Origin of the sequence: Lysinibacillus sp. NPDC097868 (genome assembly GCF_044761135.1) — a bacterium.
In the GTDB taxonomy this organism is placed as follows: domain Bacteria; phylum Bacillota; class Bacilli; order Bacillales_A; family Planococcaceae; genus Lysinibacillus.
This window is the reverse complement of the sequence record NZ_JBIWBS010000001.1, coordinates 2,831,050-2,920,926: the sequence shown is the minus strand read 5'-3', so window position 1 is coordinate 2,920,926 and position 89,877 is coordinate 2,831,050. Positions and strand designations below refer to the sequence as shown.

Sequence of the window (89,877 nt, the reverse complement as noted above, 5' to 3'; positions counted from 1 at the left end):
GCGCGAAAGCGACGGTTGCGGCTTACAACGTGCCCGCGGAAAGCGCAGTGGATTTTTACGCTTTGAGAAGCCGATATTCTGATAGGTGTCTATGCTAAAGTGCCAGTCACTCAACAAAGTCACTCAACAATCTGTCAGAAAGCACAGTGGATTTTTTTAAGACATAGAAATAAGGGTATTATGCTGATATAGAAGAAATTATGAATTGTCCAGTGATTTTTATTACTGGCGATGCATTTTGCCGACATTGCTTTATTCACCTCGTCACTGTATTGCTATCTACTTTTTCACCAAACTATCCCTTTAAATTTTCCAACCCTCAATTTTTTTAGATTAAATTAATGATTCATTAACATAATAAGTAATGAGCGGCATAAACTATTTAGTAAAGGAGAATGACTCATATGAGAAAATATATATATAATGTTGTCATTATATTATTTGTTTTACAAATGAGTCATGTGCAAGTATTCGCAAATTATGAACAACAAAATATAGCAACGGCTAATTCAATAGAAACATTACAACAGCAAATTCAGAATGAAGTGATGCAATTGTCTACTGAATTTGATATTCGATACACTGGTAATATATCTGACTTAAAAGACCAACTAACAGAGCTTATTAAACATGCCATTACAGATCCATATATTTACGCCAATATTTCTAGTTTCAAATGGAAATATGATGGCTATGCAAATAATATTGTCATTCAATTTCAGTTTACCTATCATATCTCACAGGAAGAGGAGGCATTTGTCGAGCAAACTTTGACAACTATTGTTGCATCTATGCATGGATTAAGCAAACTGGAGAAAATACAGGCTGCACATGATTATATCGTCTTAACTTCTGAGTATTCAAAGGATAGTGAAGGAAGTCAGTATTCCCCATACACGTTGCTTACTGAAAACAAGGGTGTATGTCAGGCCTATGCTTTAGTACTATATCGGATGTTAGAGATGCTAGACTTTGAAGTACAATATGTACCAGGTAAAGTGGGAGAACAATTGCATGCATGGGTATTAGTGAAGCTTGATAATGAGTGGTACCATATTGATGTTACATGGGATGATCCATTGCCCGATCATAAGGGCGAGGTACGCTATAACTATTTTCTCGTTTCTGATAAGCAATTAGCACAAGATCATACATGGGATTATGCAAGTTTTCCAGCGGCAACAAGTGAGAAATATGCTGATTGGCAGCAAATAACTAAAGTTGAGGTTCTTACGAAACCTTTAACTAATTATTTTAACTATAATAGAGGGCTAGCTATGCTAGAAGAAAATACACTTCATCTAAAACAATTAGTAGAACCATCTCCTTTGTTATTCAATCAGGACCAAAATAACAGCAAGTCTGTTCAAATAGTTTTCGATGAACAAAATGAAAAATTCATTCTACAGAGAAGTTTTACGCTTCGTCCAATCTTTGTGAATATAAAGACGAATGCTAAAGTTGGACAAAAGAAGCTCATCGGCGTTGACAGAACTGAAAAGAGAATGCCACAAGAAAAATACGTCATAATAAAGGAGGTGTCCCCTTTGCTTGGGGCACCTCCTTCTTCAGATTAACAAGTAAGTTTTTTTATTATTTATGCTCATTAAGTGCTTTCTCTAATGTTTGCATATTTTTCTTCATCAATGTAAAGTACGTTTCATTATTTTTTACATCATCGCTAGTTAACACACTTAAATTATGCAGTACAAGTGATTGAGCACCAACTTCTTTTTGAATGACTTCTGCTAATTTAGAAGAAACATTTTGCTCGAATAAAATGTAATGAATGTTTAAGTCATTTGCTTTATCGACGATAGCTGTTAGTTCTTTTTGAGATGGTTCATTTTGTGAGTTTAAGCCTGCAATTGGGACTTGTGTTAAACCATATTGGCCAGCGATGTAGCCAAATGCTGCATGTGACACAAAAAATGTCTTGTCTTGAGTTGCATCAGCCATCGCTTTGTATTCACTGTCTAAATCTTGTAGCTCTTTTACTAGAGCTTCATAATTTGCTGTAAATGTAGCTTCTTGTGCTGGCATTTTTTCAACTAATGTATTTTTAATAGATAGAGCTAAATCTTGACTAATAATAGGCGAGAGCCATACGTGTGGATCGACACTACCATGATCATGTGCTTCATGCTCATCATGGTGATCTTCCTCAGTTGCATCATGATCGTGCTCATGGTCATGATCAGCTTCATCTTCTTCGTCATGCGAATGGCCAGTGCTAACCGCTAATTTTTCATCGGAAATTTGAGCTGCAGTTGCAACCATTGTAACGTCTTCATTGGCTAAAGTTTTTTTAGCATTTTCAACAAAGCCCTCTAGCCCTAAGCCGATGTAAAAAAATATATTCGCATCTGCTAATTTCATCATATCTTTTTGTGTTGGCTCAAATGTATGCTCGTTTGAACCAGGAGGGTAAATAGAAGACACTTCTACAAAATCGCCACCAATTCGCTCTGTAAAGTAGCTCAATGGATAAACAGTTGTGTATACGGATAACTTGTCTTTATCATCCGCCGTCTGTTTCGATGTAGATGATTTATCACCGCAGGCAGCTGTAAATAATGCTAGCACAGTAATTAATAAAAATAGAAATACTTTTTTCATATTATAGATACCTCTTTCAAATAGTAATCATTACGATTTATTTTTTTGACAGTTTCTATAATAACGCACATCAGAAAAAAGTACAAGAAAAAATGACCTCCGAAAATTAATTCTTTTTCGAAGGCCATTTTTCAGGCACAGGATCAAAGCCACCAGGATGAAGTGGTTGGCATTTTAAAATACGTATTACGGTTAATATTAGACCTCTAATAGCACCGTGCTTTTGAAAAGCTTCTAGTCCATATGAGGAGCATGTTGGATAGAAGCGGCACGTTGGTGGCGTCATAGGTGAGATGAATTTTCTGTAAAACTGAATGAGCCATATAAAGGGATATTTCATGCTTGACCATCCTTGTGATGTGTATTTGATTGCTCAGGTTTAGCATCAATTGTTTGTGTAAAAAAGTCGCCTTTTTTCTTGAGAATGATAATGACGGAGACTCCAAACATTAGCATCATCATGGCGATCATAATTATTATTGGTAATGGCACACCCATTGTTTTCACTCCATTTTCTATTCGTTATTGTAATTATAAAAGATGATCTTAAGAATGTGTCTTTAACTTGCTTGGTTAGGTTCAACCCATGGCTGCAACAAGTTAAGGCCCTGCGACTGCCAACAGATTTATACAGAAGTTTTCCGAGCAGGCCGAAAAACATCTGACGCAATTACACAGAGGCATAATTGATTATTCATCGTGTTGATGAAAACTTTGTTTAGGCTTTTCATCTACCGTATGTTTATAGGCATACGCGCGGTTAACACTAACAATTGTAGCAATTGTCACTAAAATAACGATAATGATTGCTACCGTTAAGAGCGAGACTAAACTCATTGCATTCACTCCGTTCTTGTTCATTATACCTATTATAAAATAGATGCTCTAGTTTAGTTGTGAAGGAAGTTTGACATTCCAGCGAATAAAACAAACTCTTTACCACCATACTATGGAAAAAGGGGTGTTATAAATGGATCGTCAGCGTGTATATTTTTCACTTGCCCATAAAACATATTATACCAATCCATATGAGGGTCAATGGAATTTCGAGCTCAACGTAGACCGACAAGCGTTAGATGTTTTCGAAAAAATATTTCAACAAATGCAACTATTAGAAATTGCGAACGGGTGGCGTGCCCAATTGCCTTATTTACAATATCATTTGGACAGAGAAAATGATGAATTAGATTTACGGTTAAAGAAAATTTACGCACTTATTCACGAATATGGAGATGACGATACAAAGGAGTTTGTAGAACAGCTTCCATATTTCAATAAACGTGTCTAGCTTTATGTGCTAGACATTTTTTTATCTTGAATTTTTAATTATAGGAATAGTGATTGGATAATGATTTCTATAAAAATAATGGCAAGTGTACCTAGACCAACTATAGCTAATTTTATTTGAATGCTGTTTTCAAGGGTAGTTATTTTACAAACAGAACAGCTTAACGCGACTCTAGAAGGGTTTACCATTGTCATTAATGATGAACTAACATTTTGGATACAAGCGAGTAAGGTGGGAGAAGCTCCAATCTGTACCGCAGTTTCTGTTTGTAATCGAATAAACATCGTATTTGAAGCTGTATTACTACCAGTTAAAAAACCCCCCGTAGCGCCAATTAAAGGTGTAATGAATATAAAAAGTGAACCAAAAGAATTTGCAGCAGTTAAAGATAGTAGCTGAATCATCTTTGCCTCTGACATCATTTCTGAAACAACGATATATAAAAAGGTAGTAAGCAAAACTGGGTAACATTTATTGATTGTTAATTTAATGCTATCGATTATTGAAGCTTTGTTTAAACGGAATAATATACATGTAAAAAGACAAACCATGAAGAGAAAAAATCCAGGCGAATATAAAAAAGATAATTGAAAATGATAAGACTTTATCGTTACGGTAAATAGGTGCGTTAAAAAATCTTTAATGGGTGAAATGGTTCTTGAAGCGAACAATAAAACGATTAACAGCAAATACGGAGAAATATTTTTTAAGAACGCATTGGAACGAAGCTGATTGCTCCCATTGTGTAAAGTAATCATAATAAAAATTGTGGTGATAACTGTTAAAGAGCCAACTAAACCTGCAAGCTCCACACTGATGTAACGATTACAAATCCACACGCTTAAACCTAATAGCAATCCAATCCATAGTATTTGCAATTGTTTCTTTTTCATTGCTTTTTTTCCCACCCCAATATAAGTAACTAAAAAGGCGAAATAAATATAAATAGGGATACACATAAGGGCACTACCAACACCTAAATCCTCTAAGGGAATGTTTCCTAATGATGCACCAATCATTGTGCCCATCGCTAACGTCCCCCAAGGAATTATACATAAACTAATTAATGCAATGAGGGAAGATTGGATCGCATTAAATTTTAAAGCTATTAAAATAGGTGCAATAACAATTACCGCTAAGCCAAAGCCACTAACAGATTCAATTAAAGGTGAGAGCCCTAAAGCTAATAACAACACTTGATACGTTTTGTCATCGGTAGAGGTGGCGATGGCAGTAGCTATTTTTTGTATCGCTCCTGATTTCTCCATTAAATGAAATAATAAAATGCCAAAAAATAAAATATAAATTACTGGCACTGTTGTAAGAAAACTTTTGATGAAAGGTTTAGGAAGCAACACGACGTTGGTGTGAAATACAGGAGAACTAGCGATAACGGTTGTAAGTATGCAAGCGACAGTGCCAGTAAAAATAGAAGATTTTTTTAAAATGAATATCATAAATAAAATACTAACTAAAGGTAATAGTGCTAAAACGACTTTTATCATTGAACAACACTCCTATGTACTATTTATTCGCTTTAGTATATTTTATTTTCACTAAAGTGTAAATATGTAATGTTGGTCATTTTTTCTGTATGGAGGGGAACTATCTTATAAGTTGATTGTTGTAGATAATTTACAATATCATAGTAGAAGGGCAATCTCTGAAATAAAAATTTCACTATAGTAAAAATAATAGTAGGACGATCCAATAAGGATAAGATATTTTAGACTGCATAACGAAGTAGCGAGGGGAGCTTTTATAATGGGATTTGGAAAGCAAGTAAATGCTATTAGAAAAAAAAATAAGATGACATTACAGGAGCTTTCAGTCGTAAGTAACGTGAGTGCCTCGATGCTATCTCAAATTGAAAGAGAAGAAAAAAATCCAACGATTCAAATAGCATGTCAAATTGCGGAGGCATTAAATACAACGCTTTCTGCTTTGTTAGATCAACAGGAAAAAAGGGATATTGTAGTTATAAGAAAGGATGAACGCCCAATATATGTCGACGAAAAGTCTGGGTTTCAACGTCATTTATTATCACCTTCCGTTCCTTCTAGAGGCATTGAGTTTGTTTTAAATATCATTCCAGCCAATAAAGAATCGGGTTTGTTTCCGGCACATAAATCAGGAGTGAAAGAGTATATTTTTGTTAAAAGCGGGAAGTTACGTGTTGAATTAGGACGCGGCACTTTTTATGAAGAATTAGAAGCAGGGGATTCCTTCTTTTTTGAAGCGGATACAGAGCATCGATTTATCAATATAACAAATGAAGAATGTCACTATTTCCTTGTAATTGATTCCTCACAGTATATGAAATAATAAGTCAGCAGAACGTAATGAATACATTCGTTACAATATAATTATAGGAGTGGAATGGAATGTTTTCATTTACAGATTTAAATGGTTTTCAAGTGGATTTAAGCTTTACAAGAGGTGAGTTTGAAGTTGAGCCGAAGCATGTACTTATCTTTTTAAAGCATAAAAATAAATGGTTATGCACGATTCATAAGCGTCGTGGCGTAGAAGTTCCAGGTGGTAAGGTAGAACCTGGCGAAACATTAGAACAAGCTGCTGTTAGAGAAGTATTTGAAGAAACAGGTGTACATGTGAAAAATCTTCGTTGGTTTGCAGAATACGCTGTCCATGGAGAACTATTGTTTTGTAAAACAGTCTTCACTGCGCAATTTGTAAGTCAGGAGAAAGTAGCGTTTGACTTGGAGACGTCAGGTATGGTTTGGCTAACGGATGAAGAGTTTGTAAGTCACAAAAATTTAAGCTTTCATATGAAAGACGAAGGCATGCAAAAAATGCTAGAGGAGCTGAAGCGCTATGACGATCAATGGTGAAATAGTTGAAAAACGTCCATACCCTTCACCGAATCCAGCTATTCGCTTATCAGAAATTACTTATTTATCACTTGGATTACGGGTTAAAGGTTTGCTAGCAGAGCCTAAGGCAGAAGGTACATACGATGGGTTTTTATATTTACGTGGAGGAATGCAAAGCATCGGCATGGTGAGACCAGCTCGTGTTGCACAGTTTGCCGCACAAGGTTTTATCGTATTTGCCCCTTACTATCGAGGGAATAGAGGGGGAGAAGGTCGTGATGAGTTTGCCGGTCAGGATCGTTATGATGCAGTGCATGGGGTAGATGTGCTAAAGCAATTTTGCAATGATAATATTCATGTTTTTGGCTTTTCACGTGGAGGTATTATGGCGCTGTGGACGGCAATTTTACGTAAAGATATTACATCAGTTGTTACGTGGGCAGGTGTTTCAGATGCGACAGCTACTTATTGGGAGCGGACGGATATGCGTCGTATGATGAAACGCGTAATTGGAGGGACACCTAATCGTGTACCAGAGGCTTATGATGCACGTACACCTTTATTTGAAGTTGAACACATTACAGCACCGGTGCTTATTATTCACGGCTATCGTGATGAAAATGTAGATATTGAACATGCAAGGCAATTAGCATTTTTCTTAGAGGATGCCAATAAAAAGTTTGAAACGTGGTATGATTACCGTTTTGCACATCAATATCCACCTGCTCAAAATCGCGAAACTGTGCGCGCTTTGTGCGAATGGATGAAGAAACAATGAAGTTCTCGCAAAGGGACATGTGAAATTGTGTGAGTGACTGGCACTTATAAATCATAAAAATCCACTGCGCTTTCCATTGGCAAATGGTAAGCCGCAACCGTCGCTAATCGCGCCGTTTATTGCGTCTTACGCTACTTGTGTTGCCATAGGAGTGTTCGTGGATTTTTATTATGTTAGTTATAAAATATAGGGCTAGAATAGTAAATTGTGTGAGTGACTGGCACCTAAAAAAGATTGAATTGTTTCCCAATATTTTGCTCCTGCTACATCTTCAGCTCTACCGTGACCCGCACCTTCAACAAGTAGTTTTTCTTTAGGCACATTGGCTGCTTCATAGACTTCATTTAGCATTGAAGAAGGGACGAATGTGTCGTTACTACCGTGGATAAATAGCATCGGTGTTTGTGATTTTGCAACTTGTTTGACCGTATCAGCTTCACCAAGTGTATAGTCAGCCTTTAATTTCGTTACGGCTGAAGCAAAATACATGATAGGGAAGGCTGGTAAGTGGAAGATCGCTTTTAGCTGATAAGAAAATTCGCCCCAAACAGAAGAATAGCCACAATCCTCGATGATTGCCTTAACGTTTGTAGGTAATTCTTCACCAGATGCCATCATTACTGTGGCGCCTCCCATCGAAACACCAAAAAGGACAATTTCTGCATCGTTATTTAATTGAACCGTATTGTCAATCCATGACACGACATCTAAGCGATCATGCCAGCCCATTCCGATATAGTCTCCTTCACTTTTACCATGACCTCTCGCATCAGGAATAAGTACATTATAGCCCATGTCATAGAAGTGTTTTGCATACTTGGTCATCTGTAATCCATCACTTGAATAGCCATGAAAAATAATTGCCCATTTGTTTGAACCATTTTGATTTTTAATGGAATAGGCATGTAGTTTTAGTTGATCTACGGATTGAATCGTTGCTTCTTCGTAATGGCTGTTAAACCATGTTTCACGTGCCTCTTTCTCTTTCACTTCATTCGGATTAGAATCAATTAAATTATGTGGTGCATCAAGAACGGCTGTTTTATCAGATTGTGGATTTAACGCCAAGTTGTAAAAGTAATTGCCTGCAATAAATCCAGCTCCAGTAAACAACACAAATAATGAGACGATGATGCCAACTAATATTTTGTATTTTTTTTTCATATGTATCCTCCAATACTATCCAAAACATAAAAAATTGAAGAGTATTTTTTATAAAAACGGGTAAAAAAAAGGGAACGAATAAATCGTTCCCTTAGCCACATTATTATTTTAATGGACCACCAAGTTTAGTGATTGCTTCAGAAACATTTGAGAATTTCTTGAAGTTGTCATTGAATAGACCAGCAAGTTCAGCAGCTTTTACATCATAAGCAGCTTTGTCTGCCCATGCATCGCGTGGGTTAAGCACTTCTGAAGGTACACCTTCAACTGCTGTAGGAATGTGTAAGCCAAATACAGCATCTTGAGTCGTTTCAACGTTGTTTAGTTTACCATCAATTGCAGCACGTACCATTGTACGAGTGTAAGAAAGCTTCATACGGCTACCTGTACCGTATTCGCCACCAGTCCAGCCAGTGTTTACTAAGAATACTTGTGCGCCATGCTCATCGATTTTTTGACCTAACATTTCAGCATAAACAGTTGCTGGAAGTGGAAGGAAAGGAGAACCGAAGCATGTAGAGAATACTGGCTCTGGCTCTGTTACACCACGTTCAGTACCTGCAAGTTTAGATGTGAAACCACTTAGGAAGTGATACATTGCTTGTTCTTTTGTTAATTTACTGATTGGAGGTAATACACCAAATGCATCAGCAGTTAAGAAAACGATTGTTTTTGGATGACCTGCAACAGATGGATCAACAATATTTTCAATATATTGGATAGGGTAAGCAACACGTGTATTTTCTGTTAATGAAACATCATCGTAATCACAAACACGAGTTTCAGGATCTACAGCTACGTTTTCTAGTACAGAACCGAAGCGGATTGCGTTATAGATTTCAGGTTCTTTTTCAGCAGAAAGGTTAATTGTTTTTGCATAGCAACCACCTTCAATATTGAATACGCCGTTGTCAGACCAGCCGTGCTCATCGTCACCGATTAATTTGCGGTCAGGGTCAGCTGATAAAGTTGTTTTACCAGTACCAGATAAACCGAAGAATAATGCCACATCGCCAGCTTCACCTACGTTTGCTGAACAGTGCATTGATAAGATGCCTTGTTGTGGTAATAGGTAGTTCATAATACCGAAAATAGATTTTTTCATTTCACCAGCATATTCAGTACCACCGATTAGGATGATTTTCTTTTCAAGTGATACAATAATGAATGTTTCAGAAGATGTACCATCGATAGCTGGATCTGCTTTAAAGTTAGGAGCTGAGATAACTGTGAAGTCAGCAACATGAGAAGCTAATTCTTCTTGTGTTGGACGGATAAATAATTGATGGGCGAAAAGATTATGCCAAGCATATTCATTGATTACTTGGATGCTTAATTGTGAATCTTTGTCAGCACCAGCAAAACCGTTGAATACGAATAATTCGTCACGTTCTTTTAAGTATTTAACTACTTTTACATATAAGTTATCGAACACTTCCGAAGAAATTGGTTGGTTTACTTTACCCCAGTCAATTTTATCTTTTGTGCTTTCTTCTTCTACCGTATATTTATCTTTAGGTGAACGACCAGTGTATTTGCCAGTTTCTGCACGAACTGCGCCATCTACTGTTAACATAGCCTCACCACGAGATGTAGCTTTTTCCGCTAATTGTGGTACTGAAAGTTGAACGTTAATGTTCCCGCCGTTTAATAATTCCTTCAGTTCGTTTGCAATTTCTACTGAATTCATCGATTAAATACCATCCTTTTTTATAGTATTCCCTTGAGTTTGAGGGAGTTTTTCTTAATTTCAAAAATAGTATAACACAATTGCTTTAATAATCTATACTAATTCAAAAATTATTTTCGTGTTTTAAATAACTTTCAATAAAAAGTCATAAAATAATTGACAACGTTCGACCTTTTACGTAAGATGAGGAATTGAACGGATACTCTTATCCCGAGCTGGTGGAGGGTCAGGCCCTGTGAAACCCGGCAACCTGCATGAACTATTTCACGACATGCGCTGGTGCCAACCTGATGCAAGGGAAAAACCCTTGAACGATAAGAGTGAAAGGTTACGAAGTCATTATTCCTTTCCTCATGTAAAATACGTGAGAAAAGGATTTTTTTTATTTTCATAATGAATGTAAAGGTAAGTATATACAATTCTTTCCTTATTATAATGACGGATCTTTCGAAATCCTCATGTTAAAAGCAACAACGGCTTGAAAGTTCTATCCTTCAGGAGCGAACTTGACATGGGTAATGAGTACCGTATTAATTTCGCAAATGCTATTTGTAAGAGTAATAGGAGGAAAATCAAATGACAAACCGTCGATTGTTTACATCAGAGAGTGTAACAGAAGGACATCCAGACAAAATTTGTGATCAAATTTCGGATGCCATTTTAGATGCTATTTTAAAAGAAGATCCAAATGCACGTGTAGCGTGTGAAACAACTGTAACAACAGGGCTAGTATTAGTAGCAGGAGAAATCACTACTTCTACTTATGTAGATATTAAAGGTATTGTGCGTGATACAGTAGCAGAAATCGGCTATACACGTGGCAAATATGGCTTTGATGCTGAAAACTTAGCAGTACTAGTAGCAATTGGTGAACAATCACCAGATATTGCCCAAGGTGTAGACCAAGCATTAGAAGCGCGTGAAGGTTCTATGACTGATGCAGATATTGAAGCTATTGGTGCAGGTGACCAAGGATTAATGTTCGGTTACGCTTGTAACGAAACACCCGAGTTAATGCCTTTACCAATTAGTTTAGCGCATAAATTAGCTCGTCGTTTAACAGAAGTACGTAAATCAGGGGAGCTAGCATATTTACGTCCGGACGGTAAAACACAGGTGACAATTGAGTATGATGAACACAACATCCCAGTTCGTGTCGATACTATTGTTATTTCAACACAGCATGACGAAGAAGCGTCACTTGAGCAAATTCAATCAGACTTAAAAGAGTTAGTAATAGCACCAGTAGTACCTAGTGAGTTATTAGATGCTCAAACGAAATATTTCATCAACCCAACAGGTCGTTTTGTTATTGGTGGACCTAAAGGAGATGCTGGACTTACTGGACGTAAAATCATCGTTGATACATACGGTGGCTATGCACGTCATGGGGGTGGCGCATTCTCTGGTAAGGATGCTACAAAAGTAGACCGTTCTGCTGCATATGCTGCTCGTTATGTGGCAAAAAATATTGTTGCTGCTGGTTTAGCAGAACGTGCTGAAGTCCAACTTGCTTATGCCATTGGTGTAGCACAACCAGTATCAATCGCAGTAGATACATTTGGTACAGGAAAAGTAAGCGAAAGCGAAATCGTAAAATGGGTTCGCGAACTATTTGATTTACGTCCAGCAGGCATCATTAAAATGCTAGATTTACGTCGCCCAATTTACAAACAAACGGCTGCTTATGGTCACTTTGGTCGTACAGATTTAAATGTGCCTTGGGAAAATACGGACAAGGCAGATGCATTAAGAGAAAAAGCTAGTCTTTAAGCTAGTTTGTAAAGAGCATTCGTATATGTGGTAAACATAAGCAAATGTTTTATTGAAGGGGCTACTTCTTGGCCCCTTTCTAACTTGCTTCAGCATTCATACCCCACTTCTAAAGGTTGGATTTGAATGCTGAAGCAAGTTAAAGGCCCCGGCGGAAGTCATAGATTTTCTAAGGAGCTTTTTGAGCAGACCGAAAAAATCTGGACGCAATTATGCCTAGGCATAATTGATTGCAAAAAAATTCGCGTCTTTCCGTTTACCTTGGAAGGAAATCGCGAATTTATTTTTTATCCTATATAACTTTGTTTCTTACTAGAGCACTTACACCTATATCGTCGCCCGCGTATTTTTAGGGCATCCATTATTTTTGAAGAGATTTGTAATATTGACCTTTTTCAGCGTATTCTCTAACGATACGTTCCATGTCTTCTTTATCTTCAGCATTTAATTCACGTACAACTTTTGCTGGACGACCTAATGCTAAGCAATTAGGAGGAATGACTTTACCTGGAGGTACAAGACTACCCGCACCAATAAATGCACCTTCTCCTATTTCTGCCCCATCCAACACGATTGATCCCATACCTATTAATGCATTTTTTCGAATTGTACAGCTATGTAAAGTTACTTGGTGTCCAACTGTTACTTCATCTTCGATTATTAATGGATATTTTGGACTTTGATGTAGACAGCAAAGATCTTGGATACTTACTCGTTTACCAATTATTGTTGGTGATACATCGCCTCGAATAACTGTATTAAACCAAATAGTTGTCTCGGCACCAATCGTTACGTCACCAGTAACGGTTGCATAGTCAGCTATAAATACTGATGGATCGATTTTAGGTGTTTTGTCTTTAAACGGATAAATCATGCTAAACGCCTCTTTTCTTTCTTTGATGTAGTATTATCGTATCAAATGCGCAATTTTATGCAAATATAATTTTATAATGACGAGAATATTTCGTTATAATCATTGTGTAACTATTTATTTAGGAGGACTATGTGAATGTGGAAATGGGAAGCTGATGGACAAGCGAAGGCTGTGATTGCTATTGTTCACGGTGCTTATGAAAATCACCGTTGGTACGCATGGCTTATTGAAAAACTCAGAATGGAAGGCTTCCACGTAGTCATGGGGGATTTACCGAATCATGGGGCAAATGCGAAACTCTCACGTGTCCATGATGAGGACTTTAAAGAGTACAAAAAATATACAAGGCATTTAATTGAAAATGCTTTTTCATATGATTTGCCAGTGTTTTTAATGGGACATGGACTAGGAGCAACGTTAATCCTTCATACAATGCATAAGAGAAAATATGAGTGTGCAGGAATTATTTTGACATCACCTTGGCTGCATTTAAAATTACAGCCTGGCAAGTTATCTAATGCATTAACTAGCTTAAGTGCTTTAACGGCAAGCGTTAAAATGACACACGATATCTCTTTTGACAAATTAACGAGAAGTGTCGAAGGCAGAGATGAAATGAAGGACGAGTTTCCTTTTAAGTCCGTCATCTCAGTAAAGTGGTATCGTGAATTACAGCAGATGATGCGCAATTTAGCGGTCATGCCAAAAGCAGAGTTTCCGAACACGCCTATGCTTATTATGACTGGGGAAAGAGATAGTATCACGGAAACTAGACAAACACGCAATTGGCTACATCAGCAGGAGTTTGCTGAATTCCAATTTAAAGAATGGGCAAAATGCTACCATAATCTATTCCATGAAATAGAGCGTGAAGAGATTTTTGTCTATATCCGAGATTTTGTTAATAATGCCTTACGTAGAATTGGATATATAATTCGATAGAATGTTTCCCCTCCGAAAAATATTGTTGAATAAGATGTATAGTAACTTAAAAATAATGTTGTAATTTTCAGAAAAATGTAATACTATAATGTCTTAAAGTAAGAATATTCATATTTTGGGAGGGGTAAAATGGAAGGTATTGTAAGTTTTCTGAACAGTATTTTATGGGGACCGTGGTTTATTTATGGTATTTTATTGATCGGTTTATTCTTTTCAATTATTACACGGTTCCTACAAGTAAGACTCATTAAGGATATGTTCGTCTTAATGTTTAAAGGAGAGAAATCGGAAAAAGGAATTTCTTCTTTCCAGGCAATGTCGATTGCATTATCAGGGCGTGTTGGTACAGGTAATATTGCTGGTACGGCAACTGCAATCGCAATGGGGGGGCCTGGTGCAATTTTTTGGATGTGGGCAATTGCCTTCATCGGTGCAGCGACGGCTTATGTTGAGTCGACATTAGCACAAATATATAAAGAAGAGAAAGATACAGAATACCGTGGTGGTCCGGCCTTTTACATTGAAAAGGGAATGGGGCAAAAATGGTTTGCAGTAATTTTTGCGATTGCGGCGTTAATCGCAATGTTAATATTAATGCCAGGCGTTCAATCGAATGCAATTTCGGTTGCTGTTGAAAACGCTTTCGGTATGGAATCTTGGATTACAGGAATAATTATTGTCGTACTATTAGGTGCAATTATTTTCGGTGGGGTTAAATCGATTGCAAATGTAGCACAGGTAGTTGTTCCGTTCATGGCTTTAGCTTATATACTGATGGCAATTGTTATTATTTTTATGAATATTTCGCAAGTGCCTGCGGTATTTTCTTTAATTTTCTCAAGTGCTTTTGGTGCACAAGAAGTATTTGGGGGTATTATTGGTTCAGCAATCGCTTGGGGTGTTAAGCGTGGTATTTATTCAAACGAAGCTGGTCAAGGAACTGGAGCGCATCCAGCTGCAGCAGCAGAAGTTTCACACCCTGCTAAACAAGGTATTGTACAAGCAGCATCTGTGTACATTGATACATTATTAGTGTGTTCAGCTACTGCATTTATGATTTTATTTACAGGTATGTACAATGTCCAGAATGAAAAGGCTGCTGAAGGTACAGATCCGTTTATTTACGTCGGAGAATTCAATCAAAACGGTCTTACAGGAGACGAACAAATCACGTTTGCGAAAAGTATTAAAGAAGGTGCTGCGTATACACAATATGCAGTGGAATCTTCATTGCCTGGCATTGGTTCAGAGTTTGTAGCAATTGCTTTATTCTTCTTTGCATTTACAACAATCATGGCATACTACTATATAGCTGAAACGAATGTGGCCTACTTATTCACTGGGCAAACCGAAAAGATTTTCATTTGGATAGCAAAGATTGCCTTTTTGATCGCAACATTTTATGGAACAATTCGTACATCTGACCTTGCGTGGGCAATGGGAGATGTTGGTTTAGGTTTAATGGTATGGATCAATGTTATTGCCATCTTAATTATTATGAAACCTGCGATTCTAGCATTAAAAGATTACGAGAAACAGAAAAAAGAGGGCAAAGACCCTGTTTTTGATCCTCGTAAACTAGGAATTAAAGGTGCAGATTTCTGGATTGAATACAATGATAAACGAAAAAATAAATAATGTATAAAAAAAGTCCTCTCATTTTGAGAGGACTTTTTTAGTTTATCTGAAGAGGATAGCCGCTTCGGGCGGGGACGCTTTTTTGCGGTGCAGTCTGTTGCGTCTTATGTTTTTTGCGTTTTGAGCAGGAGTCGCCGCCCTCCACTCCAATCAACTCGAATAATTGTTTGAGTGCCTGGCACCAACCCTCGGCTCTAATCAATTGAGCAAGTTGGTAGGGAAATTTCATATTTTGGTGAAAATCAAAAGGATAAAAAAATGACAAAAGTATCAAGGATTAACTGTTTATTGTCTTTTGTCTAAGATTTTGATGAATAAGAAGAATCCTATCATATAAGATATCTAGTTAAAATTATATAGAAACAGTATTTCCTATATGAAAAGGTATTCCGTCATAATTCTGTGTGATTCTGAGAAAGGAAAAAGCCCGAAAATTCAAGTTCGGGCTTTTGTATAAGGGGTTAATTGGTAGGTAAGTCTTTCATTTTTTCTAGGGCAATGACAAATGGTGGATCGTTTTGTTGGTTTAAAAATTCGTATTTTAATACATGGACATATTTTTGTGGTAGATGACTGACAAATTCAATAACAGCGTCACGTTCTTCCTTGCCACCTGGATGGCCATGGTAGATGACAAGTACAATTAAGCCTCCAATTTTAAGGAGTTGTAGTAAATCTTTAATCGCTTGAATAGTTGTATTCGGTTTTGTCACGATATCATGGTCACTACCAGGTAAATAGCCAAGATTAAAAATTGCAGCAGTAACTGGCTTTTGCACATGTTTGTTAATATTTTCATGCCCAGTATGTAACACTAGGGCACGGTGCTCTAACGCATTGTCTAGCAGACGATGCAATGTAGCGTCAACAGCGCTTTTTTGCACATCAAATGCATAAACTTGTCCGTTATCGCCAACAAGTTGTGCTAAAAATAATGTATCATGGCCGTTTCCTGCTGTGGCATCTACAACTGTATCGCCTTCTTGTATTGTGTCTACTAATAATTGCTGTGCATATTGTAAGACTCGTTGAAGCTTCATTTTGTGACCTCAGCATTATAAAATTTACCTTGCCAACTGCCGCGGCGTTCTAACTCTGCATCAATCCCATTGAGTACTTCCCATTTATTGACACTCCACATCGGTCCAATCATTAAATCAATTGGTCCGTCACCTGTTATACGATGAATAACCATTTGTGGTGGCAGTATTTCTAACTGATCGGCTACTAGTTTTGTATACACATCTTGGTCTAAAAATTCTAGCATGCCTTTTTCATATTGTTTTACCATTGGTGTCCCTTTTAATAGGTGAAGTAAATGGATTTTTATGCCTTGGACATCGAGCTTTGCAACTGCGCGTGCAGTTTCCATCATCATGTCATAATCTTCTAGTGGAAGACCATTTATAATATGTGAACATACGCGAATTCCGTGTTTACGAAGTTTTTCAACACCTTCTACATATGTTGCATAGTCATGTGCACGATTAATGAGGTTTGCTGTTTTTTCATGAACTGTTTGAAGTCCAAGTTCAATCCATAAATAAGTGCGTTCGTTTAGTTCTGCCAAATATTCTACAACATCATCTGGAAGGCAGTCTGGACGCGTTGCAATTGAAAGCCCTACTACACCTTCTTGCGCTAATGCTGCCTCAAATTTTTCCTTTAAGACAGGAAGTGGTGCATGTGTATTTGTATATGCTTGGAAGTAAGCCATATACTTGCCATCTTTCCATTTTTGATGCATTTTGTCACGAATTTGTGCGAACTGGACATCAATTGGGTCTACTTTATTACCCGCAAAGTCTCCTGACCCTGCAGCACTGCAAAATGTACAACCCCCAAATGCAACAGTACCGTCACGGTTCGGGCAATCAAAACCTGCATCGAGCGCTACTTTAAATACTTTGTGACCGAACTGATCACGTAAATATCGATTCCATGTATAGTATCTTTTCCCCTCTGTAGGAAAAGGAAAGTTTATTTCTGTCATGTATTTCACTCCTCTAACGTTATATTTTATCATGTGCGTAAGGTTCCGTCATGGATAAGAATTTTAATATGTAGGAATGGTTGAGATGCAAGTTTATTCATTTAAATAAACAATGTGATTTATTGTCCAGAGGCAAGAACGCATGTCTGCTATAGCAAGAGTACAATGAAGAAGAAAGTCTATTTAAAAAAGGAATATTTTATGAAGAAAAGGTAAATTTATTTTCCTTGTACTTTTTTATTTTTCAGCATAAACTAGCTATTTAGAGATACGAAATAATGGAGGTCAAGACTATGCCAAAAAGTGTTTGGTTTTTAATTATCGGTATGCTTGTGAACACGACGGGCAACTCTTTTTTATGGCCTTTAAATGCCATTTATATGCATGACTACTTAGGAAAGTCACTTGCAATGGCTGGCTTTATTTTAATGTTGAATTCGGCTGCAGGTGTGTTCGGGAATCTTTTAGGTGGATTTTTATTTGATAGAATTGGTGGCTACAAATCTATTATGCTAGGTATTCTTTTAACAGTTGCCTCGTTAGTCGGCTTAACGATTTGGCATGGTTGGCCTCATTATGTGTGGTTTTTAACCGTCCTTGGATTTAGTGGAGGCATTGTATTTCCAGGAATGTTTGCGCTAGCAGGAGCTGCTTGGCCTGAGGGCGGACGTAAAGCATTTAATGCGATTTATTTAGCACAAAATGTAGGTGTTGCCGTTGGTCCGGCATTAGCTGGAATTGTTGCAGATTATCAATTTGATTATGTCTTTGTAGTCAATTTAGCAATGTATATTTTATTTTTCTTCATAGCCTTGATTACATTTAAAGGAATAGATTCAGAAAGTATTGCACTGAAAAATGTAGTAAGTGAGAGTAAACGCATTACAAATAAAGCACCGTTTTATGCGTTATTAATTTTAAGCACGTCTTCCGTATTATGCTGGCTTGCTTATTCACAATGGAGTGCGACGATTTCTTCGTATACCCAAGATTTAGGTTTAGGATTAAAGCAATATAGTTTACTTTGGACTATTAATGGACTCCTAATAGTAATTGGGCAGCCGTTAATCGCTCCACTTGTCAGACGCTGGGAGCATCAAATAAAACGACAACTAGTATTTGGTATTACGCTTATAGCGGCTTCATTTGGAATTATAGCATTTGCTGAAGATTTTAAAATGTTTGCAGCTGCAATGGTCGTATTAACATTTGGAGAAATGTTTTATACACCAGCGTTACCTACAATCGCGAATCAGCTTGCACCAAAAGGACGCGAGGGTTTCTACCAAGGGATTATCAATAGTGCGGCAACCGCAGGCCGTATGATAGGTCCATTGTTCGGTGGCATAATGGTTGATCAGTTTGGTATGATTGCGCTCGTTTCTATTTTAGTGATCATTGTATTAATAGGTATTTTCCCATGCCTTGTGTATGACCGACCGTTGCTTTTGAGTGACAGGCACGGAAACAATTCTGAAAATTAAAGACGATTTATATTAAAGCGAATGCAAATCATTCGCTTTTTTTATTTTTTGGATTGAAATCGACCTTGTAAAGCGATACAATCATACATATTCAAATATTTGAATATGTAAATATAATAATGGGGGGATTAACGTGGAAGAAGGCTTACAACAGTTTAAAGCCGATTTTTTTAAAGCTTTAGCACACCCGTTACGAATTAGAATTCTTGAATTACTGGTAGATGGTAAGAAAAGTGTTAATGAGATTCAAAGTTGCCTTGAAAAAGAGGGTTCAGCAGTTTCGCAGCAGCTAAGTGTATTAAGGGCGAAAAATATTGTTTATGGCACGAAAGAAGGAAAAAAAGTTTACTATTCTTTGAGTGATCCGATGATTGTTGAGTTGCTGCGTGTTGCCAAAGACATTTTTAACAACCATTTAATTCATACAATTTCAAGATTAGAAGAAATGACCGTCAGTGAAAATGATGAAGAAATGATGTAAGGTCATATTTTCATTTCCCCCTTAGAAAACAGCCTAGTATTGAATAAAAGAACGGTCTGGATTCAAAGAATTTATTATTTCGAAGGGAAGATTACTATATGAAGTCACTGTTTAAGGGGCGCTTTGAAGGGTATTCAGTTAATCTTTTCAAAAAGGATTTATTGTCTGGGATTATTGTCGGTATTGTGGCAATTCCTTTAGCGATGTCTTTTGCAATTGCCTCTGGTGTAAAACCAGAATACGGCATTTATACAGCGTGTATTGCAGGTATACTGATTTCACTTTTTGGTGGTTCGAAATATCAAATTGGAGGACCTACAGGTGCTTTTGTGCCCATTCTATTAGGAATTGTCTTATCTTACGGCTATGAAAATCTATTGATTGCGGGGTTAATGGCGGGTGTCTTGCTATGCTTAATGGGCATTTTTAAGCTGGGCTCCCTGATAAAATTTATTCCGCGTCCTGTTACGATAGGATTTACTGCAGGTATTGCGGTCATTATTTTTACGGGGCAAATAGCCAATTTTTTAGGTCTGACAAATATTACACGGCATGAATATTTTATCGCTAATATGAAAGAGCTCTTTTTGCATATCGGTACAACAAATTATTATAGTATTTTCATAGCAATCATTTGTCTTGTAATGATATTAGTGACACCTAAAATTTTTCCAAAAGTACCTGGCGCATTAGTAGGTATTGTTGTCTCTACACTAGTTGCTAGCTTCTTTTTTTCGGGACAAGTTGCAACAATTGCTACAGCTTACGGTCAAATTCCAAATACATTACCGGAGTTTTCAATACCTGAAATTACCTTTGAACGAATGCAATTATTAATTGGGCCTGCATTTGTCATTGCTATGTTGGGTGGAATTGAATCTCTTTTATCAGCGGTGGTTGCTGACGGAATGACAAATAGTAAGCATAATAGCAATCGAGAGCTAGTAGGGCAGGGCATAGCGAATATCGTAACACCTTTATTTGGGGGTATTCCAGCTACAGGGGCAATCGCGCGTACTGCAACAAATATAAAAACGGGTGCGGCATCCCCGATGTCAGGTATTATTCATGGTGTTTTTGTATTAGTAACGTTATTGTTATTAGCGCCATTTGCTTCACATATTCCGTTAGCTAGTATGGCACCAGTGTTGATGGTCGTAGCGTGGAATATGAGTGAGCGAAAGCATTTCGCACATATTGTGAAAGTGAAATCTGGAGATTCACTTGTTTTAATAATTACGTTTTTACTTACGGTTTTCGCTAGCTTAACGATAGCTGTAGAAGTAGGGCTTGGTTTGGCAATTGTGTTATTTGTTAAACGAATGAGTGAGAAGTTGGTTGTAGATAAGGTTTTACCAGACCATACAAAAAATAATGGCAAGGTACAGCCACATGTTGTCAATCAAAAACATGACTGCCCACAAATTAGTATTTATTCAATTGAGGGGCCGCTATTTTTTGGTGCTGCACAAACTTTTGAGCAGACATTGCTACATTCAATGAACGACCATCCAAGAATTTTAATTTTGCGGATGAGTAAAGTGCCTTTTATGGATTCAACGGGAGAGTCTTATTTTAGCAATATCGTGCAAAGCTTCAAAACACGAGGTGGCATGGTTTTAGTAACGGGTGTCTCTGAAGATTTAAAAGTGGCACTGCTTCGGAATGGTTTATACGATTTAATTGGAAAAGATAATTTCTATGACCATACAGGAGATGCTATTAACAGGGCATTGAAGGATTTGGACATGAATAAATGCATAGGGTGCAAACATTTTGCCTTCCGTGAATGCGTGGACTTTTCCTCGCGTGACCCTCGAGTGACAGGCACAGAAAAGATTCTGACTATTGAAGTTGGTTTAAATAAAAGCTCCACATGATGAATTATCGTGTGGAGCCTTTTTTTCAGTTCGTGCTGCATTAACAATTACTTGTTTTGTTGTACCTCGCAATATTGACAATAGGATGTAGGATGAAACTGTGAGGTTTGAAGTAAACAATTTTTGAGAATACTCGTATTAAAGAAGGGGTAATCTGCTGATATATTATGCTTATAGAGATGATAGGAGCTATATGGATAATCCTCCATGTTCTCAACAATAGGTGTGGCTGTTGAGATAGGATTGCGATGGATATAGCGACTAACACTCAGCATATCTAGTTGTGAGGGAACAAGATCTGCAAAATAGCGACTCTCATACAGATGACCGCAATATTGATATTTCTTTTTAAAGTAATTACTGTAACGCCAATTGATGACCGCCATCAATTTTCCTAGTGGTACTTCAGGTGACCGAATCAGAAGATGATAGTGGTTAGACATAATACAATAAGCGACAATACTGAACGTGTATTTTTGATAAGCATATTGCAGTACACGAAAAAAAGCATCGTAATCAGCAACATTCAAAAAAATAGGTTGACGATTGTTGCCACGCATTACTACATGTTTAAAATGATGTGGAGACCAAAGTCGTTTTTTTCTTGGCACACGATACTTCCTCCTTTTTCGTTTTCTTTAGCATAAAAATGAATGAAAATAACGTCAAATATAGGAAAGTATCAGAAGTAACTAATAATTTTATTTTTATAACGAAAAAAGATTGAAATTACACGAATCTATCCAAAAATCATGGGAAATAATTTTTTTCGCTAATTGTGTGTAAATTGTGTGCGTGCCTGGCACCGATAAAAAGAGGCTTGTGCTTTTTAGGACTTTCCATTAGAATAAATGCAATACATGTAAAGACATTGATGAGGAATAGTAAATTTGTGGTTCTTTTTAGAGAGCTAGCGGTTGGTGGAAGCTAGTAGGGATGCAAATTGAACTCGCCTGCTGAGTCTGCGTACATAAGTGTTATGTGTGCCGTCATTTCCGCGTTAAGGAAGCTTGAGCCGAGTGTAATCACTAATTTGGGTGGTACCGCGGGAGATAAGAATGCTCTCGTCCCTTTCTGACAAAGGAAGGGGCGAGTTTTTTTATTTTTTAAATATTTTGTCAATTCTTACGATAAGTGGTATTGAACATATATAAGGAGGAAATATTATGAGCTTTAATCATCAACAAGTTGAAAAAAAGTGGCAGCAATATTGGGATGTCAACAAAACATTCAAAACAGAAAATGAAACGGATAAACCGAAATTTTATGCACTTGATATGTTCCCATATCCATCAGGAGCGGGACTTCACGTAGGGCATCCTGAAGGATATACAGCAACTGATATCCTTTCACGTTTCAAACGTATGCAGGGCTTTAATGTTTTACATCCAATGGGATGGGATGCATTCGGTTTACCTGCAGAGCAATATGCATTAGATACAGGGAATGACCCTGCAGAATTTACGGCAAAAAATATTGCAACATTTAAGCGCCAAATTCAAGAACTAGGATTTAGCTATGATTGGGATCGTGAAATTAACACAACTGATCCTGAATACTACAAATGGACACAATGGATTTTCATTCAATTATATAAAAAAGGCTTAGCGTATGTAGATGAAGTGGCTGTAAACTGGTGCCCAGCATTAGGTACAGTGCTTGCCAATGAAGAAGTCATTGATGGAAAATCTGAGCGCGGAGGACATCCGGTAGAACGTCGCCCAATGAAACAATGGATGCTGAAAATTACTGCTTATGCGGACCGTCTAATCGATGATTTAGAAGAAGTTGATTGGCCAGAATCGATTAAAGATATGCAACGTAACTGGATTGGACGCTCTGAAGGTGCTGAAGTAACATTTGGCATTGAAGGAACAGACAAAAACTTTACGGTATTTACTACACGTCCTGATACGTTATTCGGTGCTACTTATACAGTACTTGCGCCTGAACACAAACTAGTAGCTGAAATTACAACAGCTGAACAACAAGTTGCTGTAGAAGCGTATCTTGAAAAGGTAAAAATGAAATCGGATTTAGAGCGTACTGATTTAGCTAAAGAAAAAACAGGTGTATTTACTGGCGCTTATGCAGTGAATCCTATTAACGGTAAAAAAGTGCCAATTTGGATTGCTGATTATGTGTTAGCTACTTACGGCACTGGTGCTATTATGGCTGTTCCTGCTCACGACGAACGTGATTATGAATTTGCCAAAGAGTTCGGCTTAGACATCGTAGCTGTGCTTGAAGGTGGAGACATCGACAAAGAAGCATTTACAGGTGACGGTCAGCACATTAACTCTGACTTCCTTGACGGCTTAAATAAAGCAGATGGTATTGCTAAAGCGATTGAATGGTTAGAAGAAAAAGGTGTAGGTGAGAAAAAAGTATCTTATCGTCTTCGTGACTGGTTATTCTCTCGTCAACGTTATTGGGGAGAGCCAATTCCAATGATTCATTGGGAAGATGGCACAACGACTCCAGTTCCAGAAGCAGAATTACCTTTAATGCTTCCGAAAACAGATAATATTCGACCATCTGGAACAGGAGAATCTCCATTAGCTAATATTACAGATTGGGTAAATGTTGTAGATCCTGAAACAGGTATGAAGGGTCGCCGTGAAACAAATACAATGCCTCAATGGGCAGGTTCTAGCTGGTACTTCTTACGCTATATTGATCCGAACAATACGGAAGCGATTGCTGATCCAGAGTTACTAAAACGTTGGTTACCAGTCGATATTTATATTGGAGGAGCAGAGCATGCAGTATTGCACTTACTATATGCACGCTTCTGGCACAAAGTACTATATGATCTAGGTGTAGTTCACACGAAAGAGCCATTCCAAAAATTATTTAACCAAGGCATGATTCTTGGTGAAGGTAATGAAAAAATGTCTAAATCAAAAGGTAATGTTGTGAACCCAGATGAGATTATTGAGTCTCACGGTGCCGATACACTACGCCTTTATGAAATGTTCATGGGTCCATTAGAAGCTTCAGTTGCATGGTCTACTAATGGCTTAGATGGTGCTCGTCGTTTCCTAGACCGTATTTGGCGTTTATTTGTCAATGAGGAAGATGGTACATTATCAGCGAAGGTTCAAGCTTCAGACGATAAATTCCTAGAAAAGTCATATCACCAAACAGTGAAAAAAGTGACAGAAGACTACGAAGGTATTCGTTTCAATACAGCCATTTCACAAATGATGGTATTCATTAATGATTGCTACAAAGCAGAAGTGATTCCAACGGCTTACGCTGAAGGGTTTGTGAAAATGCTAGCACCAATTGCACCACATGTCGCGGAGGAGCTATGGCAGCTGTTAGGTCATAAAGAAACATTGTCTTACGAGCAATGGCCAGCATACGATGAGTCTAAACTAGTAGACGATGAAGTAGAAGTTGCTGTTCAAGTGGCCGGTAAAGTACGTGCAAAAATCATCGTTGCAAAAGATGCTTCAAAAGAAGAAATTGAAAAAGTTGCATTAGCCGATGAAAAAGTACAAGAATATATGGCGGGTAAAGACTTGGTAAAAATTATTGTAATTCCAGGTAAACTTGTTAATATCGTTGTTAAATAAAAATAGGAAGAACCGTGAAATACGCTATTCATTAGCGTACTTTACGGTTTTTTTTTCGCTCAATGTCAATGGGAAAGTGCGGGAATAAGCGACATGATTTGACAAGACTTAGGTAAAAAAGATGTTATTTTAGATTTTTATAGCAAAATATGTATCTTTTGGCGTTAATAAAGGTTAAAATTCTCTATGTATATAGTAATGAAATCGATGCGAAAAGGAGAATATTTATGAAAAAGTCACAGAGATTGAGCGATAAGGTATTATTGTTCGCTAGTATTGTGGTAGTCCTAATTGTAGGACTAGTGATAGGTATTTTATATATGAATACAAATAATTCCGTAGAAGGAGCAATAGGTCGTGATGGCGTATCGAAAGCACAAACGATTGCCTCACTTGTAGATGTAGAATCGTATAAAAAATTAATTGACTCAGATGATGCAAAGTCAACGTTATATAAAGAGTTGCGAGAAGAGTTAAATACATTACGTATACATAATGGTCTTTTATATGCTTATGTTTTATATCCACCGACAGAGGGAGAAAATTTGAAATTTTTAGTCGACGGTTTACCGTTAGATGAAGAAATGGCTGGTGCTATGGGGGATCCATCTGAGGTTCTTACATATAAAGATGGTCAAAAGGCTATTGATAAGAATGGCTATTATTCAGCTATACAAAAAAGTGAAACATACGGTTCTTTAATGTCAGCAATTACACCATTAAAAGATAGTTCAGGAAATACGGTTGCCTTTGTCGGTGTAGACATGATGGCAAATGATGTTCAGGCTGTTCAAAGCGATGTGTTAAAACATACGATTCCTTATATTGTTATTATTTTATTAATTGGTGGAGTCATTTTAATTGGTATTATTCGCTTTTATACAAATCGCTTATTACAGCCTCTTGTTGTTTTAAAAGATGTAGCAGAGCAATTCGCTGATGGAGATATTCGCAGTGCTGAAAAAGGCTTAGATGCGATTAAAGTAGCAGGAAACAATGAAATTTCTGCTTTTGCTAAAGCATTTACACAATCCATGTACAAATTAAAAGAAACATTCCATTTGATTCATGGGACTGCTGTTAATTTACAACAGGCGATTGGTAATATTCATACTTCGACGGGAACAGTGAGTAGTTCAAACAGTGAAGTGGCGAATAGTATTGTGACGATTGCAAGTGGTAGCGAACAGCAACGTGCTAACAATGAAGAAGTTGTTCGTGCGATGGAGGAAATGGTATCTGGAATTCAACGTATGGCAGACGCTACATCGAATGTGGCGGAGTCATCGAATGATATTACGGATCGTGTACAAACAGGGGTAGCAGATTCTGAAAATGTTGTATTTAAAATTCATCAAGTTGAAAAATCTGTACTAGCTACATCTGATCATGTTACGGAAATGGGTAAACAATTCCGTTCAATTGAAGAAATGGTAGCTGTTATTACAAGTATCGCAGATCAAACCAATTTACTAGCATTAAATGCAGCGATTGAAGCAGCCCGTGCAGGTGAGGCAGGAAAAGGGTTTGCGGTGGTAGCTGATGAAGTAAGAAAATTAGCTGAAATGTCTCGTGTTTCTGCTGAAAATATTCAAAATCAATTGCAAAGTTTTAGCATTACGACAACAAAAGCATTGGAAGAGATGCAGGCTAGTGCAACAAGTGTTAAAGATGGAAGCGAAGAAGTAGGGAAAATAGGCCAAGCACTAGTAATGATCTTACAAGGTGTGCAAAGTGTGAACCAGGAAATTCAGGAAAACTCGGCCATTATCGAGCAAATGTCAGCAAGCTCAGAGGAAGTATTAGCATCTGCTGAGCAAATGAATAATGTAATTATTATGAATGCCAATCGTGCTGAAAGTGTAGCACAGGCTTCAGACCAACAAATGGCAATTGTCCATGATTTAGAGTCTGTTGTTGAAGAATTAGAAAACAGTTCTAAAAAAATGTTTGATGCGATTAATCATTTTAAAATTTAAGGAACTTGTCCTGAGACTTCAGAATTTGCCAAAGTATACTTAAGAAAAAAGTGTCCGAAATAAGGGCACTTTTTTCGTTTTCGTGAAACTATCTTAAAAGATTTTACGACTATAGGATGAGTGGAAAAAGGGGGGGCTCTAGTGAGTGAGCATTTAACAGCCATAATGGAAGAGCACGGCGAATATTGCCTACGTGTGGCTTATTTATATGTGCGAGACTGGTCAATTGCAGAAGAAATTGTGCAAGATGTATTTCTCGCCTATTACTTGCAACAGGATCGCTTTGAACAAAGAGCTTCGCTTAAAACCTATTTAGTAAAAATTACAGTACATAAAAGTCATGATTATTTAAGAAGCTGGAAAAATAAACGCCATCAATTATTTGGCAAGCTTCATTTTGGTGTAAGTAAAAGGACTCCAGAAAAAGATCTCATCAAAGCGGATGAACGAGTGACGTTGAAAGCAGCTTTATTTGAGCTACCCATTTCTTATAGGGAAGTGTTAATTCTTTATTATTATCAGGAATTAAAAGTACGTGAAATAGCAGGTGTGCTTGGCTGTACTGAAAATACAGTGAAAACAAGGTTACGTAGAGCAAGACAAATGCTACAAGGCAAACTCGAACGAAGCGATTGGGAGGTGCTAGGAGATGACATCTTTTAAAAAGAAGCTGAATGAGGAAATAGGAGAAGCACCACGTTTTACGAAAGCATTACAGGAGCGTATTGTGCATCGTGCGGAGCAACATCATCGGCACAAACAATATAGCAGTTGGCAGTACCCTACAATTATAGTTGGCGCAATAGTAACATTGCTTTTTTTAATCGCCGTTGGACCGTGGCAACGAACAGAGTATACTCAGCATGCTTCAATTGTTGAACTAGCGCAAAATGAAGAAATACAACAATTGTCCATCGTACAAAATTGGAATGAAGATAAATTTAATGCTGGCAGAACAGGTTGGGTTATAGGGCAACAAGAGTACATAAAAGGGGCTGAAACGAAGCTTCTAGAAAGCATACTTCAGAAGGCAGTTGTAGCACAGAAATCGGATGATTATTATGTAGTTCGAGATTTTTGGATAGAATTTGGTAATGGGCATGCAGTAAAGCTAAAAATGTTAAAAAATAATGAACAAATCGCCTTTCTCGATGTAAAGACCAATCAGTTTTATAAAGTCAATGATGAGGAAGCTGTATCAGCATTTACAGACTTCAATTTTCATGATTTTGACTTTAACTTTATAGCATTTCTTATATGGATTGGCGTTATTATGCTAGTAGGTTGGGTAGCTGATAGATTGGTTCGTTGGAAATTTAACATCCCAAAAGAGCCGAAGTATGTAAGTGACAACCATCGAAGAGCGGTTTATATTTTTAAGGTCATTAACGTTATTGCGCTTACTATATTTAATATAAAAGGTTGGATTATATATATTGCTGCAGACTTTACGCTAATTTTTATTCTAACGTTGATTAATGTAGCAACCGAATATTATTTTGGACGACATGAAAAAAGACATTACGTAGCAATAACAACTACAACCTATATGCTTATTGTATTTATCGCTTTTGTCATTTGGATTTAATAATAGAAAAAAGATGTTTCGCTAGCTTGCGAAGCATCTTTTTTTATAGTTGTATATGTAAAATGATCATGCTAGTCGTCTGCTGATGGAAAACGTCTAGCCTGCTGAAGCATAAATTGATAAATGCAAGAGATCATAAAGCTTACAGCTAGACCGTATAAAATACTAAAACTGATGCCAACAAGAATGCCAATCGTAATAGAGAGCAATATCGCTAACCAACTATGCTTATGAATCGTTCGCTTCGTAAATAAAAGAATAATGATAAACGGCAACAATGTAATATGGATAAACGCAAAGCTATAAATAACGCCTAAAATAGTTATTTTGATTGATAAAAATACACTAAATAATAGTAGCATTAAGCTTATCAAATAGTAATAATAGGGTCTACGTGTAGAAAAGAAGCGTTTTGTTGCTCGCATTTCTACGAGTAGTGTTGTCACAATTGCTAAAAGCGTAATTACAAGAAAAGCAAATGTAAGAAAACCTGGCTGTACTTCATATAAAAATGTTAGCACTAAAATTTGAAATTGGCCGTATGAGCCACTATATAGTGCAATCATTAAGATGGCCGTAAAGGACAACGTTAATAAGGCTAAAACGACACCTGAAGAAAATAAGCTACGGCGTACTTTTTTAGGTTTGATAAAGGCAATCAAATACCAAGTAGACTTATCAAACAACACTTGTCCTAAAATAGCTAATTGGATTACAACATAAAACAACAGAATTTCACTGTTTTTAAAGTAAAATAAATACGGGTGGTATAAACGAATTCCTTCATAAACCGTACTGGCTCCATTTTGCACAAAATAAAAAATAGGGATAAATATGAGCAGAGAAAATAACATAATAATAAACAACGTATCAAGCCATAATAGCCCCTTTAAAGACATTAATCGGTCCAATAATAGCATGCCAATTAGAAACATTGCTAAAGTAATCGGTACTGGTATATTGAACATAATAGTTGATAATACACTAATGCTAATGAATTGAATAAGCCATATTTCTATACCTATTAGTAAGTAAAACAGCCGAACTACTTTTAAGTTCATACCACTTAGTTTGTCCTGCATTTTCATAATTAAAAAACTTTGTTGGTGTTGGCTTTGTGAATAGTCGCTTTTATTTAAAAAAGAGCCTAGCACGATAAACGAAATGGCTGTTGCTAATGTATAACAAATGCCTGCCATAAAACCATACGAAATAAGTGCGGATGGGGAGGATAATAAAAAATTACCACTAATCCATCTTGCTAATAATATGATGACGCCAGCTGTTGTACTTAAACTTGCAAGCGGTACAAGAAGTGAAAGTTTTTTAAAATACATATTTTTTACTGACCTTTATACTTTTGTGATACTTTGTATTGTCGTGGGGACTGATTATATTTTTTCTTAAAAGCTACACTGAAATAATGCTGACTATTAAAGCCACAGCTTTCTGCAATAGTAGACATACTGGCTTCCATGTTTTCATTCATCTTCTTAATAGCAATCTCTAAGCGATAATTATTAATATACTCGTTAATGCCAATTGATTGCTCCTCTAAAAATTTACGGCTTAAATAGCTTGGATTTAAATGTATTTTTTCAGCAATAATATTGAGCGTAAGTTTTTCGTGATAATTTTCATGAATAAAAGAAAGTGCACTTTGAATCGCATCATGGTTGGAGCTCCACGCCTTATATTTTTCGACAATATCGTTTAATTCACTAGCAATAACAGGCTTTGTTAAATAATCGGTCACTCCGATTCGTAAAGCTTTTTGTGCGTATTCAAAGGTCTGAAATGCAGTGACCATAATAATATCTAATTCATAAAGATCTTTTAATTCCTTACTTAGCGTTATACCATCCTTTCCAGGCATTTGAATATCTAAAAAGGCGATGGTCATACGATGCTTTTTCGCTAATTGTAGTGCTTGAGAAGCATCTAGAGCAATGTGGAATTTCCAATTTGGAAAATGTGGCTTTAATAAATAAATCATTTGTTCTAATTCTAATGGCTCGTCATCGGCGATTAATATATTCATGTTGCTTCATCCTTTCCTTTAGGATCTACTTTTATTGCTTACGCAGGAACATGAATAGTAACGGTATACAGTTGCTCCTCGCTATTGGTCGAAAATAAAATATTTTCAAGTCCATATATAAGTTGGAGACGTTTTTGAACATTTTCAAGTCCGTAGCCTTGCTGCAATTCATCTTCGGTATGATTAAGTGCCATATCGATTGGCTGTGTATTTTTGATTTCAATCAATAAAATGTTGTCCAATTTTTTTATATAAATAGACAGCTCGGCAGGTCCTACATGCTTCTCAAATCCATGTTTAAAGGCGTTTTCAATAATCGTTTGAAAAATAAACGGAGGTATTTTTACTGAAAGAGCATCATTATCGATAAATTTGTTTATCGTTAAACGATGCCCGAAGCGTAGCTGCTGAATATTTAAATAGCTGTCAACGAATTGAACCTCGTTTTTTAAGGCAATTAAGACATCGTGATCATTATATTTAAATTTAAAAAACGTTGCTAAAGCTTCAATACCTGCAACCAAATCTTCTTTACGATTAATGCGGGCTAGACTTAACAGAGAATTTAAGGCATTGAAAAAGAAGTGTGGCTGTATTTGTTGGTTGAGTTGAAGGATATTTGCACGCTGTAAATCCTGCTCTAGCTCCAAATGTCTTTTTTCTTCTTCAAGACTATCAATCTGTTTCTCAAAAATAAATATAAATGTAAGCAGAAAAGCTCCAATAATTGGAGCGATTACACATAGGAGAATATATATGTTGAATGTTTCTAGTTGTAACATAATGAAAATGACCTCTCCAGTTTTATATAAGTGTAAGTTACATTAAACTAAATTTTCTGCAAAATGGCAAGCTACCTTATGTGTGGTATTTATTTCCCGCAGCGCTGGTATTTCAACTTTACATTTGTCTGTTGCAAACGGACAGCGTGTGTGAAAGCTACAACCTGTAGGTGGATTAAGAGGGGATGGAATATCTCCCTTCAAAATAATGCGTTCCTTACGATGCTGCTTATCAATAATTGGTATAGACGAAAATAGTGCTTTTGTATAAGGGTGAAGCGGCTGAGAGAAAAGGGAATGCTTGTCGGCTATTTCAACGACTTTTCCTAGATACATTACCATGACACGATCAGATATATGTCGAACAACACTTAAATCATGAGAGATAAATAAAAATGTTAAATCTAAGTCGCGTTGTAGTTTTTTTAGTAAATTTAAAATTTGAGCTTGAATGGACACGTCTAAAGCTGAAACCGATTCATCACAAATAATAATTTTTGGATTGACTGCAAGTGCTCTCGCTATACCAATGCGTTGTCGTTGCCCACCAGAAAATTCATGTGGATAGCGTTCGAGATATTCTGGACGTAAACCAACGAGTGACATTAATTCTAGCATACGAGATTCCTGTTGCGCTGGCGGTACAATTTTTTGGATAGACATGGCTTCCATCAGCATTTTGCGAATCGTTCTTCGCGGATTGAGGGAAGCGTAAGGGTCCTGAAAAATAATTTGAATATCCTTTCTTGCCGCTCGCAGTTCTTTTTTGTTCATCTCCACTAAGTTTTTGCCGAACAATAATACTTCACCAGATGTTGGTTCATCCAATTGTAAAATAGCACGGCCTGTTGTCGATTTCCCACAGCCCGATTCACCAACGATGCTTAGCGTTTCACCTGGCATAATATTGAAAGAAACACCATCTACAGCTTTTACAACTTGCTGTGCACCAAAAAGTCTTTCTTTTTTTAAGAAAAAATGCTGTTTTAACTCGTTTACTTGTAATAATGGTTGCGTATTTTCATTCATTGTCATACCATCATCTCCTCCATCACTGATTCTCCTTGCCATTGTTCGCTATACATCCAGCATCTTACCTTTTTATCCGATTCTACAGTAATGAGTTCTGGTTGCTGCGCACGACATAGCTCAGTTGCAAATGGACAGCGTTCAGCATAACGACAGCCGTTCGGATAGTGATAGGGACTTGGTACTGTGCCGTGAATCGTCGAAAGTTCTTCTTGATCCTCATAAAGCTTTGGTAAAGATTGAATTAAGCCATTTGTATAAGGATGGAGAGGCTTTGTAAAAAGGCTATCTGTAGAACCTTCTTCTACTACTTGGCCCGCGTACATCACCGCAATTTTATCGCAAATTTCAGCTACTACACCGAGGTCATGTGTAATAAAAATAATGCTCATCCCTAATTGCTGTTGTAAGTTTCTAATAATATCGATAATCTGTGCTTGAATCGTCACATCAAGCGCTGTAGTTGGCTCGTCAGCAATTAATACATCTGGTGTACAAGCTAAAGCCATCGCAATCATAATGCGTTGTCGCATCCCGCCACTTAGTTGATAAGGCTCCTGTTTTGCTCTTTTTTCAGGCGCAGGTATGCCGACAAGACGAATCATTTCTACTGCCTGTTGCCATGCTTCTTTGCGGGACAAACCTTGATGTAAGCGTATTGTCTCAGCAATTTGTTCCCCAACTGTTAAAACGGGGTTTAGGCTCGTCATAGGCTCCTGAAAAATCATCGATATTTTATTGCCTCTTATTTTCCGTAGCTCTTCTTCTGATATTTTTAGTAAATCTGTATTGTTTAGTAGTATTTCACCATTAATGATTTTACCTGGTGGTGAAGGTACTAACCTTAGGAGGGAAAGGGAGGTCATTGATTTACCGCAGCCTGATTCCCCAACAATTCCTAACGTTTCTCCTTTATGAAGTGTAAATGACACACCATCTACAGCCTTTGCGACCCCTTCACTGGAATAAAAATATGTTTGTAAGTTTTTTACTTCCAATACAGTATCTCGTTTCATGTACATGTCCCCCCTAATTTAAATCAATTCGTTTATTAAATATTCTGTATAAAATATCGACAAAGAGATTGATAACAACAAATATTAATGAAGCTACTAGTACGCCACCTTGCACAACTGGTATATCTCGAGTACGAATAGCATCAACAATCATTCGACCAAGGCCGTTCACAGCAAAAACAGATTCTACTAATACTGTTCCACCAAGTAAAGTACCAAACTGTAATCCTACTACTGTAATAACAGGTATCAATGCATTGCGTAATGCATGTTTTAGAATAATAACGTAGCCTTTTAAGCCTTTTGCTTTTGCTGTACGGATGTAATCTTGATTGACAACTTCAAGCATACTGGAGCGCGTCATACGAGCTACAATGGCAGCACCCCCAGCACCGAGTGTAATGGCTGGCAAAATTATATGTTTTGCACTTTCCCATCCTGCCACAGGCAGCCAATGTAGCTGTACTGAAAATACATACATTAATAAAATTCCAAGCCAAAAGCTTGGCAAAGAAATACCGAGTAGCGCAACAATCATTAATCCAACATCTAAAACAGAATAGGGACGTATTGCTGAAATAATGCCGGCAATAAGACCTAACACAATGGTGATTAAAATACTGTATATCGCAAGCTCAATTGTAATCGGTAAACGTGCCGTAATTTCCTCAAGAACAGGCTGCTTGTTTTTTAAAGAATTCCCCATATCACCATGTAAAAGATTGTTTATATATTCACCGTATTGAACATATAAAGGCTTGTTTAACCCTAAATTCTCGCGTAACTCTTCAACCGTTTCATTGGAAGCACCTTCACCAGCTAAAATTAATGCAGGATCACCGGGTATCATCTGCATAATTAAAAACACAACGAGGGTTACACCTAAAGTAACAGGGACAATTTGCACAATTCGTTTTAAGATAAATAGTGTCATATCGCTACACTCCTTTAATTTTTCATTCTTGGATCAAGTGCATCGCGCAAACCATCTCCAAATAAGTTAAAGCCGAGTACAAGTATCGAAATCATCAGTCCAGGGAACATCGCCATATATGGGGCAGTAAAAATAAAATCTCTACCGTTAGAGAGCATTGCTCCCCATTCTGGTGATGGAGGCTGGGCACCTAAACCTAAAAATGATAAGCCAGCTGCAGATAAAATGGCTGTAGCTAAGCGCATAGATGCTTGCACAATAATTGGTGATAAAATATTAGGGAAAACATGCTTCGCTAAAATCGTCACATCATTCGCACCAAGTGTTCTAACAGCATCAATGTATTCCAATTTTTTAACTTCCATCGTAGAACCCCGCACGATACGAGCGAACATAGGTATAGAGAAAAAGCCAACAGCAATTGTAACGTTAATCAGGCTTGGACCTAATGCACTGACAATCGCCAAAGCCAGTAAAATACCAGGAAAGGCTAGCATGATATCTAAAATACGACTAATAATGGAGTCAATCCATCGCCCGTAATAGCCAGCGATCAGCCCTAATAACGTGCCAATCGTTCCACCAAAAAGTACGGCTGAAAAACCAACACCAATAGAAAGACGTGAGCCGTATAATATGCGACTAAAAATATCACGGCCTTTATCATCAGTACCCATGAAATGATCCAAACTAGGTGCTTGTAATTTCTGATCCAATTGCACATCGTATGGATCGTAAGGAGCAATGATCGGCCCGATAAGAAACATAATTAAATAAAGAACAATAATGATACCACCTGCAACAGCCGCTTTATTTTTTTTAATTTTGTTGAGAAAACTGATTATATTTTTTTTCCGAGATGCTTTGCGTGCATCCGATAAAATCGAATGATCTATCGTTGTAGTTACTTTCTCCATAATGATTTCTCCTTTTTTTTAGATGTGATATCAATTTATTGAAAAGAGCACAGAAAGTAAATATTTTAGAAGCTATTAGTCAGAAAATTTAAAAAACAAGTAAAGATTTTAAAAAACAAGTAAATTTTATTTCTTTATAATTCGAAATGTAAGCAACAATTTAACAAGGAGGAGTAATTTATGAAGAGAATGAAAGTGTTTTTATTTTTAGCGCTTATGACTGTCGTTATTTTGCAAGCTTGTTCGACTGCAAGTAACAATAGTACAGAGGGATCCAAGGAAGGATCAAAAAGTGTTGGAGGGGAACTTATCGTATTAAGAGCTTCAGATGCTACTAGTCTTGACCCGCACTTTATAACGGATATTCCTTCAGCAAATATTATTCATGGTAAAGTCTATGAAACGTTAGTAGCTTTTGATAGAGATCGAAAAATTGTTCCGTTACTAGCAAAATCATGGGAGCAAAAGGACGAGTTAACGTGGACATTTACTTTAAATGAAGGCATTAAGTTTCATGATGGTGAAGATTTTAATGCAGAGGCTGTAAAAGCGACATTCAATCGAATTTTAGATCCAGCGACAGGTTCACCACAACGCGATAAGCTATCTATGATTAGCGAAGTTGTTGTTGATGATACGTATGTTGTGACATTAAAATTAAAAAATCCTTATGCACCGCTTCTTTCTATTTTAGCGAGCCAAGAAGGTAGCATTATTAGCCCGAAAGCAATTACGGGATCAGCAGATCAACTTGCGACAAATCCAGTCGGTACGGGTCCATTTACTTTTGAGTCTTGGAAATCAGGTCAAGCAATTACATTAAATACAAATAAGGATTATTGGGGTACAGTACCGAAGATTGATAAAGTGACATTTAAAATCGTACCTGAAGATTCAACACGTCTAGCTATGATTGAAAGCGGTGAAGCGCATATTGCCGACCAAGTACCAGTGACGGATATCGCCAGAATTGAAAATTCTTCAACAATGAATTTATTCCGCACAGAAGGACTAGCAGTTGAGTTTATTGGCTTTAATGTGAAAGATTCATTATTATCAAATGTCAAAGTACGTCAGGCTATTAGCTATGCAGTTGACCGCGAGGCAATTATTAGCGGAATTTATAATAATGTTGGCACACTTGCAAATTCAGCAATGAGTCCAAAGGTTATTGGTTATTCAAGTGAAACGAAGGCATATGATTATGATGTTGTAAAGGCGAAGCAACTGTTAAAAGAGGCAGGAATTAAAGAAGGTACTAAAATCAAATTACTGACAAGTGATCGCAAAGAACGCATTAATATGGCAGAGGTTGTGCAATCTCAATTAAAAGGGATTGGTTTAGATGTTGAGATTCAAGTAATGGAATATGGTGCATTTATTTCAGAGATCACGAAAGAACAGCATCAAATATTTATTAGTGGCTGGGGTAATGCTACTGGTGACGCTGATTATAACCAATACAATCTGTTCCATACAGCTTCAATGGGCGCACCAGGAAATCACTTCTATTATAGTAATCCAGAAATTGATAAATTAATAGAAGAAGGACGTACTGAATCAGACCAAGCTACTCGTAATGATATCTACAAAAAAGCGATGCAATTAGAGCTAGATGAAGCAGTATATATTCCTGTTCGAAATTACGAGCATTTAGCAGTTTATAGTAATGCAGTAAAGGGCTTTTGGTTAGATGCATCAAATTACACAATGGTTAGCGGAGTGGAAATTGTCCAGTAAGTGCAGTCGTTGTACCTGTTTAATGAAACAAACATCAAAATACTAATTAGGAGAGTAAACTATGAGCACACTATTGCTAAAAAATGTGAGATTGGAAGAAGCTTTTGAACATGAAAAAGAGCACATTGTTGCAACTCGTACCGCTATTTATGATGTCCTAATTGAAGATGGACATGTAAAAAAGGTAGATAAAAATATAGTTGTGACCGAAGATATTGAGGTGTTGGATGCACAACATCAATTATTAGTACCTTCCTTCCGCGAAATGCATATTCATATCGATAAAACGTATTTTGGTGGTGAATGGCAAGCGCCTAGACCAATTACAAAAGGAATATTAACACGTATTGAGGAAGAGCAGACACTTTTACCGAAGCAATTGCCGACCGCGGCTTATCGTGCCGAGGAGATGGTGAAATGGCTTATTGCACAGGGGCATACACATATTCGTTCCCATTGTAATGTTGATCCACAAATTGGCACAAAGCATATAGAAATTACAAAGCAAGTTTTAGAAAAATATAAGGAACAAATTACGTATGATATTGTTGCTTTTCCACAGCATGGCCTTCTTCGTTCAAATGTAGAAGGATTAATTCGAGAGGCAATGACAATGGGGGCAACGTTAGTTGGAGGTGTTGATCCATCAATTGTTGATCGCAATATTGAAAAATCACTTCAAACAACAATGCAAATTGCACAAGATTATAATGCTGGTATCGATATTCATATTCATACAGCCAATACATTGGGAGAATTTGAGTTTTATAAACTGATTGATTTGACAAAGCAGGCCAAAAAAGAGGGACAAGTGACAATTAGTCATGCGATGGCACTGGCTGATTTAGCGCAGCCACAACTAGAAAATTTAGTACAAGCAATGGCTTCTGTCCAAATGGATGTGACAACAACGGTACCAATTGCTATTAATCGTTCAACAATCCCGATTCCATATTTATATGAAAAAGGGGTTAAGGTTTCAGTAGGGCATGATAGTTTAACAGATCATTGGTCCCCATATGGCACAGGCAACACAATTACAAAATTAAATGTTATGGCTGAAAGATTCCGTTTCATGGATGAATATTCTTTAAGTCGTGCATGGAAATATGCTTCTGGCGGTATAACACCTTTGAATGATGAGGGTGAGCGTGTATGGCCAAAGGCTGGTGATGTTGCTAATATGCTGCTAGTAGATGGCGTTAGTACGGCACATGTTGTAGCTAGAAGATGTCCAATCTCTACAGTCATTTCACAAGGCAAAATTATTCACCAGCAGGAAGTAGGAGAGTTGAAAGGAGAATTCAGATGAAGCAGTGGCTTACAAACGTTCTACTTGAAACAGGCGAGTATATAAAAGATAATGATACAGTTGGTACAAAGGTTGAGCTTTTCAATATTGAAATTACTGGAGGTTTAATTTCGCAAATTATTCCAGCAACACAAGCAATCGATGCGTCGCAAAACGTTACAGATATGAAGGGCAAGCTCCTTTTACCTGCTTTTAAGGAAATGCATAATCATTTAGATAAAACATATTTATCATTACCTTGGAAGGCAGTAATACCTTCGAAAAATTTAAAAGATCGTTTGGCGCATGAAGCGAGAGAGCTACCGATTTTAGCGAATACGGGAAAACAACGAGCTGTCGCTATGATAGAAAAAATTATTAATAACGGTACCAATCATATTCGTACGCATGTCAATATTGATCCATATATAGGGTTGAAAAATTTAGAGGGTGTATTAGCGGCGTTAGATGATTATAAAGATATTGTAACAGCCGAGGTAATCGCTTTTCCGCAGCATGGCTTACTAAGAGATAATGTGCCACAGTTACTACGTGAGGCATTACGCAACGGGGCTACAATGATTGGTGGACTTGATCCGGCTGGAATCGATAATACTATTGAGCGTTCTCTATACGAAACAATGGATATTGCCCATGAATTTAATGTCGATGTTGATATTCATTTACATGATGGCGGTCACGTTGGCTACTATACAATAGATAAATGGCTTGATATAGTCGAAGAGACAAATTACCAAGGCAGAACAGCCATAAGTCATGCCTTTGCATTAGGTGATGTTTCTATAATGGAGCAACATAATATTGCAAATCGTCTTGCGCAGCAACAGGTGAAAATCATGTCTACAGTGCCATATAATATCAATCGTGTGATGCCACCAATTGATTTACTATCAGAGCATGGAGTCGATGTGCATTTTGGTTGTGATGGGTTTTTTGATTCATGGAGCCCATATGGTTCTGGAGATATTTTAGAAAAAGTAACGTCTTTTGCAGACATTTCTCGAAAACTAGATGAACGTTCCATACGTCAAACATTGAAATACATTACAAATGGTATTACGCCATTAGATACAAATGGTCAGAAGGTTTGGCCAAATATTAACGATGAAGCGAGTTTCGTATTTTTTGACGCAGTATCAAGCGCTGAAGTCATTGCAAGAAGACCTTTAGATCGTACTGTCATGTCTAAAGGAAAATTTATTCGATAAACATATTGGAGAGGCATACCGAATTGTGCCGTGCTAATAATAAAATTATCCCCCTTAAATAATTTTATATAGACGAAAATCCACTTACATTCCTATGCTGAAGTATCGCTTTCTTGGTGATAGCGATACTTGGCAAAGGAAGGCGAAGCGGTTTTTTTAATTTGTAGCAAATGTTTTAACAATGGGGTTCAAACTCCGTCTGAATCAAGAAAAAGTCTCGCCGTAATTACGCCGAGATGTAAATATCATTTTCATGTGAGAAGGAGCAATAAATGAAACAACTAACAACATACATGATTTTATTTAGCTGTGTATTTTTTTGGGCTAGTAACTTTATTATTGGTGCTATTTTAATTCATCATTGGGAACCTATTGTGATTTCCATTTACAGACTTATTGTAATTGTTCTATTTTTAGGGTGTATAAGTTGGCGATCTATCACCCATTTATCCGTTACGCACCGCGATATTTTATTATTAATTGTAGCTGGCATTTTAGGTGTTGCGATTAATCACTATAGTTTTTATGCAAGTCTTCAGCATACAACTCCAATAACAGCAGCTCTCATATTAGCTTGTGCACCGATTGTTACGTCATTACTTAATAAAATAATCTATAAAGAATATCGAAACAGTATTTTTTGGATTGGTGCTATTATTTCATTAGTTGGCGTTTCGATGATAATTACAAAAGGCGCATTTATTGGCATTTCAATTGGTAAAGGTGAAATTTTAAGCTTGATTACGATGTTAAGTTTTGCCCTGTTCCTAATTATTGTAAATGACCTTAGCGCCAGAATGTCAGCGGCGGCTATTACTTTTTATACAAATTTAATTGGCCTAATTGTTCTCATGCCATTCGGAACATCTATAGTAGCCCAAAAGAATATGCAAGTGGCATTTCCATATTGGTTACTGCTAATCGTTTCAGCCATCATTATTCATGGAATTAGTAATTTAATGTGGAATAGAAAAATGAAAGAAATAGGGTCGACAAATGCATCGCTTTTGTTAAATTTTGAACCAGCTATTGCGATGATTCTAAGTGCTGTTATTTTAAATCAGCTGCCAACTAGCATTCAAATTTACGGTTCTTTGTTGATTCTTTTAGGAATTATTCTTTGTATTTACTATAAAGAAATAAAGGGTCTAGTTTATAAATAAAAAGTATTGCCACGGTGGATATTCGCTACGGGCGGGCGCTTTCCGCGGGCACATCGTAAGCCACAACCGTCGCAGTCGCGCCGTTTGTTGCGTCTTACGCTGCGTGCGTTCCCACAGGAGTCGCCCGCCCTTCGCTCCAATCCACTAAAAATTGTTTGAGTACCTGGCACTAAGTATGGGCACTAAGTATATGTATCTGGCATAATACTTGCTACTAAAGCGTAAAAATCCACTTCGCTTCCGCTGGCACATACGTAAGCCGCAGGAGTCTGCGTGGATTTTTACTTGGATTTTGAGTGCCTGGCACTTTTGTAGGTACTTGGCACTAAAAATTACTGCGTATCTTTTTTATGCAATGTGTAATTTAGAAACAGTATATATATTATAGGAAGGAAAACGGTTGTGATAGCGATACCCAACCAATTAAAATGTAGCCATATTGGACTGAGTAACGTACTTCCACAAGCAACACCAATATAATAAGAAAAACGAGATACAGGCTTGCCGCACTGCCTTTTTGGTGGATAGCTGTACGACTAAAGGTTGCTGATGGTAAGGCATGGGCGATGAAAAAGCCTAAACATGCAATACAAAGTCCTACAATTACGATAATGAGTGAATCGCTTAATGTTAGAATTATTCCACTAACTAATGAAAACACCCCAGATGTTCGAACGCGATTAATGTCTTATATTAGCGAATAGATTGATAGCCAATCAATGGGATTTGCGCTAGGGGGACGATTGGTCGTCTGCTAATGGGCTAAAAACCGATGCTCCTCCTAAACTAATAATAATCTGCTAAAATTGACGATCTTGAATGGAATACCTTGTTATGTCATTGACCATAAGGAAGCCCTTACTTCATTTGCTCTGGTAACCAAAGCGACAATTGTGGTAGTACAACTACGATAGCTAAGAACACAATCATTAAAATAATAAATGGAATAACCCCTTTGACAACTTCTCCAAGTTTTTCCTTCGCAATACCACTTACCACGAAAAGATTCAGACCTACTGGAGGTGTAATCATACCTAATTCCATATTGATTGTCATAATAATTGCAAAGTGAATAAGGTTGATATCGAAATGGGCAAGAATTGGTAGCAAAATTGGTAATGTAATTAAAATAATTGAAACGGCTTCTAAGAACATACCCATAATAAAGAATAAAACATTCACGACAATCATGAAAATCCATTTGTTTAAATCACTTTCTGCAATCCAAGCACCAACTTGCTGAGGAACTTGTGCGTTCGTTAAATATAAACCGAATAGTGAAGCTGCACCGATAATTAAGAAAATCATCGCTGTAATATTAATGGACTCTACTAATACTTCACGAAAATCTTTTAACTTCATTTCACGATAAATGAATAGTGATACTAATAAACCATAAAATACGGCAATAACAGCTGACTCAGTAGGTGTTACAACACCAGAATAGATAGTTCCTAAAATTAAGAATGGTAAGAAACCACCCCAAATGGCTTTTAATGATTTACGGCCACGCTCTTCCCAAGAGGCAGGCTCATCTCCTTTGAAACCATTGCGCTTTGCATAAAAAATAGCAGCAACAATCAAAATGCCTGTTAACGCAAGACCAGGAATAACACCAGCCATGAACAATTCACCAATGGATTGTTCGGATGTAATACCATAAATGATTAAAGGAACACTTGGAGGAATTAAAATTCCTAGCGTACCACCAGCTGCAACAAGTCCCATTGAGTAACGCTTTTTATAGCCCGCAGAAATCATTGCAGGAACCATAATTGAACCGATTGCAGCGGCAGTTGCAGGTGAAGAACCTGAAATCGCTGCGAAAATAGCACAGGCAACGATTGTTACGACTGCAAGTCCTCCAGGCAGGTGACCTATCCAAGCACGTAATGCTTCTATTAAATATTTAGAAATTCCACCACGTGCCATGAGCACACCAGCAAGAACGAATCCTGGAATGGCCATCATCGGGAATGAATCTAGCGCTGTAAAAATTCGCTGTGGAATCATATTCATATTAAAGTCGATTTGGAAGAACACTAAAATCGTTGAAAGTGCTAAGCTAACTGCGACAGGTACACGTAAAAATAATAAAACAAAGAAACTAAGTAAGAGGATTAGCATATTCTTCGTCCTTTCCTCGTATAATATTGACTAATCTTTCAACGAATCTTAGTAAAAATAAAACGCCCGAAATCGGCAGTACTAAGTAGACAACCCACATTGGAATGCCGATATCAAGTGAAACCATGCCTGATGTATAGCGATTCTCAACTAATACAAAACCATAGTACGTATAAATTAAACAAAATACGATACTTAAACATGTTGCGACTAAATCTAAAATTCGTTTATTTGACGGTTTTAATTTATCGTATAAAATATCTACTTGGATATGCTGATTGTGACGAAGAGCTAAACCAAAGCCAAGAAACGTTCCCCAAATAATTGCGTAACGTGCTAATTCCTCTACCCAAGCTTGAGGTTCGTTAAAAATATAACGCATCATTACACCGTAGAAGATTAGTGCAATACCAGCTACGAAAAAGAATCCAGCAAGGATTTCCTCTAAATAGCCCCATACTTTATGTAAAACATTCATCCTGATGCCTCCTTAAAATATAAGATGATAAGATTTTTCTTATATAACGTAAAACAAGATTGTAAGCGATTTACTTTAAGAAAAAGAGTGAGTGTCGATTACTTATCGACACTCAGTTTAAGAACTTATTTTAAATCACGAATACCGTTAATTAATTCTTCCGTAATAGCCTTACCGAACTCTTCGTAAACCGGCTCAAGCTCAGCTTTAATTGCATCTTTTTGAGCAGTTGTTAATTCAATTACTTCAATACCAGAGTTCTTAATGTTTTCAAATGATTTTGCATTTTCCTCAGAAGCTAATTCCCAAGCTAAAGTTGTAGCTTCTGCTAAAGAATCCTCAACTGCTTTCAATAAATCAGCAGGGATCTTTTCCCAAAATGGTTTGTTAACAAAGATTGCATAGTCAAGACGGCCATGTTCAGATACTGAGAAGTACTTTTGAACTTCTTGGTATTTTTGTGTATCGAAGTTGTTGAATGTGTTTTCTTGTCCATCAACAGTTCCTTGTTGAAGAGCAGCGTATGTTTCACCGAATGAAATCGTAGCTGAACCAGCATGTAACGCTTTAAATTGTGCTTCAAGTACTTTACCTGCCTGTGCACGGAATTTTAAACCTTTGAAATCTTCAACATTGACAAGTGGATGTTTGTTATTAGAGAAATGTTTAAAGCCATTTTCCCAGAATACTAATCCTTTAATATCATTTGCCGCTAATTGATCTGATTCAAGAATTGTTTTTGCTACATCAGATTCAAAGAATTTACGAGCATGCTCTTCATCTTCAAAAAGGTAAGGCATGTCCACGTACTGCCAACGAGGGTCAATTTTCACCATTTTAGTAACAGATGGTGCAATCATATGTACGTTTCCTGATACTAATGCATCAAGCTCGTCATTATCGCCATATAATTGAGAAGATGGATAAACTTCGACTTTTACTTTACCTTCTGTTTTCTCATCCACTAATTTTGCAAAAGCTTCAGAAGCTTTCCCCTTAACACTATCGATTGATGTAACGTGAGAAAATTTAATCACAAGTGGTTTTTCTTTTGTATAGCCACCATCTCCATCAGCTGCTGGAGCAGAAGCTGGTTCTTTTTTATCGCCACCACATGCAGCTAATGCTAGAACAAGCACAGCCATAAGTGACATTAAAAGCCATTTTTTCATTTCAAATCCCCCTTAAAGTTTTGATTATAGTTAAAAGGATCCCCTTTAAACCCAAATTAGTGACGTGGTTGGTTTTTTGGCAGCGCAAGTATGTATTTCTTGCTATAACTTTTAGCGTAATAGTCATAGACTGGTTCAAATGCTGACTCCCATTTCTCAACATCATCAGCTGTGAAATAATGAATATTGATGCAATTACAAGCTTCCATTTCTTGCAGACGTTCTGCTGTAAGATTTTCTGCAAGTTGCCATTCCCATTCCTGTACTTCTGCAAGTGTATCGATAAGCAATGTTTGAACATCCTTCGGTAAGGACTGCCAATATTCATTGTTCATGAGTAGTAAATAACCTAAATAACCATGATTACTAATTGTTAAGTAGTCTTGAAGGGAATGTAGATTTTTACTAGTAATATTCGTGAGTGTATTTTCTTGTCCATCTACATTACCTTTTTGTAGTTGATGGAAAACGGTGTTGAAATCTATTCTCTTTGGATAGGCGCCAACACTAGAAAACTGCTCTGCTAAAATATCACTTGGCATAATGCGCATGCGTAAGTTTTTCAAGTCAGTGATATCTTGAATAGGGCGGATACTATTACTAAACTGCTTAAACCCGCTATCCCAAACCCCGATTGAAAACAAATTATGGTCATTTAATTTCTTCATTAAAGATTGACCAACATCACTATCAACGTATGTATGCACTTCTTCGGCATTTTTAAATGCATAGGGTAAGTCCATCACGGACCACTCAGGTACGAGCGTTGTAATTTTTGAAATAGCTGGTGCGATCATCTGAATATCTCCACGTAAAAGTGCATTCATTTCTTCACCATCTTTATAAAGAACCCCATTTGGAAAGACCTGAATTTCTACATGACCATTACTGCGCTGTTTAATGAGTTCGGCAAATTTAATTGCCGCCATTCCTTTTGGTGTGTTTTCACCAACTACATGTGAAAATCGAATGACAATTTGTTCTTCATGGCTTAACTGCTCATTATCAGTAGGATAATCTTGTTGCTGGCAGGAAACTAACATAACTGTCAGTAAAATGAGAACGCTAACAAATTGCTTGTTAATATGATTGCGCCACATACAAATTCACCTCTAATCTATTTAAGATGTGAACGCTTCTTATTCTATTGTAAATATTAAAATACACAATATTATGGTTTTAATGAACATTTTGGTATTTATGGTATATAACAATTTATTATTTTGAAAAACTGTTACAAAACAGCTGCTATGCTATTTTAGTGAATACTATGAGAATTGCTTCTATATAAAGAAAGAATCTGCTAGTCTTCTATGGGAAATGAAAGCAAGCAAGGTGTGGTAGGCAAAGTGTATACAGATGCCTGTTGCTTTCCCATGAAAATTGAGCAGATTCTTGGTATTAGGCTATTATTGGAAGTCAGGAAAATAGAGCGATAATATACCAATTTATAATTATTTAATAGAATAGTATTTAGTTGGCCGTCCTACAGTCCCATATTTTAATTCAATATGCACTGTTCCTTTTGTAGCTAAAAAGTCTAAATACTTTCGTACAGTTACTCTTGCCATTCCGACATTTTGTGCAAGCTGTTCAGAAGTAATCGGTGCTTGATGTGTCGTTAAGTAACCTAAAATTTGCTCCATTGTAATGTTATTCAAGCCTTTTGGAAGTTCTAATATTTCATGCTGAATACCCAACCATTGATCGATATCCTCTTGGTTAATAGTAGTTGTACTTAGTAAATTTTTTGTAGAGTTTTTATATTGTAGCAAAGCCCTTTCAAAGCGATCAAAACGAAATGGCTTTATAAGGTAATCGATTGCACCAAGTCGAAGGGACTCTTGTACAGTGGGTGCATCTCGAGCCGCTGTAATCATAATAATATCTGATGGAATACGCTGTGCTCGAATTTTTAAAAACAATTCCATTCCTGTCATATCTGGTAAGAACATATCAAGTAAAATAAGGTTCGGTTTTTGAATAATGATTTTTTCATATGCATCACGTCCATTGACTGCTTCTCCTATGAGTTGAAAGCCGCTCATTTTATTCAAAAAGCCTTTGTTTACCTCAAGCACCATTGGATCATCTTCTACGATAAAAACTGTGATTTTGCTCATTGTTCTTCTGTCACCCCTATATTAATTGTAATTGTTGTGCCAATATGCACATTGGATTCTACTTGAATCGTGCCATTATTGGATTCGACAATTTGTTTGACAAGTGCAAGTCCAATGCCATGTCCTTCTTTTTGCTTCGTACTAAATCCGTAATCAAAAATTCGTTGGGGTATGCCTTCAATACCTTTACCACTGTCTTGTACTTCTATAATTAAATAATGCTTATCACCAATGATTGTTAAGTGAACATCCTTGTGTTCACATTCAAAGCAAGCTTCCATTGCATTGTCCAATAAGTTGCCAATGATTGTAATAATATCGCCACTCGATAAGCCACTCATAAAATCAACAAGATTGGATTCTTCATCAATTGTGAGTTCAACGCCTAGCTCCTTAGCGCGTGAGTATTTGCCCAGTAATAAGCCTTGAATTGAATAATCCTGAAATTTATCATGTAAGCTTTGGATTAGTTCCTCTTCATCCGTTATTTCATCAATAATGAGGCTTAAAGCATCGTCATTGCGCTCCAATTGTATAAGACCAGCAATACTATGGAGTCGGTTCATGTATTCGTGTTGTTGTGCGCGCAAGGAATCGACGAGCATTTTAATACCTGTTAATTCTTCAGCAAGCATATTTGCCTCTTTTCTGTCAGTTAACATGATAAGATAGCCAGCATTTTGTTCCATAATACGAATGGGAAATGTCCGAACTAAATACATTTGCTCGTACATTAAAAGTGGTCGATAGACCTCATGCTGTTGAATGGTGTCTTCAGCAAGCCATGTGTCTTTAAACAAAGTTTTTCTAGAAACTTTATGTCCAAAGTAATGCGTATACTGACGCGCCAAACGGTTAATAAATGTTACGGTTCCACTTTCGTCTGTAGCTAAAATACCTATATCCATCGCTTGAATAATACCTGAACGTTCTTCCACTAAACGAGCGATTTCGTAGGGTTCTAAGTTAAAGGTTTGACGTTTTAAATGGTTAGCAACCCAAACAGATCCACCTAACCCTATTGCTAGCCCACCAAAAAGGGATACTAATATATCAAATTGATATTCGTCTAGGAGGTCATACCATTTTGGCGCTAGTAGCCCAACGGTAATAACACCGACTTGCTTTGTGCCTTCCTCGTTCATAATAGGTACGAATGCTCGTATGGAATAACCAAGTACACCACGTGCCTTAGATATGTATTCATGCTGTGAAAAAGCTTCTATTTCGTCGCCACCTTCAAAAACGGTACCAAGCTTACTTTCAGAAGGATGTGAATAACGAATGCGTTTCATATCGATGATGACAATATAATCAACATCTGTTGTTAATCGAATGCGTTCAGCAATCGGCTGAATAATTTCAAATCCCTCTTTAGTACCTACGTTTTTTTGTACTTCAGTAAGCTGAGAAACAGTTCTTGCTATTGCTATTGCACGGGCTCCAAATTCCTTTTCTAAAGCGCCGGCTAAATTATGAATCATAATTGCCCCACTCGTAGTGATAGAAAAAATAACGATAATGAACGAAAATATAAACATTTTGAGTCGTAATGATATGTTTTTCATAACAATGAAAAGGAATGCCGGATTAGCAGCCTTTTATCAATTCATCACCTCTATCTTGTAATATTTCAATATGTAGGAAAATCCTATTTTAATGGAGATAAGCAAAACCCATTTTACTAGCAATGAACTAGGACTATCATTCTATAATAAAGTACCATAAAAGAATAGCTTGTTGTAATACAATAACAGCCATAAAGTGTCTGTTTTAATTGTGTACTATAACAATTTGTTTTCTAATGTCACATTAGTATTAGGAAATAAATAGGAAGTGCTATAGAAGTTAATTATTTTTCAAAATAAAAATTTATATTTGAATAATAAAAAATAATTACCTATTTATCTTTGGGATGCCGTTATACAAGATAAATTTAAGAAATAATTTACATTTAAATAATATAATGGATTAAATTACTTATCTTACAGATACTTCAAGTCTTTTGCGCAAAGAAAATTTGCTTTGTTATCGTTTTAAAATTCTCTTTTGTTCTTAATATTTCTGTATGTCGATTGTTTCTATTTTTACTTAACAAACTAATTTCTATTTTTTATCTAGCGGTCTTATAGAGAGAAATATTATTTTATATGTGAAATCATGCACATATTTAATTATTTTGAGATAATTTATTGAAACCAATAAAGTACAGTAGAAAAGTAATAATAGCTAAAAAATGTTGGTGTTATTGTTCGATAAACGTGTTTTTTCTTAGGGGCTGTAGTGAATTTTGTATTGTTAATATATAGTGAGAGATAAAAAACTTTTTAGAGAAATAATATTTTTTAGAAAAACATCTTGCATTTGAATAATTATAAGTGGTAAATTGTTTTACATGGACGTTCATAGAATTTTCACAGGTAGCAAAAGAGGGGAGAAATGAGAATTTATGAATAAAAATAGATGGTTAATTGCATTATCTGCAATCGCTATTCACCTTTCAATTGGTGGAGCTTATGCATACAGTGTATACAAGCTGCCGATTGTCACAGAAATGGGATGGAGTGAAACAAAGGTTACGATTGCCTTTACAATTATGATGGGGCTTGCAGGTTTTTCAGCAGCGCTATTTGGTAGTTTAGTAGAAAAAATGGGTCCACGTAAATCTGCTATGGTAGCTGCTGTGCTGTTTGGAGCAGGACAAGCAGGAGCAGGTGTTGCGATTTCTATGGATTCTGTAACATTGTACTGGCTAACTTACGGCTTACTAAGTGGATTAGGTATGGGGATTGGTTATATCGCACCTGTATCAACTTTAGTTAAATGGTTCCCAGATCGCCGTGGTTTAGCAACAGGTATGGCTGTATTAGGGTTTGGTTCGGGTGCACTTATTACTGCACCGGTAGCAGCGAACTTAATGGAAGCAGTCGGCATTTCTACAACTTACTTTATTTTAGGGGCAAGTTACTTCACGTTAATGATTTTAGGGGCTTCATATATAGCACCGCCAAAACCAGGTTATATGCCTGCGAATATGAAAGCGGATGCAGAAAAAGGCAAGAAAGTAGGGAAAACAGACTTAGCTGTTATGTCAGCTCGTGAAGCTGTGAAAACAAAGCATTTCTGGATGTTATGGTCAATGCATTTAGTAAATGTAACAGCGGGTATTATGATGATTTCTGTAGCATCTCCGATGGCGCAGGAAATTGTAGGCTTATCAGTTGCGGGTGCCGCAGCGATGGTAGGAGTAATGGGGTTATTCAATGGTGGTGGCCGATTGATTTGGGCTGCTGTGTCTGATTATATTGGTCGTCCAAATGTCTTTGTTATTTTCTTTACAGCACAACTTATTACATTTATCGTATTACCACATACGACAAACGTTATTATTTTCCAAGCACTTATTTTCTTAGTAGTTAGTTGTTATGGTGGTGGATTCTCAAACCTACCTGCATTCGCAAGTGATCTATTTGGTACTAAGCAACTTGGTGTCATCCATGGTTATTTACTGACAACTTGGTCATTAGGTGGCGTATTTGGTCCACTTCTAGTGAGTGCTATTAGAAATGCTTATGACAGTTACATTCCTGTCTTTTATATATTTGCAGGATTGATTGCCATTTCATTCATTATTTCAATAACGTTACGTGCTGATGTACGTAAACAAACAGCGTTAAAAGCAGCATCACAAAAAGTTGGAGACGTCTCCGCTACACGATAATTTTCACTTTCAATTCGCACTTGAAGGTATAGCCGTATTAGTGTCATTTCGCATATGACACTGATGCGGTTTTTATTTGTAGCAATTGTTATACAACACTTGATTAATCTCCGTCTAACATATAACAGCTGTTTGTTGATGTCAATAATATTATGGTAAATAAAGTGATTTTGGTACTAAAAGAGAATTTTTGCAACGATATTCTTTTATTGATGACGGCACCTTACTGTGAAAATAATCAAAATTATAGTAAATCAATGTGTTCGTTCCGTTTGCCTGTTAAAAGCGACAAGAGTTAGTGAATCTTTTCGTGACATGCAACGTATATAAAGGTAATAAAGAGGAGGAGATGTACATGGGGAAGTATTCATTGAACGACTTCGTAAACACGACACAACAAAATGATCATGTAAACGAATATTTTGAGTTAGAAACGGAACGTGTACTAGAGGTTAACTTAGATGGTGAGGTCTGGTCGAAAATGGGGGCTATGATTTCATACATAGGCGATATAAAGTTTGAACGAGAACGAGTTTTAGAGCATGGTCTTTCAAAAATGTTTAAAAAAGCACTGACAGGCGAAGGAACGCAACTTATGAAAGCAAAAGGGAAGGGACGTCTCTATTTAGCTGATCAAGGGAAAAAAGTGACTATTTTTGATTTGAAAGACGAAAGCATTTGTGTAAACGGAAATGACTTACTGGCATTTGAACCAACTATCAATTGGGACATTCATTTAATGCGTAAAATGGCTGGTATTATGTCTGGTGGATTGTTTAATGTAACCTTACAAGGAAGAGGTAAGGTAGCCATTACAACTCATTTTGAGCCTTTAACTTTATTAGTGAAGCCTGGTGAGACGGTTTATACAGATCCGCATGCTACAGTAGCGTGGTCAGGCAATTTAACACCTGAATTTAAAACAGATATTAGCTTCCGTACGTTTATTGGACGCGGAAGTGGTGAATCAATCCAAATGGCTTTCTCAGGCGAAGGCTTTGTCATTATTCAGCCATATGAAGAGGTTTATTTGTCTAGCGAAAATTAAAAGAAGCGCTACGGTATAAAAGTATTTCAAATGTTGCAAAGAAGCAGAGACAAAAGTGAAAAAGTGTTAGATTGACTGCCATCAATCTAACACTTTTTTTTTACAATGTCGTTGGTGTCCGCTACGGCGGTGCTTTCCGCGGGCCCACCGTAAGCCGCAACCCTCGCTAACGAGCGGCTTGTTGCGTCTTGCGATGCGTGCTTTCTGAGCAGGAGTCACCGTCTCCGCTACCATCAACTAATGCTTTCTTGTAAAGTATTTTAAAGTTTTGTACCGGCACCTTTGGCGTTGCCAATTGAATCGAGCCATTTATAATGCGGCATTCATTCCTGCAATTCGTCCCGTAACGAGCGCAGACGTAATATTGTAGCCGCCTGTATAGCCATGAATATCTAAAATTTCACCACAGAAAAATAAACCTGACTTTTTCTTGGACGCCATCGTTTTCGGTTCGATTTCTTTTACAGATACGCCACCACCTGTAACAAATGCTTTGTCGAGAGATTGCGTACCACTAACAGTCAGCGTGAAATTAACTAGTAGATGTGCTAGAGCGCGGATTTTTTCTTGAGATAATTCAGTGCCAGTCATTTGAACATCAACCTTTGCACGGTCACATAAGAATAATAGCCAGCGTTCTGGTGCGACACCTCTCCAAACGTTTTTCACAGCTTTTTTTGGTTCTTCTTTAATAAGCTTATTTAAATATTGCAAACAAGTTTCTTCATTGAAGTCCACAAGTGTTTGAATTCGCATTGTGACAGGCTCGTAACCGGTTTTCATCAACTCTTTAACAACAAATTGACTACAGCGTAAAACGGCAGGGCCGCTTAATCCGAAATGCGTAAAGAGCATGTCCATTTGATGTGTTACAAGTGGCTTGCCCTTTTTATTGAGAACTGAAACCGCAACATCTCGTAATGCTAGTCCTTGGAGCTCTCTTGTTTGAATAAATTCTTCCTTCGATAAAATGGGTACTTCTGTTGGAAATAGTGTTGTTACATTGTGGCCAGCTCTCTCAGCCCAAGGATAGCCGTCACCTGTAGAACCTGTTTGAGGGACTGCCTTTCCTCCCACTGCAACAACAACGGCCTCGCATCGTACTTCTGTACCATCTGCTAAGCGCACACCAAGAATTTTTTCTTCATCCATTAGTAACTTGTTAACAGGTGTATTTAAACGAACTTCAACATGTAGTCGCTGCAATTGACGAATAAGTGCATCGACGACATCTTGCGCACGGTTTGACACAGGGAACATACGACCATGATCTTCTTCTTTTAATGCAACACCTAGTCCCTCAAAAAAGGCAATAATATCTTCATTACTATAAACAGTAAATGGACTATATAAAAAACGACCGTTGCCAGGAATGTGTTTAACAATTTCTTCCACGGGAAGTCTGTTTGTTACGTTACAACGACCACCTCCAGAGATTGCTAGCTTTTTACCAAGCTTTGTCCCTTTTTCAAGTAGTAAAACTTTCTTTTTTCGTTCTCCAGCAGCAATAGCAGCCATTAATCCAGAAGGGCCACCACCAATAACGATTACATCATACATATATGTGAACTCACTTTCTTTTCATTTTTAGGAACTTTTCCTATTATACATGAAGTCTATATAGAGGGCGGCTACTTTACATTGAAAATTATAATAAAGTGCATTATAATTTTTTATCTATAATGACAGCATGAAATGAACGTTTCGTGCTATGATGGTAGAGGTTATGCACTAAATTATGAGGTGAAAAAATAGATGTGCGGATTTATTGGCTATATTAATGGAACAAATGTGATTGATCATCACCAAACAATTGAAAATATGATGAATACGATTATTCACCGTGGACCGGACAGTGGTGGTATTCATAGTGACGATAAAGTAACGTTAGGTTTCCGTCGTTTAAGTATTATTGACTTATCAGACGTGGCAAATCAACCTCTTTATAGCCCAGATGGCGACATCGTGCTTGTTTTCAATGGGGAGATATATAATTTCCAAGAGTTACGTGAAGACCTACAAGCAAAGGGTCATACGTTTAAAACTAAATCAGATAGTGAAGTATTAATTTTCGGCTATATCCAGTACGGTGTAGAATTCGTCAAACAGCTTCGCGGGATGTTCGCATTCTGTATATGGGATAAAAAGAAAGATTTACAATTTATCGCACGTGATGGCTTCGGCATTAAACCGTTGTACTATACGGAAAACACAACGGATGGAACATTTATTTTTGGTTCAGAAATCAAATCTTTCATGCCACATCCAGCTTTTATTAAAGAATTAAACAAAAATGCATTACGTCCTTATTTAACATTCCAGTATTCTTCAATGGACGAAACATTCTTTAAAGGTGTGTACAAATTACCACCAGCGCACTATATGGTCATTCAAAATGGACAAAAACAAATTGTGCAATATTGGGATAAAAAATTCCATGCTAAAGAAGCGCCAATAGAAAAATATGTGGAAGATATTCGTTCAACAGTGAAAGAATCTGTAGACGCCCACCAAATTAGTGATGTAAAGGTTGGTTCTTTCTTATCTGGCGGTATTGACTCAAGTTATATTACATCTTTATTACGCCCTGATAAATCATTCTCTGTCGGTTTCTCTGACTATGAAGATATGTTCAATGAAACAAACTTAGCAAAAGATTTATCGGATACATTAAACATTCAAAACGAGCGTAAATATATTTCGGCGGATGAATGTTTTGAAGCATTACCAAAAATTCAGTGGCATATGGATGAGCCACAATCAAACCCATCTTCTGTACCGCTTTACTTCCTATCAGAGCTAGCGGCGAAGGATGTAACAGTAGTCCTTTCGGGCGAAGGTGCGGATGAAATCTTTGGTGGCTATTCTTGGTACCAAAACTCTGGTAGAATGCAAAAATACGAGAAAGTGCCATTCGGTATTCGAAAAGCATTACGTGGTGTTGCAGAAGCGTTACCTAAAAACCAGTACACGCATTTCCTTGTAAAAGGCGGTCAAACAGTAGAAGAACGATTTATTGGGGAAGCGGTTGTTTGGGATGAGGAAGATGCATTAAATGTCCTAAAACCTGACTACAAAAACGGTCCTTCTGTCAAAACGATTACAAAACGTATTTATGATGAAGTACCAGGTGATGATGATATCACAAAAATGCAGTATTTAGACTTGAATTTGTGGATGCCTGGAGATATTTTATTAAAGGCGGATAAAATGAGTATGGCGCATTCTATTGAATTGCGTGTACCGTTTTTAGACAAAGAAGTAATGGAACTAGCAAAAGATATACCATCAAGATATCGAGTAAATGATATCGATACGAAATATGTGCTTCGTCAAGCAGCGCATCAAGAGTTACCAGAAGAATGGGCAAAGCGTCCAAAGCTTGGTTTCCCAGTACCAATTCGCCACTGGTTGCGTGAAGAAAAGTATTACAATATGGTGAAGGACATGTTTACAACAGACTTTGCCAATGAGTTTTTTGATACGAAACAATTAGTTGGTTATTTAGATGAACATTATGAGGGCAAAGCAAATCGTGGTCGCTATATTTGGACAACTTATGTGTTCTTAGTATGGTATAAACAATTCTTTGTTGATATGTAACATAGAAGTAGCAGTTCAAAGAATCTATCTGATTTTTTGAACCGCTATTTTTTTCGGAATGTGCTAATTATTTGACATCAAATTAATCTATTGAAGTTTGGGATGTTGGTTCGAAAATTTTTCAGCGTAATTATGCATCTGTTTTCTTTTAAATATGTTAAGATAACAGTTGGTTTACTTATTTATTGTTTCAAAAGTGATGACGTTTTATCACATATAAAAGCTTGATTTTACTAATGAATGGATGGATACGATGTCCAATTTAATGAAAGGTACAGCGATATTAACTTTAGGGATGTTTTTATCCAAGGTGCTTGGATTAATTTATATTTTTCCCTTTTATGCGATTGTTGGGCAAGAAAATATCGCGCTGTATCAATATGCATATATTCCTTACTCAATTATGCTAGCAATAGCCATTTCAGGTGCACCCATTGCTGTTTCTAAGTTTGTTTCTAAATACAACGCAATGGGAGATTATCAATCAGGACGCAAGCTGATGAAGTCAGGCATACTCATTATGATGATTACGGGCATTGCCTCATTTGCTGCCCTTTTTATACTTGCAACACCGATTGGTGAGCTCGTTATAAAAAGTGATGAACAGAAATTTTCAGTAGAGCAAATTGCTTCTGTTATCCGTTGGGTAAGTTTTGCACTTATTGTTGTGCCATTTATGAGTTTGTGGCGTGGCTTCTTCCAAGGCTATGACAAAATGGAACCAACAGCAATCTCGCAGTTAGTGGAGCAAATTGTTCGAATTGTCGTATTATTAGGTGGTTCTTTCTTAGTAGTTGTTGTGTTTAATGGCAAACCTGAAACAGCAGTTTCTTTTGCTGTATTTGCGGCCTTTATCGGTGCAATTGGTGGTTTAATGGTGCTCTATTACTATTGGAAAAAATATCAACCTGAATTTAATTTATTGCGTAGTCAAAGTGTTACTTCAACACAGCTACCAATGTCGAATATTTATAAAGAAGTGATAACATACTCGATTCCTATGGTATTTGTAGGGGTTGCGAATCCATTATTTCAATTAGTGGATATGCTAACGTTTAATGGAGCGATGAGTTCAATTGGCTTAGCGAAAGTTACAGATGAATATTTATCGATGATCAACTTTACAACACATAAAGTTGTAATCATTCCAGTTATGCTAGCTACTGGTTTTTCGATGGCACTAGTACCGACAATAACAAAATATTATACACAGGGTGAGTACTTATCGCTACGTCATGCGATGGATAAAACGTATCAAATATTAATTTTCATTACCTTACCTGCTGTTGTTGGTATTTCATTATTAGCAAATGAAATTTACTTTATGCTTTATTCAGAAAGTGAAATGGGTGCAGCTATATTAGCTCATTATGCGCCAGTTGCGATTTTATTTGCGTTGTTCCAAGTAACTGCTGCACTGCTACAAGGCATCGACTTTCAAAAGTGGATTGTCTTCAGCTTACTATCAGGTATTTTAGTCAAGCTAGCACTTAACATAACGTTCATTCGTTGGTTAGAAGCTGATGGAGCTATTTTGGCAACTGCGATTGGCTACAGTGTATCAATTATTATTAATATGTTAGTTCTTAGAAAAACGCTTAATTATAAATCAGAAATGGTATTACGTCGCGTAATGCTTATTACACTTTTAACAGCTGCGATGGCGATAAGTGTATTAATTGTCCATAAGCTATTAGAACTTGTGATGGGACCAGTGGATGGCAAATTCTCTGCGCTCGTATACTCTGTTATTTGTGCAGCAGTTGGCATTGCTGTTTATGGATATTTGTCATTACGTTTAGGCTTAGCACAAAAATTACTGGGTGAGCGATTGACACGTATTACAAGTAAATTTGGATTTAAATAGGAGGAACTATGCGTTTAGATAAATTACTAGCCAATATGGGCTATGGCTCACGAAAGGAAGTTAAGCAACTCCTAAAACAAAAGGCAGTTTCTGTTGATGGCACATATGTGAAGGATGCAGCAATGCATGTTGATCCCGAGCAGCAAAATGTTGTCGTCTATGGTGAACGTGTAGTATATACAGAGTTTGTGTACTATATGATGAATAAGCCTCCTGGTGTTATTTCTGCAACTGAAGATTTACGAGATGAAACTGTCATTGATTTATTAGATCCCCTACACCAGCATTTTCAACCATTTCCTGTTGGGCGTTTAGATAAAGATACTGAAGGCTTGTTACTGTTGACGAATGACGGTGTATTGGCTCATAATTTATTATCTCCAAAGAAACATGTACCAAAAGTGTACTATGCCAAAATTGAGGGTATCGTTACGCAAGAAGATGGAGAAATATTTGCTCGTGGTGTTGAGTTAGATGATGGCTATGTAACAAAGCCAGGTGAGCTTGTCATCTTGAAATCTGCACCGCAATCAGAAATTGAATTGACGATACAAGAGGGTAAATTTCATCAGGTGAAACGTATGTTTGAAGCAGTTGGTAAACGTGTTATCTACTTAAAACGGCTTTCTATGGGAAGCTTACAACTTGACGAAAGCTTAGCATTAGGTGAATATCGTGAGTTAACGACTGAAGAATTAGCAGGTTTACAAAATAGAGATTAAAGAAATCCTCGATGCTGTATTTTAGTATCGAGGATTTTTTTATACATGTTTGTCCCAAGAACTGTATAATATGATATATCAATAAAATATTATAGGGGATTAAAGCGTACCGAAAAATTTTATGTTCAAAAAATGATAGTGAAGATGAGTAGAGGACATGTTAATGAAAAAACTACGAATTAAATTATTAATATCTTTAATTGCCTTTGCATTAATACTTGTTGCTGTAATATCTTATGTAAATAGGCAAATACTTGTGGCAAATATTGAAGACCAAGAAGCTAGTAATCGAACATTAATTGAAAATCATATTCTAACCGATATGCAAACTGTAGATAATGCACACTTTTATTTTGATAAAAATATTTCGGAAAACATGGAACAAGAACTACATGCATTAGCTACTTATTATGAGGAAAATCCTAATCTTGCTACGTGGGATTTACTGCAAATGAAAAACAACCATGGTATGGATATATACATATTGGATAAAACGAATACTGTTATTTATACAACATTTGAAAAAGATAAAGGGCTGAATTTTTCCCTTTGCTGTAAAAATTTTTCTTCTTTACTAGATGAAAGAAGAGAGAGCGGACGGTTTTATACAGATGGCATTGATGTTTCGACAACTACAGGTGAGTATCGAAAATTTAGTTATTTGGCAACGCCTGACAAAAAATATTTATTAGAGCTTGGCTTGAAATTAAGTGAAGTGCCTGTTTTTCAAACGTTCAATTTTGGAAAAACCTCTACTTATTTAATTGATAAATATGATGATTTGCTAGATTTACGAACAATTAATGCAGGTGGTATTTTTTTCTCAGACACAGATTCCAGTCGGACAACTGTAAAAAACCAGTCAAAAAAATTTCAGGAGCATTTTAAGTTAGCTCTTCGAACGATGAAGCCAGCTGAATATCAACAAGAGTTAGGCGATGGTTATATAGAGACATATCGTTTTATTCCATACGAGGCAGAGGCTGTTCGAGGTGCATCTACAAAGCGAGTAGTGTATGTGAAATATGGTAACGATACGAAGCTAACTGCACTTGCTAATAATACGAAACAGTTTTGGTTTGTTCTGATGATTGCATTAGTAACATCATTTATAATGCTGATGGTTATTAATAGATTGTTTTCTAACACAATACAATTAGCAACGTATGACCCACTAACAAATGTATTTAATCGTGCTACATATATAAGTAAAATGGATAAGTTATTAAGAAAAAGAAATGCCAATACGCCTGGTTTATTATTAATAGATTTAGATAACTTTAAGCAAGTAAATGATCAATTTGGTCATGCTGAAGGCGATAGGATTCTTATAAAAACAGCCAATATTTTAAATGAAGTCGTGAAAAACAATGGCTTTGTTGTAAGATTTGGCGGCGATGAATTTGCAATTGTTTTATATGATGCAAACGAGGAGCTTATGGTGCAGTTAGCAAATGCCATTTTGGCGAAAATACGAAGTTTAAAGAATGTCGATAATATTAAATGGTCAGCAATTTCTGTTAGTATGGGCGGGGTAATTTGTGAAAAACCAAATGAAACAGAATTGAGTTTATTTGAACGAGCTGATAAAGCATTATATCTGTCAAAGAAAGCGGGTAAAGACCAATACTCCAGTTATGATGAAGTAGCATCGACAGAAGAAAAATATGCAAACTAATTGAAAAAGCACGAGACAAGTAGGGGAGGGGAAATTGCCGACCTACGTGACTCGTGCTTTTTTAAGTGAAGTGCATTGTTAGGAAGTACCTTGTAATTTGGATCGATAGAAAAGGGAACTACATAAAACAAGGACTGCGATTACTACAAACATTGCATCAATATAATGCGTTAAAAGCCATCCCCCGATTATAGGACCAATAAAACCACCTAAATTTTTAAACTGGGATGCGCCTAAATATGTTGCCTTTTGTGTATCTGGTGCAATCTCATCGATCATGACATTCATCGTTGGGAAAGCAAATATTTCGCCAATCGTAAATATGACCATTGCACAAATGAACAGTGGATAGCCCGTAGATAAGCCAAATAACGTTAAACCAACCGCAAAGAATAGGATACCAATAAGAAGAATGGTTGATGATGAAAAACGCTCTGAAAAAATACTAATCGGTAATTGTAGTAAAAGAACAACGGCCGCATTTAACGAAATTAGTAAAGAATAGAGCTTAGCACCATCTTCGATTTTAAGCTCAATAAGTTGCGGAAGTGTTGAATCGAATTGGGAGTAGCCAATATTTATTAAAATTGCCCCAAAAATAAAACTTAGTAGTACTTTGTTTGTTAATAGAATCGTAAAGGTTTGAAGCACTTTAGTTTGTGTTTTAGCTTTTTGCTGCTGCATTTCATAACGGTTCAAAACGAAAAATAAAAATATTGCATAAATAATGTACATAGCACCTGTCAGCATAAACGGAATGCTAGGACTGGATAACTGGGCTATATAAACACCAATAAGAGGTCCTATAACTGCGGCTATATTAATAGCTGTATAGCGCAATGAAAACAATCTTTTACGTTTTTCTGCCGGAGTGAAATCAATCATTAATGCTTGTGTGGAAGGCTCAAAGAACGAGCGACATAAACCGTTCAACGCATTTAGTACGACGAAGAACCAAATTGTATGTGCTGTAGCAAAGCCGAAGAAAACAATACTCCAAACGAGTATCGTAAGTAAAATGACACTTTTGCGACCAAAGCGATCTGTTAGATAACCGCCAAAAAAACCACCTACTGTGGAAATTAATGGTGCAATACCAATGGTCAGCCCTATCTGTAAAGGGGAGGCATCAATTTCATTATGTAAATATATAGCTAGAAAAGGCATTGCCATAAAGCTCGCAATACGTGTAAATATAGTACCACCTAAAATAATCCAAACGAGTGGGTGGAACATCTTGGATAGTTGCATAAAAATCCTCCTCTCAACATGTAGAATGTTTCGAGTGTAACGGATTGTGAAGAGACTGTAAATAGAAAAAAAGAATGACCCCGACGAAAGGCCATTCTTTTTTTTCTTACAAAAATGCTTTACGCAAAGTGCGCAAAAACTAAGACGTCAATTTTACTTTTTTACTCGTCGTTGTCCATTTGCCTCGACTTGGACTCATCACCAAATCGTTAAAGGCTAACACGTTCAAATCTCTTTGAACGGTGCGAGGAGTGATGCTAAACTCTTCGACTAAATCCTGTGTAGACACGGTTCCTTTGTCTAAAATAAACATGTACACGTCTTTAATACGATTAAGCATTCGATCAGTAGTTGGTTTCATAAATGAACCACTCCTTCATCTTAATTCACTTGGCATAGACTAGCGGACGACACTATGTGCGGAGTGCACTGAGGCTTTTTAAATAGCTGCCTTAGACATCCCCTTTTCTAATTTTATGTTCAGAACAACAATTCTGATAACTCTATTATATAGAAAAACGAAGCAATTTTCTAGTGAATGCAATAGAAATTTACAATATATACATAAAGATTTAGCTGTATTTTGTGGACATTAGTGTAAAAGATGCTATATGTGGTAGTGTAAAGGGAAGATAGGTAAATGATAGTTAGAAAGACGATTGTATTTTTCTAAGTAAAGAGTAGAATAATCTTATTATAAAATGGAGGAGGTACATAGTATGGATTGGTTACATGCTGCAAAGGAAAGACAAGATGAATTAATAAAAGAGTTGCAAGAGCTTGTGCAAATTAATAGTGTATTAGATGAAAAAACAATAACAGCAAATGTGCCGTTTGGTGATGGACCGTTAAAGGCGCTGGAATGGTTGCTAGCAAAAGGTGAAGCTGAAGGGCTACAAACAAAAAATGTTGATAATTATGCTGGACATATTGAAATGGGCCAAGGTGAAGAATTGCTCGGTATTTTATGTCATGTTGATGTTGTGCCGGAAGGTGATGAAACGAATTGGACTTATCCACCTTTTAGTGGCACGATTGCCGATGGGAAATTATTTGCCCGAGGTGCAATAGACGATAAAGGCCCAACAATTGCTGCATGGATGGCGATGAAGCTTGTGAAAGATGCAGGCATTCAATTAAACAAACGTGTACGAATGATTATTGGTACGGATGAAGAAACAGGCTTCCGCTGTGTCGACCATTATTTTAAAAATGAGGAAATGCCAACATTCGGTTTTGCACCAGATGCAGACTTCCCACTCATTAATGCCGAAAAGGGCATCGCTGAGCTTGTGTTCTCTCTAAATAAATCTGTGGATGCTACGAAAGAACAGCTACTACTATTTAATGCTGGTAAGCGTCCAAATATGGTACCAGATTTCGCAAAAGCGACAATTCAATTAGTATCTGAACAATTCGAACAGAATTTTCAAACATTTTTAAGTAAAAATCAGCTAGAAGGCTCTTTATTAATAGAGGGTTCTCACTATATAATAACTATCAAAGGAAAAGCAGCACACGCAATGGAGCCTGAGAAAGGTGTCAATGCAGCTGTTTACCTTGCAGCATTTTTACAGCAAGAGTTGACGACAGAAGGAAGTAAGCAATTTGTCGATTTTATCGCAGATATATTCCATCAGGACCATTATGGCAACGCCCTAGCATTACAATTTGAGGATGATATGTCTGGTAAAACGACATTAAATCCGGGTATTGTAACATATGATGTGGCGCAAGGTGGCAGTATGGTAATTAGTATGCGCTACTCTGTAACGTACCCATTTGATGAAAAAATTACAGAGGCTCAACGCTTAGCTGCTGATAAAGGATTTTCACTCGATATTCAAGATGATTCAAAACCGCATTATGTAAGCGAGGATGACCCATTAATCCAAGCATTATCTGGTGTTTACCGCCGTCAAACAGGTGATAACGAAACACCGCTCCTTTCTACAGGTGGTGGTACGTATGCACGCGTTATGAAAAAAGGTGTGGCATTCGGTATGTTATTCCCTGGTGAGCCAGATGTGGCACATCGTGCGGATGAATTCGTTGTCATTGAAAATTTAGTAAAAGCTGCGGCTATTTACGCAGAAGCAATTGTTGAACTTGCAGGGAAGTAAATGTAAATCAGCAAGAGAGTGACGTCTTGCACGCTTAGATAGATAAGCGTCACGTGCAACGCTCTTCACTGAATAAGTACTTTGATTTCCTATTTCTAGTCTTACTTTATTGTGTAATGGGAAACACCGTACCTGTAAATGCGAAAAACAACTCAAAAATGAAAAGGATGTATGAACATGGCATACTCATTATGGAATGATCAAATCGTTGAAGAAGGATCTATTACAGTTTCACCAGAAGACCGTGGTTACCAATTTGGTGACGGTATTTATGAAGTAATTAAAGTTTATAACGGAAATATGTTCACAGCACAAGAACACATTGATCGTTTCTATGCTAGTGCCGAAAAAATTCGTCTTGTCATTCCTTATACAAAAGACGTTTTACACAAATTACTGCATGATTTAATCGAAAAAAATAACTTAGAAACAGGTCATGTTTATTTTCAAATTACACGTGGTACAACATCTCGTAACCACATTTTCCCGGATGCAAGTGTACCAGCTGTCCTAACAGGTAATGTTAAAGCTGGCGAGCGTTCAATTGAAAATTTTGAAAAAGGTGTAAAGGCAACATTGGTAGAAGATGTTCGCTGGTTACGTTGTGATATCAAGTCTTTAAATTTACTTGGAGCTGTGCTTGCAAAGCAAGAGGCTTCTGAAAAAGGCTGCTATGAAGCAATTTTACACCGTGGTGATACTGTAACAGAATGTTCATCTGCTAATGTTTACGGTATTAAAGCCGGTAAACTTTATACGCACCCAGCAAATAACTACATCCTAAATGGTATTACACGCCAAGTTATTTTAAAATGTGCAGCAGAAATTAATTTACCTGTTATTGAAGAGCCTATGACGAAAGGCGATTTATTAGCAATGGATGAAATTATCGTGTCATCAGTTTCATCTGAAGTAACACCCGTTATCGATGTAGATGGTCGTCAAATTGGTGCAGGTGTTCCTGGAGAATGGACGCGTAAATTACAAAAAGCATTTGAGGCGAAATTACCACTTTCAATCAACGCCAAATAACAGCAAGTAATTAAAAAGAGCTACCTAAAACTTGGTTAATAGCCGAGGTGCTAGGCTAGCTCTTTTTTATAGAACAAAATATGCATGTATTCTCCTGTAACGTCATGTAAAATAAAAAGGATAGAGCCTTTAATTGGTATTAGTAAAAGCCGACAATGAGGTAAAGTTGATATGGGGCAGTAAGATTGGAGTGACCTAAACATGGCACAATTAGTGAAAATACAAGATTATATTTCACGTTATCAAATTGATTTAGCAAGATATCCAACACAGTTTGTGCGCTTAAAAAAAAGTCAATGGGAGCGTATTAAACGTCAATGGGAATCAGGTGAAGATATTACCGAATGGCAACATACTGAGAATGAAAAAGACAATGATTCATTTGAAGAAAAGGAGCGCTTCTCATTATTTAAAAAGATTTTTGCAGGGCGCCAAAAAGAAGATATACAAGAAGATATTGAGCAAGTAGAAATTACGAACGAATTTGCCAATGAGGAAGATGTAATTCCTGAAGAAGAAACAACATTATCATTTGAACCTAATATTGTTTACGCACCTCAGTCCATCCATGAATTGAAGCGGATGTTTATTGACCAATTTTTTCATTTTCAAATGAAATGGGCAAGCTCCACTTTGCGAGAAAAATCGTATGTAGACCCTCGATTTATGCGTGATTCTTTATTACGTACATTGTTGCAAAACTTACCAGATAACTATTTAGTTTTTTACTATCCGATTTTACAGGTGAGAAAAGCACCAATCGAGCTAGATGTTGTGTTAATGTCACCAACAGAGTGTATTTGTATTACTGTGCTTGAATCAGAGAATCAGGCGGTGTACGTAGGTGGCAGTGAACGCTTCTGGGTGAAAAAAGTGGGAACCAAGGATTCTAAAATACTGAACCCGATGATTAGCTTAAGCAGAATGGAATCTGTCTTAACACAATTATTTAAACAAGATCAAATAGATATGCCGATTCGCAAGGTCATTTTAACACGTAATGGTTATTTTGATTACCCTGGTTCATCTTTTAGTGTTCAATTAGTCGATCGCCGTAATTATAATGAATGGATGCAGTCATTGAAAAATGTTTCATCACCTATGAAACATATGCAAATTCGAGCAGCACAAACAATTTTAAATAACGTGCAAACAACGTCGTTTAATCGTGATATTTGGCAACAGACATCTTCAAAAGCTGAGGAATAACAAATGCGTGTATTATTTATTGTTAATGAGTTTGCAGGAAATGGAAAAGGTAAAATTGTTTGGAATAGACTACAACAGCATTTAACCATTGACTATCAAGTCGCGCTCACACAATATGAAGGGCACGGTCAAGAAATTGCTAAGCAATGGGCGCAAAATGACCAAACAAAAAAGTTAATTATAATAGTTGGCGGAGATGGCACTGTTCATGAAGTTGTTAGTGGCATTGTACATAATAATTTAGTCGTTATTGCTGTTGTTAGTGCAGGCTCTGGTAATGATTTTGCACGTTATTTTCAAACATTTAAAAATGCGAAACAGATTGAAACATATGTGAAAACTGAGATGCCTTCCACTACGATGGATATCGGAAAGCTGCAGCTAGGAGCTATTAAACATGAAGTGTTCGTCAATAATGCTGGCATTGGCTTTGATGCCTATGTCACAAGACAAATAAATAAGTCGCGTCTTAAATACTATTTCAATAAAATAGGGCTAGGAAAGCTATCATATGCTGCTGCAGTTGTTAGAGGGCTATTTCGCTTTACTTGTTTCGATGTTACAGTCCTTACACAAAATGAAACGCTTCACTTTCAAAATGTCTGGTTTGTTGCTACAAGCAATCAACCGTATTTTGGTGGCGGTATGAAAATTTCACCTATGTCTAAAGCAGATGATGGCAAAGTTGAATTAACTATTGTTCACAATATTTCAAGAGTAAAGCTGCTATTAGTATTCGCCACGGTTTTTTTTGAAAAGCATACAAAGTTTCGAGAAATATCTTTTTTACAAAGCGAGCTATTTGAGATTGTTGTGCATGCAAATAGCGTTGATTGTCATACTGATGGAAATTATATTGGTGCGATTGGGCAGGATGCGGTCGTGCGATGTACAGTGCAACAACAAGCATGGAAATGTATAACATTGGAAAAATCGAAAAACGTCATTTCGCAATAATTTCATGCGAATGTGACGTTTTTACGTTATACTAATAAAAAATCAATAATTTCACTATTAAGAAATGAGGAAGAAAATTGAGATTAAGAAATAAGCCTTGGGCAGAGGAAATGATTACAAATCATCCAGAGGTGATTATTCCAAATCCTGAAGACTTTAAAGGAAATTGGCAAGCTGTCTTTGGTAACGATCACCCATTACACATTGAAGTAGGTACTGGGAAGGGTCAATTTGTGACTGGGATGGCTCTGCAAAATCCACATATTAATTATATTGGTATTGAGCTATATGATAGCGTGATTGTTTGCGCTTTAGAAAATATATTAGAAGCTAAATCTCCAGCGAATTTACGCTTATTAAAAGTAAATGGCGCAGATTTAAATAAATTTTTTGAAAAAAATGATGTAGATCGTGTGTATTTGAATTTCTCAGATCCTTGGCCGAAAATACGCCATGCAAAGCGTCGTTTAACGCACGAGGGTTTTTTGAAATTATATGAGTCGATTCTAGTGGATAATGGGGAAGTTCATTTTAAAACGGATAACCGTGGTCTGTTTGAGTATTCGTTAATTAGTATGTCTGAATATGGTATGTTATTAAAGTATGTATCACTCGACCTACATGCAAATATGCCAGAAGATAATGTTATGACAGAATATGAGCAGAAATTTTCTGCTAAAGGGCAGCCAATTTATCGTTTAGAATCGCAATTTATTAAAAAATAGTAAATAGTAGGGGGAGTATGGATGGATCAGTTACAGTTTCACAATATGTCATTATCATGGCTAAACGGGGGTGTCACTTGCCTTGATGGCGGTGCAATGTTTGGCGTAGTACCAAAACCACTTTGGTCACGCAAATATCCAGTAAACGAAAACAATCAAATCGAATTACCTACAGAGCCTATCTTAATTCAATATGATGGGAAAAACTATATTATTGATACGGGTGTTGGTTTTAACAAATTAAATGAGAAGCAATTGCGAAACTATGGCGTAACAGAGGAATCGACTCTAGCTGATAGTTTGCAAGAGCTTGGCTTAACAACAGCTGATATCGATGCAATATTAATGACGCATTTACATTTCGATCATGCTGGTGGTCTTACGCAATGGGAAGATGAAGTATTAGTCCCTACATTCCCTAATGCAAAAATATATGTAACAAAAATTGAATGGGATGAAATGCGTGAGCCGAATATTCGCTCTAAGAATACGTATTGGAAAGAAAATTGGGAGCCTGTTCAGCATTTAGTCGAAACGTATGAAGGTACGTTAGAGGTGGCTTCTGGCATTGAAATGATTCACACAGGTGGACATAGTGATGGACATGCTATTATTAAGTTAACACAAAATGGTGAAGTTATGTTGCATATGGCAGATATTATGCCAACACATGCGCACCAAAATCCATTATGGGTTTTAGCATATGATGATTATCCGATGACGAGTGTATTTGCCAAAGAACGTCTTATGAAAGAAGCTTTAGCAAACGGCTACAGTTTTATTTTCTACCATGATGCGTATTACCGTATGATTAAATGGGATGAGACTGGCAAGGAAATTGTTGATAAGTTAGAACGTAGCAGACAAGCTGTTATTACATTTTAAACAATAAGACACGTTGACTTAATGCGTAAGCACTTCTAAAGCCTAAAGGCAAGCCCCCAAATGTGTGGGGCTGTCTATAGGCTTTATTCATTTAAAAAAGTATGAAACCGTTGATTTTCGTTCCAGATACTCCCTTTCCATATTCATGGCTCCAACTAATTTTTGTGGCGGTGCGCCTCAAAAATGGATTTTCTACTGTGCTGATCCCGCAGAAAGCGTCCGCACTAAAGATTTCTTTGAGTTTATCTAAAGTCTGTGTTTTTTGTTGGTATTTCAAAATATTTTTTTGCATTATTCAGCTATTTGAAAACGACTACTTTCTTACTGGTGATATAATATGCTGTTTACCATTTTCAACATGTAATATTCTGAATATTACATATTGACTGATTAATCTAATATTAATATACTGAGATAACATCAAAGAGCGTTAGATTGACAGAAGGGAAATGAAATACAATGAAAAATTTTATCAATAATGTACTGACTGGTATGAGCATGGGGATAGTTGTTTGTTTAATTCCGAATGCATTAGTAGGTGAGATATTAAAATTAATAATCCCCTATGTGCCCCAGTTAGAAATCATTTTGAATACATCCGTATTAGCTATGAGTCTACTACCAGTTATTATTGGTGTCATGACAGGAATTTGCTTTAAATTAACACCTGTCCAAACATGTAGCGTTGGACTAGCTGCTTTTGTCGGTAGCGGTGTATATACAATTGATTCTGATGCAGGCATTACAATTGCCGGTATTGGTGTTGTTATTAATATTGGGATTACGACAGCTTTAGCTGTGTTATTTGTGCAATTTTTAGGTAATAAGCTTAAAGACTTTACACTTTTATTAATGCCTGCACTTGCTATGTTTGTACCTGGGTTGATTGGGAATACCCTTTTACCCTATGTGCGTACAGGCTCAGGATATGTTGGTCTTATTATTGAGCATTTAACAACGTTACAGCCAGTGGTGATGGGCTCACTAATTGCTATGATTTTCTCAATATTAATTATTTCACCAATTTCTACAATAGGTGTAGCGACAGTAATTATGTTATCAGGCATCGGTGCGGGTGCAGCGAATCTCGGTGTTTGTGCATCTGGTGTAGGTATGTGTATTGCAAGTTATAAGGCTAATAATATTGGTACTGCCATTGCCCATGTTGCATCTGCAAAAATTCAAATGCGTAATTTTTTCATGAAGCCAAAAATAGCATTCCCGATGATTATTACTGCGGGAATATTAGGCGCATTAGCAGGGCTCTTTGAAATTGTAGGTACACCATACAGCGCTGGTTTCGGTTTAGGAGGCTTTGTTGGCCCGTTGAAGTATTTAAGTTTAGTTGGTTGGACTCCTTATACGCTAACAATAGCTATTACGTTATTTATCGCTCTACCGATTCTATTAAATGTTGTCTTACTACGAATCTTTTCGTTGAAACTGAAATGGATTACATCTGAAGACTATAAGGTGCATTATGAATAATTGAAAAGTCTCCGTTTGGGGGCTTTTTTTTCGTGAACATTTTGGAAAATATGATACACTAAAAGCTATACTAAAACACAAAAGAGAGTTGAAATAAATTATGGCAACGGAGCAACCATTTTTACCAGTATTATTAGGATCAGATATGAATGCATACGGCATGGCACGAGCATTTTATGAGGCATATGGCATTAAGCCACTTGTATTAGGACGTTCACATTTAACAGCAACACAAGATAGCCATATTTTGGATTTTAAAGAAATTGATCGTTTAAATGAACAGGACGTTTTTGCACCAGCACTTGCTCAAATCGCAAAACAATATGCTGATAAAAAATTACTGCTACTTGCTTGTGGCGATGATTATGCAAAGCTCATCATTAAAAACAAACCTGCACTACAGGAGCATTTTACAGTACCATATATTGATGAAACATTAATGGATGAAATTTTATTAAAAGAGAATTTCTATAAAATGTGTGAGAAGTACAACTTTAAATATCCGGGTACAACAACCGTGACTGCGAAAAACTATGAAAACTTCACGCCACCTTTTAACTACCCAATAATTATAAAAGCTTCGAATTCAGTAGAATATTGGGCATGTAAATTCCCAGGGAAGAAAAAGGTGTTTGTTGCACATGATGAAGCGGAAAAAAGTGCAATTTTAAAAGCTATTTATAGCTCCACTTATCAAGATACAATGATTATTCAAGAATTCATCCCTGGTGATGATTCTTATATGCGCGTGTTAAATGCATATGTAGGAAAAGACGGAAAAGTGAAGCTAATGTGCCTAGGTAACCCGATTTTAGAGGAGCATTCGCCAGAAGGTATTGGAAGCTATGCAGCAATCGTAACGACATACGATAAAGAGCTCATGGACCAAGTACGCCACTTTTTAGAGGATATCGGCTATACAGGCTTTGCTAATTTCGATATGAAATACGACATACGCGATAAACAATATAAGTTATTCGAAATTAATTTACGTAACGGCCGCTCAAGCTATTATGTAACAGCAAGCGGACATAATTTAATGAAATATGTAGCGGATGACCATATGTTAAATATCGAGCAACAGTTAACTTATGTAGAGGACCAGCATTTATGGATGATTATTCCGAAAGGCGTGTTATTCAAATACGCATCAAACGAAAAGCTTAAGCTTGAAGCGCAAAAATTGATTCGTGAAGGGAAGTATACAAATTCTCTTTACTTTAATAAGGACATGAATGCAAAGCGCTGGGTAAAACTTACACTAAATAATTTAAATTATTATCGAAAATATAAAAAGTATTTTAATAATAAAGGTCTAGAAGAATAAGATTGATTAAAAGGAGGTATAACACATATACCTCCTTTTAAATTGTAGAAAATGCTTGAAGAATGACTACTGGGATTGATTTCCGATACGTGCAGGTAAGGAGTGAATTCCGCGAAGTAAGGAGTGAATTCCGCGAAGCAAGGAGTGAATTCCGCGGAGCGAGGAGTGAATTCCGCGGAGCAAGGAGTGAATTCCGCGAAGCAAGGAGAGGATTCCGCGAAGCAAGGAGAGGATTCCGCGAAGCAAGAAACTAATTCCGCGAAGCAACAATTAAATCCTTGCCAGTAGCGAGCCCCTCACTAAATTTATGTCGTTATAAAAAATAGCATGTGGAGACATCATAATGTCCACATGCTATTCTAACTTGTTTTGTTTAGACTTCAGTCAATTCTACGACAACGCCAGAGCGTGCATCTGCAGCGAACTCGAATGTTTGCATTTCACCCTCGTGCATGCGTGAAATACCGCCACGATAAACAGGGATAGTCATAAATCCATTTGTGAAATTGTCAGTTTTCATGAAAATCCAAGAACCGTCTATTGGCGAATCCTTTTTAAATTCCTTTTTTATGTTTTCAAGTACTTGTCCTGCGGGTACATACGGAGAAACTTTTTCACTAGCTTCTTTAATAATGACTGCCGCGGCGAGGCCTGTTGCAACACCAATTAAAAAATCACGTAATTTCATGGGTAATTTCCTCCTTTTCCTATAGCTCTATTTTAGCATAGCACAAAGAAGGAAAGCACGTTCATTGTAAAGGACTTTCATGAAATGTATCAATATTTCGACTTCTGAAATAATTATGATACAATAAGCAAGGAAGAAAATTCTACTTCGTGGGGAGAGAGTCATCATGAATGAGGAAACATTACAATTATTTAAAACATTAACTGAATTACCTGGCGCTCCGGGCAATGAGCATGCGGTGCGTGCATTTATGCGAACTGAGCTAAAGAAGTACTCAGATGAGGTAATTCAAGATCATTTAGGTGGCATTTTTGGTGTAAAGCATAGTGCAGTAGCAGATGCCCCTAAAATTCTAGTAGCAGGCCACATGGACGAAGTGGCTTTCATGGTTACATCAATTACTGATAATGGATTAATTCGTTTTCAAACACTAGGTGGCTGGTGGAACCAAGTTATGCTAGCACAACGTGTAGAAGTGTACACGAAAAATGGTGCAATTCCAGGTGTTATCTCGTCTATTCCACCGCATTTACTAACAGATGCTGAACGTGCAAAGCCAATGGAAATTAAAAATATGCTAATTGATGTTGGTGCAGACAATAAAGAGGATGCTATTGCACTTGGCGTTCGTCCAGGACAGTCAATCATTCCAGTATGTTCATTCACACCGATGGCAAATCCGAAAAAAATTATGGCTAAAGCATGGGATAACCGTTATGGCTGTGGACTAGCGATTGAATTAATGAAAGAAGTAAAAGATGAAAAATTAGCTTCTCATTTATATTCAGGCGCAAATGTAATGGAAGAGGTTGGACTTCGTGGCGCTCAAGTATCAGCTAATATGATAAAGCCTGATCTATTTTTCGCTTTAGATGCATCACCAGCCAATGATATGTCTGGAGATAAAAATCAATTTGGTCAACTAGGTAAAGGGACATTATTACGAATTCTAGACCGTACAATGGTAACACATCGTGGTATGCGTGAGTTCGTGTTAGATACAGCAGAATCTAATCATATTCCTTATCAGTATTTTGTATCACAAGGTGGCACAGATGCTGGCCGTGTACATACATCTAATGACGGTATACCAAGTGCTGTAATTGGTGTTTGCTCACGTTATATCCATACATCAGCATCTATCATTCATATTGATGATTATGCTGCAGCAAAAGCACTAATCGTCGAATTAGTGAAAAAAGCTGATCGTTCGACATTAGAAACAATTCGCGCTAATGTATAAGTAAAAGAAAAAGGTGCCTATTAGGGCATCTTTTTCTATGCAAAGAAAGAGGGATTATAATGGAAATAGCTATTGGGACAACGAATAAAGCGAAAATCCAGTCAGTTCAAGCAATTGTTAATCAATATTTTGAAAAAGTAACTTTTACATATTTTAAAGCACCTTCACTAGTTTCCGATCAACCAATAACTACGGAAGAAACAAGACTTGGTGCGATTAATCGCGCAAAGAATACATCGATTGCTACGGGCGCTATGCTTTCTTTTGGACTAGAAGGTGGCGTTACGGAAATAGATGGTGATATGTACATCTGTAACTGGGGAGCTCTTACATTAGCCGATGGTACTACGTTTACAGCTGCGGGTGCACAAATTATATTGCCAGAAGAAATTGCCCAGGAAATAAGAGCAGGCAAGGAGCTGGGTCCTATAATGGAACGATACACTCAGCGATTAGATATTCGTCAAGGAGCAGGGGCGGTAGGTATTTTTACGCAAGGAATTGTGACTCGTCAGACGATGTTTGAGCATATTGTCGCGCTGCTTATTGGACAATATTTGTTCACATTAGCGCAAAAATAGTGTCTTAGAACTAGTGAGAATGGAGCAGTGGTGTTGCAACTTATCTAGAATTTTTTTAAAATAGAAAAAAGTTAGCAATGAAAGGAAGATAGAAATGTCTCGTGTATGGCTACAAGCACTAGGATTAATGCTTTTACTATTGGGCCTTTCTGGCTGTAATCAATCGGTTGATGAACAAATTGCTAGTGGACTTCAATTAACGGAAACGGTATTTGCAGAAGAGCCAGCAGCATATACCGACAAAATTGGTCATGTACAATTGTTTTTACCGTCAAAATTTAAAATTGATGATAGTTCAGATGCTTATAATATTTTAATATCAAAAGGAATGGATTCCTATATTCTTTTCATCAATGATCGTGAAAAAGCAAATAGTAAACTCTATTATAATTTGCTAAAAGAAGATAGCTCAAAAAAAGTCATTAATGAAACTACCTATGAAAAAGATGGTATTTTCGGTTTTGCTGCTGTTTCTAAAACGGATAACAAAGATGAATTTGAGTTAATTGTAAGCTGTGGTGGCGTAAAGATGACAACCATTTCACAAGTGAAAAATATTGAAAATAATCTTCATGAGATGACGAAAATCGTTCATTCGGTTAAGATTAAATAATTGCATAGTTTTGACCAAAGCGGTTCACAAAATTATGTGAGCCGTTTCATTATGAAGAAAGGACGTGAGCTAATTGAAACAAATAAAATCAGAGCAACTTGTGTCCCTATTAAAAAAGCAGTTAAGTGAGCAAAAATTTGATTTTCAATTTGACAAAAAGCAAGATAAACTACGCTTGAATCATAAAAAAATAGGCAAAGGGATGGAGCTCTCTTTACCAGGTATTTTAGCAAAATATAATGAAAAGCACGAGGCAGCTGTTGAAGAAGTTGTCTACACGATTGAGCAAACTTTTAAGGCGATGGAGCAGGAGCAAGAGAGAGGCTTCAAAGAATCAGGGCAAATTTATCCGGTTATTCGTGCAACATCGTATCCGAAGGCTTCAAAAGAAGGACATGCATTTATCACTACAGATCATACTGCAGAAACACGTATTTTCTATGCGCTTGATTTGGGAAAAACGTATCGCTTTATTGATGAATCGATGTTAGAAGCACTAAAATTAACAGTGGAACAAATTCGAGAGATGGCACGATTTTCTGTCAAGCAGCTACCAACCGTTTATAAAAAAGATGAAGTAGCAGGAAATGTCTTTTATTTTGTTAATGCAAATGACGGCTACGATGCCAGTCGTATTTTAAACGACAACTTTTTAAAAGAAATGCGAGCAAAAATTGAAGGGGATATGACTGTATCTGTACCTCATCAAGATGTGTTAATACTAGGTGATATTCGTAATGAAACAGGGTATGATGTATTAGCACAGATGACGATGCATTTCTTTGCTGTAGGGACAGTACCGATTACGTCATTATCATTTATTTATGAAGATGGGGAGCTTGAACCAATCTTTATACTAGCAAAAAACAGAGTAAAAAAGGAGCAAGAGAAACAATGAATGTATTTTACAACAAAGAGCATGTAGGAGACGTATTATTAGTACAATTGGCAACAGAGGCGATTGTAAAAACAGAAGTAGTACGTGCTGGCGATATCGCAATTTTAAAAGAAGCACAAACAGGGGAAGTAAAAGCATTTAACTTATTCAATGCGAGCAAGTATGTTCAAGTAGAGGCGCAAGGTAATGTTGAGCTTACACCAGAGTTTGTAGCACAACTTGAAGCCGCTATTGAAAGCAATGGCGCTGCGATTAGCCTTGATGTAGATTTTACACCAAAATTCGTTGTAGGCTACGTAGAAACAAAAGAAAAGCATCCAAATGCTGATAAATTAAATATTTGTACTGTAAATGTAGGTGAACAAACACTCCAAATTGTATGTGGTGCACCGAATGTTGATGCTGGTCAAAAAGTAGTTGTTGCTAAAATTGGCGCTGTAATGCCTTCTGGAATGCTTATTAAAGAAGGGAATTTACGAGGAGTTGATTCATTTGGCATGTTATGCTCAGCGCGTGAATTAGCCATTCCTAATGCGCCATCTGAAAAAGGTATTTTAGTTTTACCTGAGGATGCTGTAGTTGGTAGCGCGTTTGAAACACCAACTCGATAATTATATAAATTGTAAAAGAATCGTTAGACTACCAATAGCTGGTGGTATAACGATTTTTTGTCTAGATCGGGCCTATAAATACAAGTTTCTATATCATTTTTATGGTATGCTTTTTTATGTGGACATTGAACTTAGTTTTAATAGTCAATTATTGAAAACTAAAACAATGCTATAAATGAAGTGTAAGAGAAATGAGTGAAACAACGTGAATTGGTTTAAAAAGAAAATTGAAAAAATTTTAAATAGAGATGAATATGAATATGATGAATATTATGAGGAGTATGAGGAACAACCAGATCACCAACAGCCGTTAAATGAAACATCGGTTACGAGACAAAAAACTTTTCGGTTCCCTTTAATTGATGATGAAGAAGATATGCCTCAAGCATCACAATCAAGAGACGTGTTTGATCAAATGGATGACTCATATGGACATATTGAGGATTTAACATTACCAAAACATTTAAATCATAAAATGGCAGATTCTCGTGTTTACGATATAGAGGTATCTGGTATTCGTGAATTATTAGAAAATCGTTCGAAGCGAACTGGCAGAACGACGACTACACGAAGTCAACCTAAGCAGCAAGAATATCCAACTAAAGCAAGTATGGTTTTTCGCGATGCTCAAGTTGAAGCTAAACCTGTTCAAAAAGAGCCAATTGTGAAACAGGAAAGTAAAGTGGAAGACATTTTACCACAGAATCGAAAACGTTTTGTGCCCACGGATGTCCCTTCACCAGTTTATGGCTTTGCAAAACCAAGCCCAATCGAGCAGTTATTAAATAAACGGAAGGAAGAACAGGAAGCCGAAATGCCTTCTGTGGCTAAGTTTGCAAAAGAAGCGACAACAAATAAGCCTATTGAAAATATACTAGAAGAAAAAGAGCCTATCAAATCCTCCATTGATGTCCGTGAATTGCTTGAGATACCACGCTCTATCGAAGTGCCATCGAAGCAACCACGTGCAACTGAGGAAGTTGAAGCAACTGAGCAAAGCCAATCAACGGATGAAGTAAATACGGAAGAAACATCAAAGCAACTGATTACATTTGAAGAAGTTGAAGCAACTGAGCAAAGCCAATCAACGGATGAAGTGAATACGGAAGAAACATCAAAGCAACCAATTACATTTGAGGAAGTTGTAGCTGAGGCGCAAAATCAAATACCGGATGATGATAATTTGGAGCTATCTGTACCACAAACGACATCATTTGCAGTGAATTTTGAAGATCAAATTAAGGAAGCGGTACAGCAAGAACTTGCTGTCGAGCAACTTTCTGCTGATCAGTCAGAAATTCATGTGAAAGAAGTAGTTGTGGAACAATTACAAATTGAGAATTCTACGATTCATATTGGGGAAGTGACAGTAGTCCAGCCAACTAATGAAGAGATCAATCAAGAAATAGTAGATGAACCATCTATAAAGCAAGAAAAGAGTCGCATTCCATTTAATGTTTTAATGTTAAAAACAGATAAAGAGAAATGGCGAATTTCACAGCAACTAAAAGCGATATCAAAAACAACTACAGAAGAAAAGCAAACTGAGAGTGCGTTTACTCGCGATAATTATGAAGCTGTAGCGTTGTCAGAAGACAAACCAACACCTTCACCTATTGTTGAAGTAGAGCAATCAAATCAAGAGCCATCACCGGGAGAGGCAGAGACAGAAAATATTTCTGTCATTACGATGTCACCTGTAGCAACAATGACACATTTGCCAACTAAAGAAAATATAGCGGTTGAAGTTGAGGCGCTGGAAGAGATTGCAGCAACAACATTTGTAGATAATGTTTTACCACAAGTAGAAACTACAGGTATTGAAGCTGAGTCAATGGAAGAAGAATCAGCACCAATGTTGTTTGTAGAAAATGTTTTGTCACAAGAAGAAACTTCAGTGATTGAAGATGGACCGAGTGAAATTAAGCCAGCAATAATGATTGAAGAAAATGCTTTACCACAAGCAGAAAATCCAATAATAGAAGCTGAGCTAATCGAAGAAAATACAGCACAAGCGTTTGTGCACAATGACTTACCACTTGCCGAGCAAACAGAAGAAACCATTGCAATTCAACGCATTGAAGAACCTGAAAAAGTCGAGGGAAATCTTACTGATGTATTAGTAATTTCTGATGTTGAAGCTATAGAAAATGAAGTTATACCTCCAAAGCCTATTCATGTTTATCAAAAACCAACGGATGAATTTTTAGAGCCGCCTGAGGAAAAAACACAAGATACAGAGTGGATGGAGCAACAAGGGGACACACTAGTTGAAGCACTATCTTATTTCCAAGTGTCAGCACAAATTGAATCGATTATGCAAGGTCCAGCGGTAACTCAATTTGAAATTACAGTAAGTCATGGTACAAAAGTAAGTAAAATTCGTAACTTAGCAGATGATTTGAAACTTGCTTTAGCTGCAAAGGACATTCGAATTCAAGCGCCGATTCCAGGAAAAAGCTCTATCGGAATAGAAATTCCTAACCGAGTATCTCGTGCTGTTCGTTTATCGGAAGTGACAAATAGCGCTTCTTTCCTCGATTCCGATTCACCACTAGAAGCGGCATTAGGTCTAGACTTAACAGGGAAGCCTGTCACGATTGATTTACGTAAAATGCCACATGGCTTAATTGCCGGGGCGACCGGTTCAGGTAAGTCTGTTTGTATCAATTCTATTTTGGTTAGTTTATTATATAAAGCTGCACCACATGAATTAAAACTAATGCTGATTGATCCAAAAATGGTAGAGCTTGCTCCATTCAATCATATTCCTCATTTAGTCAGTCCGGTCATTACGGATGTAAAGGCTGCAACAGCAGCGTTAAAATGGGCAGTAGAGGAAATGGAGCGACGTTATCAGTTATTTGCTCATGCAGGTGCACGTGATATTACACGTTATAATGCTTTAGCAGATAAAAATAATGAGCATAGTTTAAAATTACCGTATATTTTAATTGTCATTGATGAGTTAGCAGATTTAATGATGATGTCGCCTGCTGATGTCGAGGAAGCGATTTGTCGTATTGCTCAAAAGGCACGTGCTTGTGGTATACATTTAATTGTTGCAACACAAAGACCTTCTGTAGATGTTATAACAGGTCTTATTAAATCCAATATCCCAACACGAATTGCCTTTGCGGTATCTTCACAAATTGATTCGCGTACAATATTAGATGGGCAGGGAGCGGAGCGATTATTGGGACGAGGAGATATGCTTTATTTAGGTAATGGCATGTCTGCACCAGTACGTTTGCAAGGTACGTTTGTTACAGATGACGAAATCGAATCGATTATCGATCATGTTCGTGAGCAAGGCGAACCGGATTATATATTCGACCAAGAGGAACTTTTAAAGAAAATAGAAGTTTCGGCAGAGCAAGATGATTTGTTTGAGGATGTTTGCCGTTTTGTATATGAGCAAGGTGGAGCCTCTACATCTCTTATTCAACGTAAGTATCATATTGGGTATAATCGTGCTGCACGATTAATTGATATGTTGGAATCGCATGGTTTTGTGTCGGAGGCAAGAGGCAGTAAACCACGTGAAAGCTATATTACCGAGCAAGATTTAATTGCTATGTTTGAATAAGAATTGCAGTGTTTTCGTAAAGATTATCTGACTTTCGTCAAAATTAGTTTTTTTAGAAAAGTTGCACATTTATCCTTGTGCATAAATAGTGCTATAATAGACAAGATGTTTTAACATAGTACGTATTTTTCTGTACGTGTAAAGGTATTAATACCTAGTGCAAAATACGATACACCTAATAGATGATAGATGGGATTTTGTATTTCCCGGGGGGTTTAATTAATGACAGTTTTTCATTTCACAGGCATTAAAGGTTCTGGCATGAGTTCGCTTGCACAAATCTTATTTGATGCTGGTGAACAAGTACAGGGCTCAGATATTGATAAATATTTCTTTACGGAACAGCCGTTGCGTGAACGAAATATTCCAATTTTCACATTTAATGCGGATAATATTAAAGAAGGTATGACAGTAATTGCAGGGAATGCCTTTCCTGATGACCATCCTGAATTAGTCCGAGCACGAGAAATCGGTGTTGAAATTATTCGTTATCACAAATTTCTTGGTGAGTATATTGGCAATTACACATCGATCGCCATTACAGGCGCACATGGTAAAACTTCTACAACCGGCTTAATGGCACATGTTGTAGGCGGCTATAAACCAACTTCTTATTTAATCGGTGATGGTACAGGTGCAGGCCACGAAAATGCTAACTTCTTTGTGATGGAAGCGTGTGAATATCGTCGACACTTTTTAGCATATAATCCTGATTATGCAGTGATGACAAATATTGATTTCGACCATCCAGATTACTTTGCGAATATTGAAGATGTGTATGCAGCCTTCCAATCACTTGCATTACAAGTGAAAAAGGCGATTATCGCATGTGGCGATGATGAACATCTACAACGTATTCAAGCGAAAGTACCTGTTGTTTATTACGGGTTTGGAGCTGAAAATGACTTTGAGGCACGTAATGTTGAAAAAACAACTGAAGGCACAACTTTTGATGTTTTTGTGCGCAATGAATTTTATAGTACTTTCTTTATCCCATTATTTGGCGACCATGCAGTGTTGAATACATTAGCTGTTATTACACTTTGCCAATATGAGGGTATTTCATCTGACATTATTCAAGAACGTTTAAACACATATAAAGGTGTAAAAAGACGTTTCACAGAATCGAATATTGGGGATCATGTTTTAATCGATGATTATGCACACCATCCAACAGAAATTCGTGCAACGATTCAATCGGCTAGACAAAAATATCCTGAACGTGAATTAGTAGCGATATTCCAGCCTCATACATTCACGCGTACCCAAGCGTTTTTACAGGACTTTGCAGACAGCCTTAGTCTGGCTGATACAGCATACTTATGTGATATATTTGGTTCTGCAAGGGAAACACAAGGTGCACTTTCAATTCAGGATTTAGCTTCTCTTATTGACGGGAGTGCTGTAATTACGACAGAAGGTATTGATGTGTTAACAAAGCATAAAGACGCAGTATTTTTATTTATGGGTGCTGGCGATGTTCACAAGTTCCAAGATGCCTTTGAAGATGTACTTAAAAGCAACGAAACAGCTTAGTCCGCAAGGAATAAGCTGTTTTTTCTCAAATATGAGAAGGATTTAAGTTTTATTTGTCGAAGATAAGGTAAGTAATAGTATACAGAGAGAAATTATTACTAGCAGGAGGTCTATTTATGGAAGTCATTTTGTATATTGCAGCAATAATAGCAGCGATCGGTTTTTTATTTTTATGTGTGAGCGTCGGTATGACGTTATTTTCACTCAAGTCAATTCTTAACAGTTTATCTGGCACATTAGCAGGCATTGAGAAACAAATGGAAGGGATTACACGTGAAACGACTTCTTTGTTAATTAAAACAAATAGCTTAGCCGAGGATATTCAACAAAAATCTGAACAGTTAAATACTGTAGTTCATGCGGTGAAAGGAATGGGTGACTCTGTAAATGGTTTAAATGCTTCAGTACAGCAAATTACGTCATCTATTTCAAAAAGTGTTGAACAGAACGAAGAAAAAATTGCGCAAGTTGTTCAGTGGAGTAATGTCGCAATGGGCATTGCAGATAAATGGAAGAAGCGTAAAGTGATCGAGCAGGCACCAGAAATAATGCCTGAGGACGTATATAGTTTTGAGGAAGTTCAGGCGGACAAGCCGAAAAGAAAATGGGGTCGCAAAAAATAATTATTATTTAGCAGGTGCTTTCTTTATGCCAGCTGAATATAAATAAAGCCTTAGGCAATTTTTATTGTATGACACGTACAAGTGGAAATACATACGTCTAGGCGCATTAGATTATAAAATGGGAGGGATTGTCCATGACTACACAAAAGCCAAACTTTAACGAAGTGAAAGAACAACAACTAGAAAGTACATTGCCACAGCTTTATAATTCGCAGGATTCGATCTATGAAGAGGAGCGTGTAAATATGAAAGATTTCGTCATTGGCGCTTTAGTTGGGGGTATAGTGGGTGCAGCTGCAGGTTTACTATTAGCTCCGAAATCAGGGAAAGATTTACGTAGTGATGTGGCAGTGCAAGCTGTTAATTTAAAAGATAAAAGTGCTGATTTATCATCAACAGCTAAGGATAAAACAGTGCAATTATCAAAACAAATTCAAGAGCAATCTTCACAATTGGTAGAAAAAGTTAAGACGCTTAAGACTGCAAAAGCACCAACTGTTTTTGATGATGGTACTGTCTCTTTCGAAGGGGAAGAGCCACTTGAGGACTTTGTTGATGATGCTAAATCAGAACAAGAAGAAGTTCCAGAAAAAGCGGAACAAACTGAACAAACTGATGAAGATAAAGCACAAGAGGTTCGTGCTTAAGTAAAAAAGCTGGGACTTAAAGAAAAAGTGTTAGATTGATTGCAATCAATCTAACACTTTTTTTATGCCGTAGTTTGTCCGCTACGGCGGTTGCATTCTGCGGGCACATTGTAAGCCACAACCTTCGGAATACCCACGTCTTACACTGTGTGCGTTCTGAGCAGGAGTCACCGCCTTCGCTACCAACAACTAGCGATATACCTTTTTATAATGATAAAGGTGCATCTTCAAGGACTATTTCAAGTTGGTCGCCACCGAAGATTTCTGTATCAAATGTTGCGGGTTGCCCATTACGCAGAATTGTAAAATTACCTTTAAATGTCGTAGGTAGTTGCCAATTTGAGAAGCGGAAAACATCCTGGTAAATCCAAGGACTTCGATCTTTTTCATGAATGGCAATTGTCGCACCGTTGGGAACGGTTGAGAGTGGTGAAACAACTGCCTGGTTAACAACCATTTCATTCGTCGTTTTTTTCAGCTCTAATAGCTCCTGTTGGAAATGAATGATGATTTTATCCTCAAGTAAAACATTCATATGATCAGCTATTCGCTGTACAGTTGGTAACGATGGTTGCGAAAAAGTAATGATATCGTTATGTTGAACAGCAAATGCCAGTTTACTTGGTTTACCGTTAATGAGTAGTTGTGCTGAACACGTTGGTAAATATAATGGCTTTCCATCGACATAAACAACAAAAGATTCGAATTGTGTTAACAAATTATTATTGTTAGTGGATTTAAATATATCCTCTACCGTTTCAGCTATTTCAAACACGATGATATCACGATCGTTTAACACCGCATCCATTGATACTGGGGAACCGTTGACAGTAATTTTTGGTTCGATCACATACTTTGTTTCTTGAATTGTTACTGTTTTAGTTACCGCTTGATCAACAATATCTCTTACTGTAGCAGTGGCCGGATGACCATCTTGACCTTCTATTAACTGAATGGCATCGCCTGTTTTAATAATTGTTTTTGTAGAGGCTGGTTGACCGTTTACTAAAATTTTTGCTGGTTGACCGTGGCCACCAGGTATGAAAATATCTTGTCCGTTAACACTAATAGATAATCCATGGCCTGGCTTGCCATATAATTGTTTAGCCCGAATATTGGCAGCTAAAAATGCATCTCCAACCGTCATTTCTTTTAATTCAAAAAGACGTACAATTTGTTCATTTACTGTTAAGCTCATATATTGTATCGGCATTTTCTTTGCAGCAATTGCTATGCCAATTGGTGTTACTAACTCAGGAGATGCTTTAATATGCTCTTCCTTTGTTAAATTTTGAATGGCATCGACACCGCGTACGGCAATTCGATTTGCTGGTAAATCCAGTACTAAGCCAATCTCCGTTGTAAGGTTAGGTGTTAAACTACCTCCACCTACGAGCATCACAGCTTTGGGAGCAGTTCGATTATTAAGGCGCAATATTTCTTCTCCAATTGCCTTAGCAAGTTGTTTAACAGCAGGCTCAATTGCTGTAAGCACTTCTGCTTTTGGATAGTATTGGTCAAAGCCTAAAATATCTTGAATTAAAATTTCCTCAGCACAGTGCAGTTGACGCTTTGCTTCTTCAGCCACTGGGAAATCAAGTAAATAATGGTCGCTGAGTGCCTCTGTTATTTCATCACCTGCTGTTGGCACCATACCGTATGCAACTACTGTACTTTTATCGGTAATGGCAATATCTGACGTACCAGCTCCAATATCGACAAGTGCAACATTTAGACGGCGCATTGTAGGTGGTATTAGAACATTTATTGCAGCAATAGGCTCTAGTGTTAGTGCACCCATTTCTAAATTTGCACGTTTTAAGGCGGCAATAAGGGATTCAACTACAACACGTGGAAGGAAAGTTGCAATGACTTCAATTTGTGCTTCGTCTCCTTGCTGATCAAGAAGGCTACCAATTTCTTCACCATCTAAACGATAATAAAGAACAGAATAGCCAACGCAGTAATAGTGACTGGTTTTGGCATCCTCTTTATGCTGTAGGAGCTGTTGCTGAGCCTGTTGAACTGCCTGTAATTCTAAACGGCTAATATCTTCTTCAGTGAATATGGGGCGGTTACGAATATTAATGGACACGCTTGCCTGCTCTGTTTTTAAAGAACGACCTGCAGCAGCGACACTTACTTTTGATAAGGGCCCATGCTTGTCTTCGAGCTCTTGTTTAATTTCATTAATCAATTCAGCCACATACATGACATTATGTATTTGACCATCTACCATGGCCCGTTCTTTGTGTTCTTTTACTAAAATATCTTGTACATGAAAATGATCATTATCTTCCTCTAAAATAATGCCAACAACAGAACGTGTACCGATATCAAGTGCAAATAATTTTGAACTCAATGTAATCGCTTCCTTCCTTGAAATAACTCAAAATAATTTAGCGAGTTGAAGCGCTAAATTAAAAATGCGTGACATTCTGAACAACATTGATTATAATGATGCTAATATCTAAAAATGTAACATACATTTCAGAGTTCTGAAAGTGTCTGTCATGGGGAGAGGAGCAAGAAGCATGAGCCAAAAAGATTTAGAAAGCTTACGTAGTCAGATTGACGGGTTAAACTTAGAAATTCTTCGTCTAATTAACGAACGTGCAGCTGTAGTAGATGAAATCGGTAAAATTAAAGAAAAACAAGGTGTTAATCGCTATGATCCATTGCGTGAACGACACATGCTTGATCTAATTAAAGAACACAATCACGGTCCGTTAAACCAAATGACGGTTGATTATATTTTTAAACAAATCTTTAAAACAGCTTTAAAACAACTTGAAGCTGATAAAAAGAAAGAATTACTAGTTTCACGTAAGAAGAAATCAGAAGATACTGTCATCAATATTAATGGTGAACTAATCGGCCAAGGAAAACCATCCTTCGTGTTTGGTCCATGTGCTGTTGAATCATATGAACAAGTAGCAGCAGTTGCTGCATCTATTAAAGCTAAAGGTGAAAAGTTAATCCGTGGTGGTGCTTACAAACCTCGTACTTCTCCTTATGACTTCCAAGGTCTTGGTTTAGAAGGGCTTAAAATTTTAAAACGTGTATCTGAAGAATATGGGTTAGGTGTTATTACGGAAATTGTAACACCGGGTCATTTAGAAGAAGCGCTTGATTATATTGATGTTATCCAGATCGGTGCTCGTAATATGCAAAACTTCGAGTTATTAAAAGCAGCGGGTGCAACGAACAAACCAGTATTATTAAAACGTGGTTTAGCAGCAACGATTGACGAGTTCATTCATGCAGCAGAATACATTATGTCTAAAGGGAATGAAAACATCATCCTTTGTGAGCGTGGTATTCGTACTTACGAAAAAGCAACGCGTAACACATTAGACATTTCGGCAGTACCAATTTTAAAACAAGAAACACATTTACCAGTATTCGTCGATGTAACACATTCAACAGGTCGACGCGACTTACTATTACCATGTGCGAAGGCAGCAATTGCAATTGGCGCAGATGGTGTTATGGCTGAGGTGCATCCAGATCCATCTGTAGCACTTTCAGATTCACAACAACAAATGGATATTCCAACATTTGATGCATTCTATGAAACGCTACAAAAATTCATGAAGAATCACGAAATTCACGCATAATTTTTTCACACCGCTTGCGCAATAAGCAGGCGGTGTTTACTATATCGTGACAAAAAAATGTCTATAATAGTACTATTTGTACTTGGTATTTCATTTCATGTATGTACTCTTCTTGAAAATGGGGCGAAAATTATCGTATGATAAGGCTATAAAAGGAAAAAGGGAGGCACGTACGATGACTGTTACAATTTATGATGTTGCACGAGAAGCGAATGTTTCGATGGCAACCGTTTCTCGTGTAGTCAATGGTAACCAAAATGTAAAACCAGCAACACGAAAAAAAGTATTAGAAGTAATTGAACGATTAGAATATCGTCCGAACGCAGTAGCGCGAGGGTTAGCAAGTAAGAAAACTACAACAGTTGGCGTGATTATCCCAGATATTGCAAATAATGTTTATGCGGAGCTGGCACGTGGTGTAGAGGATATCGCTACAATGTATCGTTACAATATTATTCTTGCCAACTCAGATCAACATGAAGATAAAGAGCTACAGTTGCTAGATACAATGCTAGGTAAACAAGTGGACGGTATTGTGATGATGAGTGATGAAGTAACAGAGAAAATGCAACAAACGATGGATCATTCACCAGTACCAATTGTTCTTGCGGGTTCTGTAGATGAATCACAAACAATTGCCACTGTTAATATTGATTATTTCCAGGCAGCTTATGAAGCAATTTCGTTACTGATTCAAAACGGTCATACACGAATTGGCTTTGTAACAGGTCCTCTTACTTATACGATTAATGGTAAATTTAAGCTTGAAGCTTATAAAAAAGCACTTCAAGATGCAGGGATAAGTATAGATGAATCACTAATTGCTGCAGAGGAATCTAGCTATGATATGGGCTTAGAGGCTTGGGAAATATTATCTGCCCTTGAAAACCCTCCAACGGCTTATTTTGCAGGAAGTGATGAACTTGCAATCGGTTTGATTCATGGTGCACAAGATGCTGGTAAAAATGTGCCTGAGGATATCGAGGTCATCAGTTTTGAAAATTCTAAGTTAGCACGTATGGTTCGCCCACAGCTTACAAGTGTAGCATTACCGCTATATGATATCGGAGCTGTAGCGATGCGATTATTGACTAAGCTTATGAATAAAGAGCCTGTAGAGGACGAAAAGGTAGCGGTTATATTACCGCACCGTATCGAACATCGCCAATCTGTTAAAAGCAAATAAGAAAAAACACGTAAATCTAATTTGATGATTTGCGTGTTTTTTTATGGGAAAATGTTTGCCATTGTAAACGTTGTTGTACGATAAGGCGAACGCTTTCCCAGAGCACACTAAGCATTCAGAATTGTTTGAGTGCCTGGCACCCACTAACTGCGCTTTTCTGTGCGGATAATATGTAATGCTTTTTCTAACATTTGCGCGTTCTTTTCTTCAATTTCAGCTTTTCTAGGGATTGGTTCATAGAGAGGGTTAGGATCTTCCCATGTTGGGATAAAAGGAACTGGCGCTTCTGGCTGCCAACGGTCTAACCACGCTTGTGGTAAGGCACCTGTTGGTATTTCTTGATCTGTCATTTCTAGCCATAGCATCGACCATGCCCTTGGCACAACACGCCAAATATCGTAACCACCACCGCCAACTGCAATCCATTTCCCATCGCAATATTCGTGTGCGAGTTTATGTGCAAGCTTTGGAATTTCTCTATAAATATTCATTGTACCGTATAAATGTGTTAATGGATCAAAATAATGTGCATCTGCACCGTTTTGAGTTAAAACAACATCTGGTTTGAAAAATTCAAAAACTTCACGCATAGCTTTTTCATATATTTCTAAGAAACTTTCATCTTCAGTAAACGCATCAATTGGAAAGTTAAAAGAAGTACCATAACCTTGACCATTGCCGCGCTCAGTTATATTACCCGTTCCAGGGAATAAGTAGCGACCTGTTTCATGAATTGATAATGTACAAACATTTGGGTCTTCGTAGAAACTCCATTGTACACCGTCACCATGGTGTGCATCAGTATCGACATAGAGTACACGTGCATTGTACTTTTCCTGTAAATAACGAATGGCAACGGTACTATCATTATATATACAAAAACCGGAAGCACGCCCGCGGAAACCATGATGTAGTCCACCACCAAGATTTAGTGCATGCTGAGACTTTCCTTCCATTACACAATCGACAGCGGTTAAAGTACCTCCGACAAGCTGCGCACTTGCTTCATGCATATTTTCAAAGATAGGTGTATCTTCAGTGCCTATACCATAGCTTGCACATTGTGCCTCGCTCAGCTTACCATGGCCTGCATTTTTAACGATTTCAATATATTTTGAATCATGTGCAAGCAAAAGTTCTTCTTCCGTGGCAATGCGTGCAGGAACGATATCGACATCATCGAGTGCTCCTATATTTTTAAGTAAATCCATCGTTAGCGTCAAGCGTTTGTGATTGAAAGGATGCGTATCTGAAAATTTATATCCGAGTTGCTCTGGCGAATAAACAAAGACAGCCTTTTTCATTTTAAAGAAACACCTGGTAAATTAGGCCATAACACGTCGAATCCTTCATGGCGAAGATCTTCAATGATAGCAAGTGGGTTTAATGTTTTTACTCGGACGCTTAAAATTTTATTTTGTGTATTTTCAGAATCAGGATATACTAGAACGCTTTGGACATTTGCATGATGGAGATTGAAAATTTTAGTAATTTCAAATAATACTCCTGGTGTATCGCTAACTCGGATTTCTATTTTGGAGCCAGGTTCAGTGGCACCAGTTAGTTCTATATATGTGTAGAGTAAATCGGTTGTTGTCACAATGCCTACTAGTTTTCCACCGGAGACAATTGGTAAACAGCCTACCTTAGCTTCATAAAAAGTTAGTGCTACTTCTTCTACAAAATCAAGTGGATGGCCGACAAGTGGGTTTTTGATCATTATTTCTTCTACCATCGCACTAAAGACTGGAGAATTAGGTTCGTCTTTCAATGAGGAAGGCAATGCCTCTTTAATATCGCGCTCCGTAATAACACCTAGAACATGTCGTTCGTTATCGATAACAGGTAAATGACGAACTTTTTTCTCGCGCATCAATTTCAACGCTTCCAAAACAGTGTTTGTCGGAGCCAAAGTGTAAGGCTCATCATTCATAATTTCTTCAACAATCATATACTGATCCCCTTTGTGTTGGTTTTAATACATGAAGCGATTTCTAAAACGAAGTCTGTCGAATCTTTCCATTGTTTCAGGAGGCACTCGTTTGCCCTCTCGTGCCATAAGGCAGTTAGCAGGATGAGATGTAATTTCAGGATCATCTGTAGCAAAATATTCGAAGCCGACTGAACTCATCATCCGCTCCATCATTTTGCGGTAATCCCATACATTTAATCCTGTACCTTTTAAGTCCCAATGCCAATAATATTCGGTTGTTATAACAAGGTAGTCCTCCATTTCATCCCCCATGAAAGACACCGCTAACAAGGCTTTACCAACCCCTGTTCCACGATAGTCTGGAATGACCTCAATAGCACCTAATTCAATCATATTATCGATTCTGTCCTCTGCCCACCGTTCAAGCGGATCAGGATATAAATAGGTGACGTAGCCTACAATAATGTCGTTATTTCGGATAATAATAATACGGCCTTCAGGAAGCCCGGCGATTTCTAAGATGGCTTGCTGTTGTTGTTTAGGGGGTCTAAAGGCAACTAATCCCTCGTGGAATGAATATGTAGCTAATTTTTCTGGAGGAACAGGTCCTTCCACATAAACAGTACCATGCTTTGTCTCCTTTGTAACAGAAAAAAAAGTCTTTTTGTGTTCCATAATTACACCACCTGAGTTTAATAATTCCATTATAGCTGATTTAAAGCCGAAAAACGCTTAAATTTACGAAATATAACTACATTTTCGGAAAAATAAAAATATTGAGACATTCTGATTGAATTCGTGTAAAATAGATTTATATTGCAACTGTTATTTAACAGATAAATGCTGATGTATTAAGCATTGATAGAATTAAAACTGCATAAACTGTTCTATAACAATTGCTACATAACGTATTTGTCTTTGGAGAAAGTGGCGAATTTTAATCTCATTCAGTAGCTGTTTTATATGGCGAAATTGTTTCAATTGCCATTATTTCACTTAATTTTCTAAAAGGGGATGGATGCTCACTTTTTTATCCTTTATAGGGAGCTTCAAGAGAAGATTATTGCATAAGCAAAGTGGAACGAATTGGCAGACAGCTACGATTACGCTGATGCGTAATTGCGGGGGATATCGTGAGTACGATTTGAAATTTGCTTACGAATGTACTAAAGCCAAAAAAAGGAAGGGGTAAATTTATGGGGATGAAAACGATGGAGAAATTAAAAGCAATACCAGGGCAGTATAACTTGCCAAATTATGAGGAGGTAGCAGCAACTCATGATTGGGTAGAAACTGAAAAGGCATTTAGTTGGCACGAAACAGGTTTAGTGAATATGGCTTATGAGGCTATTGATCGCCATACAGAAACATCTCGAAAAAATAAAGTGGCACTGTATTATAACGATGGGAAGCGCAAGGAAGCATACTCTTTTAATGAAATGAAAAGGTTGACGAACAAGGCAGCAAATGTTTTTAAATCAGCGACAAACATTGAAAAAGGAGATCGTTTATTTATTTTTATGCCTCGTTCACCAGAGCTTTACTTTTCGTTATTAGGTGCTTTAAAAATGGGCGTTATTGTAGGACCATTGTTTGAAGCATTCATGGAAGGTGCAGTTTATGATCGTCTTTCTGATAGCGATGCGAAAGTGTTAGTAACAACACCCGAATTACTAGAGCGAGTTCCATTAGATAAACTGCCAAACTTGCAACATGTATTTTTAGTAGGGTCTGATATAGAAGAAACGCCACAAATTTTAGATTTTAATAAGCGCTTGAAAGAGGCTTCCGCTAAATTTGACATCGAGTGGATGGACCGCGAGGACGGTATGATTTTACATT

General features: G+C 37.1%; 78 protein-coding genes, 1 riboswitch and 1 other annotated feature (1 of these 80 only partly in view). Of the genes, 45 read left to right on the top strand and 33 right to left on the bottom strand.

What is annotated here, in order from left to right:
- Window positions 1–404 precede the first annotated feature (404 nt).
- Entirely contained in the window at window positions 405–1,577 is a 1,173-nt protein-coding gene (locus tag ACIQXJ_RS14610) for a transglutaminase domain-containing protein (protein ID WP_403054761.1), read from the top strand.
- Window positions 1,578–1,593: 16 nt separating this feature from the next.
- Here the strand turns inward: ACIQXJ_RS14610 and ACIQXJ_RS14605 are convergent, their stop codons facing one another.
- The 4 genes from ACIQXJ_RS14605 to ytzI form a co-directional block, all read right to left on the bottom strand.
- Window positions 1,594–2,619: a metal ABC transporter solute-binding protein, Zn/Mn family gene (locus tag ACIQXJ_RS14605; protein WP_403054759.1), complete on the bottom strand. Its 1,026-nt coding sequence runs from the start codon at window positions 2,617–2,619 to the stop codon at window positions 1,594–1,596.
- Window positions 2,620–2,725: 106 nt separating this feature from the next.
- Window positions 2,726–2,959 carry a membrane protein insertion efficiency factor YidD gene (gene yidD, locus ACIQXJ_RS14600; RefSeq protein WP_403054757.1) on the bottom strand — a complete coding sequence of 78 codons (234 nt, stop codon included), beginning with the start codon at window positions 2,957–2,959 and terminating at the stop codon, window positions 2,726–2,728.
- Window positions 2,956–3,117, bottom strand: coding sequence for a hypothetical protein (locus ACIQXJ_RS14595; protein WP_403054755.1), 162 nt, complete (start codon window positions 3,115–3,117; stop codon window positions 2,956–2,958). Before ACIQXJ_RS14595 ends, yidD begins: the two co-directional genes overlap by 4 nt.
- A 192-nt stretch (window positions 3,118–3,309) precedes the next feature.
- Entirely contained in the window at window positions 3,310–3,456 is a 147-nt protein-coding gene (gene ytzI, locus ACIQXJ_RS14590; protein ID WP_403054753.1) for a YtzI protein, read from the bottom strand.
- Between the two features lie 133 nt (window positions 3,457–3,589).
- Between ytzI and ACIQXJ_RS14585 the strand changes: the two genes are divergently transcribed.
- Window positions 3,590–3,907 (top strand): transposase, encoded by a 318-nt coding sequence (locus ACIQXJ_RS14585; protein WP_401009140.1) that lies wholly within the window; start codon window positions 3,590–3,592, stop codon window positions 3,905–3,907.
- Between the two features lie 38 nt (window positions 3,908–3,945).
- On the opposite strand, the gene ACIQXJ_RS14580 is transcribed toward ACIQXJ_RS14585, so the two are convergent.
- Window positions 3,946–5,412, bottom strand: coding sequence for an L-lactate permease (locus ACIQXJ_RS14580; RefSeq protein ID WP_403054751.1), 1,467 nt, complete (start codon window positions 5,410–5,412; stop codon window positions 3,946–3,948).
- Between the two features lie 259 nt (window positions 5,413–5,671).
- Between ACIQXJ_RS14580 and ACIQXJ_RS14575 the strand changes: the two genes are divergently transcribed.
- Genes ACIQXJ_RS14575 through ACIQXJ_RS14565 form a run of 3 tightly spaced genes read left to right on the top strand, consistent with a single transcriptional unit; the run spans window position 5,672 to window position 7,519 of the window.
- Entirely contained in the window at window positions 5,672–6,232 is a 561-nt protein-coding gene (locus ACIQXJ_RS14575) for a helix-turn-helix domain-containing protein (RefSeq protein WP_403054750.1), read from the top strand.
- Window positions 6,233–6,291: 59 nt separating this feature from the next.
- Window positions 6,292–6,759, top strand: coding sequence for an NUDIX domain-containing protein (locus tag ACIQXJ_RS14570; protein WP_403054748.1), 468 nt, complete (start codon window positions 6,292–6,294; stop codon window positions 6,757–6,759).
- Window positions 6,743–7,519 (top strand): alpha/beta hydrolase family protein, encoded by a 777-nt coding sequence (locus ACIQXJ_RS14565; protein ID WP_403054746.1) that lies wholly within the window; start codon window positions 6,743–6,745, stop codon window positions 7,517–7,519. Before ACIQXJ_RS14570 ends, ACIQXJ_RS14565 begins: the two co-directional genes overlap by 17 nt.
- Before the next feature lie 192 nt (window positions 7,520–7,711).
- Here ACIQXJ_RS14565 and ACIQXJ_RS14560 read toward each other — a convergent pair whose 3' ends face one another.
- Together ACIQXJ_RS14560 and pckA are read right to left on the bottom strand one after the other, a co-directional pair.
- Window positions 7,712–8,683, bottom strand: a complete 972-nt coding sequence (locus tag ACIQXJ_RS14560) for an alpha/beta hydrolase (RefSeq protein ID WP_403054744.1) — start codon at window positions 8,681–8,683, stop codon at window positions 7,712–7,714.
- Between the two features lie 103 nt (window positions 8,684–8,786).
- Complete coding sequence (gene pckA, locus ACIQXJ_RS14555) at window positions 8,787–10,373, bottom strand: phosphoenolpyruvate carboxykinase (ATP) (protein WP_401009134.1); 1,587 nt, start codon at window positions 10,371–10,373, stop codon at window positions 8,787–8,789.
- Window positions 10,374–10,575: 202 nt separating this feature from the next.
- A riboswitch (SAM riboswitch) is annotated at window positions 10,576–10,694 on the top strand.
- A 255-nt stretch (window positions 10,695–10,949) separates the two neighbouring features.
- Between pckA and metK the strand changes: the two genes are divergently transcribed.
- On the top strand, window positions 10,950–12,146 hold the full coding sequence (gene metK / locus ACIQXJ_RS14550; RefSeq protein ID WP_401009133.1) for a methionine adenosyltransferase: 1,197 nt from the start codon (window positions 10,950–10,952) through the stop codon (window positions 12,144–12,146).
- A gap of 361 nt (window positions 12,147–12,507) precedes the next feature.
- Here metK and ACIQXJ_RS14545 read toward each other — a convergent pair whose 3' ends face one another.
- Window positions 12,508–13,020, bottom strand: a complete 513-nt coding sequence (locus ACIQXJ_RS14545; RefSeq protein ID WP_403054741.1) for a gamma carbonic anhydrase — start codon at window positions 13,018–13,020, stop codon at window positions 12,508–12,510.
- 135 nt (window positions 13,021–13,155) lie between these two features.
- On the opposite strand from ACIQXJ_RS14545, the gene ACIQXJ_RS14540 reads away from it, so the two are divergent.
- Both ACIQXJ_RS14540 and ACIQXJ_RS14535 read left to right on the top strand, forming a co-directional pair.
- Window positions 13,156–13,962, top strand: coding sequence for an alpha/beta hydrolase (locus ACIQXJ_RS14540; protein WP_403054739.1), 807 nt, complete (start codon window positions 13,156–13,158; stop codon window positions 13,960–13,962).
- A 129-nt stretch (window positions 13,963–14,091) separates the two neighbouring features.
- The gene (locus ACIQXJ_RS14535) at window positions 14,092–15,600 is read left to right on the top strand and encodes an alanine/glycine:cation symporter family protein (protein WP_401009132.1); all 1,509 of its coding nucleotides are present in this window, start codon (window positions 14,092–14,094) and stop codon (window positions 15,598–15,600) included.
- 461 nt (window positions 15,601–16,061) lie between these two features.
- Here the strand turns inward: ACIQXJ_RS14535 and mnmM are convergent, their stop codons facing one another.
- Window positions 16,062–16,640, bottom strand: coding sequence for a tRNA 5-(aminomethyl)-2-thiouridylate-methyltransferase MnmM (mnmM, locus tag ACIQXJ_RS14530; protein ID WP_403054737.1), 579 nt, complete (start codon window positions 16,638–16,640; stop codon window positions 16,062–16,064).
- Window positions 16,637–17,593: a tRNA modification radical SAM protein MnmL/YtqA gene (gene mnmL / locus ACIQXJ_RS14525; protein WP_403054735.1), complete on the bottom strand. Its 957-nt coding sequence runs from the start codon at window positions 17,591–17,593 to the stop codon at window positions 16,637–16,639. The genes mnmM and mnmL overlap by 4 nt, the downstream gene beginning before the upstream one ends.
- A gap of 293 nt (window positions 17,594–17,886) precedes the next feature.
- Between mnmL and ACIQXJ_RS14520 the strand changes: the two genes are divergently transcribed.
- The 3 genes from ACIQXJ_RS14520 to ACIQXJ_RS14510 all read left to right on the top strand — a co-directional run bounded on the left by ACIQXJ_RS14520 (window position 17,887) and on the right by ACIQXJ_RS14510 (window position 21,438).
- Window positions 17,887–19,077 carry an MDR family MFS transporter gene (locus ACIQXJ_RS14520; RefSeq protein WP_403054733.1) on the top strand — a complete coding sequence of 397 codons (1,191 nt, stop codon included), beginning with the start codon at window positions 17,887–17,889 and terminating at the stop codon, window positions 19,075–19,077.
- A 133-nt stretch (window positions 19,078–19,210) separates the two neighbouring features.
- Window positions 19,211–19,558, top strand: a complete 348-nt coding sequence (locus ACIQXJ_RS14515; protein WP_340822926.1) for an ArsR/SmtB family transcription factor — start codon at window positions 19,211–19,213, stop codon at window positions 19,556–19,558.
- Between the two features lie 98 nt (window positions 19,559–19,656).
- Window positions 19,657–21,438, top strand: coding sequence for a SulP family inorganic anion transporter (locus ACIQXJ_RS14510; RefSeq protein ID WP_403054731.1), 1,782 nt, complete (start codon window positions 19,657–19,659; stop codon window positions 21,436–21,438).
- Window positions 21,439–21,485: 47 nt separating this feature from the next.
- On the opposite strand, the gene ACIQXJ_RS14505 is transcribed toward ACIQXJ_RS14510, so the two are convergent.
- Window positions 21,486–22,049, bottom strand: coding sequence for a transposase (locus ACIQXJ_RS14505; protein ID WP_403054729.1), 564 nt, complete (start codon window positions 22,047–22,049; stop codon window positions 21,486–21,488).
- A gap of 251 nt (window positions 22,050–22,300) precedes the next feature.
- Window positions 22,301–22,513: a binding site (T-box leader), on the top strand.
- A gap of 91 nt (window positions 22,514–22,604) precedes the next feature.
- On the opposite strand from ACIQXJ_RS14505, the gene leuS reads away from it, so the two are divergent.
- The 4 genes from leuS (at window position 22,605) to ACIQXJ_RS14485 (ending at window position 28,589) form a co-directional block, all read left to right on the top strand.
- Entirely contained in the window at window positions 22,605–25,022 is a 2,418-nt protein-coding gene (gene leuS, locus ACIQXJ_RS14500; RefSeq protein WP_403054727.1) for a leucine--tRNA ligase, read from the top strand.
- A gap of 227 nt (window positions 25,023–25,249) precedes the next feature.
- Window positions 25,250–27,001: a methyl-accepting chemotaxis protein gene (locus ACIQXJ_RS14495; protein ID WP_403054725.1), complete on the top strand. Its 1,752-nt coding sequence runs from the start codon at window positions 25,250–25,252 to the stop codon at window positions 26,999–27,001.
- Window positions 27,002–27,142: 141 nt separating this feature from the next.
- On the top strand, window positions 27,143–27,664 hold the full coding sequence (locus tag ACIQXJ_RS14490; protein ID WP_403054723.1) for a sigma-70 family RNA polymerase sigma factor: 522 nt from the start codon (window positions 27,143–27,145) through the stop codon (window positions 27,662–27,664).
- Window positions 27,651–28,589, top strand: a complete 939-nt coding sequence (locus ACIQXJ_RS14485) for a hypothetical protein (RefSeq protein WP_403054721.1) — start codon at window positions 27,651–27,653, stop codon at window positions 28,587–28,589. The genes ACIQXJ_RS14490 and ACIQXJ_RS14485 overlap by 14 nt, the downstream gene beginning before the upstream one ends.
- 71 nt (window positions 28,590–28,660) lie before the next feature.
- Here the strand turns inward: ACIQXJ_RS14485 and ACIQXJ_RS14480 are convergent, their stop codons facing one another.
- Genes ACIQXJ_RS14480 through nikC form a run of 7 tightly spaced genes read right to left on the bottom strand, consistent with a single transcriptional unit; the run spans window position 28,661 to window position 35,308 of the window.
- Window positions 28,661–29,926 carry a permease gene (locus tag ACIQXJ_RS14480; RefSeq protein ID WP_403054719.1) on the bottom strand — a complete coding sequence of 422 codons (1,266 nt, stop codon included), beginning with the start codon at window positions 29,924–29,926 and terminating at the stop codon, window positions 28,661–28,663.
- A gap of 5 nt (window positions 29,927–29,931) precedes the next feature.
- The gene (locus ACIQXJ_RS14475; RefSeq protein WP_403054717.1) at window positions 29,932–30,630 is read right to left on the bottom strand and encodes a response regulator transcription factor; all 699 of its coding nucleotides are present in this window, start codon (window positions 30,628–30,630) and stop codon (window positions 29,932–29,934) included.
- Between the two features lie 38 nt (window positions 30,631–30,668).
- On the bottom strand, window positions 30,669–31,412 hold the full coding sequence (locus tag ACIQXJ_RS14470) for a sensor histidine kinase (protein WP_403054715.1): 744 nt from the start codon (window positions 31,410–31,412) through the stop codon (window positions 30,669–30,671).
- A gap of 42 nt (window positions 31,413–31,454) precedes the next feature.
- Window positions 31,455–32,447 (bottom strand): ABC transporter ATP-binding protein, encoded by a 993-nt coding sequence (locus ACIQXJ_RS14465; protein ID WP_403054713.1) that lies wholly within the window; start codon window positions 32,445–32,447, stop codon window positions 31,455–31,457.
- Complete coding sequence (locus ACIQXJ_RS14460; protein WP_403054711.1) at window positions 32,444–33,457, bottom strand: ABC transporter ATP-binding protein; 1,014 nt, start codon at window positions 33,455–33,457, stop codon at window positions 32,444–32,446. The genes ACIQXJ_RS14465 and ACIQXJ_RS14460 overlap by 4 nt, the downstream gene beginning before the upstream one ends.
- 13 nt (window positions 33,458–33,470) lie before the next feature.
- Window positions 33,471–34,391: a nickel ABC transporter permease gene (gene nikB, locus ACIQXJ_RS14455; RefSeq protein WP_401009118.1), complete on the bottom strand. Its 921-nt coding sequence runs from the start codon at window positions 34,389–34,391 to the stop codon at window positions 33,471–33,473.
- Between the two features lie 14 nt (window positions 34,392–34,405).
- The gene (nikC, locus tag ACIQXJ_RS14450; protein ID WP_403054709.1) at window positions 34,406–35,308 is read right to left on the bottom strand and encodes a nickel transporter permease; all 903 of its coding nucleotides are present in this window, start codon (window positions 35,306–35,308) and stop codon (window positions 34,406–34,408) included.
- 180 nt (window positions 35,309–35,488) lie between these two features.
- Between nikC and ACIQXJ_RS14445 the strand changes: the two genes are divergently transcribed.
- From ACIQXJ_RS14445 to ACIQXJ_RS14430, 4 genes are all read left to right on the top strand, one after another.
- On the top strand, window positions 35,489–37,048 hold the full coding sequence (locus tag ACIQXJ_RS14445) for a glutathione ABC transporter substrate-binding protein (protein WP_403054707.1): 1,560 nt from the start codon (window positions 35,489–35,491) through the stop codon (window positions 37,046–37,048).
- 61 nt (window positions 37,049–37,109) lie between these two features.
- The gene (locus ACIQXJ_RS14440) at window positions 37,110–38,360 is read left to right on the top strand and encodes an amidohydrolase family protein (protein WP_403054705.1); all 1,251 of its coding nucleotides are present in this window, start codon (window positions 37,110–37,112) and stop codon (window positions 38,358–38,360) included.
- Window positions 38,357–39,568 (top strand): amidohydrolase, encoded by a 1,212-nt coding sequence (locus ACIQXJ_RS14435; RefSeq protein ID WP_403054703.1) that lies wholly within the window; start codon window positions 38,357–38,359, stop codon window positions 39,566–39,568. Before ACIQXJ_RS14440 ends, ACIQXJ_RS14435 begins: the two co-directional genes overlap by 4 nt.
- A gap of 272 nt (window positions 39,569–39,840) precedes the next feature.
- Complete coding sequence (locus ACIQXJ_RS14430) at window positions 39,841–40,731, top strand: DMT family transporter (protein WP_403054701.1); 891 nt, start codon at window positions 39,841–39,843, stop codon at window positions 40,729–40,731.
- A 382-nt stretch (window positions 40,732–41,113) separates the two neighbouring features.
- Here the strand turns inward: ACIQXJ_RS14430 and ACIQXJ_RS14425 are convergent, their stop codons facing one another.
- The 7 genes from ACIQXJ_RS14425 to ACIQXJ_RS14395 form a co-directional block, all read right to left on the bottom strand.
- Window positions 41,114–41,392 carry a hypothetical protein gene (locus ACIQXJ_RS14425; RefSeq protein WP_403054699.1) on the bottom strand — a complete coding sequence of 93 codons (279 nt, stop codon included), beginning with the start codon at window positions 41,390–41,392 and terminating at the stop codon, window positions 41,114–41,116.
- A gap of 197 nt (window positions 41,393–41,589) precedes the next feature.
- The gene (locus ACIQXJ_RS14420; protein WP_401009112.1) at window positions 41,590–42,858 is read right to left on the bottom strand and encodes a TRAP transporter large permease; all 1,269 of its coding nucleotides are present in this window, start codon (window positions 42,856–42,858) and stop codon (window positions 41,590–41,592) included.
- The gene (locus tag ACIQXJ_RS14415; protein ID WP_403054696.1) at window positions 42,839–43,336 is read right to left on the bottom strand and encodes a TRAP transporter small permease; all 498 of its coding nucleotides are present in this window, start codon (window positions 43,334–43,336) and stop codon (window positions 42,839–42,841) included. The genes ACIQXJ_RS14420 and ACIQXJ_RS14415 overlap by 20 nt, the downstream gene beginning before the upstream one ends.
- A 125-nt stretch (window positions 43,337–43,461) precedes the next feature.
- On the bottom strand, window positions 43,462–44,508 hold the full coding sequence (locus tag ACIQXJ_RS14410; protein WP_403054694.1) for a DctP family TRAP transporter solute-binding subunit: 1,047 nt from the start codon (window positions 44,506–44,508) through the stop codon (window positions 43,462–43,464).
- 56 nt (window positions 44,509–44,564) lie between these two features.
- The gene (locus ACIQXJ_RS14405; protein WP_403054692.1) at window positions 44,565–45,608 is read right to left on the bottom strand and encodes a DctP family TRAP transporter solute-binding subunit; all 1,044 of its coding nucleotides are present in this window, start codon (window positions 45,606–45,608) and stop codon (window positions 44,565–44,567) included.
- A 354-nt stretch (window positions 45,609–45,962) separates the two neighbouring features.
- Window positions 45,963–46,631 (bottom strand): response regulator, encoded by a 669-nt coding sequence (locus ACIQXJ_RS14400; RefSeq protein WP_403054690.1) that lies wholly within the window; start codon window positions 46,629–46,631, stop codon window positions 45,963–45,965.
- Window positions 46,628–48,115, bottom strand: coding sequence for an ATP-binding protein (locus tag ACIQXJ_RS14395; RefSeq protein WP_403054688.1), 1,488 nt, complete (start codon window positions 48,113–48,115; stop codon window positions 46,628–46,630). The genes ACIQXJ_RS14400 and ACIQXJ_RS14395 overlap by 4 nt, the downstream gene beginning before the upstream one ends.
- A gap of 965 nt (window positions 48,116–49,080) precedes the next feature.
- Here ACIQXJ_RS14395 and ACIQXJ_RS14390 point away from each other — a divergent pair.
- Complete coding sequence (locus ACIQXJ_RS14390) at window positions 49,081–50,352, top strand: L-lactate MFS transporter (protein ID WP_403054686.1); 1,272 nt, start codon at window positions 49,081–49,083, stop codon at window positions 50,350–50,352.
- A 355-nt stretch (window positions 50,353–50,707) separates the two neighbouring features.
- The gene (locus tag ACIQXJ_RS14385; RefSeq protein WP_403054684.1) at window positions 50,708–51,400 is read left to right on the top strand and encodes an AIM24 family protein; all 693 of its coding nucleotides are present in this window, start codon (window positions 50,708–50,710) and stop codon (window positions 51,398–51,400) included.
- Window positions 51,401–51,709: 309 nt separating this feature from the next.
- Here ACIQXJ_RS14385 and ACIQXJ_RS14380 read toward each other — a convergent pair whose 3' ends face one another.
- A complete protein-coding gene (locus tag ACIQXJ_RS14380; RefSeq protein ID WP_403054682.1) occupies window positions 51,710–52,960 on the bottom strand; it encodes a BaiN/RdsA family NAD(P)/FAD-dependent oxidoreductase in 1,251 nt (416 codons plus the stop codon).
- Between the two features lie 195 nt (window positions 52,961–53,155).
- Between ACIQXJ_RS14380 and asnB the strand changes: the two genes are divergently transcribed.
- The 4 genes from asnB to ACIQXJ_RS14360 all read left to right on the top strand — a co-directional run bounded on the left by asnB (window position 53,156) and on the right by ACIQXJ_RS14360 (window position 59,270).
- Complete coding sequence (gene asnB, locus ACIQXJ_RS14375) at window positions 53,156–55,003, top strand: asparagine synthase (glutamine-hydrolyzing) (protein ID WP_403054680.1); 1,848 nt, start codon at window positions 53,156–53,158, stop codon at window positions 55,001–55,003.
- Between the two features lie 253 nt (window positions 55,004–55,256).
- Complete coding sequence (locus ACIQXJ_RS14370; protein ID WP_403054678.1) at window positions 55,257–56,870, top strand: putative polysaccharide biosynthesis protein; 1,614 nt, start codon at window positions 55,257–55,259, stop codon at window positions 56,868–56,870.
- 8 nt (window positions 56,871–56,878) lie between these two features.
- Window positions 56,879–57,592, top strand: coding sequence for a pseudouridine synthase (locus ACIQXJ_RS14365; protein WP_403054676.1), 714 nt, complete (start codon window positions 56,879–56,881; stop codon window positions 57,590–57,592).
- 163 nt (window positions 57,593–57,755) lie between these two features.
- Window positions 57,756–59,270, top strand: a complete 1,515-nt coding sequence (locus tag ACIQXJ_RS14360; RefSeq protein WP_403054674.1) for a GGDEF domain-containing protein — start codon at window positions 57,756–57,758, stop codon at window positions 59,268–59,270.
- A gap of 78 nt (window positions 59,271–59,348) precedes the next feature.
- Here the strand turns inward: ACIQXJ_RS14360 and ACIQXJ_RS14355 are convergent, their stop codons facing one another.
- A complete protein-coding gene (locus ACIQXJ_RS14355; RefSeq protein WP_403054672.1) occupies window positions 59,349–60,521 on the bottom strand; it encodes an MDR family MFS transporter in 1,173 nt (390 codons plus the stop codon).
- A 139-nt stretch (window positions 60,522–60,660) separates the two neighbouring features.
- Window positions 60,661–60,882 carry a DeoR family transcriptional regulator gene (locus ACIQXJ_RS14350; protein ID WP_025220342.1) on the bottom strand — a complete coding sequence of 74 codons (222 nt, stop codon included), beginning with the start codon at window positions 60,880–60,882 and terminating at the stop codon, window positions 60,661–60,663.
- A gap of 358 nt (window positions 60,883–61,240) precedes the next feature.
- Between ACIQXJ_RS14350 and pepV the strand changes: the two genes are divergently transcribed.
- From pepV to ACIQXJ_RS14310, 8 genes are all read left to right on the top strand, one after another.
- A complete protein-coding gene (pepV, locus tag ACIQXJ_RS14345) occupies window positions 61,241–62,644 on the top strand; it encodes a dipeptidase PepV (RefSeq protein ID WP_403054670.1) in 1,404 nt (467 codons plus the stop codon).
- Window positions 62,645–62,821: 177 nt separating this feature from the next.
- On the top strand, window positions 62,822–63,676 hold the full coding sequence (gene dat, locus ACIQXJ_RS14340) for a D-amino-acid transaminase (RefSeq protein ID WP_401020778.1): 855 nt from the start codon (window positions 62,822–62,824) through the stop codon (window positions 63,674–63,676).
- 201 nt (window positions 63,677–63,877) lie between these two features.
- Window positions 63,878–64,885, top strand: a complete 1,008-nt coding sequence (locus ACIQXJ_RS14335) for a nuclease-related domain-containing protein (protein ID WP_403054668.1) — start codon at window positions 63,878–63,880, stop codon at window positions 64,883–64,885.
- 3 nt (window positions 64,886–64,888) lie between these two features.
- Window positions 64,889–65,842, top strand: a complete 954-nt coding sequence (locus ACIQXJ_RS14330) for a diacylglycerol/lipid kinase family protein (protein WP_403054666.1) — start codon at window positions 64,889–64,891, stop codon at window positions 65,840–65,842.
- Between the two features lie 77 nt (window positions 65,843–65,919).
- Window positions 65,920–66,567: a tRNA (guanosine(46)-N7)-methyltransferase TrmB gene (gene trmB / locus ACIQXJ_RS14325; protein WP_403054664.1), complete on the top strand. Its 648-nt coding sequence runs from the start codon at window positions 65,920–65,922 to the stop codon at window positions 66,565–66,567.
- A 21-nt stretch (window positions 66,568–66,588) separates the two neighbouring features.
- Window positions 66,589–67,452, top strand: coding sequence for a YtnP family quorum-quenching lactonase (locus ACIQXJ_RS14320; protein WP_401009093.1), 864 nt, complete (start codon window positions 66,589–66,591; stop codon window positions 67,450–67,452).
- Window positions 67,453–67,911: 459 nt separating this feature from the next.
- Window positions 67,912–68,940, top strand: coding sequence for a PTS sugar transporter subunit IIC (locus tag ACIQXJ_RS14315; RefSeq protein ID WP_403054662.1), 1,029 nt, complete (start codon window positions 67,912–67,914; stop codon window positions 68,938–68,940).
- 100 nt (window positions 68,941–69,040) lie between these two features.
- Window positions 69,041–70,267: a carboxylate--amine ligase gene (locus ACIQXJ_RS14310; protein WP_403054660.1), complete on the top strand. Its 1,227-nt coding sequence runs from the start codon at window positions 69,041–69,043 to the stop codon at window positions 70,265–70,267.
- 373 nt (window positions 70,268–70,640) lie between these two features.
- Here ACIQXJ_RS14310 and ACIQXJ_RS14305 read toward each other — a convergent pair whose 3' ends face one another.
- A complete protein-coding gene (locus ACIQXJ_RS14305; RefSeq protein ID WP_173477578.1) occupies window positions 70,641–70,955 on the bottom strand; it encodes a hypothetical protein in 315 nt (104 codons plus the stop codon).
- 166 nt (window positions 70,956–71,121) lie between these two features.
- Between ACIQXJ_RS14305 and ACIQXJ_RS14300 the strand changes: the two genes are divergently transcribed.
- The 9 genes from ACIQXJ_RS14300 (at window position 71,122) to ACIQXJ_RS14260 (ending at window position 81,296) form a co-directional block, all read left to right on the top strand.
- Complete coding sequence (locus ACIQXJ_RS14300) at window positions 71,122–72,198, top strand: M42 family metallopeptidase (protein WP_403054658.1); 1,077 nt, start codon at window positions 71,122–71,124, stop codon at window positions 72,196–72,198.
- 59 nt (window positions 72,199–72,257) lie between these two features.
- Window positions 72,258–72,779, top strand: a complete 522-nt coding sequence (locus tag ACIQXJ_RS14295; RefSeq protein ID WP_403054656.1) for a DUF84 family protein — start codon at window positions 72,258–72,260, stop codon at window positions 72,777–72,779.
- 94 nt (window positions 72,780–72,873) lie between these two features.
- Window positions 72,874–73,392, top strand: a complete 519-nt coding sequence (locus tag ACIQXJ_RS14290) for a hypothetical protein (protein WP_403054654.1) — start codon at window positions 72,874–72,876, stop codon at window positions 73,390–73,392.
- 73 nt (window positions 73,393–73,465) lie between these two features.
- Window positions 73,466–74,290, top strand: a complete 825-nt coding sequence (locus tag ACIQXJ_RS14285; protein ID WP_403054652.1) for a DUF1444 domain-containing protein — start codon at window positions 73,466–73,468, stop codon at window positions 74,288–74,290.
- Window positions 74,287–74,901: a YtpR family tRNA-binding protein gene (gene ytpR / locus ACIQXJ_RS14280; protein WP_403054650.1), complete on the top strand. Its 615-nt coding sequence runs from the start codon at window positions 74,287–74,289 to the stop codon at window positions 74,899–74,901. Before ACIQXJ_RS14285 ends, ytpR begins: the two co-directional genes overlap by 4 nt.
- A 205-nt stretch (window positions 74,902–75,106) precedes the next feature.
- Window positions 75,107–78,490, top strand: coding sequence for a DNA translocase FtsK (locus ACIQXJ_RS14275; protein ID WP_403054648.1), 3,384 nt, complete (start codon window positions 75,107–75,109; stop codon window positions 78,488–78,490).
- A 222-nt stretch (window positions 78,491–78,712) separates the two neighbouring features.
- Window positions 78,713–80,026, top strand: a complete 1,314-nt coding sequence (murC, locus tag ACIQXJ_RS14270) for a UDP-N-acetylmuramate--L-alanine ligase (RefSeq protein ID WP_403054646.1) — start codon at window positions 78,713–78,715, stop codon at window positions 80,024–80,026.
- A gap of 116 nt (window positions 80,027–80,142) precedes the next feature.
- Complete coding sequence (locus tag ACIQXJ_RS14265; RefSeq protein ID WP_401009083.1) at window positions 80,143–80,649, top strand: DUF948 domain-containing protein; 507 nt, start codon at window positions 80,143–80,145, stop codon at window positions 80,647–80,649.
- A 134-nt stretch (window positions 80,650–80,783) separates the two neighbouring features.
- Complete coding sequence (locus ACIQXJ_RS14260) at window positions 80,784–81,296, top strand: YtxH domain-containing protein (protein WP_403054644.1); 513 nt, start codon at window positions 80,784–80,786, stop codon at window positions 81,294–81,296.
- Between the two features lie 205 nt (window positions 81,297–81,501).
- Here the strand turns inward: ACIQXJ_RS14260 and ACIQXJ_RS14255 are convergent, their stop codons facing one another.
- Window positions 81,502–83,658: a cell division protein FtsA gene (locus tag ACIQXJ_RS14255; protein WP_403054642.1), complete on the bottom strand. Its 2,157-nt coding sequence runs from the start codon at window positions 83,656–83,658 to the stop codon at window positions 81,502–81,504.
- Between the two features lie 172 nt (window positions 83,659–83,830).
- On the opposite strand from ACIQXJ_RS14255, the gene ACIQXJ_RS14250 reads away from it, so the two are divergent.
- Both ACIQXJ_RS14250 and ccpA read left to right on the top strand, forming a co-directional pair.
- A complete protein-coding gene (locus ACIQXJ_RS14250; RefSeq protein ID WP_401009080.1) occupies window positions 83,831–84,916 on the top strand; it encodes a bifunctional 3-deoxy-7-phosphoheptulonate synthase/chorismate mutase in 1,086 nt (361 codons plus the stop codon).
- 175 nt (window positions 84,917–85,091) lie between these two features.
- Complete coding sequence (gene ccpA / locus ACIQXJ_RS14245; RefSeq protein ID WP_403054639.1) at window positions 85,092–86,102, top strand: catabolite control protein A; 1,011 nt, start codon at window positions 85,092–85,094, stop codon at window positions 86,100–86,102.
- A 143-nt stretch (window positions 86,103–86,245) separates the two neighbouring features.
- Here ccpA and ACIQXJ_RS14240 read toward each other — a convergent pair whose 3' ends face one another.
- From ACIQXJ_RS14240 to ACIQXJ_RS14230, 3 genes are read right to left on the bottom strand one after another with little or no spacing between them, the layout of a single operon-like run.
- Window positions 86,246–87,406 carry an acetoin utilization protein AcuC gene (locus ACIQXJ_RS14240; RefSeq protein ID WP_403054638.1) on the bottom strand — a complete coding sequence of 387 codons (1,161 nt, stop codon included), beginning with the start codon at window positions 87,404–87,406 and terminating at the stop codon, window positions 86,246–86,248.
- The gene (locus ACIQXJ_RS14235) at window positions 87,403–88,053 is read right to left on the bottom strand and encodes an acetoin utilization AcuB family protein (protein WP_403054636.1); all 651 of its coding nucleotides are present in this window, start codon (window positions 88,051–88,053) and stop codon (window positions 87,403–87,405) included. The genes ACIQXJ_RS14240 and ACIQXJ_RS14235 overlap by 4 nt, the downstream gene beginning before the upstream one ends.
- Before the next feature lie 24 nt (window positions 88,054–88,077).
- Window positions 88,078–88,710: a GNAT family N-acetyltransferase gene (locus ACIQXJ_RS14230; RefSeq protein WP_403054634.1), complete on the bottom strand. Its 633-nt coding sequence runs from the start codon at window positions 88,708–88,710 to the stop codon at window positions 88,078–88,080.
- 521 nt (window positions 88,711–89,231) lie between these two features.
- Between ACIQXJ_RS14230 and acsA the strand changes: the two genes are divergently transcribed.
- Window positions 89,232–89,877, top strand: partial view of an acetate--CoA ligase gene (acsA, locus tag ACIQXJ_RS14225; protein ID WP_403054632.1) — the beginning only. The gene runs 1,082 nt beyond the window's last position; only the first 646 of its 1,728 coding nucleotides appear in the window; the start codon lies at window positions 89,232–89,234; its stop codon lies off the right edge, out of view.

Excerpts from the sequence above, each read along its gene's own strand:
- ACIQXJ_RS14520 (WP_403054733.1), top strand. The coding sequence starts at position 17,887 with ATGCCAAAAAGTGTTTGGTTTTTAATTATCGGTATGCTTGTGAACACG.
- ACIQXJ_RS14400 (WP_403054690.1), bottom strand. The coding sequence starts at position 46,631 with ATGAGCAAAATCACAGTTTTTATCGTAGAAGATGATCCAATGGTGCTT.
- pepV (WP_403054670.1), top strand. The coding sequence starts at position 61,241 with ATGGATTGGTTACATGCTGCAAAGGAAAGACAAGATGAATTAATAAAA.
- ACIQXJ_RS14355 (WP_403054672.1), bottom strand. The coding sequence starts at position 60,521 with ATGCAACTATCCAAGATGTTCCACCCACTCGTTTGGATTATTTTAGGT.
- ACIQXJ_RS14380 (WP_403054682.1), bottom strand. The coding sequence starts at position 52,960 with ATGTATGATGTAATCGTTATTGGTGGTGGCCCTTCTGGATTAATGGCT.
- yidD (WP_403054757.1), bottom strand. The coding sequence starts at position 2,959 with ATGAAATATCCCTTTATATGGCTCATTCAGTTTTACAGAAAATTCATC.
- ACIQXJ_RS14310 (WP_403054660.1), top strand. The coding sequence starts at position 69,041 with ATGGCAACGGAGCAACCATTTTTACCAGTATTATTAGGATCAGATATG.
- murC (WP_403054646.1), top strand. The coding sequence starts at position 78,713 with ATGACAGTTTTTCATTTCACAGGCATTAAAGGTTCTGGCATGAGTTCG.
- mnmL (WP_403054735.1), bottom strand. The coding sequence starts at position 17,593 with ATGACAGAAATAAACTTTCCTTTTCCTACAGAGGGGAAAAGATACTAT.
- ACIQXJ_RS14430 (WP_403054701.1), top strand. The coding sequence starts at position 39,841 with ATGAAACAACTAACAACATACATGATTTTATTTAGCTGTGTATTTTTT.
- ACIQXJ_RS14415 (WP_403054696.1), bottom strand. The coding sequence starts at position 43,336 with ATGAATGTTTTACATAAAGTATGGGGCTATTTAGAGGAAATCCTTGCT.
- ACIQXJ_RS14580 (WP_403054751.1), bottom strand. The coding sequence starts at position 5,412 with ATGATAAAAGTCGTTTTAGCACTATTACCTTTAGTTAGTATTTTATTT.
- metK (WP_401009133.1), top strand. The coding sequence starts at position 10,950 with ATGACAAACCGTCGATTGTTTACATCAGAGAGTGTAACAGAAGGACAT.
- ACIQXJ_RS14260 (WP_403054644.1), top strand. The coding sequence starts at position 80,784 with ATGACTACACAAAAGCCAAACTTTAACGAAGTGAAAGAACAACAACTA.
- ACIQXJ_RS14440 (WP_403054705.1), top strand. The coding sequence starts at position 37,110 with ATGAGCACACTATTGCTAAAAAATGTGAGATTGGAAGAAGCTTTTGAA.
- ACIQXJ_RS14405 (WP_403054692.1), bottom strand. The coding sequence starts at position 45,608 with ATGTGGCGCAATCATATTAACAAGCAATTTGTTAGCGTTCTCATTTTA.
- ACIQXJ_RS14565 (WP_403054746.1), top strand. The coding sequence starts at position 6,743 with ATGACGATCAATGGTGAAATAGTTGAAAAACGTCCATACCCTTCACCG.
- ACIQXJ_RS14290 (WP_403054654.1), top strand. The coding sequence starts at position 72,874 with ATGTCTCGTGTATGGCTACAAGCACTAGGATTAATGCTTTTACTATTG.
- ACIQXJ_RS14265 (WP_401009083.1), top strand. The coding sequence starts at position 80,143 with ATGGAAGTCATTTTGTATATTGCAGCAATAATAGCAGCGATCGGTTTT.
- ACIQXJ_RS14385 (WP_403054684.1), top strand. The coding sequence starts at position 50,708 with ATGGGGAAGTATTCATTGAACGACTTCGTAAACACGACACAACAAAAT.
- ACIQXJ_RS14610 (WP_403054761.1), top strand. The coding sequence starts at position 405 with ATGAGAAAATATATATATAATGTTGTCATTATATTATTTGTTTTACAA.
- ACIQXJ_RS14570 (WP_403054748.1), top strand. The coding sequence starts at position 6,292 with ATGTTTTCATTTACAGATTTAAATGGTTTTCAAGTGGATTTAAGCTTT.
- ACIQXJ_RS14460 (WP_403054711.1), bottom strand. The coding sequence starts at position 33,457 with ATGAAACGAGATACTGTATTGGAAGTAAAAAACTTACAAACATATTTT.
- ACIQXJ_RS14320 (WP_401009093.1), top strand. The coding sequence starts at position 66,589 with ATGGATCAGTTACAGTTTCACAATATGTCATTATCATGGCTAAACGGG.
- ACIQXJ_RS14480 (WP_403054719.1), bottom strand. The coding sequence starts at position 29,926 with ATGTATTTTAAAAAACTTTCACTTCTTGTACCGCTTGCAAGTTTAAGT.
- ACIQXJ_RS14350 (WP_025220342.1), bottom strand. The coding sequence starts at position 60,882 with ATGAAACCAACTACTGATCGAATGCTTAATCGTATTAAAGACGTGTAC.
- ACIQXJ_RS14485 (WP_403054721.1), top strand. The coding sequence starts at position 27,651 with ATGACATCTTTTAAAAAGAAGCTGAATGAGGAAATAGGAGAAGCACCA.
- ACIQXJ_RS14510 (WP_403054731.1), top strand. The coding sequence starts at position 19,657 with ATGAAGTCACTGTTTAAGGGGCGCTTTGAAGGGTATTCAGTTAATCTT.
- dat (WP_401020778.1), top strand. The coding sequence starts at position 62,822 with ATGGCATACTCATTATGGAATGATCAAATCGTTGAAGAAGGATCTATT.
- ACIQXJ_RS14560 (WP_403054744.1), bottom strand. The coding sequence starts at position 8,683 with ATGAAAAAAAAATACAAAATATTAGTTGGCATCATCGTCTCATTATTT.
- ACIQXJ_RS14250 (WP_401009080.1), top strand. The coding sequence starts at position 83,831 with ATGAGCCAAAAAGATTTAGAAAGCTTACGTAGTCAGATTGACGGGTTA.
- ACIQXJ_RS14330 (WP_403054666.1), top strand. The coding sequence starts at position 64,889 with ATGCGTGTATTATTTATTGTTAATGAGTTTGCAGGAAATGGAAAAGGT.
- ACIQXJ_RS14230 (WP_403054634.1), bottom strand. The coding sequence starts at position 88,710 with ATGGAACACAAAAAGACTTTTTTTTCTGTTACAAAGGAGACAAAGCAT.
- ACIQXJ_RS14540 (WP_403054739.1), top strand. The coding sequence starts at position 13,156 with ATGTGGAAATGGGAAGCTGATGGACAAGCGAAGGCTGTGATTGCTATT.
- ACIQXJ_RS14395 (WP_403054688.1), bottom strand. The coding sequence starts at position 48,115 with ATGATTCATAATTTAGCCGGCGCTTTAGAAAAGGAATTTGGAGCCCGT.
- ACIQXJ_RS14605 (WP_403054759.1), bottom strand. The coding sequence starts at position 2,619 with ATGAAAAAAGTATTTCTATTTTTATTAATTACTGTGCTAGCATTATTT.
- ACIQXJ_RS14465 (WP_403054713.1), bottom strand. The coding sequence starts at position 32,447 with ATGACAATGAATGAAAATACGCAACCATTATTACAAGTAAACGAGTTA.
- ACIQXJ_RS14495 (WP_403054725.1), top strand. The coding sequence starts at position 25,250 with ATGAAAAAGTCACAGAGATTGAGCGATAAGGTATTATTGTTCGCTAGT.
- nikC (WP_403054709.1), bottom strand. The coding sequence starts at position 35,308 with ATGGAGAAAGTAACTACAACGATAGATCATTCGATTTTATCGGATGCA.
- ACIQXJ_RS14595 (WP_403054755.1), bottom strand. The coding sequence starts at position 3,117 with ATGGGTGTGCCATTACCAATAATAATTATGATCGCCATGATGATGCTA.
- ytpR (WP_403054650.1), top strand. The coding sequence starts at position 74,287 with ATGAATGTATTTTACAACAAAGAGCATGTAGGAGACGTATTATTAGTA.
- mnmM (WP_403054737.1), bottom strand. The coding sequence starts at position 16,640 with ATGAAGCTTCAACGAGTCTTACAATATGCACAGCAATTATTAGTAGAC.
- leuS (WP_403054727.1), top strand. The coding sequence starts at position 22,605 with ATGAGCTTTAATCATCAACAAGTTGAAAAAAAGTGGCAGCAATATTGG.
- ACIQXJ_RS14535 (WP_401009132.1), top strand. The coding sequence starts at position 14,092 with ATGGAAGGTATTGTAAGTTTTCTGAACAGTATTTTATGGGGACCGTGG.
- ACIQXJ_RS14300 (WP_403054658.1), top strand. The coding sequence starts at position 71,122 with ATGAATGAGGAAACATTACAATTATTTAAAACATTAACTGAATTACCT.
- ACIQXJ_RS14420 (WP_401009112.1), bottom strand. The coding sequence starts at position 42,858 with ATGCTAATCCTCTTACTTAGTTTCTTTGTTTTATTATTTTTACGTGTA.
- pckA (WP_401009134.1), bottom strand. The coding sequence starts at position 10,373 with ATGAATTCAGTAGAAATTGCAAACGAACTGAAGGAATTATTAAACGGC.
- ACIQXJ_RS14445 (WP_403054707.1), top strand. The coding sequence starts at position 35,489 with ATGAAGAGAATGAAAGTGTTTTTATTTTTAGCGCTTATGACTGTCGTT.
- ACIQXJ_RS14305 (WP_173477578.1), bottom strand. The coding sequence starts at position 70,955 with ATGAAATTACGTGATTTTTTAATTGGTGTTGCAACAGGCCTCGCCGCG.
- asnB (WP_403054680.1), top strand. The coding sequence starts at position 53,156 with ATGTGCGGATTTATTGGCTATATTAATGGAACAAATGTGATTGATCAT.
- ACIQXJ_RS14365 (WP_403054676.1), top strand. The coding sequence starts at position 56,879 with ATGCGTTTAGATAAATTACTAGCCAATATGGGCTATGGCTCACGAAAG.
- ACIQXJ_RS14575 (WP_403054750.1), top strand. The coding sequence starts at position 5,672 with ATGGGATTTGGAAAGCAAGTAAATGCTATTAGAAAAAAAAATAAGATG.
- ACIQXJ_RS14315 (WP_403054662.1), top strand. The coding sequence starts at position 67,912 with ATGAAAAATTTTATCAATAATGTACTGACTGGTATGAGCATGGGGATA.
- ACIQXJ_RS14470 (WP_403054715.1), bottom strand. The coding sequence starts at position 31,412 with ATGTTACAACTAGAAACATTCAACATATATATTCTCCTATGTGTAATC.
- ACIQXJ_RS14235 (WP_403054636.1), bottom strand. The coding sequence starts at position 88,053 with ATGATTGTTGAAGAAATTATGAATGATGAGCCTTACACTTTGGCTCCG.
- ytzI (WP_403054753.1), bottom strand. The coding sequence starts at position 3,456 with ATGAGTTTAGTCTCGCTCTTAACGGTAGCAATCATTATCGTTATTTTA.
- ACIQXJ_RS14335 (WP_403054668.1), top strand. The coding sequence starts at position 63,878 with ATGGCACAATTAGTGAAAATACAAGATTATATTTCACGTTATCAAATT.
- ACIQXJ_RS14545 (WP_403054741.1), bottom strand. The coding sequence starts at position 13,020 with ATGATTTATCCGTTTAAAGACAAAACACCTAAAATCGATCCATCAGTA.
- ACIQXJ_RS14585 (WP_401009140.1), top strand. The coding sequence starts at position 3,590 with ATGGATCGTCAGCGTGTATATTTTTCACTTGCCCATAAAACATATTAT.
- ACIQXJ_RS14360 (WP_403054674.1), top strand. The coding sequence starts at position 57,756 with ATGAAAAAACTACGAATTAAATTATTAATATCTTTAATTGCCTTTGCA.
- ACIQXJ_RS14435 (WP_403054703.1), top strand. The coding sequence starts at position 38,357 with ATGAAGCAGTGGCTTACAAACGTTCTACTTGAAACAGGCGAGTATATA.
- ACIQXJ_RS14390 (WP_403054686.1), top strand. The coding sequence starts at position 49,081 with ATGAATAAAAATAGATGGTTAATTGCATTATCTGCAATCGCTATTCAC.
- ccpA (WP_403054639.1), top strand. The coding sequence starts at position 85,092 with ATGACTGTTACAATTTATGATGTTGCACGAGAAGCGAATGTTTCGATG.
- nikB (WP_401009118.1), bottom strand. The coding sequence starts at position 34,391 with ATGACACTATTTATCTTAAAACGAATTGTGCAAATTGTCCCTGTTACT.
- ACIQXJ_RS14240 (WP_403054638.1), bottom strand. The coding sequence starts at position 87,406 with ATGAAAAAGGCTGTCTTTGTTTATTCGCCAGAGCAACTCGGATATAAA.
- ACIQXJ_RS14295 (WP_403054656.1), top strand. The coding sequence starts at position 72,258 with ATGGAAATAGCTATTGGGACAACGAATAAAGCGAAAATCCAGTCAGTT.
- ACIQXJ_RS14410 (WP_403054694.1), bottom strand. The coding sequence starts at position 44,508 with ATGAAAAAATGGCTTTTAATGTCACTTATGGCTGTGCTTGTTCTAGCA.
- ACIQXJ_RS14475 (WP_403054717.1), bottom strand. The coding sequence starts at position 30,630 with ATGAATATATTAATCGCCGATGACGAGCCATTAGAATTAGAACAAATG.
- ACIQXJ_RS14370 (WP_403054678.1), top strand. The coding sequence starts at position 55,257 with ATGTCCAATTTAATGAAAGGTACAGCGATATTAACTTTAGGGATGTTT.